99 protein-coding genes and 2 riboswitches (2 of these 101 running past the window's edge) are annotated in these 115,343 nt (G+C 43.4%); of the genes, 72 read left to right on the forward strand and 27 right to left on the reverse strand.

The features are described 5' to 3' along the window. The 6 genes from H8B06_RS03315 to H8B06_RS03340 all read left to right on the forward strand — a co-directional run. Positions 1–2,067, forward strand: partial view of a hypothetical protein gene (locus tag H8B06_RS03315; RefSeq protein WP_190992876.1) — the 3' portion only. The gene continues 504 nt to the left of window position 1, outside the view; 2,067 of the gene's 2,571 nt are visible here — the last part of the coding sequence; its start codon lies beyond the left edge, outside the window; it ends in the stop codon at positions 2,065–2,067. Positions 2,068–2,262: 195 nt separating this feature from the next. Next, complete coding sequence (locus H8B06_RS03320; RefSeq protein ID WP_223857450.1) at positions 2,263–5,247, forward strand: SusC/RagA family TonB-linked outer membrane protein; 2,985 nt, start codon at positions 2,263–2,265, stop codon at positions 5,245–5,247. Next, positions 5,247–6,818, forward strand: coding sequence for a RagB/SusD family nutrient uptake outer membrane protein (locus tag H8B06_RS03325; protein WP_223857451.1), 1,572 nt, complete (start codon positions 5,247–5,249; stop codon positions 6,816–6,818). Before H8B06_RS03320 ends, H8B06_RS03325 begins: the two co-directional genes overlap by 1 nt. Before the next feature lie 22 nt (positions 6,819–6,840). After that, entirely contained in the window at positions 6,841–7,911 is a 1,071-nt protein-coding gene (locus H8B06_RS03330) for a DUF5111 domain-containing protein (RefSeq protein ID WP_190992878.1), read from the forward strand. Positions 7,912–7,923: 12 nt separating this feature from the next. Continuing rightward, positions 7,924–8,958, forward strand: a complete 1,035-nt coding sequence (locus tag H8B06_RS03335) for a glycoside hydrolase family 53 protein (protein ID WP_190992879.1) — start codon at positions 7,924–7,926, stop codon at positions 8,956–8,958. Between the two features lie 74 nt (positions 8,959–9,032). Continuing rightward, positions 9,033–11,465, forward strand: a complete 2,433-nt coding sequence (locus tag H8B06_RS03340) for a glycoside hydrolase family 2 TIM barrel-domain containing protein (protein ID WP_190992881.1) — start codon at positions 9,033–9,035, stop codon at positions 11,463–11,465. A 50-nt stretch (positions 11,466–11,515) separates the two neighbouring features. On the opposite strand, the gene metK is transcribed toward H8B06_RS03340, so the two are convergent. Together metK and H8B06_RS03350 are read right to left on the reverse strand one after the other, a co-directional pair. Next, a complete protein-coding gene (metK, locus tag H8B06_RS03345; protein ID WP_190992883.1) occupies positions 11,516–12,769 on the reverse strand; it encodes a methionine adenosyltransferase in 1,254 nt (417 codons plus the stop codon). A 221-nt stretch (positions 12,770–12,990) separates the two neighbouring features. Then, positions 12,991–13,725 carry a GntR family transcriptional regulator gene (locus H8B06_RS03350; protein ID WP_190992885.1) on the reverse strand — a complete coding sequence of 245 codons (735 nt, stop codon included), beginning with the start codon at positions 13,723–13,725 and terminating at the stop codon, positions 12,991–12,993. A 127-nt stretch (positions 13,726–13,852) separates the two neighbouring features. Here H8B06_RS03350 and H8B06_RS03355 point away from each other — a divergent pair, with 127 nt between their 5' ends. The 35 genes from H8B06_RS03355 (at position 13,853) to H8B06_RS03525 (ending at position 54,721) form a co-directional block, all read left to right on the forward strand. Continuing rightward, complete coding sequence (locus tag H8B06_RS03355; protein WP_190992886.1) at positions 13,853–15,577, forward strand: class I mannose-6-phosphate isomerase; 1,725 nt, start codon at positions 13,853–13,855, stop codon at positions 15,575–15,577. A 26-nt stretch (positions 15,578–15,603) separates the two neighbouring features. Next, complete coding sequence (locus H8B06_RS03360; protein ID WP_190992887.1) at positions 15,604–16,761, forward strand: MFS transporter; 1,158 nt, start codon at positions 15,604–15,606, stop codon at positions 16,759–16,761. Between the two features lie 4 nt (positions 16,762–16,765). Next, positions 16,766–17,863 (forward strand): ROK family protein, encoded by a 1,098-nt coding sequence (locus tag H8B06_RS03365; protein WP_190992888.1) that lies wholly within the window; start codon positions 16,766–16,768, stop codon positions 17,861–17,863. A gap of 33 nt (positions 17,864–17,896) precedes the next feature. After that, on the forward strand, positions 17,897–20,899 hold the full coding sequence (locus H8B06_RS03370; protein ID WP_223857452.1) for a SusC/RagA family TonB-linked outer membrane protein: 3,003 nt from the start codon (positions 17,897–17,899) through the stop codon (positions 20,897–20,899). Positions 20,900–20,910: 11 nt separating this feature from the next. Next, complete coding sequence (locus tag H8B06_RS03375; RefSeq protein ID WP_190992890.1) at positions 20,911–22,515, forward strand: RagB/SusD family nutrient uptake outer membrane protein; 1,605 nt, start codon at positions 20,911–20,913, stop codon at positions 22,513–22,515. A gap of 17 nt (positions 22,516–22,532) precedes the next feature. After that, positions 22,533–23,675 carry a SusE domain-containing protein gene (locus H8B06_RS03380; protein WP_190992891.1) on the forward strand — a complete coding sequence of 381 codons (1,143 nt, stop codon included), beginning with the start codon at positions 22,533–22,535 and terminating at the stop codon, positions 23,673–23,675. A 4-nt stretch (positions 23,676–23,679) separates the two neighbouring features. After that, positions 23,680–24,882, forward strand: coding sequence for a glycoside hydrolase family 76 protein (locus H8B06_RS03385; RefSeq protein ID WP_190992893.1), 1,203 nt, complete (start codon positions 23,680–23,682; stop codon positions 24,880–24,882). Next, positions 24,882–26,096: a glycoside hydrolase family 76 protein gene (locus tag H8B06_RS03390; protein WP_190992895.1), complete on the forward strand. Its 1,215-nt coding sequence runs from the start codon at positions 24,882–24,884 to the stop codon at positions 26,094–26,096. Before H8B06_RS03385 ends, H8B06_RS03390 begins: the two co-directional genes overlap by 1 nt. Continuing rightward, the gene (locus H8B06_RS03395) at positions 26,093–28,459 is read left to right on the forward strand and encodes a GH92 family glycosyl hydrolase (RefSeq protein WP_190992897.1); all 2,367 of its coding nucleotides are present in this window, start codon (positions 26,093–26,095) and stop codon (positions 28,457–28,459) included. Before H8B06_RS03390 ends, H8B06_RS03395 begins: the two co-directional genes overlap by 4 nt. Positions 28,460–28,855: 396 nt before the next feature. After that, the gene (locus H8B06_RS03400; protein ID WP_190992899.1) at positions 28,856–29,734 is read left to right on the forward strand and encodes a diacylglycerol/lipid kinase family protein; all 879 of its coding nucleotides are present in this window, start codon (positions 28,856–28,858) and stop codon (positions 29,732–29,734) included. A gap of 34 nt (positions 29,735–29,768) precedes the next feature. After that, positions 29,769–30,119 carry a translation initiation factor gene (locus tag H8B06_RS03405; protein ID WP_190992901.1) on the forward strand — a complete coding sequence of 117 codons (351 nt, stop codon included), beginning with the start codon at positions 29,769–29,771 and terminating at the stop codon, positions 30,117–30,119. A gap of 435 nt (positions 30,120–30,554) precedes the next feature. After that, on the forward strand, positions 30,555–31,388 hold the full coding sequence (locus H8B06_RS03410) for a MotA/TolQ/ExbB proton channel family protein (protein WP_190992903.1): 834 nt from the start codon (positions 30,555–30,557) through the stop codon (positions 31,386–31,388). 100 nt (positions 31,389–31,488) lie between these two features. After that, positions 31,489–32,139 carry an ExbD/TolR family protein gene (locus H8B06_RS03415; RefSeq protein ID WP_190992904.1) on the forward strand — a complete coding sequence of 217 codons (651 nt, stop codon included), beginning with the start codon at positions 31,489–31,491 and terminating at the stop codon, positions 32,137–32,139. A 20-nt stretch (positions 32,140–32,159) separates the two neighbouring features. Continuing rightward, a complete protein-coding gene (locus H8B06_RS03420; protein WP_190992905.1) occupies positions 32,160–32,708 on the forward strand; it encodes an ExbD/TolR family protein in 549 nt (182 codons plus the stop codon). 19 nt (positions 32,709–32,727) lie between these two features. Next, positions 32,728–33,603, forward strand: coding sequence for an energy transducer TonB (locus H8B06_RS03425; protein WP_190992906.1), 876 nt, complete (start codon positions 32,728–32,730; stop codon positions 33,601–33,603). A 297-nt stretch (positions 33,604–33,900) separates the two neighbouring features. Then, a complete protein-coding gene (locus H8B06_RS03430) occupies positions 33,901–34,860 on the forward strand; it encodes a PstS family phosphate ABC transporter substrate-binding protein (protein ID WP_190992907.1) in 960 nt (319 codons plus the stop codon). 178 nt (positions 34,861–35,038) lie between these two features. Next, positions 35,039–36,778, forward strand: coding sequence for a tetratricopeptide repeat protein (locus H8B06_RS03435; protein WP_190992908.1), 1,740 nt, complete (start codon positions 35,039–35,041; stop codon positions 36,776–36,778). Between the two features lie 104 nt (positions 36,779–36,882). Continuing rightward, positions 36,883–37,263, forward strand: coding sequence for an NADH-quinone oxidoreductase subunit A (locus tag H8B06_RS03440; protein WP_130142601.1), 381 nt, complete (start codon positions 36,883–36,885; stop codon positions 37,261–37,263). A gap of 21 nt (positions 37,264–37,284) precedes the next feature. Further along, positions 37,285–37,839 carry an NADH-quinone oxidoreductase subunit B gene (locus H8B06_RS03445; protein ID WP_190992909.1) on the forward strand — a complete coding sequence of 185 codons (555 nt, stop codon included), beginning with the start codon at positions 37,285–37,287 and terminating at the stop codon, positions 37,837–37,839. Beyond that, entirely contained in the window at positions 37,832–38,335 is a 504-nt protein-coding gene (locus H8B06_RS03450) for an NADH-quinone oxidoreductase subunit C (protein WP_190992910.1), read from the forward strand. The genes H8B06_RS03445 and H8B06_RS03450 overlap by 8 nt, the downstream gene beginning before the upstream one ends. A gap of 19 nt (positions 38,336–38,354) precedes the next feature. Next, complete coding sequence (locus tag H8B06_RS03455) at positions 38,355–39,590, forward strand: NADH-quinone oxidoreductase subunit D (protein WP_190992911.1); 1,236 nt, start codon at positions 38,355–38,357, stop codon at positions 39,588–39,590. After that, complete coding sequence (locus tag H8B06_RS03460; protein ID WP_190992912.1) at positions 39,583–40,107, forward strand: NADH-quinone oxidoreductase subunit NuoE family protein; 525 nt, start codon at positions 39,583–39,585, stop codon at positions 40,105–40,107. The genes H8B06_RS03455 and H8B06_RS03460 overlap by 8 nt, the downstream gene beginning before the upstream one ends. A gap of 2 nt (positions 40,108–40,109) precedes the next feature. After that, positions 40,110–41,450 carry an NADH-quinone oxidoreductase subunit NuoF gene (gene nuoF, locus H8B06_RS03465; RefSeq protein WP_190992913.1) on the forward strand — a complete coding sequence of 447 codons (1,341 nt, stop codon included), beginning with the start codon at positions 40,110–40,112 and terminating at the stop codon, positions 41,448–41,450. A gap of 12 nt (positions 41,451–41,462) precedes the next feature. After that, positions 41,463–42,473 carry a 2Fe-2S iron-sulfur cluster-binding protein gene (locus H8B06_RS03470; RefSeq protein ID WP_130142595.1) on the forward strand — a complete coding sequence of 337 codons (1,011 nt, stop codon included), beginning with the start codon at positions 41,463–41,465 and terminating at the stop codon, positions 42,471–42,473. Positions 42,474–42,486: 13 nt separating this feature from the next. Next, entirely contained in the window at positions 42,487–43,524 is a 1,038-nt protein-coding gene (nuoH, locus tag H8B06_RS03475) for an NADH-quinone oxidoreductase subunit NuoH (RefSeq protein ID WP_190992914.1), read from the forward strand. A 4-nt stretch (positions 43,525–43,528) separates the two neighbouring features. After that, the gene (locus H8B06_RS03480; protein ID WP_190992915.1) at positions 43,529–44,053 is read left to right on the forward strand and encodes a NuoI/complex I 23 kDa subunit family protein; all 525 of its coding nucleotides are present in this window, start codon (positions 43,529–43,531) and stop codon (positions 44,051–44,053) included. A 1-nt stretch (position 44,054) separates the two neighbouring features. Beyond that, positions 44,055–44,561 carry an NADH-quinone oxidoreductase subunit J family protein gene (locus H8B06_RS03485; RefSeq protein WP_190992916.1) on the forward strand — a complete coding sequence of 169 codons (507 nt, stop codon included), beginning with the start codon at positions 44,055–44,057 and terminating at the stop codon, positions 44,559–44,561. Then, on the forward strand, positions 44,561–44,890 hold the full coding sequence (nuoK, locus tag H8B06_RS03490) for an NADH-quinone oxidoreductase subunit NuoK (RefSeq protein WP_130142591.1): 330 nt from the start codon (positions 44,561–44,563) through the stop codon (positions 44,888–44,890). Before H8B06_RS03485 ends, nuoK begins: the two co-directional genes overlap by 1 nt. Positions 44,891–44,921: 31 nt before the next feature. After that, positions 44,922–46,841: an NADH-quinone oxidoreductase subunit L gene (gene nuoL, locus H8B06_RS03495; RefSeq protein WP_190992917.1), complete on the forward strand. Its 1,920-nt coding sequence runs from the start codon at positions 44,922–44,924 to the stop codon at positions 46,839–46,841. A gap of 15 nt (positions 46,842–46,856) precedes the next feature. After that, positions 46,857–48,302: a complex I subunit 4 family protein gene (locus tag H8B06_RS03500; RefSeq protein ID WP_190992918.1), complete on the forward strand. Its 1,446-nt coding sequence runs from the start codon at positions 46,857–46,859 to the stop codon at positions 48,300–48,302. A gap of 19 nt (positions 48,303–48,321) precedes the next feature. After that, positions 48,322–49,704, forward strand: a complete 1,383-nt coding sequence (locus H8B06_RS03505) for an NADH-quinone oxidoreductase subunit N (protein ID WP_190992919.1) — start codon at positions 48,322–48,324, stop codon at positions 49,702–49,704. Positions 49,705–49,793: 89 nt separating this feature from the next. Continuing rightward, positions 49,794–49,889: riboswitch (SAM-I-IV-variant riboswitch) on the forward strand. A gap of 52 nt (positions 49,890–49,941) precedes the next feature. Further along, positions 49,942–50,208 (forward strand): 5-oxoprolinase, encoded by a 267-nt coding sequence (locus H8B06_RS03510; RefSeq protein WP_190992920.1) that lies wholly within the window; start codon positions 49,942–49,944, stop codon positions 50,206–50,208. Between the two features lie 111 nt (positions 50,209–50,319). Next, entirely contained in the window at positions 50,320–52,854 is a 2,535-nt protein-coding gene (locus tag H8B06_RS03515; protein ID WP_190992921.1) for a DUF5686 and carboxypeptidase-like regulatory domain-containing protein, read from the forward strand. Positions 52,855–52,858: 4 nt separating this feature from the next. Continuing rightward, the gene (locus tag H8B06_RS03520) at positions 52,859–53,638 is read left to right on the forward strand and encodes an enoyl-CoA hydratase/isomerase family protein (protein WP_190993067.1); all 780 of its coding nucleotides are present in this window, start codon (positions 52,859–52,861) and stop codon (positions 53,636–53,638) included. A 36-nt stretch (positions 53,639–53,674) separates the two neighbouring features. After that, the gene (locus tag H8B06_RS03525; protein WP_190992922.1) at positions 53,675–54,721 is read left to right on the forward strand and encodes an AI-2E family transporter; all 1,047 of its coding nucleotides are present in this window, start codon (positions 53,675–53,677) and stop codon (positions 54,719–54,721) included. A gap of 45 nt (positions 54,722–54,766) precedes the next feature. On the opposite strand, the gene H8B06_RS03530 is transcribed toward H8B06_RS03525, so the two are convergent. Then, entirely contained in the window at positions 54,767–55,936 is a 1,170-nt protein-coding gene (locus H8B06_RS03530) for an alpha-hydroxy acid oxidase (RefSeq protein WP_190992923.1), read from the reverse strand. 548 nt (positions 55,937–56,484) lie between these two features. After that, positions 56,485–56,586, forward strand: a riboswitch (SAM riboswitch). 74 nt (positions 56,587–56,660) lie between these two features. On the opposite strand from H8B06_RS03530, the gene metE reads away from it, so the two are divergent. The 4 genes from metE to H8B06_RS03550 all read left to right on the forward strand — a co-directional run bounded on the left by metE (position 56,661) and on the right by H8B06_RS03550 (position 65,455). After that, entirely contained in the window at positions 56,661–58,973 is a 2,313-nt protein-coding gene (metE, locus tag H8B06_RS03535; RefSeq protein ID WP_190992924.1) for a 5-methyltetrahydropteroyltriglutamate--homocysteine S-methyltransferase, read from the forward strand. 143 nt (positions 58,974–59,116) lie between these two features. Then, positions 59,117–59,488 carry a hypothetical protein gene (locus tag H8B06_RS03540; protein WP_190992925.1) on the forward strand — a complete coding sequence of 124 codons (372 nt, stop codon included), beginning with the start codon at positions 59,117–59,119 and terminating at the stop codon, positions 59,486–59,488. Between the two features lie 244 nt (positions 59,489–59,732). Continuing rightward, complete coding sequence (locus H8B06_RS03545; RefSeq protein ID WP_190992926.1) at positions 59,733–60,836, forward strand: efflux RND transporter periplasmic adaptor subunit; 1,104 nt, start codon at positions 59,733–59,735, stop codon at positions 60,834–60,836. Between the two features lie 38 nt (positions 60,837–60,874). Continuing rightward, positions 60,875–65,455: an efflux RND transporter permease subunit gene (locus H8B06_RS03550; protein ID WP_190992927.1), complete on the forward strand. Its 4,581-nt coding sequence runs from the start codon at positions 60,875–60,877 to the stop codon at positions 65,453–65,455. 6 nt (positions 65,456–65,461) lie between these two features. On the opposite strand, the gene cdaA is transcribed toward H8B06_RS03550, so the two are convergent. Further along, a complete protein-coding gene (gene cdaA / locus H8B06_RS03555) occupies positions 65,462–66,256 on the reverse strand; it encodes a diadenylate cyclase CdaA (RefSeq protein ID WP_130142579.1) in 795 nt (264 codons plus the stop codon). Between the two features lie 54 nt (positions 66,257–66,310). Here cdaA and H8B06_RS03560 point away from each other — a divergent pair, with 54 nt between their 5' ends. Continuing rightward, entirely contained in the window at positions 66,311–67,030 is a 720-nt protein-coding gene (locus H8B06_RS03560; RefSeq protein ID WP_190992928.1) for a pyridoxine 5'-phosphate synthase, read from the forward strand. Between the two features lie 62 nt (positions 67,031–67,092). Here H8B06_RS03560 and lepB read toward each other — a convergent pair whose 3' ends face one another. From lepB to H8B06_RS03585, 5 genes are read right to left on the reverse strand one after another with little or no spacing between them, the layout of a single operon-like run. Then, the gene (gene lepB / locus H8B06_RS03565; RefSeq protein ID WP_190992929.1) at positions 67,093–68,583 is read right to left on the reverse strand and encodes a signal peptidase I; all 1,491 of its coding nucleotides are present in this window, start codon (positions 68,581–68,583) and stop codon (positions 67,093–67,095) included. Between the two features lie 13 nt (positions 68,584–68,596). Beyond that, a complete protein-coding gene (gene dapB / locus H8B06_RS03570) occupies positions 68,597–69,337 on the reverse strand; it encodes a 4-hydroxy-tetrahydrodipicolinate reductase (protein ID WP_130142576.1) in 741 nt (246 codons plus the stop codon). Positions 69,338–69,355: 18 nt separating this feature from the next. Beyond that, positions 69,356–70,138, reverse strand: coding sequence for a DUF5683 domain-containing protein (locus H8B06_RS03575; protein ID WP_190992930.1), 783 nt, complete (start codon positions 70,136–70,138; stop codon positions 69,356–69,358). Next, entirely contained in the window at positions 70,138–71,055 is a 918-nt protein-coding gene (locus tag H8B06_RS03580; protein WP_190992931.1) for a ParB/RepB/Spo0J family partition protein, read from the reverse strand. The genes H8B06_RS03575 and H8B06_RS03580 overlap by 1 nt, the downstream gene beginning before the upstream one ends. A gap of 1 nt (position 71,056) precedes the next feature. Next, complete coding sequence (locus H8B06_RS03585) at positions 71,057–71,854, reverse strand: ParA family protein (protein WP_190992932.1); 798 nt, start codon at positions 71,852–71,854, stop codon at positions 71,057–71,059. A 217-nt stretch (positions 71,855–72,071) separates the two neighbouring features. Here H8B06_RS03585 and H8B06_RS03590 point away from each other — a divergent pair, with 217 nt between their 5' ends. Beyond that, positions 72,072–72,593, forward strand: coding sequence for an NADPH-dependent FMN reductase (locus H8B06_RS03590; RefSeq protein ID WP_190992933.1), 522 nt, complete (start codon positions 72,072–72,074; stop codon positions 72,591–72,593). On the opposite strand, the gene H8B06_RS03595 is transcribed toward H8B06_RS03590, so the two are convergent. From H8B06_RS03595 to H8B06_RS03605, 3 genes are all read right to left on the reverse strand, one after another. After that, positions 72,590–73,420 (reverse strand): UDP-2,3-diacylglucosamine diphosphatase, encoded by an 831-nt coding sequence (locus H8B06_RS03595; RefSeq protein WP_190992934.1) that lies wholly within the window; start codon positions 73,418–73,420, stop codon positions 72,590–72,592. The two genes, H8B06_RS03590 and H8B06_RS03595, sit on opposite strands and share 4 nt — an antisense overlap. 101 nt (positions 73,421–73,521) lie before the next feature. Continuing rightward, positions 73,522–74,163, reverse strand: coding sequence for a 4'-phosphopantetheinyl transferase family protein (locus H8B06_RS03600; protein ID WP_190992935.1), 642 nt, complete (start codon positions 74,161–74,163; stop codon positions 73,522–73,524). 42 nt (positions 74,164–74,205) lie between these two features. Then, entirely contained in the window at positions 74,206–74,601 is a 396-nt protein-coding gene (locus H8B06_RS03605) for a hypothetical protein (protein ID WP_190992936.1), read from the reverse strand. Between the two features lie 121 nt (positions 74,602–74,722). Here H8B06_RS03605 and H8B06_RS03610 point away from each other — a divergent pair, with 121 nt between their 5' ends. Together H8B06_RS03610 and H8B06_RS03615 are read left to right on the forward strand one after the other, a co-directional pair. Continuing rightward, entirely contained in the window at positions 74,723–76,582 is a 1,860-nt protein-coding gene (locus H8B06_RS03610) for a sensor histidine kinase (RefSeq protein ID WP_190992937.1), read from the forward strand. Positions 76,583–76,597: 15 nt separating this feature from the next. Continuing rightward, positions 76,598–77,284, forward strand: a complete 687-nt coding sequence (locus H8B06_RS03615) for a response regulator transcription factor (RefSeq protein WP_190992938.1) — start codon at positions 76,598–76,600, stop codon at positions 77,282–77,284. A gap of 35 nt (positions 77,285–77,319) precedes the next feature. Here H8B06_RS03615 and pfkA read toward each other — a convergent pair whose 3' ends face one another. The 4 genes from pfkA to H8B06_RS03635 all read right to left on the reverse strand — a co-directional run bounded on the left by pfkA (position 77,320) and on the right by H8B06_RS03635 (position 81,665). Beyond that, positions 77,320–78,294, reverse strand: coding sequence for a 6-phosphofructokinase (pfkA, locus tag H8B06_RS03620; RefSeq protein WP_190992939.1), 975 nt, complete (start codon positions 78,292–78,294; stop codon positions 77,320–77,322). Between the two features lie 84 nt (positions 78,295–78,378). After that, positions 78,379–80,091, reverse strand: a complete 1,713-nt coding sequence (locus H8B06_RS03625) for a protein-disulfide reductase DsbD family protein (RefSeq protein WP_190992940.1) — start codon at positions 80,089–80,091, stop codon at positions 78,379–78,381. A 77-nt stretch (positions 80,092–80,168) separates the two neighbouring features. Beyond that, the gene (locus H8B06_RS03630) at positions 80,169–80,618 is read right to left on the reverse strand and encodes a protein-disulfide reductase DsbD domain-containing protein (RefSeq protein WP_190992941.1); all 450 of its coding nucleotides are present in this window, start codon (positions 80,616–80,618) and stop codon (positions 80,169–80,171) included. A gap of 324 nt (positions 80,619–80,942) precedes the next feature. After that, positions 80,943–81,665: a biotin--[acetyl-CoA-carboxylase] ligase gene (locus H8B06_RS03635; protein ID WP_190992942.1), complete on the reverse strand. Its 723-nt coding sequence runs from the start codon at positions 81,663–81,665 to the stop codon at positions 80,943–80,945. A 100-nt stretch (positions 81,666–81,765) separates the two neighbouring features. Between H8B06_RS03635 and rsfS the strand changes: the two genes are divergently transcribed. From rsfS to H8B06_RS03655, 4 genes are all read left to right on the forward strand, one after another. After that, positions 81,766–82,140, forward strand: a complete 375-nt coding sequence (gene rsfS / locus H8B06_RS03640) for a ribosome silencing factor (protein WP_130142562.1) — start codon at positions 81,766–81,768, stop codon at positions 82,138–82,140. Between the two features lie 45 nt (positions 82,141–82,185). Further along, positions 82,186–84,240: an ATP-dependent zinc metalloprotease FtsH gene (gene ftsH, locus H8B06_RS03645; RefSeq protein WP_190992943.1), complete on the forward strand. Its 2,055-nt coding sequence runs from the start codon at positions 82,186–82,188 to the stop codon at positions 84,238–84,240. A gap of 65 nt (positions 84,241–84,305) precedes the next feature. Next, positions 84,306–84,953, forward strand: a complete 648-nt coding sequence (locus H8B06_RS03650) for a LutC/YkgG family protein (protein WP_190992944.1) — start codon at positions 84,306–84,308, stop codon at positions 84,951–84,953. 12 nt (positions 84,954–84,965) lie between these two features. Beyond that, positions 84,966–85,595 carry a rhomboid family intramembrane serine protease gene (locus H8B06_RS03655; RefSeq protein WP_130142559.1) on the forward strand — a complete coding sequence of 210 codons (630 nt, stop codon included), beginning with the start codon at positions 84,966–84,968 and terminating at the stop codon, positions 85,593–85,595. A gap of 6 nt (positions 85,596–85,601) precedes the next feature. Here H8B06_RS03655 and H8B06_RS03660 read toward each other — a convergent pair whose 3' ends face one another. After that, the gene (locus tag H8B06_RS03660; protein ID WP_190992945.1) at positions 85,602–87,140 is read right to left on the reverse strand and encodes a YifB family Mg chelatase-like AAA ATPase; all 1,539 of its coding nucleotides are present in this window, start codon (positions 87,138–87,140) and stop codon (positions 85,602–85,604) included. A gap of 227 nt (positions 87,141–87,367) precedes the next feature. Between H8B06_RS03660 and H8B06_RS03665 the strand changes: the two genes are divergently transcribed. From H8B06_RS03665 to H8B06_RS03675, 3 genes are read left to right on the forward strand one after another with little or no spacing between them, the layout of a single operon-like run. Beyond that, positions 87,368–87,637 carry a YtxH domain-containing protein gene (locus tag H8B06_RS03665; RefSeq protein ID WP_190992946.1) on the forward strand — a complete coding sequence of 90 codons (270 nt, stop codon included), beginning with the start codon at positions 87,368–87,370 and terminating at the stop codon, positions 87,635–87,637. 30 nt (positions 87,638–87,667) lie between these two features. After that, positions 87,668–88,087: a hypothetical protein gene (locus tag H8B06_RS03670; protein ID WP_223857454.1), complete on the forward strand. Its 420-nt coding sequence runs from the start codon at positions 87,668–87,670 to the stop codon at positions 88,085–88,087. Further along, complete coding sequence (locus H8B06_RS03675; RefSeq protein WP_190992948.1) at positions 88,062–88,583, forward strand: hypothetical protein; 522 nt, start codon at positions 88,062–88,064, stop codon at positions 88,581–88,583. Before H8B06_RS03670 ends, H8B06_RS03675 begins: the two co-directional genes overlap by 26 nt. A gap of 3 nt (positions 88,584–88,586) precedes the next feature. Here the strand turns inward: H8B06_RS03675 and fcl are convergent, their stop codons facing one another. Further along, on the reverse strand, positions 88,587–89,516 hold the full coding sequence (fcl, locus tag H8B06_RS03680; RefSeq protein ID WP_190992949.1) for a GDP-L-fucose synthase: 930 nt from the start codon (positions 89,514–89,516) through the stop codon (positions 88,587–88,589). A gap of 301 nt (positions 89,517–89,817) precedes the next feature. Between fcl and trmB the strand changes: the two genes are divergently transcribed. Further along, positions 89,818–90,465, forward strand: coding sequence for a tRNA (guanosine(46)-N7)-methyltransferase TrmB (trmB, locus tag H8B06_RS03685; protein ID WP_190992950.1), 648 nt, complete (start codon positions 89,818–89,820; stop codon positions 90,463–90,465). Between the two features lie 3 nt (positions 90,466–90,468). On the opposite strand, the gene H8B06_RS03690 is transcribed toward trmB, so the two are convergent. Continuing rightward, positions 90,469–91,197, reverse strand: coding sequence for an RDD family protein (locus tag H8B06_RS03690; protein WP_190992951.1), 729 nt, complete (start codon positions 91,195–91,197; stop codon positions 90,469–90,471). Between the two features lie 105 nt (positions 91,198–91,302). Between H8B06_RS03690 and H8B06_RS03695 the strand changes: the two genes are divergently transcribed. Genes H8B06_RS03695 through H8B06_RS03720 form a run of 6 tightly spaced genes read left to right on the forward strand, consistent with a single transcriptional unit; the run spans position 91,303 to position 97,515 of the window. Further along, positions 91,303–92,265 (forward strand): stage II sporulation protein M, encoded by a 963-nt coding sequence (locus H8B06_RS03695; RefSeq protein WP_190992952.1) that lies wholly within the window; start codon positions 91,303–91,305, stop codon positions 92,263–92,265. Continuing rightward, positions 92,256–93,173, forward strand: coding sequence for an ABC transporter permease (locus H8B06_RS03700; RefSeq protein WP_190992953.1), 918 nt, complete (start codon positions 92,256–92,258; stop codon positions 93,171–93,173). Before H8B06_RS03695 ends, H8B06_RS03700 begins: the two co-directional genes overlap by 10 nt. After that, positions 93,163–93,990, forward strand: a complete 828-nt coding sequence (locus H8B06_RS03705; protein ID WP_190992954.1) for a hypothetical protein — start codon at positions 93,163–93,165, stop codon at positions 93,988–93,990. Before H8B06_RS03700 ends, H8B06_RS03705 begins: the two co-directional genes overlap by 11 nt. After that, positions 93,987–95,195, forward strand: coding sequence for a DUF4350 domain-containing protein (locus tag H8B06_RS03710; protein ID WP_223857455.1), 1,209 nt, complete (start codon positions 93,987–93,989; stop codon positions 95,193–95,195). The genes H8B06_RS03705 and H8B06_RS03710 overlap by 4 nt, the downstream gene beginning before the upstream one ends. After that, complete coding sequence (locus H8B06_RS03715) at positions 95,192–96,187, forward strand: AAA family ATPase (protein WP_190992956.1); 996 nt, start codon at positions 95,192–95,194, stop codon at positions 96,185–96,187. Before H8B06_RS03710 ends, H8B06_RS03715 begins: the two co-directional genes overlap by 4 nt. Continuing rightward, entirely contained in the window at positions 96,187–97,515 is a 1,329-nt protein-coding gene (locus H8B06_RS03720; RefSeq protein ID WP_190992957.1) for a DUF58 domain-containing protein, read from the forward strand. The genes H8B06_RS03715 and H8B06_RS03720 overlap by 1 nt, the downstream gene beginning before the upstream one ends. Here H8B06_RS03720 and H8B06_RS03725 read toward each other — a convergent pair. From H8B06_RS03725 to H8B06_RS03755, 7 genes are all read right to left on the reverse strand, one after another. Further along, positions 97,510–97,929, reverse strand: a complete 420-nt coding sequence (locus H8B06_RS03725; RefSeq protein ID WP_190992958.1) for a 6-pyruvoyl trahydropterin synthase family protein — start codon at positions 97,927–97,929, stop codon at positions 97,510–97,512. The genes H8B06_RS03720 and H8B06_RS03725 overlap by 6 nt on opposite strands. A 26-nt stretch (positions 97,930–97,955) precedes the next feature. Next, positions 97,956–98,651, reverse strand: coding sequence for a lipoyl(octanoyl) transferase LipB (lipB, locus tag H8B06_RS03730; protein WP_190992959.1), 696 nt, complete (start codon positions 98,649–98,651; stop codon positions 97,956–97,958). 25 nt (positions 98,652–98,676) lie between these two features. Next, a complete protein-coding gene (gene hflX, locus H8B06_RS03735; RefSeq protein WP_190992960.1) occupies positions 98,677–99,867 on the reverse strand; it encodes a GTPase HflX in 1,191 nt (396 codons plus the stop codon). Positions 99,868–100,040: 173 nt separating this feature from the next. Further along, the gene (locus H8B06_RS03740; RefSeq protein ID WP_317170841.1) at positions 100,041–101,042 is read right to left on the reverse strand and encodes a helix-turn-helix transcriptional regulator; all 1,002 of its coding nucleotides are present in this window, start codon (positions 101,040–101,042) and stop codon (positions 100,041–100,043) included. 36 nt (positions 101,043–101,078) lie between these two features. After that, positions 101,079–101,921, reverse strand: coding sequence for a heme ABC transporter ATP-binding protein (locus H8B06_RS03745; protein ID WP_190992961.1), 843 nt, complete (start codon positions 101,919–101,921; stop codon positions 101,079–101,081). 3 nt (positions 101,922–101,924) lie between these two features. After that, positions 101,925–102,965 carry a FecCD family ABC transporter permease gene (locus tag H8B06_RS03750; RefSeq protein WP_223857456.1) on the reverse strand — a complete coding sequence of 347 codons (1,041 nt, stop codon included), beginning with the start codon at positions 102,963–102,965 and terminating at the stop codon, positions 101,925–101,927. Continuing rightward, positions 102,962–103,801 (reverse strand): heme/hemin ABC transporter substrate-binding protein, encoded by an 840-nt coding sequence (locus H8B06_RS03755; RefSeq protein ID WP_190992962.1) that lies wholly within the window; start codon positions 103,799–103,801, stop codon positions 102,962–102,964. The genes H8B06_RS03750 and H8B06_RS03755 overlap by 4 nt, the downstream gene beginning before the upstream one ends. Positions 103,802–103,940: 139 nt before the next feature. Here H8B06_RS03755 and H8B06_RS03760 point away from each other — a divergent pair, with 139 nt between their 5' ends. The 9 genes from H8B06_RS03760 to H8B06_RS03800 all read left to right on the forward strand — a co-directional run bounded on the left by H8B06_RS03760 (position 103,941) and on the right by H8B06_RS03800 (position 115,033). Beyond that, positions 103,941–104,504: a biliverdin-producing heme oxygenase gene (locus tag H8B06_RS03760; protein ID WP_190992963.1), complete on the forward strand. Its 564-nt coding sequence runs from the start codon at positions 103,941–103,943 to the stop codon at positions 104,502–104,504. 12 nt (positions 104,505–104,516) lie between these two features. Further along, on the forward strand, positions 104,517–104,804 hold the full coding sequence (locus H8B06_RS03765; protein ID WP_190992964.1) for a transcriptional repressor: 288 nt from the start codon (positions 104,517–104,519) through the stop codon (positions 104,802–104,804). Positions 104,805–104,857: 53 nt separating this feature from the next. After that, positions 104,858–105,562 carry an HmuY family protein gene (locus tag H8B06_RS03770; protein WP_190992965.1) on the forward strand — a complete coding sequence of 235 codons (705 nt, stop codon included), beginning with the start codon at positions 104,858–104,860 and terminating at the stop codon, positions 105,560–105,562. Positions 105,563–105,618: 56 nt separating this feature from the next. Then, positions 105,619–106,542, forward strand: a complete 924-nt coding sequence (locus tag H8B06_RS03775) for a hypothetical protein (protein ID WP_190992966.1) — start codon at positions 105,619–105,621, stop codon at positions 106,540–106,542. 43 nt (positions 106,543–106,585) lie between these two features. Beyond that, complete coding sequence (locus H8B06_RS03780; RefSeq protein WP_190992967.1) at positions 106,586–107,863, forward strand: hypothetical protein; 1,278 nt, start codon at positions 106,586–106,588, stop codon at positions 107,861–107,863. 68 nt (positions 107,864–107,931) lie between these two features. After that, positions 107,932–108,999, forward strand: coding sequence for a hypothetical protein (locus H8B06_RS03785; protein ID WP_190992968.1), 1,068 nt, complete (start codon positions 107,932–107,934; stop codon positions 108,997–108,999). Between the two features lie 21 nt (positions 109,000–109,020). Then, positions 109,021–110,220, forward strand: coding sequence for a hypothetical protein (locus H8B06_RS03790; protein WP_190992969.1), 1,200 nt, complete (start codon positions 109,021–109,023; stop codon positions 110,218–110,220). Between the two features lie 59 nt (positions 110,221–110,279). Beyond that, positions 110,280–112,646: a TonB-dependent receptor gene (locus H8B06_RS03795; protein WP_190992970.1), complete on the forward strand. Its 2,367-nt coding sequence runs from the start codon at positions 110,280–110,282 to the stop codon at positions 112,644–112,646. A gap of 2 nt (positions 112,647–112,648) precedes the next feature. Continuing rightward, positions 112,649–115,033 (forward strand): TonB-dependent receptor, encoded by a 2,385-nt coding sequence (locus H8B06_RS03800; protein ID WP_190993070.1) that lies wholly within the window; start codon positions 112,649–112,651, stop codon positions 115,031–115,033. A gap of 114 nt (positions 115,034–115,147) precedes the next feature. Here the strand turns inward: H8B06_RS03800 and recG are convergent, their stop codons facing one another. Further along, positions 115,148–115,343: the 3' end of an ATP-dependent DNA helicase RecG gene (recG, locus tag H8B06_RS03805; protein WP_190992971.1), read on the reverse strand. The gene runs 1,910 nt beyond the window's last position; 196 of the gene's 2,106 nt are visible here — the last part of the coding sequence; its start codon lies off the right edge, out of view — the gene reads right to left on this strand; its stop codon occupies positions 115,148–115,150.

Below are 115,343 nucleotides of genomic sequence, written 5' to 3' on the forward strand. Positions count from 1 at the left end.
CAAAAGCGGTATATCACCGGACTCCTGCGCCATGTAAACCCCTATACGGGGTTTGCCTATCAGGATAATCCCTATGTGGTGGGCTTTGAAATTAATAACGAACCTTGCCATACCGGCGAGGTGGGTACTACGGAGCACTATATCCGTGAAATGCTGGCTGCGATGAAGAAAGCGGGGAATAAGAAACCGGTTTTTTACAATGTGAGCCATAACATGGAACATGTATCGGCCTACTTTAAATCGGATGTGCAGGGAACAACGTACCAATGGTATCCTATCGGATTGGTCGCGGGGAAGGAGCGAAAAGGTAATTTTCTTCCCTATGTGGCTCGTTATGATATTCCGTTTGCAAATGAAAAAGGCTTTACCAATAAAGTCAAAGCGGTGTATGAGTATGATCCCGCGGATATCGTATATAGTTATATACATCCTGCAATGAGCCGCACATTCCGCGCGAACGGTTTCCAGTGGATAACGCAATTTGCGTACGATCCGCTGGATATGGCAGCATACAATACCGAATACCAAACCCACTATCTGAACCTAGCCTATACGCCAGCGAAAGCGATCAGTATGATGATCGCGGCTGAAACAGCCTATAGAATCCCGCGAAATCAGTCTTTCCCAGCTTATCCGCAAGATACGCTGTATGGGGATTTTATGGTGAGCTATCAACAGGATCTCGCGGTAATGAATGTGGATACCGCTTTTTATTATACCAATAATACGGATGTACGGCCGAAAAGCGCGCAAGCATTACGAAAAATAGCCGGACATGGAAGCTCGCCGGTAGTGGCTTATAGTGGCTCGGGCACCTATTTTTTGGATAAATTGCAGGATGGGGTGTGGCGTCTGGAGGTGATGCCTGATGCGGAGATGGTGAACGATCCCTTTGCAAAGCCGTCTTTATCCAGGGAGGTGGTACAGATTCTTTGGTCGGAAAATAACTTGGAAATTCGCTTGCCCGATCTAGGAGAGGATTTTTCCTGGAAGCAATTAGCACCCGAAACTTCGTTACGCGGACAGGCGGACCGAACAGTGATGACGGTGAAACCTGGGGTCTATATACTTGGTCGGAAAGACCAACCGGCGTGGGAAGAATGGAACAGCTCGACGGTATGGAACCGTTATCCATTAGGGCATTTTGTGGCGCCGGCGGCGTCCGTACAACAGTCGCCCACGGTCGTACATACCCCTGCTGGTTATCACGAACGTGGTCAGGATCTCGTTATTTCCCTCCAGGTCGTATCGGCTGTGGCACCTGACTCGGTGATTGTTCAAACGGATGAAATATCATTTTGGCGAGATGACAATACGTATATAAAGCTGGAAAATAAAGAAGGATATCGGTATGTCGGCCGTTTTCCCCAATCTATGCTTCGCGGGGATAGGGTCCGTTATACGGCGACGGTATATGTGGAGGGCAAAAAATACACCTTTCCGCAGGGAACATCGGGGGCACCATTGGATTGGGACACGGCTATAGACACGTATTGGACGACAGCGATTGTTGACCGCATGACGCCTATTGTGCTTGCAGAATCGTTGTCGGCGCAGCCCGGATGGGAAACCTATGCTATTCCCGAAACAGCCTATAGCCAGGTACGGAAAACACAAAGAGATCCGATGACGGTACCGATGTGGTCCTATACGTTTACCAGGCACGATAGCGAGACGAAATTTTTCTGGTTGAAAGATATCAAACAGGTAGTTGCGGAGCGGAAGTACAAGATCGATGAGGTGAAAAATCTGATGATAGCGGTGGGGAATCAATCGTTTGGCGGAAAGATACAAATAGGATTCGTATCCAACATGGGGTATACGTATTCGGCAACGGTAGCGCTGGAGAAGGATGCGCAACAGACACTTCGTGTTCCTTTGGAGGAATTAACACTGGTGCCGACGGCCTTGTTACCAGCGCCCTATCCCACCTTTTTAGAACGTTATTTTGTGCCGGTGACACCGATATCGTTCGCTATCCAGGATAGCGAGAAATTGATCATTTCGACGGACGGCGCCGTAGATCAACACGCTGTCATCACCATCGGAGCGGTATGGATGGAATAGTATAAATCTAAATATATAATACACAGTAACAGGAGATATCCACGATTGCATAACCACAAACTGGAATGAAATAACCGAGCTTGTGAGTTCATCGAAGATAATCTGGATATTCCATATGGACATTAAAAGACAAACCGAGTGTAACGAGCTCATTTATATAAATGAATACTTACACTTATAAATAATTATAAACATATGAAATCTTTTACGATAAAAATTGGTGTTGCCTGTTTGTCGTTGGTTTGCGGTACCGGAGGTATGATGCTTTCCGGATCGGTATATGCCGGCACACAGGAGAAGACGGTGTTCCGATTCCAACAACTTGTTCAGGGCGTGGTCCGGAATCAGGACGGGATACCCTTGCAGGGAGTCTCCGTGCGGGTAGTCGGTACAAATGTGGGCACATTGACCGCAGAAGATGGGACGTACCGCATATCGCTGCCTGCAGGATCTAAACAACTCGCGTTTACTTTCCTTGGACATGAGGAGCAAACGCTGACGGCGGCGGGTAACGTACTAGACGTTTTCCTGAAGGAAGGAGGAAATGTACTCGAAGAACTCGTGGTGGTGGGATATGGTAGTATGACCAAGAAAGATTTAACGGGTTCGGTGAGTACCGTGAACAGCAAAGATTTTAATGGGGGACTGGTGGGATCGCCCGAACAGCTGATCAACGGAAAATCGGCTGGTGTGCAGGTGATGTCGAACAGCGGTTCGCCAAGTGCCGGAAGTACGATCCGTATACGTGGAGGAGCTTCTTTGAGTGCAAGTAATGATCCGCTTATTGTACTGGATGGTGTACCCTTAGAGGCCGGAGGTATCAGTGGTAACAGTGGTAATTTTCTGAGCCTCATTAACCCCAACGATATCGAAAGTATGACGATTTTGAAAGATGCTTCGGCAACGGCTATCTATGGATCACGGGCATCGAACGGCGTGTTGTTGATTACGACAAAAAAAGGGAAAGGTGATCAACTGCGCTTTTCGGTATCCTCCGTGTTCTCTGCTCAACAACCTTGGGGTGTAGCGGATATGCTGGGTACGGACGAGTTTCGGGCATTGATCGATTCGAAAGGTAACGATAAACAAAAAGGACTTGTTGGTGAGGCTGATACGGATTGGCTTCAAGAGGTCTTTCAGACGGCGTGGGGAACAGATGATAACCTAAGTGCCACGGGTAAGATTGCCGGACGTGTACCCTTTAGAGCATCGGCAGGTTACTATAATCAACAGGGAACCTTGCTGACGGATAGAGCGGAACGGGTCACCGGATCGCTTGTATTGAACCCTTCGTTTTTGGAGGATCATCTTCAAGTGACCGCAAATCTGAAAGGATCCCGCAATAATAACCGATTTGCGAATACGGACGCGATCTGGACAGCGATGGCTTTTAATCCTACACAGCCCATTTATTCAGGGGACGATGCCTATGGGGGATATTATGAAAGTCTAGACAATGCAGGCCTTCCGGCGACCGGGGCAAACCTCAACCCACTCGGCCTGTTGCATCAGGAGAAACACCGGAGCCACGTGAACCGTTTAATTGGTAATCTCGATATGGATTATAAATTTCATTTTTTACCGGAATTGAAAGCGCATGTGACCCTTGGCTACGATTATGCGAAAGGGGAAGGATATAATCATATACCGGCAACAGCCGCGAATAGTTTTTTAATTGGTGGAGCCTATGATACATACGAGGAGACATTAAAAAACCGGCTGTTTACCGGCTATCTCCATTACCAAAAGGAACTTCCGGATTTAAAGAGCAATCTGGAACTGACGGTAGGGCATGACTATCAGTATTGGAGTGCTACCCGTCCGCCAATTACCTATTACAATGATCGGGAGGAGGTACGTTCGACGGCTATAGCGCGAGATCAACGGCATACGTTGATGTCGATTTATGGGAGGCTGAATTACAGTTATGATAGCCGTTATTTATTGACCGCGACCGTAAGGCGTGATGGAACCTCTCGCTTCAGTCCGGAAAACCGCTGGGGAACATTTCCTTCATTGGCGCTGGCTTGGCGGCTTTCGGAAGAACAATTCCTAAAGGAAACGTCGTTTCTGGACGATTTAAAACTGCGGGCAAGCTACGGGGTGACGGGCCAACAGGAAGGTATCGGGAATTATGGCTATCTGCCTATTTATAATCAAGGAACGCCTTACGCCCAATATCGTTTTGGGAACCAATACCACTTGGTCTACCGGCCTTCGGTGTATGTGCGGGATTTACGTTGGGAAACGACGAAGGCATTTAATTATGGTCTGGATTTCGCCCTGTTCCAGAACCGTATATCGGGAGCTGTCGATTATTACACGCGTAAAACGCATGATTTATTGGCCAATGTGGCGGTGCCGGCTGGAACTAACTTCGATCAGATGGCAACAACGAATGTGGGCAATATTGAAAGCCGTGGGTTTGAATTCCAATTGAATACGGTGCCGATCGATCGGGAAGATCTGCGTTGGGAGGTGAACTTGAATGCTACCAGTCAACACATGAAGGTGACAAACATCACGATGGTGCCCGACGCTTCATCGGTGGGAACGTATGCCGGACCCGAGGTGAACGAGCGTGGTATACAAATCTTGACACCTGGATATGAACCGTATATGTTCTATGTATACAAGCAAATGTATGATGAGACGGGAAAACCGCTGGAAGGGGTATACGCAGATCTGAATGGAGACGGCGGCATAAACGAAAGTGATCTCTATCGCTATCAGTCGCCAGCAGCAGATTGGCTATTTGGATTCAATACACAGGTGTCATACAAAAAATGGTCGGCCTCCACGACGTTAAGAGCACACGTAGGCAATTATGTGTATAATAATACCAAAATGAACCTGAGTGCGTGGGAAACGCTACAGTATGTGGATCCGGCACTCAACAACTTACATCGGGACTATCTCCGGACTGGTTTTCAGGCCAGACAGTATTTTTCGGATTACTACGTAGAGAATGGTTCGTTTCTGCGTATGGAAAATATTTCGTTGGGTTATCATGTGGGACGTATAGGTCGTATTTCGAATCTACGGCTTGGCGCGATCGTACAAAATGTGTTTGTTATCAGCAAATACACAGGAATAGATCCTGAGGTACCCAACGGTTTTGATAGCTCGTTCTATCCGCGCTCCAGGACGTATTCTTTAAGTATAAACTTAGACTTTTAATGATGAAAACAAACCTAATATTATTGTTGACCGGAATGATGTGTTTCATCGTTCTGCTCACATCCTGTACGAAAGATCTGGATCAGTTTCCTTCCGTGGAGACAACATCTGAACAGGTGTATACGTCGGTAGAAGGCTACCAATCGGTTTTGGCAAAGTTGTACGCTTCTTTCGCTGTGGCGGGAAACGGCCGTGGTGATGATGACCCGGATATGGCGGGTACGACGGCTTCTTGGGGCTATTTGCGGGTATACTTTAACCTACAGGAAATCCCCACAGACGAAATTATATATACCTGGACGGGAGGCGATAATCTCGTGGATATACAGTTTATGAGCTGGGGCGCTTCGGATACATGGGTGAATGCCATGTATTACCGTATTTATTATACCATTGCGATATGTAACGAGTTCTTACGTAATGTGACGGACGAAAAGCTGGCCGCTTTTGCAGAGGCGGATCAAGTGGCTATTCGGGAGTTTGCTGCAGAGGCACGTTTTTTACGTGCGTTGGCTTATAGCCACGCGATGGATTTATACGGGAATGTGCCTTTTGTAACTGAACAGGATGTGGTCGGCGCCTTTTTCCCGCCACGTATAACACGTGCGGAATTATTCCGATACCTAGAAGGTGAACTAAGCGAAATAGCGGAACTCTTGCCGGAAGGGCCTAAACACGCGTATGGACGGGTGAGCCGTGAGGCGGCTTGGGCATTACTCGCAAAGAATTATTTAAATGCGCAGGTGTATACAGGTGAAGCACGTTATAGGGATTGCATCGACTATTGCCAAAAAATAATAGATGCAGGGTATGCGCTGCAGGAAGATTATAAGAAGCTGTTCAATGCCGATAATGATCAGCGGACAGAGGAGATTATATTTGCTATTCAGGCCGATGTTGCCCATACAAGTACTTGGGGAGCAACGACGTACTTGGTGAATGGCCCTATTGTGGGGAACATGAAAGCGGAAGATTATGGTGTGCTGTCAGGGTGGAATAGCTTTCGGACATTACGGGAGTTTGTGGGTATTTTTAATGCTGCCGATACGCGTGGCGACTTCTGGACGGACGGTCAAACCTTGAATATTGATGACCCTTCATCGTCTAGCCAAGGATACAGTATCGTGAAATTTACGAATCTGAAAGACGACGGGACGTTTGTAACAGACGAAGGAATGGTTAGTACGGATTTTCCAATGATCCGTTTGGCGGATGTGTATTTGATGTATGCCGAATCCGTTGTCCGCGGTGGTGGTGGAAACCTGTCGCAGGCATTGGATTTGGTGAATCAGATCCGACACCGGGCATTTGGGAGTGAAGAGGGTAAAATTTCTACGGCACAGTTGACCTTGGATTTTATTTTGGACGAAAGAGGACGGGAATTATTCTGGGAGGCAACCCGCCGAACAGACTTAATCCGATTTGGTCGGTTTACAGGAGGGAGTTACCTGTGGCAGTGGAAAGGAGGCGTAGTCGATGGCCGGGCAACGGATACCAAGTTTAACGTGTATCCTATTCCGGTTACGGATATGGCCGCAAACCCAAATTTGATTCAAAATACGGGATATTAGCATAATGATCAATTAGAAAACCATGAAACGATTATATTACTATGTGGTGGTTGGCTTCGTACTGCTGTTGCTGGCCGCCTGTGAAAAAGAAGGAGGCACGCCTACCATAACGGATGTGGAGCCGGCGACATTGACAGCTTCCAAAACGGAAGTGCTGTTGGAGGCGACGACACCGAAAGCGGTGGCGTTACAACTGATGTGGAACATAAACGAGCTGCAAAGCACCGAAAAAATAGCACTATCGCAAATGAAGACAACCGTGCAATTTTCAACCAACGCATCGTTTGCATCCGTCGGCCGATCGGTCGATGTAGTAAGTGCTTCGCTGAGCTATACCCACCAGCAGCTTAATAGTATGGTACTGGCCTTGGGTTTTGTGCCGTTGGAGCAACAGGCGATATATGCGCGTATAGTCTGCCGGTTGGCACCAAATGTGGAACCGTTGTATAGCAATGTGCTGGAGTTGATGGTGACTGCATTTGAACCGGTGGAGGATGGTGACTACCTCTTTATGGCCAATAGTGATTTCTCTGCATTTCCGTGGAAACTTTCCGCGCGGTTGGAAGATGGCATATATGATGGTTTTGTGCAGGTAGACCAATGGTATAATTTTTACTTAACGGACGAAGCAAGTGCAGATGCGCAAACGATTTACGGGTCTTATCCGGTGGATGGCAATCAATATGTATTGTATGCCGGCGATGATCGTTGGAATTGTTGGACGAATAATGGCGGATATCTTTATCTCAAGACGGATGTCAATGCGATGGTGTGGAGTGAAACGGTTGTTCGAAGTTTATCGGTTACGGGTGACTTCAACGCCTGGAGTCCTTCTGCGAATCCCATGGTGTACGATCAGGAGCAACAAGTTTGGACAGCAACCGTTACGACGACTGCACCGGAACAATGGGGAATGAAAATACTGATCAACGAGAGTTGGAGTTGGTTTTTTGGAGGATCGGAAACAGAAGGGGTATGTAACCTCTATACGACGGATGCAGATGGCTTTACTTATGAACAGGTGGGTACCTATCGGTTAATCCTTGATTTGCGTGACCCAAAGGCGTTCCGCTATAGTGTTGAACCTTTATAATCTATATAAGATATGAAAGTATATATAAAGAAATTATCCTGGTTATGGATGTGTATAGGTATTTTTGGAGTGGGGAGTTGCAAGGACGATAATGCGGCACCGGCGGCACCAGATCAAGATAGCTTTGCGAAAGGCGCGGATATAAGTTGGATAACTGAAATGGAGGCGGCCGGCGTATCGTTCTATAATCAGGCTGGTATGGCAACAGATGGTCTAAAATTGCTGCGGGCGTTAGGTATGAACGCGGTGCGGCTGCGGGTATGGGTAGATCCAACGAATGGCTGGTGCAACAAGGAGGATGTATTGGTAAAAGCATATCGGGCACATCATCTAGGCATGCGTATTATGGTCGACTTCCATTATAGCGATCATTGGGCAGATCCTGGACAACAAAATAAGCCAGCTGCCTGGGAATCTTTATCTTTGAATGAGTTGAAGGCAGCCGTGGCGGAACATACGAAGGAAGTCTTGCAGTTGTTAAAGGATAACGGCGTGACAGCAGAGTGGGTACAGGTCGGTAACGAGACGGGAAACGGCATGTTGTGGGAGGATGGAAAGGCATCCGAAAGTATGGCGAATTATGCGGCATTGAATAATGCGGGGTACGACGCGGTGAAGACTGTTTTTCCAGAAGCGAAAGTCATTGTACACGTGCATAATGGTTATGATAACAGCTTATTTCGTTGGTTGTTCGACGGTTTGAAGTCTAACGGTGGTAAATGGGATGTGATCGGCATGTCACTCTACCCGGATAAGGATAATTGGCAGGAGCGTACACAACAGTGTGTACAGAATATGCAGGATGTGATTGCGCGCTATGAGACGGAGGTGATGATCTGTGAAGTCGGGATGAGCTGGGACGAAGAGAATGCTGCTGCGGCATTTCTGACCGAGTTGATCAATAGGAGTCGGCAGTTTCCGGCTGGTCAGGTACTGGGGGTTTTCTATTGGGAACCGTTGTCGTACGGTGGTTGGAACGGCTATACATTGGGCGCGATGGATGATAGTGGTCGGCCAACGAAAGCGCTGGAAGCGTTTAAATGGTAGCGGTTTTCTTGTAGCGGTTCGATTGCTATTTAGGATGATTTGATAATGACAAATTTTATGATGATACGTTTTTTTTGTGTTGTATACTCTTTGGTCCTTTTCTGCTAGCTGCGCAGGAACTGCGACAGACATTTTCGCTTGAGAAAGACTGGCGGTTTAACAAGGGGGATGTTGATCAAGCGGCGTCGACCGACTTCGATGATCGTGGATGGGATAAGGTGACGGTGCCGCATGACTGGGCTATTTACGGTCCGTTTGACCGGAAACATGATTTGCAGGAGGTGGCCGTGACGCAAAATGGAGAAAAGGTGGCTACCGTGAAAACGGGACGCACGGGAGGATTACCTTATGTCGGTGTGGGTTGGTATAGAAATACGTTTGATGTGGAATCTTTTGAGCCATCGAATAAACGCGTGGTGCTGAAGTTTGATGGCGCGATGAGTGAAGCACGTGTGTATGTAAATGGACACGAAGTATGTTTTTGGCCGTATGGCTATAACGCGTTTCATTGTGATGTAACGGAATTCATAAATCCCTCTGGCAAAGATAACCTGGTGGCTGTGCGGTTGGAAAATAGGCCACAATCGTCGCGCTGGTACCCAGGAGCGGGCCTTTACCGGAATGTGCATGTGATCGTAACGGATAAGGTGCATGTTCCGGTGTGGGGAACCTTTGTTACCACACCCTTTGTTTCGGATACGTTGGCCTCCGTGCGGCTGGAAACGAATATAGAGAATGCGGATGGTAAGGTGGTGCGGGTCACTACGGATATTATTGATGGATCGGGAAAAGTGGTATCGTCTAAAGATAATGCGCAAAAGATAAACTATGGGCAACCTTTTGTGCAGCACTTGGAAGTGTTGGATCCCAAACTGTGGAGCCCAGAGAGCCCGGCACTGTACAAGGCGATATCGCGTATCTTTGTCGATGAGCAACTGTTGGATAGCTACGAGACCCGGTTTGGTATTCGGGATATCAAGTTTGTCGCCGAAAGAGGCTTTTTTCTGAATGGGAAACATCGCCAATTTCAAGGGGTATGTAACCACCATGATCTGGGGCCGTTGGGTGCGGCAATCAATGTTTCTGCGCTGCGATATCAGTTGGAACTATTGATGGATATGGGCTGTGATGCCATCCGCACGGCACATAATATGCCTGCCCCGGAATTGGTCGAGTTGTGTGATGAATTGGGCTTGATGATGATGATCGAACCTTTTGACGAGTGGGAGATAGCGAAGTGTATGAACGGCTATCACCGGTTCTTCGAGGAGTGGGCCGAACGGGATATGGTGAATATGATTCGCCATTTCCGTAATAATCCGTCGGTCGTAATGTGGAGTATTGGCAACGAGGTACCCACGCAATGTAGCCCGGAGGGATATAAGGTCGCTCGTTTTTTGCAGGATATCTGCCATCGGGAAGATCCCACCCGTCCGGTGACTTGCGGAATGGATCAGGTAAGCTGTGTGCTGGAAAATGGTTTTGCGAGCATGCTCGATATTCCCGGATTTAACTATCGGGTACACCGCTATCAGGAGGCTTATGCAAAGCTACCTCAAAATCTGCTGTTGGGGGCAGAAACCACGTCGACAGTAAGCTCGCGCGGGATTTATAAATTCCCGGTGGAGAAAAAAGCGGAGGCGGTGTATGCTGATCATCAATCCTCCTCGTACGATCTGGAACACTGTTCTTGGTCGAATTTACCGGATGAAGATCTAGCTATGGCGGACGACTACGCTTGGTCGCTCGGACAATTTGTGTGGACTGGTTTTGATTACTTGGGGGAACCCTCTCCTTATGATACGGATGCTTGGCCAAACCATAGTTCTATGTTTGGTATTATCGATTTGGCAAGTATTCCTAAGGATCGCTATTATCTTTATAGAAGTGTGTGGAATAAACGAGCGAACACCGTACATGTACTGCCCCACTGGACATGGCCGGAACGTGTGGGGGAAGTGACACCCGTATTTGTGTACACGAACTATCCAAGTGCGGAGCTATTTATCAACGGAAAAAGCCAAGGTGTGTGCCGGAAAACAGAGGAGTCGGTGCAACATCGCTACCGATTGATGTGGACAGATGTGATATATGAACCGGGTGAGCTGAAAGTGGTAGCATATGATCGCCAAGGACAGCCGGCGGAGGAAAAGATCGTACGGACAGCGGGTAAGCCTCATCAAATTGTGTTGGAGACACCGCATAAGATCATTGCAGCAGATGGAAAATCATTGGCCTATGTACGCGTAAAGGTGTTGGATAAGGAGGGTAACGTGTGCCCGAACGAGAATGCGTTGGTACATTTCTCTGTAACTGGTGCGGGCCAATACCGAGCCGCTGCGAACGGTGATCCAACCTGTCTGGATATGTTTCATCAACCGAAGATGCCCCTTTTCAATGGGCAACTGACAGCGATTGTGCAGGCCGGAGAACAACCGGGAGATGTCCGGCTGGAAGCGAAAAGTAAGGGGTTGAAAAGCGGGAAGATACTTTTGAAGGTGGAATAGCAAGAATGCCACCCTTCGGGTGGCATTCTTGCTATTTATTAAGCTTTGTCTTATAATCCAAATGCCTCTTTAACGACGTCGACATAATCCAATTTCTCCCAGGTGAACAATTCAACTTCTACGGTTTTCTGTTCGCCGTTAGAGCTTTCGAATGTTTTGGTTACGGTCTGAGGCGTTCTACCCATATGGCCGTAAGCGGCAGTTTCCGAATAGATAGGTTTGCGAAGTCCTAAGCGGGTTTCGATGCCGTAAGGCGTCATGTCGAAGATTTCCCCTATTTTCTCGGCAATTTTGCTATCGTTGTAAGGAACGTTGCTTTTACCATAGGTGTTTACATAGATTCCCATCGGATCTTTCACGCCGATAGCATATGATATTTGTACCAATATTTCGTCTGCCACACCGGCTGCTACCAGATTTTTAGCAATATGGCGGGTAGCGTATGCTGCCGAGCGGTCTACTTTAGAGGGATCTTTTCCGGAAAATGCTCCACCACCATGTGCTCCTTTTCCACCATAGGTGTCCACAATAATCTTACGGCCGGTCAAACCGGTATCGCCATGTGGTCCGCCGATCACAAATTTTCCCGTAGGATTAATGTGAAACTTGATGCTGTCGGTAAATAGGGCCTGCAACGCTGGTGTCAGTTGCGCTTTTACACGTGGGATCAGGATGTTTTTAACATCGTCTGTAATTTTCTCCCGCATCGCTGCCTCGGTAGCGAACTCGTCATGTTGTGTTGAAATAACAATGGTATCGATGCGTTGCGGTTTATGGTCGTCGCTATATTCCAATGTTACTTGCGACTTTGCATCTGGACGTAGATAAGTAATCTCTTTATTCTCCCGGCGCAATGCAGCTAGTTCGTATAATAACCGATGAGCGAGGTCTAAAGCCAACGGCATATAGTTTTCGGTTTCGTTGCTCGCGTACCCAAACATGATACCTTGGTCGCCGGCGCCCTGTTCCTGTTTTGTTTGGCGATCGACTCCTTGGTTAATCTCTGCTGATTGTTCATGGATAGCCGACAGTACACCACAAGAGTTTGCCTCAAACATATATTCGGACTTGGTGTATCCTATTTTTTGGATAACCGAGCGGGTAATTTTCTGTACATCTAAATAGATGTTGGATTTTACTTCGCCAGCCAAAACAACCTGTCCGGTCGTTACTAAGGTCTCAATAGCGACTCGGGCATCTGCATCCCACGCCAAAAAATTATCAATCAATGCATCGGAAATCTGATCCGCTACTTTGTCAGGGTGTCCCTCCGACACCGATTCGGATGTAAATAAATAAGCCATTACTACATATTCTTTTGTGATTGAACGTACGAAAGGAGTTGTCTAAGTAGAAGTGGAAAAACGACCCAAATTTTGGTTTTAGCACTTTTTTTTACTGTGGTTGCAATCTCCTTCTGGCATATTAGTCAATATGCAGCACGCAAATCAGTCCACATTTTTCGTGGACAAAAGTACGATTCTTTATTTGAATAATACGAATGGAAGCGAATTTTTATGGAATGTCAAATATTTCGTTTACTTTCTATCGTATAGGTAAAGGAATCTGCCCGATAACACCCGACATTGAATTCGATAGGATTATTATGAATGTCGTAGACGTATCTTTTTCGGATAAGGATAGGTTCACCTTGCTTGATTTCCAGTTTGGAAGCAATAAATACATCCGCTGCTGCCGCACTTATCTCTTCTTTTGACGTCAATGCTACGACACCGTAATCTGTTTCCAATATTTCGTACAGTGGACGGTTAAAGTTTTCTGATGCCGAAATGGGTATCTGTGGACTAAAGTCCGAAGTGAAGTACACGAACGGTGCATCTTTTTTCCCCCGGAGGCGTTCCAGTCGCATCACTTTTGTGGCCACATCGATATCGAAAAAAGCAGCGACTTCAGCAGATACCTCGTGTCTATAGATTTGTAATTCAAAATTATGAATTTCTATTCCCAGGACGCGCATCTCTTCTGAAAAACTTAACCAGTTACTGACGCCGCTAAATATTTTCTTTTTCTGAACACGTGTTCCAACACCTTTTTTACGAACGAGCAAGCCTTCGGTTACTAGGGTGCTAATCGCCTGGCGTAAGGTGTTCCGGGATATCTTTAATTGTTCAGACAAATAAACTTCCTTAGGGAGATATTGTCCGTCCCTATATTCCGGCGTGTCTATAAGATTTCTTATGAGCTCTTCAGCCTGTTTATGAAGAGGTTTTGTGCTGCTATGATCGATTTTTAAATTCATAATATGTTTACAAAAGTAAAAAAAATAATAAGATAATGTTGCATTATAAAATTAAAGTATTCATATTTGCTGTATCATATGTATATACATACTATCCATATGACTGAACAATTATATAATTATAGACATGTTAAGTACTTACAAAAAGAAGCCTGCTATCAACTTAAATGGTTTTGCTGTGGAGGGATGGAATGCTATCATTTCTGTTTTGACAGAGCAGCAGAACAGCAATCGTGTTATGGTAATAGATTGTTACACTGGTATAGATCAGGAAGAGTTGGAAGCGCAGCTGATGCAGCTTAAATCGGATCTCTTTATCCGCACGAAGGATTTGTTTATTTCGGAATCGGAGGTGGCAGCGTTAACGAAAAGGTTTATGACAGACGATACGCTGTTCGGTTATGTTTCCAATATCTCCTTGGATGAGTATTTCGACGTGGAGAAGTTAGAAGCTGTGCAAAAGGCAATAGCGGAATCTAAAGGACGTATTTTAGTGTTTGGGCAGGGCGCTCAACTGGTGGTCAAAGCTGATGTCTTAGTGTATGCAGATATGCCGCGTTGGGAAATACAGCAGCGCATGCGTCGACAGGAAGTCAGCGCATTGGGTATTGACAACCGCAAAGAGCCCTTTTCTCAGCAATATAAGCGAGGATTATTCAATGACTGGCGCTTGCTGGATAAACATAAACGAACGATTTACACCAATGTGGATTATTGGCTTGATACCGTTGTGGCAAACGCGCCTAAGATGATTGACAGATCTACATTTTACGCGGGGATGGACAAAGCGGCGGCTTCGCCTTTCCGCGTTGTTCCATTCTTTGACCCTGCACCATGGGGAGGCCAGTGGATGAAAGAAGAATTTGCACTTGATACGGCTAAGGTGAACTACGGCTGGGGCTTTGATTGTGTGCCAGAGGAGAATAGTTTGCTTCTCAATGTGGATAATGTTGTATTTGAGATGCCGGCTGTGAACCTCATCAATACGAGGGGTGTCGAGGTGTTAGGCAAACCGGTGGAAGCTCGTTTTGGAAACGATTTTCCGATTCGTTTTGATTTTTTGGATACCGTTGAGGGCGGGAATCTCAGTCTTCAGGTACATCCAACCACCCAATATGCCCGCGATAATTTTGGTTTGCATTATACGCAAGATGAGAGTTATTATATCATGGAGGCAAAGGAAGGTGCGCATGTGTATCTCGGATTGAAAACAGGTGTGGATAGTGATGTGATGATGGACGAGCTTGAGAAGGCAGAACGAGGGGAACTTATTTTCGATGCGGAAAAGTATGTAAACAAAATTCCGACAAAGAAACATGATCATTTTCTTATTCCGGCAGGAACCATACACTGCTCGGGTATAAATGCTGTAGTGCTCGAAATCAGTTCGACTCCTAATCTATTTACCTTCAAGCTGTGGGACTGGGGACAAGTGGGCTTAGACGGGAAACCGCGACCTATTAATGTACAGCGGGGAAAACAGGTGCTCGATTGGGATCGTGATACCGACTATACCCAGGCAGAATTAGTGAATAACGTGCAGGTGATTGCCCAGGGCGATGGATGGATAGAAGAAAAAACAGGTCTGCACAAAACTGAATTTATCGAGACGCGCCGGCATACTTTTTCTGTTCCGGTTGAACATTATACGCAAGAAAGTGTCAATGTGCTGAATCTGGTAGAGGGGGAGGAAATTATTGTGGAAAGTCCTACGAATGCATTTGAACCAATGATTATCCACTATGCGGAAACGTTTATTATTCCCGCAGCCGTTACGTCATATCGTATTCGACCACATGGCGCCTCCACCGGCAAAACCTGCGTTACTATTAAAGCATCCGTAAGATTTTGATTACACAATAGGAGGAGCAATACGCTATGCAAAATAACCAAGAAAATAAACCAAACCTTGTATTGATACCTATATTTCTCAATTTCTTCATCATGGGATTTGTGGATATAGTAGGGATTGCGACCAATTATGTAAAGAAAGATTTTGCGCTGTCGGACAGCACGGCCAGCTTGATCCCCATGATGGTATTTGTCTGGTTTGCTATATGTGCTGTGCCGACAGGCTTGTTGATGGATAAAATAGGACGTAAGCACACGGTATCCGTTTCCTTGATGATTACGGCCGTGGCAATGGGTATTCCTTTTGTGAGTTACACTTATGGGGGCATATTATGCGCTTTCGCTTTGCTTGGGATCGGAAACACGGTTTTGCAAGTTTCATTGAATCCGTTGGTCGCCTTTATGGTACGAAAAGAAAAACTGACTAGTACGCTTACCATGGGACAGTTTATCAAAGCAATTTCTTCGTTTTTAGGCCCTATAATCGTAGGTCTGACTGCAGTCCAATTAGGTGATTGGCGTCTGACATTTCTATTTTATGGCCTGGCAACGGTGCTAGCTATTATCGTACTTTACGCGTTGCATCCCAACGAATCGGTAGATACGAAAGTAGAGTCTTCTTCATTGCACATGATATTTGCTTTGTTGCGTGACAAATACCTTGTCCGCTGCGTCGTCGTTATTTTACTGATTGTAGGAATTGATGTAGGGTTGAACACCAGTATACCGCAGTTATTAATGGATCGACTAGCGGTACAATTGGAGGAAGCTGCGCTGGGGACAAGCCTTTACTTTGCGACGCGTACCGTCGGGACTTTTGTCGGCGCCCTCCTGTTGACAAAATTGTCTGCTGTAAAATTCCTGCGCGGAACGATGCTGTTGGCTGTATTAGCTTTTTTAGGCATGCTATTTAGCACCTCGCTTTTGGGACTATTACTTTCTATCGCACTCGTGGGACTTGCCTGTGCAAATGTATTTTCGATTGTTTTTTCGCTGGCAATGCAACATGATATGAGGCATGCGAATGAAATCTCCGCATTGATGATTATGGGAGTATCGGGCGGGGCTTTGGTTTTGCCATTGCAAGGTTTGATCACCGATATGACAAGTTTCACAGCTGGATTACTGGTTGTGTTGGTGAGCATGCTGATCATCGGTTTCATTTCTTATAAATTTAAATGTTAATCCTATGTATGAACATGATAACCGTATTGTGTTGACGCTGGACGCCGGTGGTACAAATATGGTGTTCTCCGCTATCCAGAGTAATAAGGAGATTGTCGAAGCCTATTGCTTGCCGGCTTATCCGGATGATCTACAGAAATGTCTGGATACCTTGATTGATGGATTTACACACGTATGGAATCAGCTTCCGAAAGCACCGGTTGCTATTAGTTTCGCTTTCCCTGGTCCGGCAGATTACAAGAACGGTATCATTCACGATTTACCGAATTTTCCGTCCTTTCGCGGTGGCATTCCACTTGGTCCGTTTCTGGAGGAGCATTTTCATATTCCTGTCTTTATTAATAACGACGGTAATCTTTTTGCTTACGGCGAGGCGTTGGCTGGTGCTTTGCCAGCGCTAAATGAACGGTTAAAAAAGCAGGGTTATCATAAAGAATATCGTAACCTTATTGGTGTCACATTCGGGACTGGATTTGGATCGGGCATTGTTATAAATAACGACTTACTGACAGGTGACAACGATTGTGGTGGTGATGTATGGGTATTTCGCAATAAGCTTTTTCCCCATATGATCGCCGAAGAGAGCGTTAGCAGGCGTGCAATCACCCGGGTGTATAACGAACAGACCGGTATTAAAGATGAAACACTAACGCCTATGGATATATTTCGTATTGCAGAAGGGGAGATACAAGGTGATCGGCAAGCAGCCGTGAGTAGTTTTGCCCGATTGGGCGAGGTGGCAGGTGACGTGATAGCACATCTGTTGACGTTTGCAGATGGGACCGTCGTAATCGGTGGTGGAATCATCGGTGCGGCAAAATATATCATGCCTACACTAATAAGTGAATTGCGGTCGTCTTTATCAACTTTTTCAGAAGATAACCTGTCACGCTTGCAAATGGAAGTCATCGATGCCGATAATGAAGATAATTTCAATCAGGCTATGAAGGAAGCGCAGCGAGAAATCTGGATACCGAATACCAACAAAAAAATAAATTATAACCCCCATAAAAAAACATTTATCATGACAACATCTCTGGGAACGAGCACGGCCATTTCGCTAGGTGCCTATGCCTATGCTTTACATCAATTGGCTAATTAGATTATAAAACACTAAACATTAAATTATGATAATATGAAAAGAACATTATCTATTAAAATCATTCCTCCATACTTGTTACTTATGTTGCTGGGCATCCAGGCACTTACAGTAACGGCCCAAGAGGAACAACATGCGGTAAAAGGTGTCATCGTTAATACATCCGATGCCGTTATTTCTGGAGCTTCTGTAAAGGAAGTGGGTGGAACGAATGCTACTCGGACTGACGCTGAAGGAAGGTTTACATTGAACCTCTCTACAGCTGACGCGACTTTGCAGGTATCAAACATTGGTTATGTTACCCAAGAGGTTTTGGTAAATGGCCAATCGACTTTGCAGGTCATACTCCTAGAAACGAATGAACAACTTGATGAAGTCGTTGTCGTCGGTTACGGTACCCAACGAAAGAGTAATGTGACTGGTGCAATATCTTCTGTTGATATGAAACAACTGGAAAGTAGACCTGTCGTCAATGTGGTAGAGGCTCTCCAGGGGACTACGCCAGGATTAACCATTCAACAGAGCAATTCGCAACCGGGGAGTCGCCCCGCAATCAATATCCGTGGTATAAATACCTTGAATAACAATGATCCCATGGTTATAATTGATGGTATACTGGGCGATATCCAAAATGTGAATATGGCCGATATAGAAAATATCTCCGTATTGAAAGATGCTGCATCGGCCGCGATATATGGTTCCCGCGCTTCCAATGGTGTTATTCTCATTACCACCAAGAAAGGACGCAAAGGTACCTCGAACGTGTCATACGATTACATTTTTGCGGAACAGACACCTACATTTATGCCGCAAATTGTCGATTCATGGGTGTATGCTGAGCTGCGAAATGAAGCGCTCATCAATTCTGGGCGTCCAACGCAGTTTACCTCGGAACAGATAGCGGATTACCGGACAAATGGACCTAATGCCAATTGGATGAAAGAAATATATCGAACAAATGCACCCCAACAGTCGCATAACTTATCGCTATCAGGGGGAGGGGAGAAAACGACTTATTTGATTTCTGGGGCATATCTGGATCAGGAGAGTATGTTTGAGGGGCCAGATTATGGGCTTGAACGATTTAATTTTCGTACCAACGTCGAAACGGAAGTTTCCGAGCGCTTTAAGGTGGGGGTAAAGGCTGCATATGCACGTAATACATTGAAAGATCATGCTTATTGGACAGAATGGCTTATTGAGCAAGCAACGCGTATGCCATCCATCTATCCGATTCGAAATGCGGAAGGAGGATATAACTATCCTAGTGGAAGTAATTCCAATTCCTTGGCTCGTTTAGAGCAGGGTGGGTTGCGAAAAAGTGCGAATGACGATTTATCTGGAATATTGAATGCTGAATACAAAATATGGAATGGATTAACGTTGCGTGGGATGGTCGGTACACAATTGTATTACAACCGGCTGAAAGAAAACCGTAAGGCTATACCAGGTTCGGGTGATTTAGAGAACCGAATGACCAATGGTTCGCAGCGTATACAAAATATAACCAGCAACCTCATCCTTTCTTATGATAAGATTTGGGGAGACCATACCTTGAACGCCATGGCAGGCTATTCCTACGAAGGAGGAACGGATAATCGTTTTGAAACGTTTAGACTCGTCGACGAATCTAATTATGATATCATGGGCGGTGCACAAACGGCAAATACAGGTAACCAAGAGTGGCAGCACGAATGGTCTATTTATTCGGCATTTCTACGTATGAATTACAATTATGCCAACAGGTACCTTATAGAATTCAATCTACGGGATGATATTTCTTCCAAGTTTAGAGCAGGTAACCGCTCGGCATGGTTTCCGTCGGTTTCTGCAGGTTGGAATATTGCCGAGGAGAACTTCTATGGTGCAGATCTGAAGCGTATCATGCCTTCCGCTAAAATTAGGTCTTCATGGGGGCTGGTTGGTAACAACCGGATTGCAGATTACCAGTACCAGGCGACAGTGAATGTATCGCAAGGATATAATTTTGGTGATACGATGTTTCCAGTCGCTTCGTTTGACGCTGTTAACCCGGATTTAAGGTGGGAAACTACCCAGATGTTTAATATCGGAGCGGACCTGGGATTTCTCAATAACGCGTTGACGCTGTCAGGAGAATATTATGTGAATGATACGTATGATATTCTTATCGCTATCCCCGTTCCAGGATTATTTGGCGGTGGCACACCGATTCAGAACGCCGGTAAGGTACGGAATAAAGGCTGGGAACTTGCTGCTCGCTACCAATTCAGAACCGGTGGAGTGGACCATACCATATCAGGAAATCTATCAGATAGCAAAAATAAAGTGATCGATATTAAGGGGACGGAATGGATCAATGGATTTGATGTAAATACCATCGTGCGGGAAGGATATCCTATAGATTCGTATTATGCATATCGGTGGGATGGATATTTCCAGACAGCGGACGAGGTAGCGCAGGGACCTCATCTGGATGGGATTACACCGAAACCGGGTGATCTTCGTTACTTGGATAAAAATGGTGATGGCATAGTCAAAGAGGATGATGACCGTTTTATACTGGGGAATAGATTCCCTCGCTTTTTATACGGGTTTAACTATGCTGTAGGTTGGAAGGGTCTTGATTTCTCTATGTTTTGGCAAGGAGTCGGACAACGGAAGGTGTGGTTAAGAGGTGAGTCGGTAGAAGCGTTCCACAATAATAACGAAGGGCCTGTGTTTGATTTTCATATTGACCGTTGGACACCGACTAATCTGGACGCTATGTATCCGCGACTGACAGTGGGAGCAGAATCTGCAAACAATGCCGTAAAATCTAGTTTTTGGATAGAAAATGCAGCTTACCTACGACTTAAAAACGTGCAATTAGGTTACACATTACCGGAACACTGGACGAAGAGAATGTCGTTAAATCGTCTCCGTATCTATACCAGTATACAGAATGCCTTGACGTTCTCCGATATGAAAGGCGGATGGGATCCAGAGACCGCCGATGGCGGTGGACGTATCTATCCGGTAAACCGTACTTTTTCTGTCGGGTTGAATCTTAACTTTTAAACGTAAAAATTATGAACAAGTACATACAACGATCTAGCATAGCAGTTGCAATCGCATGCCTATTTTTTGTGTCATGTCACGACCTTGACCTTACGCCCCACGATAGAGAAACGGATGCCGATTATTGGAATAAGCCCGAATCGGCGATGTATATGATTAATAAATGCTACCAAGGCATGAACAATGCCGATGAAGTACTGTATGCCGACGCTATGACGGATAACGCTTATACGAAGGTGAGCAACAGTCACAACCAAGCGATCGGCAATGGGACGTATTCTACAGCGGATAATTACGTGCAGTCGGTGTGGAGTTATCGGTATGCAGGCATTCACCAATGTAATCAGTTACTCAATAATTTAGACCGTATTCCGGAATTAAGCGATGCGTTGCGCAACCGTTATCGAGGAGAAGCTATTTTTATCCGGGCGTACCATTACTTCGAACTTTATTCAAAGTTTGGTGATGTGCCGTTTTTTACTACTGTTATTTCCATCGATGAATCGAGAACCATCGGACGTACAGCTAAAGCTGAAATTGTCAATAGTCTATTAACGCAGCTATCGGAAGTAATTGACAACAATTATCTCCCCCCTTCGTACGATGCGCAAAACATCGGACGGATAACGCGTTGGGCCGCCATGGGGCTTAAAGCGCGGATCCTACTGTTTGAAGGGGCAGGCCGATACAATGAGGTGACATTGCTCACGGACCGAATCATGACGGAGGGTGGATTTTCGCTTTATAGTAATTACGAAGATCTGTTTACAATTGCGCATGAAAATAATGCAGAGATATTACTGGATGTGCAGTACAAGCCTGTCGATCGTGAACATCAGGTGCAGTACAATTTTCTTCCACCGTCATTGGGTGGTTATTCTCAACTTTCTCCGTTACAGGAACTGGTCGATAATTATATTACATTGGATGGATACTCGGTTGCAGATGCACCATCGTCCAGCTACGACCCCGAAGTACCTTTTTCTAATCGGGATCCGAGATTAGCGGCTACCATTATGTATACGGGTAATTCGTATGGATTAGCCGATGGTTCCCAACATGTCGTTGATAGCCGAAAAGGCGTTGCACCTGATGGATTTGATTTTTCCTCCGACGCATCGGCTACGGGCTATTATATCAAAAAGTATTGGGATAACACGTACCGTTCTAATCTGATGTCGGGTTTGAATATTATTTTAATGCGTTATGCGGATATCCTATTGATGCACGCCGAAGCTTTGGCCGAACAAGGGCAACTGACGGCGACAGAGTGGGATAGAACGATAAGGCCGCTTCGTGTTCGTGCTGGATTTACGGAGCCGAGAGCTTTGGAATTTCCCGTCGGAGGAGATTTGAAAGAGATTGTGCGCCGTGAGCGTCGGAGTGAATTGGCACTCGAAGGATTACGTCATAAGGATATTATCCGTTGGCGGATTGCCGAACAGGTGCTCAACGGTTGGAGCCATGGATTGTATACCGGCGATGCGGTGGGGACAGATAACGGATATGTGCGTGTAGAAAATCGGAGATTTGATGCCGGCAGACACTATTTATGGCCGATTCCTCAAAATGAAAGGGATCTGAATAGCAGCTTGACACAAAATCCCCAATGGTAACCTTTAAAATGAATATCATGAAAAACCTAACTTTTTTAATTATAGCAGGCACCCTGTTTTTATTGGGTGCTTGCAAAAAAGAATATCTGCTTTCCACCGATTTTACGGTGCCTGCAGAACTCGTCTCGCCCGCAAAAATAGCACTCGATGTGACGTCAACCGATAATATTGTTCTTTCTTGGAATGGCGGTGGTGCGAATGATGGCGCATATGTGCTATACGAAGTTGTGTTCGTGAAAAAAGGAGGAGATCTGTCCGATCCCGTAGAACGGATAAAGAGCGATTTTGGTGCCCATCCTAGATTGACACTGACGCATGCTGTACTAAATACTATTGCTCGTAAAGCAGGTATAGCACCTGGAGAAACAGGAGAAATATCTTGGTCGGTGCTGACTTCGAAGGGTGGCGATGTGAGATCGACCGAACAGAAGAATGACATCGAAGTAACACGCGGAGAAGGGATAGATAATATGCCGGACAACCTTTATTTATATGGAGAAGGTAATGAGAGTAATGGTGCTCAGGGCTCCTTATTCCGCAAAGCAGCAGATGGTATCTATATTATCTATTCCAAAGTTGCGGGAAATGGGGAGTTAGCAATAAAAGGGACAGTGGGGGAAGAGGAATTTGGCTATTACTTAGATGGGACAAAGCTTAAGGAAGGGGAAGGTGTCTTGACCCTCACGCCAAATGCTAACCCGTACCGTATCACAGTAAATTTCAATACCTTATCTATAAAAACAGAAGTCGTCTCGAATGTGCGCTGTATCTGGGGAGCATCGTTTGATGTTATTGGCCAGTTATCTTATGTCGGCGACGGTAAATTTGTCGCTGCGAATAGTGTGATACGTTTTCTTGATCCGAGTAAACCGGAAACGAATCCACCTGCATGGCTTGGTTGGATTGAGGAAAGATATTATTTTATTGCGGTAGTAGATGGCGTGGAGAAATGTTGGGGAAGAATGGATGGTGTAAGTAGCGAGCGTCCCACCGGAGGTGAGCCACTGTCGTTCTACGAAATCGGCGAATTTACGTGGAGTCAATGGGAGCATCTCTGGAAAATGAAGGGAGATTTGGATTCCAAAAGAGCAACTATTACGATCAATACCAATAAGGAAAACCTGATGGTACATGAATTTTCTAATATTACAAATTTATAGACGAATGAAGAAGATATTATGTTATATATGGTTAATGGGGCTTGCCATCACGAGTTGTGACGACGGTTCGGAACCTTATGTAAAACCAGACAATAAAGATCCATTGCCTGACGAAACGGTTAATTCCCCCGCGAGGGCGAAAGAAGTATTCGATCTTATCAATCAATACTATAAAGCGGGCGACTTGTTTAAGGAGAATTACCCCGTACAATCGGGCGATGCGACATACTCGTATCTTTGGCCGTATGATGCGGTCGTTAGCGGTGCTTCCCAGCTTCATCAGTTAGGCTATGATGTGCGTTACACCGAAATTGTGGATGGATTCGAAAAATATTATAGACAAACGGCCCATGGCAACAATATCGGAGGATATGGTTCATCTACAAATGGGAGTACGGGTGGGGGAACACGATTTTACGATGATAACTCTATTATCGGAGTGAATTTAATAGAGGCGTACCACATTACACAGGACATAACCTATGTGGAGCGTGCATCCCGGATTGTACCTTTCCTCGAAAGCGGTGTGGATGATCAGTTGGGCGGGGCATTGTGGTGGAATGAAGATTTCCGGTACAATCCATCATCTGCAGACGCGAATAAGCCCACCTGTTCTAACGGGTACGCGACACTTTTTCTGCTGATGTATTATGAAGTGTGTCCAGAAGCGGAAAAGGCTCATGTACTACAGTTGGCCACAGCGCTGTATAGTTGGCTAAGGGATAATCTTTATGATCCGGCAACAAAATGTTACTGGAACGATAAGAATGCGAATGGCACGATTAATACACGATTGTGGACATACAATGCAGGGGTGATGGTACAAAATGGTATCCGGCTAGCACAAATTACGGGTAATAACCAATATATGGAGGAGGCTAAAACGACAGCACAGGGGGCATACGACTATTTCGTTAAAACCCGTAACGGTGTTTTGTCCTACACGGATACTGACCCTTGGTTTAATACAAAATTGTTGCGTGCTTATATAGATTTAGCTGCACATGACGATCGAGCCAAAACATACGTCAATACGTATTACAATTTTATAAATAATGGCTATAAGAATGCCCGTACGGAGGTTGGATTCTTCTATGAAGACTGGACGGGAGCAAATCCAGGTAGATATTATTCTTTGCTTATGCAGGGTGCTGTAGTGGAGTCGTATGGTGCTTTAGCGCTCTATCGCGGAGAAACTAAAGATTGATGAGTATGAAAAAAGGACTTTTATTACTTTTAATAGTTTTTATGTTGAAACCTATTGTGCAGGCGCAGCCAAAGGATACTTATCTTCAACAGGCCAACGAAGTATTCCAATTGGTATGGGAAAAATACCGGGTACCTGAGCATGGATTATTTGCTGAATATTATCCTAACAGTCATAAGCCGGACATCACGTATTTTCAGGAGGAGGGGCACAAAGCGCAGGAGGTCTCCTATCTCTGGCCCATGAGTGGTATTTTTTCTTCTGTCAATGTACTTATGGAGTTAGATCCGAAAACCTATAAACCTTATTTGGATGCGATGGTTTTCGCGGTAGAGCAATATCTGGATAAAACCCGTGAGCCCCATGGATATCAGGCTTATCCGTCAAAGTTCGAGACGGTAGACCGATATTACGACGACAATGGGTTGGTGGGAATTGATTATATTGATGCCTATATGATTACGGCAGATACATCTTATTTAAGGAAAGCGAAAGAGGTGATGACCTTTATCGAGAGTGGGTGGACCGAGGATTTTGGTGGTGGTGTTTCTTGGCTAGAAGGAATTCGCGATCAGAAACCAGCCTGTAGCAATGGTAAGGCGACGGTACTGGCTCTAAAGATTTATCAAGCAACTGGGGAGAAGGAATATCTACAGTACGCGGTAAAATCCTATGATTGGATGCTGGAAACACTGCGTGATGAAACATTGAATATTATTTGGAATTCGTTGCTCATCCCCGATGGTACCACAACAGGACGTAAAGAAGCGGAAGTACAGCAGCATGCATATACCTACAATACGGGCACTATGATTCAATCAGCCGTCCGACTTTATAAGGTTACGGGCGATAGGCATTATCTTGAAGATGCACGGGCTTTAGCAGAGGGCTCTTATAAATACTATTTTGACTATACGGAAGATCGTATTCCATATGTCAAAGATATGCCTTGGTTTACGTTGGTATTGTTCAGGGGTTACCAAGAACTGTACGAAATTGATCAAAACCCGAAATATATAGATGCTGTAATCGAACGGGCTGATTGGGCATGGGTACATGCTCGAGACGAAGAAGGATTGCCTTATGCTGATTGGACGGGTCAAAAAGAAGAGAATAAGAAGCCTAAATGGTTACTTGATACATCCTGTATGGCTGAATTGTATGCACGTATCGCCCTAATAAAATTTACATCCAATAACAATTTACGCAAATGAAAAATAAGAATATATACCTGTTGCTAGTAACGCTCTGTGTTTTGGTGTTATCCTGCGCGGGTAAGCGAAATACAGTAGAAAAATTAACCGATTATGTGAATCCTAACATCGGTTCTGTACACAGCCGATGGTTCTTCTATACACCGGCTGCTGTGCCTTTTGGAATGGCTAAACTTGGGCCTTCCACAAATGGTTCCTATGGGAATGCTAATGGTTGGGAAGCTGTTGGTTATGAGGATAATCATGGTTCTATCGAAGGGTTTGCCTGTTTCCATGAATTTCAGATCGGTGGTGTCATGTTAATGCCCATTGTCGGGGAGCTACAAACTGCGCCAGGTACGCTTGAAAACTCCAGCGAAGGCTATCGTTCTTCTTTCCAGAAAGAGAACGAATATGCTACTTCTGGATTCTACCGTGTATTATTAGATAAATATAATACCACCGTGGAACTTACAGCGACCGAGAGGGTCGGCTATCAGCGTTATACTTTTCCGCAGTCGGAAGAGTCTTATATTTTATTTGATATCGGAAATAAACTGGGCGAAAGTGGGAAGGTAGATGATGCATATATTAAAGTCGTTGATGAAACGACCATCGAGGGATATGTCGTCACCAAGCCTGAATATGTCAAAAAATACCAACCAGAGGCGACCGTAAATATGTATTTCTATGCGAAATTAAGCCGACCTTTCCGTAGCGTCAAGACTTTCCTACGTGCAGATTCTGTTCGTGCAGCAAGTGAAATAAAGGGAGTAGGAGCTTGCTTGGCGGTTCAATATGAGACAGCCGCTGACGAACAAATTACAGTAAAGATCGGACAGTCTTATACATCCATCGAAAATGCAAAGCGAAATTATGAAACGGAAGGCTCCGATCATAACTTCGACACGATAAAAGAAAAAGCTGCTGTACGATGGAATGATATGCTTGGACGTATCCAGGTAACGGGTGGCCGTCAGGAGGATAAAGTCAAATTTTATACCGGTCTATATCACGCTCTTTTAGGGCGAGGGCTTGCCAATGATGTTAATGGAGCTTATCCTAAAAATGATGGCACCGTCGGTTATCTTGCATTGGATAAAGATAAACGACCGACATTCAGTTATTACAATACAGATGCGATTTGGGGCGGTTATTGGAACCTTACTCAGCTGTGGGCATTAGCCTACCCAGAGTACTATTCAGATTGGGTACAGAGCCAGTTATTGGTTTATCAAGAAACCGGTTGGCTGGGCGATGGTATTGCAAACAGCAAATATGTTTCTGGCGTAGGGACGAATTTTACCAGTCTTGCTATTGCAGCAGCTTACAATTGCGGTATTCGTGATTTTGATTATCATCTGGGTTATGAAGCCGCATTAAAGAATGAGATAGATGGCCAAAATCGACCCGCTGGCGCAGGTAAGTTAGATGTTGGAGCATTTGTGCAACGAGGTTATTGTCCTTATATTCCAAGTGATGATTATTTTATTACCAAGCAAGATGAGGGATCGGTATTTGGGGCTTCTCATACCATGGAGTATTCGTTTAGTAGCTACGCCGTTGCACAATTTGCAAAAAATTTGAATAAGGAGACGGATTATCAACGTCTTTCTAAAATGGCTTCGAACTGGGAAAATCTTTTTGATCCGGAGACGGAGCTTATTCGCCCGCGCACACTGGATGGAAATTTCTTATCACCGTTCGATCCCATGGCAGCTTGGGCTGGTTTTCAGGAAGGGAATGCCATTCAATACACGTTCTATGTGCCGCATGAACCCGAAAAATTGATTGACAAGGTGGGGCAGGATGTGTTTAATAATCGTCTAGATAGTATCTTTGTGCATTCGCAAAAGAATACATTTGGCGGTGGTAAGACTGTAGATGCTTTCGCGGGTGTCCATGCGCTTTATAATCACGGTAATCAGCCAAACCTGCACGTATCTTGGTTGTTTAATTTCTCGGGGAAGCCGTATTTGACGCAGAAGTGGGTGCGGACGATATGTAATGAATTTTATGGTTTGGATGGACTTCATGGTTATGGATATGGTCAAGACGAAGACCAAGGACAATTGGGCGCGTGGTATGTGATGGCTGGTATGGGTTTGTTTGACGTAAAAGGCTTAACGCAGATCGATCCCGAATTTCAGATTGGCAGCCCGATATTTGATCGTATCGAGGTCAGGTTGAACAAAAAATATTATCAGGGTGACAAGTTTGTGATAGAGGCGGAAAACAATTCGTCGGAAAATATATATGTACAATCTCTAAATAAAAACGGCAAAGCACAGCAATCAATAACCATCCCGTTTGCGGATGTCGTAAACGGTGGGACGCTGAAATTACAGATGGGAAGCGAGCCAAATATGGATTTACAGCAATAGATCTCAGTCCCCACTGTTGGCCGTTAACGGCGTATCTCGATATTACGTGTAGAGACACCAATATGGTGTCTCTACTTTTTTATATAGAAAGTATACACGGTATTGCACAGACCCCGATTAACCTTGAAAGCCGCAGCTGGATATTTATATGATGACGTTTCAGGCAGGCAATTGCACCATCCACCGTTAACTACGGATGTCGCATCAAAAATTTTGAAATATGTAGAAACATTATACTTGCACTATCCACCCCATCAAAACTATTCTCGATGCGGGAAATGTGCGGGGTGATGGGACGCATCAAATTTTTCAGCGACGAATTTTTTTGCTTCTTTTTTTGAGGAAAAAAAAGAAGAGAAATAACGTTATCTTTACTAAACTATTTCGGATGAAGATATGCGTCAACGTAAGCGAATATTGTTTGTTATCAACCCAATCTCGGGAGGGAAAAAGAAGACCGCGTTTAATAAGCAGGTGTTAGAGGTGCTGGATCTGGAGAAATTTGACCCGACATTTAAGATCACCGATCACGCCAATCATGCTTTTGAGCTAGGAAAATCGGCGATTGAGGAAGGGTATGATGCAGTCGTAGCTGTGGGGGGGGATGGCACCATTAACGAGTTGGGGTCAGCGATTTTAGGTACGGACATGCCTTTGGGAATTATCCCGGAAGGTTCCGGTAATGGTTTGGCGCTTTACTTGGGAATTCCACTCAACGAATCCGCTGCTATCCGCCGGATAAACCGTTTCGAGACGACGGCGGTCGACACGGGTGTGGTTAACGGACGGCATTTCTTTAATATTGCTGGACTAGGTTTTGATGCGTCGGTGAGTGACCGCTTTGCAGCAGATAATATAAGAGGTCCGATTGGCTATCTACGTTCGGCGATTAATGTGCTCAGTGATTTCCAGCCTAGCACCTATACGTTGACGATAGATGGAAAAGAATATCGAAAAGAAGCGTTTATGGTTAGTGTGGCTAACTCACCCCAGTATGGCAACAATGCATATATAGCACCGCAAGCATCGATCAACGACGGCCTACTGGATGTATGTATCGTAAAGAAGTTTCCGCTTTATCTCTTTCCAAAAATGGTGTTCCATTTGTTTACAAAGAGTGCGGACCAATCGGAATATGTAGAAATTATTCCCGGAAAGGAAATTATCATTTTACGAGATGAAAATGGTCCAGTGCACGTGGATGGGGAGCCTGTGGAAATGGGAGGAAAACTTGAAATTACCATTAAACCCAAGTCACTGAAGATAATTTGTTAAAAAGAGTTAAATTATTTAACACTAAAAAATACATATGGCTAAACAGAAAAAACAACGATTTGAAGGGATTGTCTATTCCACAGCGAATGATTTTGAATATGTGGACGCCGAGGAAACGGAAGCAGAAGAGACGTTACCTATTGCGCAGCAAAAACTAAAGGTCTTATTGGACCGTAAGGCTCGGAAAGGAAAAGTTGTTACAATTGTACAAGGTTTCGTCGGAACAGACGATGATTTGAACGAACTGGCGAAAAAGTTAAAACAAAAATGTGGCGTGGGAGGAGCGGCAAAAGACGGAGAGATTTTGATCCAGGGCGATTTTAAACAAAAGATTTTTGATTTGCTAACAGCTGAAGGATATAATACGAAATTGGTTGGAGGTTAGTGTTTTATAACGAATATTAAGCGCCGATCGGCAGGAAAACGCGATTATTAGCTTTGAAATTATGACAATTGCTTGATCGTGTCTTTGTTTGAAAATGAACTGTCTTTTCGTGAGTAAATACTTACTTATTTTTTTCTGTTAATGATTTTTTAATTTGCATAAACCAAAAAAAATGGTTTTCATTGTAAAATATTAGCGCGGTATTAACGTTAATCCGTATAGCTAATAAGCATATTAGGAAGGACACGGAACCGCTGATGGTTTACTAAGTATGCGACGCATTGAAAGATGTATAAATTAATGTCAAGAAAATTTTATTTTTAACACAAAATAGTATATTTGTTTTGCTTTATAGCAGAATAAGTGCTTTTGAATTGCACAAATTGAATTAAACATTAAATATTAAACAACAGTAAAAATTTAAAAATTAGTAAAATGGCAAACGCACCAAAAACTACTGCTCCTGCTAAAAAACAAGAAAGCGGAAATTCAGGTAATTTATTTGCGAGTTTAGCAATCATCATTTGTTTTGTGATTGGTTTCGTCGTTTATAGATTTGTAATGGGAGATCCTTCAAACTTTATCGACGGTAATCCGGAAAATCAACCCCTTCCTGGTAACTATTTAGGAATGGTTTACCACGCCGGTGCCGTAGTACCTGTGCTTTTGGGTCTATTCTTAATGGTATGGGTATTCGCTGTGGAGCGTTTTATTGTTATCGGTAGAGCTTCTGGTACAGGTAATGTAGGCAACTTTGTAAGAAAAATCCAACAGTTGATCAACGGTGGTAACATCGATTCAGCAATTACGGAGTGTGACAAACAAAAGGGTTCTGTGGCAAACGTTGTAAAAGCGGGCTTGTTGAAATACAAAGACGTTTCGGCTAATGTTGGTTTGGATTCCGAAAAATCTGTCGTGGCTATCCAGAAAGAAATCGAAGAAACAACTGCATTGGAAATGCCAATGTTGGAGAAAAACATGAACGTTTTAGCGACGTTAGTATCTATCGGTACACTGACAGGTCTATTGGGAACAGTAACAGGTATGATTAGAGCGTTCTCGGCTTTGGCAACGGGTGGAGCTCCGGATTCAGCGAAATTAGCAAACGGTATATCTGAGGCCTTGATTAATACGGCAACAGGTATTGCAACTTCCACTATCGCTATTGTATTCTACAATATCTTAACAGCGAAAATAGACAAATTAACGTATTCTATCGATGAGGCTGGTTTTTCTATTGTACAAACGTACGCAGCAAACCATAAATAAGAAAAAGATGTTTTTTTCAAATTCTTTTATGGAATTTGAGAAGAACATGCATCATAGCTATAAAAGGAATAAGAATTGTTAATTAAAGGAAGTAAAGATAATGGGTAAAGCAAAAGTAAAAAGAGCCAGTACCTCCATCGATATGACGGCGATGTGTGATGTATCGTTCTTGCTTCTTACATTCTTCGTATTAACAGCAACGGCACGTCAGCCCGAGGTTTTAGTGGTTGATACACCCGCTTCGACGAGTCCGGAAAAATTACCAGATGATGGTTTGGGGATTATTTCGGTGGCTGACGGCAAGATTTTCTTTGGTGTGAAAAACCCGAATGTACGGGAGATAACATTGAAGAATATGTCGCAGAAATATAATGTCAATTTTTCTGCTGAGGAATATGAGAAATTTAAGCAGTTGGACGAATTTGGGGTCCCGATTAAAAATCTACGTCAGTTGCTTTCGCTGCCAAACGACCAACGTACAGAGAGTATTCAGCCAGGTATCCCTGTAGATAGTACAGAGACAAACTCCAATGAATTGTATTCTTGGGTACAGGAAGCGCGTCGGGCAACGATTGAATTCAACCGTTCGCGGGAAGGAGAGAAGAACTTTGTGGATCCGGGACCTATGAAAGTAGCAATCAAAGCCGATGCCGAAGAAAAATATCCGGTAATCAATTTGATTATTGAAACGCTGCGGAATCAGAAGCAGAATAAATTTAGTTTCGTAACGGGTTTGAGAAACGAAGGCTAAATTCATAAACAAGAAGAAAAATGGCAGAATTAAATCAAGATAGTAAATCAGACAAAGGCGGTAAAGTAAGAGCCAAGAAAGCCGGCGGTAAGGTCGATCTGACCGCCATGGTAGACTTAGCCTTCTTATTGATTACCTTCTTTATGCTGACCACGTCACTAAATACTCCGCAAGCCATGGATGTGGCCATGCCTGATAAGAATAAGATGGATGCTAACGATAATCTGGAAATTGCAGACAATCGTTCCATCACACTTCTGTTGGGGTCGGACAATAAAATCTCTTGGTATTATGGCCAATTGGCGAAACCGATCTACCCACCTACAACGATAGATTATGGGAAAGAAGGCGTTCGTCAGGTATTGCTCAGAATGCAAAAAGAGGTTCCTCAGCGTGCCGGAGGTAAAGATTTGATTGTGGTAATCAGGCCTAGCGAAAAATCTGTACAACGTAATCTGGTGGATATTTTAGACGAGATGCGTATTGTGGATGTGAAGCGCTACATGATTTCAAAAATCAACAGTGACGAAATAGAAGTGTTGAAAAGCGAAGGTCTTTTTAACGATTAATCGCATAATTAAGTAAAATATGTTTGGTTCTAAATTAGATATATTCAAAAAAGAATGGCTTGACGTCGTTTTTGCGAATAGAAATAAAGAGTACGGTGCCTATGACTTACGTAAGTTTGCTCCGAAGGCAACCAATGTTGCGCTATTCTCGATTGTCTCGGTTGTTCTTGTTTTGAGTGCTCCAAAAATGTTTAACATTAAGATATTTCCGGATAAGCCAGTGGAAGAAGCCCCTGTGATAACAGAGGTGACGCTGGAGGATTTGGATATACCGGAGCCTGAAGAAGAGGAAGAAGAACCACTTCCACAGGAGGAAGAACCACCTCAACGTATTGCACAGGAACCACCAGCAGAAGACTTGGTGCGCTTCCCGGAGCCGAAGGTGGTGCCTGAAAGTCAGGTAAAAGAGGAAGTGGTATCGCAAGAGGAAATTAAGAAAGAAAATAAAACACCGGCACGTATTACCTTAAAGGGTACAAAAGGAGCATCAGGTGTGCCTACCGGAGAATTTGGTCCGAAAAAAGTCGAAGGGCAGATTACAGGTAGTGCTACTGGCGATCCGGATGGTGGTGCTGACAAAATCTTTACCGCGGTAGAGGTGAACCCAGAGCCGCACGGTGGCTTGAACGCTTTCCGGGAATGGGTTGGACGTAACTATAGCTATCCGCAAGGAGCTATTGATGCGGGTGTGAAAGGACAGGTTGTTGTTTCTTTCGTAGTAGAGCGTGACGGTAGCTTGACGGACATCAAAGTGGTAAAAGACTTATCATACGGTACCGGTACAGCAGCTGTGAATGTGTTGAAAAAAGCAAAACCTTGGAAACCGGGTATTCAGAACGGTCGTCCAGTACGTGTAGCTTACACATTGCCTATTACATTGAACCTTCAACAATAACTATGAGTGGTTTGCGTAACAACACAAGAAAATTTAGTCAGAAATCGCCAACAAAGCGATTTCTGTCTATTTTGGGCCTGGCGATGTTTGCCTTTTATTTTATTTTAGGTGTCCTGGTTATCTTTTGGGATAAATTTCCCTTGGATATAGACCCTACATATAAGAATATGTTCGGCATTCTGCTCATTGTTTATTCGTTCTTGCGCTTTGCCCGGTTATGGCAGAATAATTTTTGATAGAAGCTAAAGAAAATTAAAAAAGTCTAACTCCTTAACTCTCTAACTTAAAACTACACAAATGAAATTATTCAACATAGGCGTTTTAATCGTACTGCTGTTTAGCATGGCAGGCTGTTCAGGTTGTTCCCGGACAGAGAGGAGGGGGGCTTCTACTCGGGATAGCTCGGTAAAAAACACAGGATCAAAAGAGGATATCTTGGTAGGCGTGCTTAACGTCGTAGTAGATGAGACGATCCTGCCACTTGTGAAAGAGCAGGAAGAGGTCTTTTTATCGGCGTACCCGGATGCTAAACTGAACATTATTGTTCAACCGGAGTTATTGGCTGTGCGCGAGTTATTGTCAAAAGAGGCTGGTGTGGCGGTATTAGCGCGCGAATTGAATGAAACAGAGAATGATTATTTCAAGAAGCGAGCGATTAAACCTCGGATATTTCCCGTATGGAACGATGCAATTGTCGTCATCAATAATACTAAACTTGTCGATACGACCGTTACTATTGAATATTTGGTGAATGCGATGAAAGGAGAAAGTGTTGACCGGAAAAAGATTGTTTTCGACAACCTTAATTCCAGTACGTTTAGATACTTGAGAGAATTGGGTAAACTAGAAAAGGTAGCATCCAATTTTGTGGAGGCACAAGGAGATAGCGAGAAGGTACTGGAAGCGGTAGCAAATGATCCGGATAAAATTGGAATTTTGGGATATAATGTCTATTTAGATTTGATTACTTCATTTTCAAATAAAAATAATATTCGTATCTTGAGCGTCCAGAATACGATAGGCGAGGCGGCCGATAATAAATATTATAAGCCCAGCCAGTCTACGATTGCTGCAGAGGAGTATCCACTACGCCGTACATTTTACGTGCAGAACTATCAACCTAATTTGGGGCTGGGGATAGGTTTTTCTGCGTTTTTGACAGGTGATCGGGGGCAACGTATCGTGCTGAAATCGGGCTTAGTGCCTGCTACGATGCCAGGGCGTGACATTATTATACGGGATGATATTTCGTTGTAGGCGTGCGTGGTAAGTCAAGTATGGGTATGAAATTAAACATTTATACGGAGAGATAGTCAAAGTATAAGAAACGAACGCAGGATATAAAATCATATAATTCGTTTAGATTTATGATAATTCCTGTTTAAATTGGTGTGTAATTAGTTAGTAAAAAAGAAAAATAGAACACAAATAGATTATGACAAGAAGCAAATTATTTTTAAGTCTATTATTGGCGGGAACGATAGGTTCTGTAAGTGCACAGAGCTTAAAGGATGCGAAGGCTGCAATAGCCGAAGAGAAATATGATGAAGCAAAAGGGATGCTTCAGAACTTGGTAGAAAAGAAGGCAAAAGACGGAGAGAACTGGTTTTATCTTGGTCAAATTCATTTGATCAACGATAAAATTGATTCGGCTTCTTATGCGTTTAACCAAGGCGTGACGAATGCGCCCAAAGAGAAATTAAATAACGTAGGATTGGGTATTGTCGACTTAATGAAAGGCGACAAGGCGGCAGCTGAAACGAAGTTTGCGACAGCTGTTTCTGGTTTAGGCAGAAAGGACTATTTACCGTTGTTGTATGTTGGACAGGCCTATATCAAAGCGCCAGAACCTGATTATACAAAAGCCATTGAATATCTGACACAGGCGAAAGAAAAAAACCAGAAAGATGCCGATATATTAATCGCTTTAGGTGATGCGTATGCAGGTATGGGTGAAAGTAGCCAGGCGTTTGTAAACTACCGCGATGCGGAGTATCTTGATCCAAACTTGTTGGCGCCAAAAATTGGGCAAGCGTTGATTTCTAGAAGAGCACAAGCATATGACGTGGTTATTGAGTCATTGACGAAATTGTCAGGTGAGAATCCCAATTATGCGCCACTTTACCGCGAGCTTGCGGAGACCTATTATTTGTCTTCGCTGAAAGCGCCGGAAGATGACTATCGGGAAATCAACCAGAAGGCATTGGAGTTTTACCAAAAATACTTAAGCTTGACAGGTGATGCTACAGTAGAGGCAAAAACACGTTATGCGGACTTCTTGGTGTATTCGGGTAACTATGCAGAGTTGAAAACGGTTGCGGAGCAGTTGGCAAATATGCCGGGTGTAGACGCTAAAGTTTACCGTTATTTGGGGTATATCGCCTATAACCAAGATAAAGATTATGCAAAAGCGGCGGAGAACATGAATATCTTGTTCGAAAAAGTGCAGCCGGAACGTTTGATTCCCCGTGACTACTTATATGCTGGTTTGGCGAACTTAAGTGCTGGCGATTCCACAAAAGGTGAGCAGTTATTGAAGCAAGCTGTCGAGAAACAAACGGCGGAGGATAATTTGGAAACAGAAATTGCAGAAACTGCTTTCGCTAAATACCAGGATGGTGAAGTAGAAGAAGCGGTTAAGATTTTCCGTATCCCGGCTGCGCAGGATTCATCTGATTACTATTATGATGCCAATTACTTTGTTGGACTTGGGCAGTATACCAAAGGTTCTAGATTGGTGTCTCCGGCAGAAGGTGAAGAGGTAACACCGGAACTCGGTGCGCAGAAGATCGCAGCAGCAAAGCCTACGCTTGATGAAGCTATTAAATCGTTCGGTGTCGTTATTGCAACGGATAAAGAAGACGTAAAGAAGAAATATTTGGTGAATTCTTTATATTATAAAGGTTTGTCTGAATTAGCGCTGGATGGTGTGATGTATGATCCCGAAAATGCGAAGGGACTTTTTGTAGACTCTTTCACCAGATTGTTACAAGAGGTACAGAACACAGAATTGCCTGAAACTACAGTGAATTCTTACATTGTAGATGCGAATAATTACTTAGGTTATTTCTTTTATTTGAAAGGAGAAACCGAAAAAGCGAAAGCACATTTCCAGGAAACCATCAAGGTTAGCCCGGAAGATGAATTTGCGGGACAATTCGTTGATCAACTGTAATTTAGAATCATAACAAATAAGAAAGGGGCTGCATGCAGCCCCTTTTTTTGTGCTGAAAAAGTGATATATTTGTTAGAGAGGGAATAAAATAGTCAATTGTTATTATGGAAAGTGTAAACTTAGAAAGCGCCCCAATAGATTATATACCGATTCTAATACAATTAGGCGTAGCGGTAGCGTTTGGTGTTCTAACGATCATCGGTACGCATTTAATTGGGCCGAAAGTCCGTACAGAGAATAAACTGGGGGCTTTCGAGTCAGGAGTTGAGGTGATTGGTAACGCGAGACAACCTTTTTCCGTTAAGTATTTTATGGCTGCCATCTTGTTCGTCGTTTTCGACGTGGAAGTGATATTTATGTACCCTTGGGCGGTTAATTTTAGAGAGATGGGGATGGACGGTTTATGGAAAATGGGTATTTTCTTAGGTATTGTCGTTCTGGGTCTGGTTTATGAGGTGAAACGCGGAGCCCTGGATTGGGATTAATGCAACAATAACAAAAAAATCATGAGTAAAGTGACATTGGCGGAAGCGCCTCCGGGTGTAGAAGGAGCAGGATTTTTTGCGACGTCTTTAGATAAAGTGATCGGTTTGGCTAGGGCGAACTCGTTATGGCCGCTGCCGTTTGCCACGTCGTGCTGTGGGATTGAGTTTATGGCCACTATGGGCTCGACGTACGATTTAGCCCGTTTTGGCGCGGAGCGTCCAAGTTTCTCGCCACGACAGGCGGATATGCTATTGGTCATGGGAACAATAGCTAAAAAAATGGCGCCGGTCTTAAAGCAGGTTTATATACAAATGGCGGAACCCCGTTGGGTAATAGCTGTCGGTGCATGTGCTTCCAGTGGGGGGATTTTTGACACCTATTCGGTATTGCAAGGTATAGACGAGATTATTCCCGTGGATGTGTATGTTCCGGGATGCCCTCCACGCCCCGAAGCGATATTGGACGGCGTGTTGAAATTGCAGGAAATCGTGAAGAATGAATCGTTGAACCGCCGGAATACGCCGGAGTATAAGGCATTGTTGGAAAAATACGGAATAGTGACAGATAATGGATAAGCTGAATAATCAAATCGTTATAGATCGTCTGCAGGAGCAGTTTGGGGAACAAGTGCGTGTCGTAGCCGAACCGCATGGTTTACTGACCGTCGCAACGGAAGCAGCGTCTATACTGGATGTGCTCGCTTTTGTAAAGGACGATGCGGCTTTACGTTTTAATTACTTGACAGATATTACGGCAGTACACTATCCGAATGAAGAGCGCGATTTCTGTGTCGTATACCATGTACATAATCTATTGCAGAATTTACGTCTGCGGATAAAAGTATTTATCAGTGGGCCTACACCGGCAATTCCTTCAGCTACCCCCTTATGGAATGGAGCCAACTGGATGGAGCGGGAAACGTATGATTTTTTTGGTGTAGTGTTCGAAGGACATCCTGATTTGCGACGTATCCTGAATATGGATGAATTGGAGGTATTCCCGATGCGCAAGGAATATCCGCTCGAGGATCCAAATCGAGTGGATAAAAAAGATTTTTATTTTGGACGTTAAATCCTAGAGGAGAGTAAAAATGAGTAAACCGATAACCAAGATAACACCGAATGCCGCTGTCTTTTTTGACAATGACCCACAAGATGAGTTGATTACGCTCAATATCGGGCCCACGCACCCGGCCACGCATGGTGTTTTCCAGAACGTGGTACAGATTGACGGGGAACGTATTGTGAGTGGTGTCTCTACCATAGGTTATATACACCGTGCTTTTGAAAAAATTGCGGAACACCGTCCTTTCTACCAAATAACACCATTGACGGACAGGCTGAACTATTGTTCATCTCCGATAAATAATATGGGTTGGCACATGACGGTGGAAAAATTGCTGGACATTGAGCTGCCGAAACGCGTGCAGTATATGCGGGTTATTGTGATGGAACTGGCACGTATTGCTGACCATATCATTTGTAACGGCATCTTAGGTGTGGATACGGGAGCTTTCTCGGGCTTCCTCTACGTGATGCAGGAACGGGAATTTATATACGAAATTTATGAAGAAATTTGTGGGGCGCGCCTCACGACCAATATTGGGCGTATCGGTGGTTTCGAGCGTGATTTTAATGAGATTGCTTTTCGTAAAATCGAAGAATTTCTCAAACGTTTCCCACCGGTATTGAAAGAATTTGAAAACTTATTTGTCCGTAACCGGATATTTATCGAGCGTACATCGGGTGTAGCGGCTGTTACACCGGAAACGGCTTTAAGCTATAGCTGGTCGGGACCTATTCTGCGTGCCACAGGTGTGGATTACGACGTGCGGGCGACGGCGCCCTATTCGTCGTATGAAGAATTTGAGTTTGATGTTCCGGTAGGAACCAACGGCGATGTATACGATCGTTTTATGGTGCGCAACGATGAGATGTGGCAGTCGCTGCGTATCATTGAACAAGCGTTGGAAAAGATTAAAAAAGAACCTGCAGGGGTATTCCATGCCGATGTGCCGGATTTTTATTTGCCGCCTAAGGAGCAGGTATATACCAATATGGAAGCGTTGATTTACCATTTTAAGATTGTGATGGGCGAGTGGGAGACGCCGAAATCGGAGGTTTATCATGCTGTAGAGGGCGCAAATGGTGAGTTGGGTTTTTATCTTATCCACGATGGGGGGCGAACGCCTTACCGCTTGCATTTTAGAAGACCTTCTTTCGTCAATTACCAGATGTTTGCACCTATGAGTAGTGGGATGCTTATCTCTGACGCGATTATCAATATGAGTAGTTTAAACGTTATTGCAGGAGAATTAGATGCTTAGTGTTAAAGAAAATAAGATCGTGGAATTTAGCACGCCTTTGTTGGAAAAGTTTGCAGAAGTGGTCGCGCGCTATCCGGAAGGTAGACAGAAATCAGCACTTCTGCCTATCTTACACTTGGTGCAGGCTGAATATGGTTGGTTGAGTGTAGACGCAATGGACAAGGTTGCGGCTTATCTGGATATACGGTCGATAGAGGTGTATGAGGTTGCTACGTTTTATACGATGTTCTTTCTGCAGCCCAAAGGTAAATATGTGTTGGAGGTTTGCCGTACAGGTCCTTGTTGTTTAGTTGGTGCTGAACGTATTATGCAGCATATGGAAGATAAACTGGGTGTTAAAGAGGGAGAGGTAACTGCGGATGGTTTATTCTCATGGAGGGGTGTGGAGTGTCTTGCTGCCTGTGGTTATGCCCCCGTATTACAGATCGGTCCGGAGTATACGTTTTATGAAAACCTGACGGAAGAAAAGGTAGATCAGTTGATTGATGAATTGAAGCAAAAAGCACAAACGAAATAAGTATGGCACGTAAGTTATTGTTGGCACATATCGATGTTCCTGGGATCAATACTTTTGAGGTTTATCGTCAAAAGGGAGGCTATCGTGCGGTAGAAAAGGCACTCAAGACCATGTCGCCGGACGATGTGGTAGAGGAAGTAAAGAAGTCTGGGCTACGCGGACGTGGTGGTGCGGGATTCCCGACAGGGATGAAGTGGGGTTTTTTGGCGAAACCGGAGGGTGTTCCACGTTATTTGGTCTGCAATGGGGATGAATCGGAACCCGGTACATTTAAGGATAGATATCTGATGACCCATATTCCACATGCTTTAGTAGAAGGCATGATTGTTTCCAGTTATGCATTGGGCGCGCATACCTCGTATATCTATATTAGGGGTGAAATGATGCCCCAGATTCGTATCGTAGAAAAAGCGATTGCGGAGGCGAAAGCAGCGGGTTTTCTGGGCAAAAATATACTAGGAACAGGCTACGATTTAGAAATACATGTTCAACCGGGTGGAGGCGCTTATATTTGTGGAGAAGAGACGGCGTTGCTGGAATCGCTTGAAGGTGAACGAGGCAATCCGCGCATTAAACCTCCTTTTCCGGCAGTAGCTGGTTTATATGGTTGTCCTACCGTGGTTAACAACGTAGAATCGATTGCTGCTACCGTACCCATTGTGAATGACGGTGGAGAAGAATATGCAAAGATCGGGATTGAGCGCAGTACAGGTACGAAATTAATATCGGCTTCGGGTAACCTGGTGCGTCCGGGAGTATATGAAATTGAAATGGGCTTGCCCATGGAAGAGTTTATCTATTCCGAGGAATATTGTGGTGGTATAGCGAATGGTAAACGCCTGAAAGCGGTGGTTGCCGGTGGTTCATCGGTGCCGATTCTGCCGACCCACCTGGCCCTGAAAACAGCAAAAGGAGAACCTCGGTTAATGACATATGAATCGTTGGCAGACGGCGGTTTTGTAACGGGCACTGCGATGGGCTCGGGTGGTTTCATTGCGTTTGACGAGGATCAATGTATCGTGCGCAATACGTTGAACTATACACGGTTTTACCATCACGAAAGCTGTGGGCAATGTTCGCCTTGTAGAGAAGGAACCGGCTGGATGGAAAAAGTTTTGCACAAAATCGAGTACGGACATGGCGATATGTCGGATATTGACCTGTTGTGGGATATCCAGCAGAAAATCGATGGGAATACCATCTGCCCGTTAGGAGATGCTTCGGCCTGGCCGGTAGCAAGTGCCATACGGCATTTCCGGGATGAATTTGAATGGCATATTTTACACCCGGAAGAAGCACAGACAAGGAATTATGGGTTGGTGAGTGAAGCAGTGGAGAGTTAAAGAAATAGACAAATGGCAGACGAAAAATTTAAGGTAACGATAGATGGGATTCCGGTGGAAGTGGCACCGGGAACGACGATATTGAACGCGGCGCGTCAGATCGGCGGGGACATTGTGCCTCCTGCTATGTGCTATTACTCGAAATTGGAGGATAGCGGTGGAAAATGCCGTACATGCTTGGTTAAGGTATCCAAAGGATCAGAGAAAGACCCGCGTCCGATGCCGAAATTGGTAGCATCCTGTAGGACGACCGTTATGGACGGGATGGAAGTGCAGAATATCACGTCGCCGGATGTACTAGAGGCGCGTAAAGGCGTGGTGGAGATGTTATTGATTAACCACCCATTGGATTGTCCGGTTTGTGACCAAGCAGGGGAATGTAAATTGCAGGATCTCAGTTATGAGCACGGTGTGGCACAGACACGGTATGAATTTAAACGACGCACGTTTGAGCCTATCGATATTGGCGATAAGATAAAACTACACATGAACCGCTGTATTTTATGCTATCGTTGTGTATTCGTGGCGGATCAGCTGACGGGGAAACGTGAACATGGGGTCATCAATCGTGGTGACCACGCAGAAATATCTACTTTTATCGAGAATGCACTGGACAATGATTTTATCGGAAACGTCATAGACGTATGCCCGGTAGGTGCATTGACCGATAAAACATTCCGCTTTAAAAACCGTGTTTGGTTTACTAAGCCGGTAGATGCACATCGTGATTGCCCTACCTGCTCTGGTAAGGTTACGCTGTGGTATAAAGGAGAGGAAGTTTTGCGTGTAACGGCGCGCAAAGACGAATATAACGAGGTGGAAGAGTTTATCTGTGACACCTGTCGTTTTGAGAAAAAGAAAACGGCTGACTGGGTATTGGAAGAACCTGCGCCAATTAGCAAGCAATCGGTCATCGATGCTAATCACTATGATGTATTCAATCCACCACCGGTGATCAAAAAGAACCTGCAGTTGCAGGAAGCAAATGAGGAGCAGCTGGCAAGGACAGAACGTTTAAAATAAGCAAAGGAAACACATGGAAGGAGTTTTTATTTTAGAAAAATTGATTTTGGTGGTGATTGTTTTCACGATCTCCTTGGTTATAGCAATGTACTCAACCTTGGCGGAGCGTAAAATTGCTGGCTTTATGCAGGATCGTCACGGGCCCAACCGGGCGGGATTTGGCGGGATTTTGCAACCGCTTTGTGATGGTGGTAAGTTCTTTTTTAAAGAAGAGATTATCCCGGCAGGAGCACATAAACCGTTGTTTATACTGGGCCCCACCTTGGCCATTATCACGGCCTGTATCAGTTCGGCTGTCATTCCTTGGGGGCAGACACTAACCATCGGCGGACGTGACGTGGTCTTGCAGGTGGCCGACATCAATGTGGGCGTACTTTATATCTTTGGTGTTGTTGCCTTGGGGGTTTATGGTATTATGTTGGGTGGATGGGCGTCAAACAATAAATTTTCGTTAATGGGCGCTATCCGTGCGGCGTCGCAGAGTATTAGCTATGAAATTCCGATGGGGCTTTCCATTATCGCCTTGTTGATGGTAAGCGGGACGTTATCTATGGGAGAAATCGTCGCGCAGCAGTCGGGTTTTGTAAATTGGAATATTTGGGTACAGCCGTTGGGCTTCTTAATTTTCATGGTGTGTGCATTTGCAGAATGTAATCGTGTACCGTTTGACTTGCCAGAGTGTGAAACGGAGCTGATCGGAGGGTACCATACCGAATATTCATCGATGAAACTCGGTCTTTATATGTTTTCCGAGTACATCAATATGTTTGTTTCTTCGGCATTAATGGCCGCCTTGTATTTTGGGGGATATAACTTCCCGTTCATGTACGAATTAGGGCTAGCACAGAATTGGATCACCATTATTGGTGTATTGGTATTCTTCCTTAAAATATTTGGATTTATCTTTTTCTTCATGTGGGTACGTTGGACACTGCCCCGCTTCCGCTATGATCAGCTGATGGGGCTGGGGTGGAAGATATTGATTCCGCTGGCGATAGCAAATATTGTCTTGACAGCAGTGGTGATCGTGGTGAAGGATACTTATTTTTAAGACTATGCAATCTTTATCAAATAGAAAGAAAGTTATCGAGCAGAAACCCATGAATTTTTGGGAGCGGATGTATCTGCCCGCTATCGTGAAGGGGTTAGGCATTACGATACGACATTTTTTCAAGAAGATTCCGACGGTGAAATATCCAGAGGAGCAACGACCTTATTCGAAGAATTTCCGGGGACTGCATTCGCTGAAGCGCGACGAGGAAGGACGTGAGCGTTGCACGGCCTGTGGGCTTTGTGCGCTTTCTTGTCCGGCGGAGGCTATTACGATGATTGCCGCAGAACGGACAAAAGAGGAGGAGAATCTGTATCGCGAGGAGAAATACGCGGCGGTATATGAAATCAATATGCTGCGTTGTATTTTTTGTGGCCTGTGTGAAGAGGCTTGTCCGAAAGAAGCGATCTATCTGGATGGTCCACATGTGACGGCGGATTATGTAAGAAAGGACTTTATTTACGGGAAAGACAAATTAGTCGAGCCTGTATTTGATATTACGAAACTAAACCCGGAAAAAACGAACTAGCATGTCCCTATTTTATTTTGTTGCCTTTGTTGCTATTTTTTTCGCGCTGATGACGATCTTCACCAAAAATCCGGTGCACAGCGTGCTGTATTTGGTGGTGACGTTTTTTACGCTGACGGTTCATTATATTCTATTGAACGCGCAATTTCTGGCGGTCGTCAATTTTATCGTATATATGGGCGCAATTATGGTGCTCTTTTTATTTGTGCTCATGTTGCTGAATCTTAATGGGGATACGGAACCCATGAAGTCTAATTTGGTCAAGATTATGGGGGTTATAGCAGGAATGTGTTTGTTTGCGACACTCTTAGGGGCGCTGCGTGTTATCGAACCATCCCATGAGATCGTAACGGGCAATACGGATATAGGGCTCGTGAAACATTTGGGTAATGTGTTGTTTAACGAGTTTTTGCTACCTTTTGAGATTTCGGCAATTTTATTGTTGATAGCGATGATCGGAGCGGTATTGTTGGCAAAAAAGGAAGTTAAAGAGATTAAAAAAGCATAATGGAGAATATTGTAACGCAGATTCAGGGTGTTCCACTCAACCACTACATCATTTTTTGTAGTATCATTTTCGCTATCGGTGTTACGGGCGTACTTATCCGTCGGAACGTGATCATTATCATGATGTCCATCGAATTGATGCTGAATGCAGTCAATTTATTGTTGGCGGCTTTTTCGGCCTATCGGGGCGATCCAACAGGTCAGGTGTTCGTGTTTTTCATCATGGCATTGGCGGCAGCAGAGGTGGCTGTGGGGCTTGCGATTATCATCATGGTGTACCGTAACACGAAATCGGTGGATATTGAATCGTTGAGTAAATTGCGTTGGTAATTGAATAAAAGAATTTTTACTAAGAAACTATATGTCTGAATTAATTTGGCTGATCCCATTGATACCTTTTATAGGTTTTGTAATAAACGGCTTAATGGGTAATCGTGTGCCGAAAGCGGTTACGGCTATTGTGGGCTGTGGCGTGGTGCTCGCTTCTTTTGTGTTAAGCTTGTTGGTTTACTTTGAAGTCGCGGCGGCGCGTGAAACCGGTGCTTCCGGAGAAATATATGTGCATCTCTTCGACTGGTTTACAGTAGGCAAACTGCAGGTCGCGCTTTCTTTTCTGGCGGATCCGCTGAGTGCTATTATGCTCTTGATTATTACAGGTGTAGGGTTTTTGATTCACCTGTATTCCTGCAGCTATATGGCCGGCGATGCTGGATTTGGAAAATTCTTTGCCTATCTCAATCTGTTCATCTTCTTCATGACCATCCTCGTGCTGGGTTCTAATTACCTGGTTATGTTCATCGGATGGGAAGGTGTGGGACTTTGTTCTTACTTGTTGATCGGTTTCTGGTTCAAAAATGCCTCTTACGCTTCGGCTGCGAAGAAAGCTTTCGTCATGAACCGTATCGGAGATTTGGGCTTTCTTATCGCGATGTTCTTTATTCTGGAAACCTTTGGTAGTTTAGAATACGGAACGGTATTCGCCGCTGCGGCAAGCATGCCCGTCGGAAGTTCCATACTACTCGTCATTACGCTCTTGTTATTTGTAGCGGCAACGGGTAAATCTGCACAGATTCCGTTGTTTACCTGGTTACCGGATGCGATGGCGGGGCCTACACCGGTGTCGGCATTGATCCACGCGGCAACCATGGTGACGGCAGGTATCTATATGGTCGTTCGTTCGAACATCTTGTTTACGCTTTCTCCGGTGACGATGGAGATCATGGCCGTTGTCGGTTTGGCAACAGCATTGTTGGCCGCGTTTATAGCGATTACGCAAACCGATATTAAAAAGGTATTGGCATATTCTACGGTATCTCAACTGGGATACATGTTTCTGGGCCTCGGGGTAGGTGCGTTCACCGGGGCTTTTTTTCATGTTCTGACGCACGCGTTTTTTAAAGCATTGCTGTTTCTTGGAGCAGGATCGGTCATCCACGCCATGCACGATGAGCAGGATATGCGCCAGATGGGTGGTTTAAGAAAAGCGCTGCCTGTCACGTTTATCACGATGTTTATCGGAACAATTGCGATTAGTGGAATTCCACCGTTTGCCGGATTCTTCTCTAAAGATGAGATATTGGCACATGCGTTTCAGCATCAGCCTGTTTTGTGGGCCATCGGCTTCCTCACCGCTCTATGCACGGCGTTCTATATCTTCCGTTTGTTATATTTGACATTCTTCGGAAAGTTTCGGGGAACGGAAGAACAGAAACAACATCTACATGAATCACCTTGGCAAATGACATTGCCGCTGATTGTTTTGGCGGTGTTATCTGTAATTGGTGGTTTTATCAATATTCCGGAGGCATTGGGTGGGCATCATAGTTTAGCGGCATTTCTGGCGCCGATTTTTGAAGCGGGAAGTGTACATGCGGAAGCGTTGACTTTAAGCCATAGTACGGAGTATCTGTTGATGGGAATATCCGCCGGTGGTGCGTTGATTATGGCGTTTGTGGCTTACAATCGGTATGTGAAAAAAGACACTCTTCCGGCTGCTGATACGCAAGCATCAAAAGGATTGCATAAGCTTTCCTATCGCAAGTTATATGTGGATGAATTTTATGATGCGCTTATCGTACAACCTTTACATAAATTATCGGTTGGCTTTTATAAATATGTAGATCGGTTGGGGATTGATGGATTTGTGAATGGGGTGGGCGACTTTTTTATCGGAGCCGGAAAAGGCGTAAGGCAATGGCAAAGTGGTCATGTCGGGTTTTATATTATGATGATGGTGATCAGTGTGATAGCGATTATGCTTTACGCGGTATTTAATATTTAGACAGACAATTAAACAATGAGTAACCTATTTATATTACTATTAGTACCTGTTATTTCGGCAATAGTATTATGTTTTGTGAGGGATGCGGTACGGGCAAAGTGGATGGCACTATTGGCTGCGCTGCTTGAATTGGGGCTTTCCATCCCTTTTCTGTGTGGGTTTATACCGGACGCGAGTATACAATTCGAACAACGTTGGATGTGGGTGGAGTCGTTGGGAATTCAGTTTCATATAGGTTTAGATGGTATCAGTCTACCTATGCTATTGTTGACCAATGGGTTGATTCCGCTTATTGTGCTGTCTTCGTTTAGAAAAGCACATAAAGGGAATTTTTTCGCATTGATTTCGTTTATGCAGGCGGGGCTATTGCTTGTATTCCTGGCATTGGATGCTTTCACGTTCTATGTCGGATGGGAAGTAGCCTTAATCCCTATTTATTTTATCTGTGCCCTGTGGGGGGATGGTGATCGTATTCGCATTAACCTTAAATTCTTTATCTATACGTTTTTTGGAAGCTTGTTGATGTTGGTGGCGCTGATTTATCTATACAACCAAAGTGCAACACCGAGCTTTGAATGGACATCGTTTGTGGCCTTGGACTTGTCTGAATCGACACAACGCTGGATATTCTGGGCATTCTTCCTGGCGTTTGCTATCAAGATCCCGATTTTTCCCTTCCATACCTGGCAACCCGATACGTATACACATGCGCCTGCAGCTGGAACGATGCTATTGGCGGGTATCATGCTTAAAATGGGAGTATACGGATTGATTCGTTGGTTATTGCCTGTCGCTCCGCTCGGCGCATTGGCTTACAGCCAGGTGGTCATGGTACTCTGTGTTATTGGCATCGTATACGCTTCTATCATCGCTTTTAAACAGCAGGATGCTAAACGTTTGATTGCGTATTCTTCGATTGCGCACGTCGGACTTATCTCTGCGGGTGTCTTCTCTTGGAATACGGAAGGATTACAGGGGGCTATTATCCAGATGGTGAACCATGGATTGAGCGTGGTGGGATTATTTTTTATTATGGATATCTTACAGGAACGGACAGGAACGCGTACACTTGCAGAGTGGGGAGGGATAGCCAGTAAGGCACCTCGTTTGGCAACGGTATTTCTTATTATTCTGATGGGTGCAGTAGGCTTGCCGTTAACGAACGGCTTTATCGGGGAATTTCTGCTGTTGAAAGGCGTATTTAATTATGGTGTATGGTATGCCGTATTTGGGGGACTGACCTTGATTTTGGGCGCGGTATATATGTTGCGCTTGTATCAGAAATCAATGTTGGGTGCTTTGCCAGACCGTTATACAAGTGTGTTGGACATCAAAGGATATGAAGTATTGGTGTTGGTGGTTATCGTATTTTTCACCCTATTTTTAGGGGTATGGCCGAAAGCGATTTTACAGCTTTCAGAGGCGTCGGTAATGAACTTATTGGATCAAATTAAATTTTAATTAGCGATTGTAGAATATTATGGGGGCAATTATTACATTGTGTGTTTTAGGGATAGTGGTGCTGTATCTTGGCTTATTTAAAGCGAAGAATGCGTTGCTACCTGTAACCTTGCTGGGATTAGTCGTGACACTGGGGTTTCTGGTATCAGGATGGAACAACGAAGCGTTGCCACAATTTCACGGAATGGTGATTTTTGATCGCTTAGCGTTGTCTTTTTCGATCCTGTGTGTGGTAATTACGGGGTTGGTTATGCTGCTTTCTAAAGAATATTTTAAGAATATCAGTACCTATCTTTCGGAATATTTTTGTTTGATTATCTTTTCGTTGCTGGGGGCATTGTTGGTCAACTCCTACCATAATTTTGCCATGTTGTTCATCGGTATCGAGGTGATGTCTGTGGCCTTGTATATCCTTGTGGGAATCCGGAAAACGGACCTTGCTTCGAATGAAGCTGCCCTTAAATATTTCTTGATGGGTGCATTTTCGACTGGTTTTCTCCTTTTCGGGATCACGCTCCTGTACGGTGCTTCCGGCACATTTGATTTAACGGCGTTACAAGCCTATGTACAAACATCGTCCGAGATTTCTCCTTTATTTTACGGTGGCGTATTGCTATTGCTTTGTGGCTTGTGCTTTAAAGTTGGTGCGGCTCCTTTCCACTTCTGGACGCCGGACGTATATGATGGAGCACCGATATTGATCACCAGCTTTATGAGTACGGTCGTAAAGGTTGCTTCTTTTGTCGGATTCTTACGGTTGTTCAGCACGGTGTTGATTCCGTTGCATGATTTTTGGACACCGGTATTGCTTACGATTATCATTGTTACGCTATTCGTGGGAAATATCACGGCATTGCTCCAGTCTAGCTTTAAGCGGATGATGGCCTATTCGAGTATTTCACATGCAGGTTATATGCTGTTCGCTATCGTATCCATTGGTGCGATGTCGGCATCGGGTATGCTCGTGTACGCCGCGGCATATTCGTTGGCTTCGGTAATTGCTTTCGGTGTGCTTATTTTGGTGAAACGTAGCACCGGCTCGGAGAACTTTGAATCATTTAACGGCTTGGCAAAAAGAGAGCCCATGTTGGCCCTCGTGTTGACTATTGCGATGCTTTCTCTTGCCGGTATCCCTTTGACGGCAGGTTTTATGGGAAAATTTATGCTATTCAATAATGTAATGGGATCCTATAACATTACACTGCTTATCCTTGCTGTTATTAATGCGGCTGTCGGGGTATATTATTACTTGCATGTAGTGGTGAATATGTATTTCCGCAAAGCAGAAGAGGACGTAATGGAGCAACATGTACCCGCCAGCTATAAGATTGTATTGGTTGGTGCGGCTGTATTGACACTGATCATTGGTATCTATCCCGATAGTATTTTGGGATTTCTATAGTCACGAATAGTTACTTATAATTTCTGTATATGATGGATGGGGACAATTTTTTTATTTTTTGTGTAAAATAAAAAAAGTCTACTATATTTGTAGAGTATTCAGAATTGCAAGTCATGCAATGCCAACCGAGTGTAGTCACCACGGTGGAAAGATAATACGGGCATCGTCCAAAATAAAACGTCGTCTTCCCGATTTTCTGAATACAATTTATGGTTAAACACTTTAATTCTAAATTGTATGGACACAAGAAACGAACTTTACCATCATCTCATTAAACAATTTCAGGACTATAGTGCTGAAGAATTGGTTCAACTTAATAATGAGCTTGTATCCGGCCGGTGGGGAACAAGCCGAAGTACTTTTCGTACAGCAGTCTTAAATACGCTATCCAAAAAGGGAGTAGATTTATCGGCTATTATTCATCGTAACGATGGCTTTACGACGATACAGATTGTGCCTGTGGCACTAACCGAGAACAATGTATTAATTCCGCTACCGGAATAAGACAAACTATGTAGTATAAAAAACGCCAACGAAGTCTCCTCATTATAAAAAAATCAATTTCATTTTAATCTTATTGTACAAATTGTATCTTTATGCGGAGCCATTTTGAATATGAGGAGAATAAGCTTGTTGAAATTGTTGATATTGATATTTACTCTTGGCGTGGCTGTACAGCATGTCGTGGCTCAACAAAAAATAAGTGGAACAGTTGTCGATGATGTAACAGGGAAAGGCGTTCCGCAGGCGAGTATACAAGTGCGGGAGACGGCGGATGGAACATCCTGTGATGCTTCAGGGCAATTTTTCTTAACAACAACGAGTCCGTTTCCGCTACAACTTGTAGTGTCTGCTGTTGGCTATAAAGAGCTGATCATACGTGTTGATTCCCTTCAGCAGCATTTACATATTGCGATGGAAGGTGATAAGCAGCTTATTGACGCGGTGGAGATCTCCCGTCGGCAAAAATATCGAAATCGAAATCCTGCCGTCGATCTTATTCACCAAGTCATTAAACACAAACGCTCTAATCGCTTGGAAAATCAACCCAAGTTATCTTTTCAGCAATATGACAAACTGCAATTTGGACTTGTAAATCCGTCGGAACAGTATAACAGGCGGATGGGAAGCTTAAGCTTTTTTTTCGACAATGTGGATACACTGACATCGCCAGGGAATAAACTGCTTACGATTTTTATGCAGGAGCAGCTTAGTGATGTCTATTCCAAAAATGACCCTAAGGCGTTTAAAAAGCGGGTAAAATCAATCAAACAAACGGATTTTGACGATCGATATGTGAACAACCACAATATCCAATCGTATTTATCCTATCTCTTTCAGGATGTAGAGATTTATGATGAAAATATATTCCTGATCAATAAATTATTTCTCAGTCCGATAGCGAACAATGCGCCAGTTTTTTATAAATATTATATTGCGGACACGATTGATACCGATGATGGCCGTTTGATTGAATTAAACTTTGAACCGAGAAATAAAACGGACCTGTTACTTAGTGGTAAATTACGGATAACAACAGATGGACGGTTTGCGGTGCAGGGGGCTACCTTACGGGCAAACAAGGAAGCGAATCTGAATTGGGTAAATGATATAACGATTGACTTGCAATTTCGTCCGAATGCAGAAGGGTATATGTTCTTGGTTCGCAGTGATGTGGATATTATGTTCGGTACAAACCGAAGCGATGCAGTATATGGTCGGAAGACGACGCATAATTTTGCCTATGACTTTGCTCCCTCTTTCTCGGACGATGTTTTTAAAGGAGCTCCTACAGAGGTGTTGAAAACAGCAAAAGACGATGAAGTTCTGGTTCAACAGCAGCGGCCGGTGCCGTTATCGACGGTGGAAAATAAGGTATATGCAAATGTAGATTCTTTGAACGATAACCGTACGTTTCGGACGATGCTTGCTGCCGGCTATCTGCTGGCACAAGGGTTCTATCCGGCGGGACCAGTAGAATTTGGACCATTAGAATATCTGTATTCGCGGAATAATATCGAGGGTAACCGGATACGGCTGAGTGGGCGAACGACATTAGGATTTTCGGATAAGGTCTTTATCGAGGGGTATTTAGCCTATGGGACACAAGATGGCGAGGTGAAATATTTCGTACGACCGACATTTTCCCTCAATGGCAAATCAGTCGCTACGTTTCCGGCGCACTACTTACAAGTGGCGGTGCAGCATGATATTTTCGATCCCGGTAGGATGCTCGGTTTTAAAAAAGGAGACAGTTTTTTTCAGTCTATACGAAGCAACCGCCCCACGAAATGGATGGACACGTATGCGTATCAACTTAAACACTTGATAGAATTTGGCAACCATGTGAGCCTGCAAAGCTCGTTTATCCATCATCGTAGGCGTGCAATAGGGGATTTACAATTTATTTCGTCGGGCGACGAACCCTACAATATACCCAATATAAACACCAATGAGTTGGAATTTATACTGCGATGGGCACCAAAAGAGAAATTCTACTATCGTAACTTGACACGCAATACAATTATCGAAAAGTATCCCGTTTTTACGTTACAATATAATCGCGGGTTAAAGGGATTTTGGAGTGGGGATTATACTTTTAATGCGGTGCGTGGTTCGGTGTCAAAACGTTTTTTCTTAAATCAACTCGGTTTTGCAGATATGACATGGAGTGGTGGGAAAATCTGGGGTACCCTTCCCTATCCGTTGCTGGAAATGCCAAATGTGTTCCGTGACGAGGATACCCGCCATGAAATTGATTTTTCGATGATGCGTAGTATGGAGTTTGTCGCCGACGCGTATATCCGCTTGGCATTTGAACATCAATTGGAAGGGTTTATTTTGAATAAAATTCCCCTGATCAAGAAACTTAAGCTCCGGGAGATTTGGGGTGGGAAGATGTTTTATGGAAGGTTGAGCGATGCGAATAATCCGTATATTAGTAAGGACGTAGTCCATTTTGATACCGATGCGGATGGCCATATCATGACGCACGTATTTGATAACAAGGTGCCCTATTGGGAGGGAAAAGTGGGCATTGATAATATTTTTCGTCTGCTGCGCGTTGAGTATATACGTCGGTTAAACTATACAGGATTACCAAACGTCGATAAAGACAGGTATCGGGTAAGCCTTCATTTAAATTTCTAATGTGATGCAAGAAACACCTACTTATTTTCTGTTGGAGATCAAACATAAAACGGCTTATATCACGGTGAATAGACCGGATAAGTTGAACGCATTGAATACACTTGTGTTAGCAGAACTTGCGAAAATATTGGCAACATTAAAAGAGGATGAGGATGTGCATGGGATAATTCTAACTGGGGCAGGTGATAAAGCTTTTGTGGCGGGTGCTGATATTAAAGAGTTTCAAGAATTTTCGGCTGATGAAGCGTGGCAGTTGTCGAAATCCGGACAGGAAGAGGTGATGGATGAACTGTATACTTTTCCAAAACCGGTGATTGCGGCCATCAATGGATTTGCATTGGGCGGAGGCTTGGAGTTGGCTATGGCCTGCCATATCCGTGTGGCGAGTGAGCTGGCAAAGATGGGGCTCCCGGAGGTTTCCTTAGGGATTATTCCAGGATACGGTGGCACCCAACGGTTGCCGCAATTGGTCGGCCGTGGAAAAGCATTGGAAATGATTATGACGGGTGAGATGATTGATGCAGCGGATGCAAGACAATGGGGGCTGGTTAATTACGTGGTATCGCCAGGGGAATTGATTTCTACTTGCGAAAAGCTTTTGGAAAAAATGTACCAACGTTCGCAAACCGCGATTGCGGAGGCTATCCGGGTGGTGAATATAGGGCTTATGGAGCCGGAGAAAGGCTATGAAGAAGAGATGGATGCATTTGCTGCTGCTTTTGATACCCCGGATTTTAAAGAAGGGGTGACGGCTTTCTTGGAAAAACGAAAACCAAACTTTTAATATCTTTGTTCATACGTTATAGATGTTATTAACTGTATGAACAATCCTGTTTTTTCCCAAAAAGAGAGAAACATTATTATTCTCTTAATCGTCCTGACTTTGGGCGGTATTCTCTTGTACGCTACGCGCGGAATTTTTGGTGCTTTTCTCGGTACGTTGGTTATGTATACACTCTTTCGTACACTAAACATTTTCTTTATCGAGAAATGGCGATGGCCGAAACCTTTGTCTGCCGTGGTTATTATTATCCTTTCTATTTTTATTATTGTATTACCTTTCGTGGGCATTGGTAGCATGCTTGTGCGGAAAGCGATAGAGCTACAGGAAAACCCCGTCTGGATAAAGCAGGTTATCGATGCGATCAACAAATTTGCGGGCGATACCTTGGGAAAGCCGGATTTGCTGAAAGAACAGCTCCAGTCGAGTGCTGCTTATTTCGGAACGTTGCTGACGGCGGTGCTGGGTGGAGCAGCTAATGTATTTATCGAGGTAACCGTGATGTATTTCATCTTGTATTTTCTGTTTGTCAACTACCAAGGGTTTGAAAACGGTATATTATACTATCTGCCGTTTGATGAGGAGCAGGCGGTGGTTTTTGGGACGGAATTGAAAAACATCACCTATTCCAACATTGTGGGGCAAACGATTATTGCGATTGTTCAAGGCGGATGTCTGGCGATCGGTTTTTGGATATTTGGCGTTAATGACGCACTGTTCTGGGGTGTTATCTGTGCCATTCTGTCGTTTATTCCCCTTTTGGGACCGCCGTTAATTTTTGTGCCGGCTACGTTGATACTGCTTTCTCAAGGACAAACTTGGCAAGGAATAGGATTGCTTATCTGGGGTTTCGGCTTGGTGATTAATATTGATAATGTGCTCCGTTTTATCATTAATAAAAAGATCGGGAATATCCATCCGCTGATTACCGTAATCGGGGTGATTATCGGACTTCCACTTTTCGGTCTTATAGGTCTAGTGTATGGCCCGTTATTGCTGGCTTATTTTTTAATCGCGGTGAAGATATATAAAGCGAATAAGCGTCTGTCGCTAAAACGAGAGGAGCTAGAAAAGAGAAAAGAATAAAAAACAGGCTGTATCAAAAGTAAGGATACAGCCTGTTTTTTTATGCTATCTTTTCAATAACCTTTCTGGGAATTGACTCACATTTTCTAATGTAAGTTGCTGCATCACCTGATAAAGCTGTGCTTTGAACAAATTGATGGTGTGCTCGCCACCCTCATCGCCTAAAGCACCGACACCGTACATGAACGGACGGCCCATAAAGTTAAAATCGGAACCCACGGCATGAGCCCGGGCGAGATCGACTCCGGAGCGTATACCGCCATCTAACATGATTTTTATTTTTTCTTTGTAAGTTGGATTGCTGGCGAGGTGTATTAACGAATTGATAGACGATTCTCCAGCATCTATTTGGCGTCCTCCGTGATTGGATACAATCACGCCGTCCGCACCGATGCTGATAACCGCTTCCATATCTTCATCGCTTGTAATACCTTTTACCACGAGTGCACCTTTCCAGATATCGCGGATGGCTTTTACTTTTTCTATATTGACCTTACCCGTAAAGGTACGATCCATAAACTTCCCAAGCTGTGCTAAATCGAGTCCTTTCTCCATATACGGTTTTAAAGTCGCGAAAGAAGGTATGCCATGTTGCAAGGTTTTGATACCCCACAACGGGCGTGACGCAGCTTGGACTATATTCGATATGTTCATCTTAGGCGGCATGGATAGACCCGCTTTTATCTCGCGGTAGCGGAGCCCGAAAGAGGGCACATCCACCAAAACCACTAATACGGGGCATTCAATGGCCTCTAAACGGCGCAAGATATCATTGCGAAGCCGGTTCTCCGTTGGGTGGTACAGTTGAAACCACGCCTTACCTTCCGAGACCTCGGCAATACGCTCGATACTGCTGGTGGATACCGTGCTCAAGGTATATGGAATATCATGTTTGGCCGCGGCTTTCGCTAAGATTTCGGGTGCATTGGGCCACATCAATCCTTGGAGACCAATGGGGGAGATGCCGAAAGGCGCGTTGTAGCGCCTTCCGAAAAGCTCAACGGACATGTCAATATCGCCCGATACACGGAGGTATTGTGGTTTCAGTACAATATCGTCGAAGTCGCTTTCATTTTTTGCCAAATTCCATTCTTCGTTGCAGCCTCCCTCAAGGTAATCAAATGCGAATTTTGGAATCCTGGATTTTGCTTTTTTCCTTAAATCTGCGATAGAAGGATATTTTGAATTATATCGATATACGATTTTCCCACTCATTTCTGAAAAAGTAATTTAAAAAAGTCTAGCGAATATACACACAATTTCCATATGTACTGTCCTGTTGTGTGTCGTTCTATTCAGGTTTTTATGGCATAAGGTGGATTTTGTAGGAGGATACGTTTGTATTCGTGTAATACGGTTCTTTTTGTAGGGAAGTACGTTTGTATTCATGTAATACGGATCGTTTTGTGGGGAAGTACGTTTGTATTCGTGTAATACGGATCATTTTGTGGGGAAGTACGTTTGTATTTGTGTAATACGGATCATTTTGTAGGGGAATACGTTTGTATTTGTGGAATAAGATCCGTTTTGTGGGCAAAAAAGTCTTTTTGCCAAACTTTATAAAAGGTGTTTTTACGTTAAAAACGGCATTTTTGGCGGTTTAAACGTAGAAAACGGCCCGTTTGCTTAGAAAACGAGGGGGTATAATATCGCCAAAATTTTTATCCCTATACTCATGAACTCACTTCGTTCGGTTTTGCTTTTTTTACGGGAAAAAGAAGATAAAGATTTTGTAAAATACCATTTTATTCTTATCTTAGCCCCGCTTATAGAGAAAGGCCGAGGGAGTAGACCCGGTGAAGCCTTAGCAACCTGTCTCTTGACAAGGTGCTACATTCTACTCCTGATTGGGAGAAAGATAAGCTGAGCACACTCGTTCTGGTGTCCTTTTCTCCAAAGCAAATAGTAAAAAGAATTTAAACACAACACGTACATATTTATGTTATTAACAAACAATTTAGGGTACCCGAGAGTGGGTGCGTTCCGCGAATTGAAAAAGGCCAACGAAGCGTATTGGGCTAAGAAAATCAGCGCGGAAGAGTTATTGCAAGCTGGACTTAAAATCCGTGAAGGCAACTGGAAGACACAACAGGAAGCGGGTATCGACTTGATTCCATCCAATGACTTTTCGTTTTATGATCAAGTATTGGATTTATCGTTGACAGTAGGAGCTATTCCAGCTCGTTACAACTCTTTGTTAAACAAAATTGACCGCCAATATAACTTAGATTTATATTTTGCGATGGCGCGCGGTTTCCAAGAGGAAGGTGTAGATGTCACGGCGATGGAAATGACGAAGTGGTTTGACACAAACTATCACTATCTTGTTCCGGAATTTACGAAAGATCAAGCGTTTAAATTGACGTCTGAGAAATTCCTGAACGAATACAACGAGGCGAAATCATTGGGTGTGGAGACAAAACCCGTATTGATTGGCCCCATTACTTATCTATTAGTAGGTAAAGAAAAAGAAGAAGGCTTTAATCGGATTGATTTGATCGACAGATTATTGCCTGTTTATGAAGAAATTTTGGGCAAACTGGCTGATGCAGGTGCACAATATGTGCAGATTGATGAGCCTTTCTTGGCCTTGGATATTGATGATGCTACGCGCACTTTATATAGTAAAGTGTTTGAAAAATTAGCGACAGCTGCTAAAGGCATCAAATTAATTGTGGCGACTTATTTCGAAGCACTCCGCGACAATGAGGAAACAGCGGTAAACTTACCCGTTCACGCGCTTCACCTTGACCTTGTTCGTGGAGAAAATCAACTAGATACTGTTTTATCAAAAGTTCCTGCATCCTTAACGCTCTCTTTGGGTGTTGTGGAAGGTAGAAACATTTGGAAAAACGACTATGAAAAATCGTTGGCAAAAATTAAACAAGCTGTAGACGCGCTGGGTGCTGACCGCGTATGGGTAGCTCCTTCCTCGTCTTTGTTGCATGTTCCTTTTGATTTGGACAACGAAGATAATGAAGAGTCTTTGCCTGCAGAGGTGAAGAATTGGTTAGCTTTTGCAAAGCAAAAATTAGCGGAAGTGAAAGATTTAGCCGTATTGGCTGATGGTGAGGTGGATGCAAAAACGACGGAGCGTTTTGAAGCGAACAAAGCAGCTGCGGAAAGCCGTCGTACATCGCCTTTAATTCACAGACCGGAAGTAAAAGAACGTACGGCAAATATTACAGATGATGATGCAACACGTACTTCTCCATTCTCTGCCCGTAAAGCGGCGCAACAGACGAAATTTAATTTGCCGGCTTTTGCGACAACAACCATCGGATCTTTCCCGCAGACGAAAGATGTCCGTAAGTGGAGAGCAGACTTGAAAAAAGGTACGATTACACAGGAGCAATACGATAAAGAGATCGCGGAAGAAACCGAAAGAACTATACGTTTGCAAGAAGATCTTGATATCGATGTGTTGGTGCACGGCGAGTTTGAGCGTAACGACATGGTGGAATACTTCGGCGAGCAATTGGCAGGTTATGCGTTCACTAAAAACGGATGGGTACAGTCTTATGGATCCCGTTGTGTAAAACCTCCGATTATTTATGGTGATGTTTATCGCCCAGAGGATATGACCGTTCGTTGGTCTGCTTACGCACAATCTTTAACTAACCGTCCGGTAAAAGGGATGTTGACGGGTCCGGTTACGATTCTACAGTGGTCATTTGTTCGTAATGATCAACCACGCTCAACCACGACTTACCAGATTGCTTTAGCTATCTTGGACGAAGTACAGGCATTGGAAAAAGCGGGTATCAAAATTATTCAGATTGACGAGCCGGCTATTCGAGAAGGACTTCCTTTGCGTAAGGCTGATCAGCAAGATTATTTGAACTGGGCTGTTCGCGCGTTCCGTGTTTCTTCCTCGAATGTAGAAGATGATACGCAGATCCATACGCACATGTGTTACTCCGAATTTAATGATATCATTGAAGACATCGCGGCAATGGATGCGGATGTCATTACGATAGAAACTTCGCGCTCACAAATGGAATTGCTTGATGCATTTGCGGGAGATTTCAAATATCCGAATGATATTGGCCCTGGTGTGTACGATATTCATTCACCACGTGTGCCTAGCACCGAGGAGATGGTGCACTTGCTACGCAAAGCGAAGGCAGTTGTTCCTGCGGAACAATTGTGGGTAAACCCTGACTGTGGTTTGAAAACCCGTGCATGGCCAGAAACCAAAGCAGCACTCGAATCTATGGTAGAAGCCGCAAAAATATTGCGTGCGGAATAATGTAAGCGATAATTAGTATTATAAAAGTAGACGCAGCTCGAAGATTTTTCTTCGGGCTGTTGTTTTTTCATAAACGTAGAATTAACATTTTTTTTACAATAGCGGGTAGATTACTTCAAATAAGCTTAGTAATTTTGCGGGGCATGTTATTTAAGATCATTCATTCCATCGTGTTGCTGTGCTACCTGAATATTCTGGTTTATCAACCGGAGACAGGTTTTGCTATGCGCTATGACGATTCGCTGTTGAATGGTGAATCGCTCTTGGAGATTGTTCTGGATGATGTGTTGGCGCTGCCGATCGATAAAGACGCGGCAGATGTGGAGATACTATACGACGAATATAGGTCGTATGAATACCAAATCTTTTCCTTACCATTTTTCGTATTGGTGTTGGCTGTCCTGTTTTCCTTTAAACAGTTGGCGTCCTATGTAAAACATCCGGTATACGACGGAAAGAAACGACGTATTATACCGGGCTATTACACACACTTGTATAGGCTACAACCTTTTTAGCTTTTTCATTCCCAATAGTTTCCCAAATCTTCGAATATTTTCGTAGATGTTAGCGTTTGGTTTTCACCCAAACGTAGTAATAGGCAGAAATGCGTATACTTTTTTATTGATTTTAGAATATTTTTTTCTTGTCAATATGAATAAAAAAGGACGCTAAAAATAATGTTTAAACACATTGCCTATTTCAAAAGCTTTCAAGTTTTATATAGGTTGATCATTTTTTTAATAATAAATAATATAGTACATGAAGACACGTTCATTGGTATTCCCGGCAGTAGGATTGGCATTATTTGCGGGTAGTTGCACCGTTAAGAGTACGGAAAATAGTGCAGAGATGGTGAAGCAGGTACCTGTGGTAAGTCTTACCGTAATGGATACCACCGTTTATAAAGAATACATTGCAGATATTCAGGCCACAAAAAATGTGGAGTTACGCTCGCGTTTAACCGGATTTTTGGAAAAGATATATGTAGATGAGGGTGCGCTGGTTAAGGCAGGCCAAGTTCTTTTCCAACTGAACAATGAAGAATATAAAGCAGATTATGCAAAGGCAGAGGCAGCGCTTAATATTGCCATTTCGGAAGCTAAAAAGGTAGAGTTAGAGAAGGAACGGACCAAGAAGTTAGTGGAGAAAAATATTGTATCTACAACAGAGGCCGATCTTATAGCTGTGCAATATAAGGCTGCGCTTTCCAAAATAGAAGAAGCTAAAGCGGTGAAGAACCAGATGCAAACCAAACTCTCCCAAACGCTTATACGGGCGCCTTTCAATGGGCGTATTGACAGAATTCAACTTAAGGAGGGTTCTCTGCTGGAGGAGGGATCTTTAATAACGACCATATCCGACTTAGGGAAAGTTAACGTTTATTTTGATATTTCTGAATCAGAATATCTCGATCTGGCTAGTGATTCCAATTTCCGTAGCAATACATTTAAGCGGGCCGTAAAGCTTGTTTTGGCAAATGGCGAGGAGTATCCGCATGGTGGAGAAGCAAAAATTGTAGAAAGTGAGTTCAATCCTGGAACGGGCTCGATCTCGTTGCGTGCAAAATTTCCGAACGCAGACGGTTTATTAAAACATGGCGCATCCGGTAAGATTGCTGTGCCTGTATCGACAGGTGACACGAAGTTTGTACACCAAAAATCGGTCGTGGAGATTCAAGACAAAGCCTATGTGTATGTTGTGGATGACAACTCTACCGTGAAAATGCAACCTTTTCAGGCGGGAGCGCGTGTAGGACATTATTACATCGTCGAAGGTGGTCTCGATGACAACCAAAAGATTGTATTTGAAGGCGTTCGAGGGCTCCGCGATGGTATGAAAATAAAGTCGGTGACACAGCAATAATACGATTGGATATACACTAATTTTTAGCAAATAATTTCATGTTTGAAACTTATATAAAACGACCGGTTCTTTCGTTGGTGATCTCTATTTTTATCACCCTGTTGGGACTTTTGGCATTATTTACATTACCGATTACACAGTTTCCCGATATTGTACCGCCATCTGTTGTGGTAACCGCAAATTATACCGGTGCGAATGCAGAAGTGAGTACCGATGCGGTAGCCATTCCGTTGGAAAGGGCAATTAATGGGGTCGCTGGTATGACTTCCATGAACACTGTTAGTACGAACAACGGGAGTACACTGATACAGATCACTTTTAATGTGGGGGTGGATCCGGATATTGCCTCGGTGAACGTCCAGAATAGAGTGGCGACGGTGCTCGATGAGCTTCCGGAGGAGGTTATCCGTGCAGGGGTTATTACCGAGAAAGAGGTAAACAGTATGCTGATGTACCTCAATATTTATACAACTGATGAAACAGCCGACGAACGGTTTATTTATAACTTTACGGATATTAATATTCTGAAAGAGTTAAAACGGATCGAGGGGGTGGGCTTCGCGGAAATCATGGGTTTCAAAGACTATGCTATGCGGGTGTGGCTAAAGCCTGATCGGCTGGCGGCATACCAAATTTCTACCGAGGAGGTCATTGAAGCACTACGCAGGCAGAATATTGAGGCAGCTCCGGGACAAACAGGAATTGGCTCGGATAAAACCGTGAACATGCAACAATACGTGTTACGTTATCCGGGACGGTTTACAGAGCCTGAAGAGTATGAAAATGTGCCTATCCGGGCGAATTCGGATGGTTCGATTCTGCGGATTCGGGATATAGCCGAGGTGGAGTTTGGTTCGCTGGAGTATGAAATGGCATCAAAAGCCGACGGTCGACCATCGGCCTCCATTATGATGAAGCAGCTCCCGGGATCGAATGCACAGGATGTAATCCAGCGTGTTAAAGATCGTATGGAAGAGTTGAAAGTGATGACTTTCCCTCCGGGAATGGAATATAGTATGGGATATGATGTCTCCCGGTTTTTGGATGCATCCATGTCTAGTGTGATAAAAACGTTGATCGAAGCGTTTATCCTGGTCTTCTTGGTCGTGTTTATCTTCTTGCAGGATTTTAGAGCAACGATCATTCCCATCCTTGCGGTTCCGGTTAGTTTAGTAGGAGCTCTGTTTTTTATGTTGATGATGGGTTTCTCTATTAACTTGTTAACGTTATTTGCGCTTGTCCTGGCCATTGGTATCGTCGTGGATAACGGTATTGTCGTGGTAGAAGCCGTCTTTGCCAAAATGGAGGAAGAGCATTTACCACCTATGGAGGCAACGCTTGCCGCTATGAAGGAGGTAGGCTCGGCAGTTATCGCCATCACGTTGGTGATGTCCGCGGTGTTTATCCCGGTAGCGTTCCTTTCCGGGCCAGTGGGTGTGTTTTATCGTCAGTTTTCGCTGACGCTGGCGGCAGCTATAGTGATTTCGGGAATTAACGCGTTAACCCTGACACCGGCTCTGTGTGCACTTATTCTTCGCTCGCCGCACGACAAAAAAGAATCCAATAGCTGGTTAAGCAGATTCTTTAAAAAATTTAATGCGTCGTATGATAAAACCGCGGGCGGTTACAAAAAGCTGTTGACCCGTATTGCTGGACGCAGAATGGTAACGGTGGGCATGCTTATTTTCTTCTTTGTTGCCACCTGGGGTGCCAGTAGTATATTGCCATCGGGCTTTATTCCTACCGAAGACCAGGGAATGGTGTATGTCAACGTCACAACGCCACCCGGTGCAACGGTGGACCGTACGGAACGGGCATTAAATGAAGTGGGCGAGATCGCCCGAAGCTTGGAATCGGTCGAGACCATATCTACACTTGCTGGATACAGCCTTTTAACGGAGGTGTCAGGTGCTTCTTATGGGATGGGAATGATCAACCTTAAACCTTGGGATGAACGTGATGTGACGGTGGACGACGTGATGCGGGAATTACAGGAGAAGACGGCGCATATAGCGGACGCCGAGATTGAGTTTTTTCCACCACCGACCGTTCCAGGATTCGGTAATGCTTCAGGTTTTGAGTTACGGTTACTGGACCGTAGCGGAAATGAAGATTTAAATCAAACGGCGGAAGTTGTCGAAGATTTTATAACGGCTCTTAACAACTCGGAGGCTATTGAAGGGGTTTCTTCCAGTTTTGATGTGAGTTTCCCGCAATATATGCTAGAGGTGGATTATGATATGGCTGCTAAGCGGGGAATTTCAGTAGAAAATGCCATGACAACCTTGCAGACATTAATGGGGAGTTTTTATGCGACCAACTTTATTCGCTTCGGCCAGATGTATAAGGTTATGGTGCAGGCCGATCCACATTACCGGCAGCGGCCGGAGGACGTCTTAAATTTATTTGTAAAGACGGCAGATGGCGAAATGGTGCCGTATTCTTCGTTCATCCAGATGAAGCGTATTTACGGACCGGAGCAGATAACGCGGTATAATATGTTTACATCAGCGATGTTAAATGGCCAACCAGCACCCGGATTCAGTACGGGGCAGGCTATTGAAACGATCCAACAGCTGGCAGAGCAATTGCCGCAAGGGTATGTAATCGAATGGGCGGGCATGACACGCGAGCAGGTTATTTCAGGAAACCAAGCCGTTTATATTTTTGCGCTGTGTCTGATTTTTGTGTATTTATTGCTTTCGGCACAATACGAAAGTTTCTTGTTACCACTCCCCGTTATCCTTGGGTTGCCGGCAGGTATTTTTGGCTCTTTCTTGTTTCTAAAATTGCTGGGATTGGAGAATGATATTTATGCACAGGTGGCCTTGGTGATGTTGATCGGTCTACTCGGAAAGAATGCGATTTTAATTGTGGAATATGCAGTGCTAAAACAAAAACAAGGTATGAGTATATTACAGGCAGCGATCGAAGGTGCTTATGTCAGGCTACGCCCGATATTGATGACATCGTTCGCGATTATCGCTGGATTGATACCTTTAATGCTGGCTTCCGGTGCAGGTGCTATTGGAAACCGAACGATCGGTACGGCATCTGTTGGTGGGATGTTAATTGGGACGTTATTTGGCGTAATTATTATTCCCGGATTATATGTGCTATGTTCGCGTAAGAAAAAGGAAAAGAAAGTAAACAAGGAGAGGGTGATAACCAACGTCGTCACATTATTGGCCATTACGGGGTTAATTGTATCGTGTAGTGTGCCCAAGCAGCTGGAAAAAGGAACACATGCTGAATTGCCGACGCAGTTTAATGGGGATAGTCTGACGCTAGTAGACGCAGATACGACAAATATCGCCTACCAACCTTGGAAGGATGTCTTTACGGATCCGTACTTAAAAGAATTGATCGATTCGGCATTAGTCTATAATTATGATTTGCAGCAAGCTGTACAGCGGATCGAAATTGCACAGGCGAGCTTTAAGCAACGAAAAGCGGCTTTATTGCCTAGCTTAGATCTGGCGGCCGAAGCGGGATTACGGAAGTATGGGTTCTATACCGAAGAGGGTATAGGGAATTATGATTCGAATTTTTCGGAAAATTTGAAGGACGATGAAAAAATACCCGAACCGGCTATTCCTGATTATTTTGTAGGTGTTCGGGCTTCTTGGGAGTTGGACTTATGGGGCAAGCTACGTGCACATAAAAATGCGGCGTTTAACAGTTTATTGGCAGAGAACGAAGCGAGAAGGCTGGTGGAAACGGAGCTGGTGACCAATATTGCGTCTGCGTATTATGAGTTGCTGAGCTTGGATGCGAAGATTAATGTTTTTAATAACAATATCGTATTGAATGAGCAGGCTTTGGAGATCACCGAATTACAGAAAGATGCGGGGCGTGCTACGCAGCTTGGCGTACAACAGTTTAAAGCTTTTTTGGCAAATTCGCGAGGCGAGCGCGAACGGATTAGACAAGAGATTGTACTACTGGAACACCATATCAACTATTTGACAGGAAGCTTTAATACAGCGGTGCAACGCACAGAAAGTGGTTTTGGCGCGCTGCCTTTATTCGATAAGCTGGATGTAGGCGCACCTTTTCAAATGCTTGCCCTGCGACCGGATATTAGGGAAGCCTCGTTTCAGCTTATCGGAGCGGAGCAGGATGTGAAGTTTGCCAAGGCTGCGTTTCTGCCTAGTGTGGTGCTGTCGCCGTTTGTTGGTTTACAATCGTTTACGTTTAACAAGCTGGTCGATCTGGATAAGTCATTAACCTATGGTTTAGCGGGCGGACTGACAGCGCCGATTTTCAATCAGCGCCAGCTTAAAAGTCAGTATGAAACCTACAAAGCGATGTATGGACTAAGCTTTTTGGAATATGAAAAGCGGGTGCTTAATGCCTATAACGAAGTTTCGAATGCCATAAAAACCCAAGACCATATCGAGCAACGGCAGCAGTATATCCAAGAGGAAGTGGAGGCACTCAAAGGTGCCGTGGCTGCGGCGAATGAATTATTTATTGCCGGACGTGTATCTTACCTGGAAATTATTACGGCACAAAAAGATGCGGTAGCCGCTGAATTAGATGAGGTGGAAGTACAGAAAGAAGAATTGTTGAATGAGATTGTCATTTACAAGGCACTTGGAGGAGGCTGGCAATAGGAATTGCTAAAGCTCCTCCTTCAGGATTTTTTCCAGTTCCTCTGGACTAAGGTTCATATTGACGTTTCCATCTTTGGTAAACGATATTTCACCTGTTTCTTCCGATACGATAACGGCAATGGCTTCTGACACCTCGGTAACCCCAATAGCTGCCCGGTGACGCAATCCAAATTGTGGTGGTAAATCTTCACTATCAGACAAGGGCAATACACAGCTCGCCGTCATGATGCGAAAGTCGACAATAACGACAGCACCATCATGTAGCGGGCTGTTTTTGAAAAAAATACTTTCCAATAAACGTTTGGACACCGGGGCATCGATATATTCACCGCTGGATTGATAGTATTCTTCATCAAAATAACGGGAGAATACAAGTAAAGCTCCAGTACGGGAGCGGGACATGCTACGACAGGCATCGATAATAGGTTTTATTTGTTCACCATTATCTATCTGTGCTGTTTTTTTAGTATTCAGAAAAGACCAGAAGAACTTCTTCCGCCGTAGGGAAATATTTTTTCCGATGTGGATTAAAAAACGCCGTATCTCCTGCTGAAAGACAACGATCAATGCAATGGAACCAACGGATATGAACCCTCCAAAAATTTCGGTGAGTAGACGCATTTCCATTTGTTTCACGACCAAATAGATACCATAGAAAAGACCAACGCCTATCAAGATATTAACGGCAATAGTACCCTTTATCAAGCTATATATATAATAGATGATAATAGCCACCAGCAAAATGTCAATGATGTCTAGTAACCGGAAACCGCTGAGAATATTTGGATCAAAATTGTTCATTATCTGTTTGCAATTTAAGGTTTTTTTTGGATTTTCGTAGGGACATAATATGCTATGACAAAACTATCTGTAAATATTAATAAGATTGCCACCTTGCGAAATTCCCGAGGAGGGAATGTACCGAATGTATTGGCCGCCGCTTTAGCCTGTGAGCGCTTTGGTGCACAGGGCATAACCGTGCATCCGCGTCCGGATGAGCGACATATACGTTATCAAGATGTTTATGATCTCAAAGCCGAGATTACCACGGAATTCAATATAGAGGGAAATTGCCAGGAGCCTAAATTTGTAGATCTGGTATTGGCCAACAAACCAACGCAGGTAACCTTGGTTCCCGATGTACTTGATCAGATTACCTCCAATCATGGCTGGGATACGATCAAGAACAGAGACTATTTGAAAGATATGGTGAAACGTTTTCAAGATAGTGGAATTCGCGTATCTATTTTTGTTGACCCCGATGAGGAGATGGTGGAAGGCGCAGCAGAAACGGGGACCGATAGAATTGAACTTTATACGGAAGCCTATGCAGCGGAATTTGGTTATGATGATCAAAAAGCGATAACACCTTATATAAGAGCCGCTAGAAAAGCAGGAGAAGTGGGACTCGGACTAAACGCCGGCCATGACCTAGACCTTCATAATCTTAAATATTTTAATGAACACATTCCAGGACTTCTTGAAGTAAGTATCGGCCATGCATTGATTGCAGATGCATTATATCTGGGGTTGGAAGAAACTATAAAACGCTATTTGGCGGCGTTAAAAGCTTAGGAGAGTAAAGCGTAATGAGTGACGGCTACTTTTGCTTGTCACTCATTACGCTTTACTCTTCACTAATTAATCCCTTTAAATATTCTATTCCATCGTATTTTAGAAAGGAATGTTCCTTTTTCATCCCAGCTCATCCAAGTAAATAATGCTTTGCCGACGATATGATCTTCGGGTACAAAACCCCATGAACGGGAGTCTAATGAGTTATGTCTGTTATCGCCCATCATCCAATAATAGTTTTGTTTAAAGGTATAGCTTGTTACCTTTTCACCGTTAATATAATAGTCCCCGGCTTTTTTCTCTAGCGTATTGCCTTCGTAATCACGTATGGCGCGACCGTATAGTGGAACGGTAAGGGAATCTAGGTTTACCGTCCATCCTTTAGCAGGAATGGTGAGTGGCCCGAAATTATCAATGGTCCAATTATAGTGTTTGTCATGCGGATAGGCAATTGAGCTCTCGTCAATGATCATTTCTACATCCTGTACATTTCCCCAATTCTTAATCATTTCGGCTTGCGGTACCGTCATGTGCATCATGAAGACGCTGGGATCAGACATTTGTTGAAAATCTATACGTAAATCGTGCATCCTCTCACGGTTGAGCCCTGATCCATCTGTATAAACAAAATAGGCATGTTGCATCTCTGGAGGGGTAAAGGCTGGTTCACCATTTATCAGCAGTTTTGCCCGTTCTAGCGATACGACGTCACCGGGCATTCCAACGCAACGTTTGATATAGTTTTCACGCTTATCGATTGGACGGGTGACAATGGTAAATTGATTGTGCACTGTTTCTTTTCCCATATTGCGTACGAGATCCGCATAGGTAGTTTCTTGATATTCCAAAGCTACGGTGTCTCCAGCCGGAAAATTGAAAACGACTACATCATTCCGCTTTATTTCTTGAAAACCAGGTAGACGCTTGTAAGGCAACTGTATCACTTCGGAATAGGCTTTACCTCCTGTCATGGGCATGGTGTGGTGCGCGAATGGAAAAGCAATAGGGGTGATGGGAACACGTGGTCCATAATTCAGCTTGCTCACAAACAAGAAGTCACCAATCAATAAGCTGCGTTCCATGGATCCGGTAGGAATCATATAGGCCTCGATCAGAAAGCCTCGAATCAAAGAAGCCGCTATCGTAGCAAAAATAATCGCATCTGCCCATTCCCGTGCTACGGATTTCTTGTAAGGGTATTTTTTATGAAATCCTTCCGTATTAGACTGCCCTAGATATTTTATGTTGGGATCTCTTCCCCAAAGCGGCAAAAATATAAATGGTAATAATACGGCAACAACGGTTTCCCAAAAGCGACGCTTGCCGAAACTTTTTAGAAAATCGAGATATAGCGCATAAAAAATAAATATATTGACGATGGGCACCAAAAGGAGGATGACCCACCATGTGGGGCGAGCTGTCAATTGGGCCATGATATATTCCCGGTAAAAGGGAATAACAGCTTCCCAACCTTGCTTTCCAGCCTTTCTGAATAGCAACCACAGTCCGTATAGCGTGGCAATAATTAATATGAAGAAAATAATATAGTACATAAATTACACAACATTAAATAAAATCAAACATCTCTGTTACTTGATAAAACCCTTTTTTATCTTGCACCCATTCGGCGGCAACCACCGCTCCCAAAGCGAAGCCTGCGCGGCTATGTGCAGTGTGTTTAAATTCGATCTGATCAACTTCAGAGCTGTACAAAACGGTGTGTGTACCTGGAACTTCTTCTATACGATGGCTCTCAATTAGCAATTCATCGGGTTTTGCAATTACTTCTTCGCCCGTGTCAATGACATTGTTAACCCAATTTGTTTTACCGGGAGTGTTCTCTAAAATGCCTTCTGCAATGGTGATAGCCGTTCCGCTTGGCGCGTCGAGTTTGTGGATATGGTGTATTTCTTCTACCTGCACATCATACTGCTGATAGGGACTCATCGCTTTTGCCAGCAATTTATTGACATGAAAAAAGACGTTTACGCCAATGCTAAAATTGGAACCATAAAGCATCGTCTGATTTTCGTCTTCGCATATTGATTTTACTTCATCCAAATGGGTGTACCAGCCGGTGGTGCCCACAACGATGGGTAGATTTGCTTCAAAGCACAAATGGATATTGTCCAGCGCAGCTGCCGGCTCACTGAAATCTATGGCGACATCTGCTTCAGCAATGTCACTGGCTGAAATAAATTCACGGTTGTCTTTATCCACGATGAGAAAGATTTCGTGGCCACGCTTCATCGCGAATTTTTCGATAAGCTGACCCATTTTGCCGTAACCTAAAATAACTACCTTCATATCTGATAACTGGTTAATTTAATTTAAATTCATTGTAAGTTTGATGCCTGGCGCTACTCCGAAACCTCCTAAAGCGTGAGACCCTGCTAATGCCGTATTCACATTGGGCATAAGTGTGGGGCGAACCCGCATGGTCATGTCGGAGCCAATATTCCATCTATATTTTAACATAGAGTCTACATAAGCTTCTACAACGTTCAAGCCCCAAAAACCAGCTGTCACGAGTATCGTTAAATCGCGATTTCTGCGTCCATAATCTTTTTGCTGAACAAGACCCTGAGTTTCCCAGTTTATAAGATCGGGATCCATCTTATCGCCATTAGTTGAAATTCGATAATCCAATTCATCCAGGAACTTTTTATAATACCACTGCCAGTAATCAAACACGACGTATCCCGTGACCAAACCTCCGTATATAATAGGTACCTTGACCCACCATAATCCCTTATTGGTATATTGTCCCCATCCAGGTAAAATCAAAGAACGTTTCCAAGCTGTGCGGGAAATCTGCTCGATTTCCAAGCGAGCGGAATCCTTTTTAATGTCCTTATAATAATATTTTTCGCGTTCTTTCTCTGCTTTCTCCCTTGCTCTACGCTCTTTCCGTGTTTCTTTTCTCACGCTGTCCTGTACAGCTCCGAGGGTGTCTTGGGGCATATCTATCGAATCCTGCAGTACAATTTTCGTTTTAACGGTATCGGACACTGTCGTACCTGCAGTTTTAGTGATCGAATCCCGCTCCTGTGCATGTGTGCTTAAAGTCGCGGAAATAATTAAGAACAGTATAATTATATAACGCATTACCAATCCAATAATTCCAGGATGCGGCTTAGGTCGTCTTCACTCTCAAAAGGAATCTCGATAGCCCCTTTGCCTCTACTGTTTTTCATGTTTAGTTTTACACGTGTGGAAAACCTGGAAGCCAAATCGTCTTCGATTTTTTGGTATTGGAAATCTAGTTGCTTACCTACCGGATTTTTCTTCGGTTTATTCTGTTGCTGTATGTTACGTACCAAAATCTCAGCCATCCGTACAGAAAGCCCCTTGTCGATAATTTCCTGATAAACATACAGCTGTTTTTCGACTTCACCTACATTGATTAGGGCGCGTGCATGCCCCATAGAAATCTGCCCGTCACGGATACCTGCCTGAATAACGGGGGGTAATTTCAGTAAACGAAGGTAGTTGGTTACGGTTGATCGATTTTTACTTACCCGTTCACCAAGCTCTTCTTGTTTAAGATTACATTCTTCAATCATGCGCTGGAAACTCAAGGCAACTTCAATTGCGTTGAGGTTTTCGCGTTGGATATTCTCGATAAGCGCCATTTCCAACATCTGTTGGTCATTTGCTGTACGGACGTACGCCGGAATATCATTAATGCCAGCTAACTTTGCAGCTCGTAGACGACGCTCTCCACTAATTAACTGGTATTCATTTTTACCCACCTGGCGTACCGTAATGGGTTGGATCAATCCTTGCACTTTAATCGATTCGGAAAGTTCCTGCAAGGCTTGCTCATCAAAATCGGTACGCGGCTGAAAGGGGTTTACGGCAACCTGGTCAACTTTGATGAAATTAATACTGCCAGCGGCCGTATTGGTGTTTTCTTTCGCTACAGCATCTGCTTTCCCTGTGTTCTTTGTTATTTGAACGTCATCACCTTGCAATAGTGCACCTAAGCCCTTTCCTAATCCTGTTTTTCTTTGTAATGCCATACTATACTGTTGCTGTTTGCGAATTCTCTGTAACTAAACCGTTTTTCTGTAATATTTCACGCGCGAGATTTAAATAGTTGATAGCACCTTTACATGACGCATCGTGCATAATGACAGAAATACCAAAGCTAGGCGCTTCGCTTAAACGTGTGTTTCGTTGAATAATGGTGTCGAAGACGAGGTCGCTAAAATGTGTCCGGACCTCTTCTACCACTTGGTTGGACAGACGTAATCGTACATCATACATGGTTAATAGAATACCTTCGACCTCCAAGCTTGTGTTCAACCGTGTTTGAACAATTTTAATGGTGTTCAACAATTTCCCTAAGCCCTCCAACGCAAAATATTCACACTGTACCGGAATGATAACCGAGTCCGACGCCGTCAATGCATTAATGGTAATTAATCCTAAAGAAGGCGAACAGTCTATGATAATGAAATCGTAGTCGTCTTTCACTTCATCCAGCATTTTCTTCATTTTGAACTCTCGTTCGTGCATATTGATCATTTCAATCTCTGCACCAACGAGGTCAATATGTGCTGGTAGCAAATCGAGATTCGGTGTGTCTGTCTGCTGAATAGCCTCGTGGGGAGGCAAGTCGTTCACTAGACATTCATATACACTTGCTTTAATTACCCGCGGGTCAAAACCAATTCCTGAAGTAGAATTTGCTTGAGGATCGGCATCTACCAACAACGTCTTATGCTCTAAAACAGCCAAACTTGCCGCCAAATTGATGGAAGTTGTTGTTTTTCCTACACCGCCTTTCTGATTGGCTATTGCTATTATTTTTCCCATGAGATTGAACCCTTTTTTGTCTAAATGCCGTTCGAATAAAACTTTCCCAAAGTTACTGCCAAATTTACATTCCTTAGATAAAGCAAATGCTTAAATGATGTTAAAAATCGTATTTTTGGCAAAAGTTCTCGCCTAACGGCTAAGGTTGCTAAGATACGAAAAAATAGCATTACCCTTTTATATAGAATGAGGGCTTTTTGTAAAGAAAGATAATTAGATGAACTTAATTATATCGGGAACAAATCGCGAACGGAGTAATTCGTTAAAAATTGCCAAATATTATCAACGGGAGCTACAGCGGAACGGGGAATCATGGGAATTGCTATCGCTGTCTGATTTACCCCATGATATTACGGTTACGGATTTGTACGGGAAACGTAGTGAAGCTTTTAAGCCTATACAGTCGTTGGTATCTGCAGCGCAGAAATTTGTTTTTATCATCCCCGAATACAATGGTAGTTTCCCCGGTATACTAAAAGTATTTATAGACGCATGCTCTTTTCCCGCCTCGTTTTTCCACAAAAAAGCAGCTTTGGTAGGGGTGTCTACTGGGAAATATGGAAACATACGGGGAGTTGACCATTTCACTGGCGTATGTAACTACATGCGTATGCACGTATTGCCCTTGAAGATCCATTTATCAAAAGTACACGATGAGTTAGACAATGATGATCAACTTATCGATGAGTTGACGACGAAATTTGTGCAGGAACAGATTGACGAAATTGCACGTTTTTAGATAGGTCCATTGACGATGCTTTTTAATAACTCTTCGACGTTGTGTTGTAAATTAGTGTCTTCTTCAGGGCGTTGTTCCAATTGGATTTTATGACTTTCATAACTGAATAAGCTCCAGCTCCCCTGATGGTATTCCAAGGCGGTCAGATTTTCAATCCAATCACCAGAATTCATGTAAGTGCAAGTGCCTTTCTTTGTTTCTATTTGTCGGATTTGTGGTTGGTGAATATGACCACAAATTACATAATCATAGCCGTTTTCAATAGCAAGGTGCGATGCGGTCTCTTCAAAATCTGAAATGAATTTTATCGCTTTTTTTACCGAGTTTTTGATACGCTTCGACAAGGAATATTTTTCATAACCTAATTTAACCAGTCCCCAATTGATGATATTATTCAGTTGGATTAGCCGGTCGTATCCCCAGCCGCCAAGTTTGGCGAGCCACTTGGTGTGTTGGATAGAAGCGTCAAATACATCGCCATGAAAACACCAAACTTTCTTGTTGTCGATATCCATCAGTTTTCGGTTGGTCAATTCGATACGTCCAAACTGCATCTTTCCGAATTTTCGCAACATCTCATCATGATTGCCGGTGATGTATACCACTTCACAGTCGGTATAGGCCAAATCTAATATATACTTTAATACCTGCAAATGGGACTCGGGGAAATAACTTTTTCGGAATTGCCAAATGTCGATAATATCGCCATTGAGAATAAGCTTTTTAGGTGCTATAGAAGAGAGGTATCGAAGAAGTTCCTTTGCACGGCAACCGTACGTTCCAAGGTGAACATCGGAAATAACGACCAATTCAACATTTCGTTTCATCCGTTTACTTTTTGTTTTCCAAAGTAAACTTTTTTTTGTTAACCTAAAATGTGCAGGGAGTTAACAAATTATCAAATTTATTGCCCGAAATAAGGTTGCCGTTAATGTTCATCTACGACGTAACCGAGCATGTAGTCTTGAAATTTTTCGTAGTAGACGGGAAACGATTTGACGGTACTTCCTTTGCGTAACATAACGGTCATAACGCCCTGTGGTTTATATTGAAAAGGTAAGATAGTCATGTTTTCTAAGAAAGAAATACCTTTATTGCCTTGTAGTTTATAGACAGCTTCTTTGGCGCACCAACAGGCATACAATTGTTCGATATTATCGTTTTGTATAAAAGCCAGTTCATTCGGTTTCATAAACTTTTCTTTGATGCGCACGACTTTATCTTTGACAATTTCGAGATCAATGCCGCAAGGGCCTTTCTGGCTCATCATCAGTCCGGCATAATCATAGGAGTGTGTAAAGGATATTTGATAAGGGTAATCAGGTAAATACGGTTTTCCATTCGCATCGGATGGACAGGCGATAAATGCATCTGTTTTGAGGAGGTAACGAAGCAATACACGTGACGCCAACCAGTGTAGAGTACGCTTTCCTTTACTGAAACGTTCTAAGAGGGATTTCTCCCGTTCATCAAGTTGTAGCCGGTCTAACAATTCTGTAGCCGTTTCCTCTATTTTCCATATTGCGAATTTCGTTTCGGCGTCTAATTCTCTGAGATATACCAATGCCATAGTCAAATTTAAATAAAAAAACGATCCTTTGAGATCAGTCTTTTATTTATTTTTTGATGATGTCTTAATCAGGATTTTAGGGTAAGGAGTGGATTCTGCCATGGCATTCCGTTTGTCCAGGCTGTCCAGTTTTTCTGTTCCGGGCATTGGAGCAAGTTCGTGGCCGTATAAGGTTTTTACCGGTGTCGGGTGGGTTTTCGATGTATCCATTTTCAGGGTCGGAATATCGACTGTAGATGCTTCGGGAGCTCTTTTAATGATTGTTTTTTGTTTGATAATTTTTGCTGTATCGTCAGGATCTATCGGTGTCGTGATAACTGTATCGACCTCGGTCATGATGGTAGCTCTAGAACCAGATGTGTTCTTGTCATTGTCGGTTTGTTGAGCTGATACTGCCGTCAGCAATATACAACTCCATATAGTTAGCAACAACTTCATGTTTGTACAAATTATTAAATCATGAAGTTACGTAAAAAACTTGATTTCTACGGTGTTTGCTGTTAAATAGTGTTAAAGGCTGATTTTTAACGCGAAGCCATACCTATTTTTGTAGTTCAAGATGAAAAAGCGTAGTATCACACTGATTATTTGGTTAATGTCTATAGCCCTTATGGGGGTGATGGCTATGCAATACTATTTCATAAGAGAATCTTTTAAGCAGAAATCCCAACTTTTTGATGAGGCTGTTACGGCGGCACTTGCCTCGGTTGCCAGCAAGATTGAAAAGCAAGAGATTTTTGAATTTGCTCGAGAACAGGACCGTATTAATCAAGAGAAGTTTAAAGCTGACCAAGCCATGCGTGAGCGAAATGAACAGCTTTTAGCAAGCCAAATACAAATTCAAGAGCAGATAAAAAAGTTACAACGCCAGCAATTTGATTATCAGCAGCGTTATCGGGCAGAGGAAGAGAATTTAAAAGCTGTTTTTCCGAATGCGATCTATGTTAACAATGCGTTTTTCGAAACATATATAAGAAGGAAGCGCTACCAAAGTTTTATAAATTTTAACGTAGACAACAAATACTTAGGCGAGGGGTATTTTGATACCGATATAAAATTAACGGCGACACGCGAAGTGCCTTTAGTTCCCGCGAAAGATGATAGCACGCGGTTTATTATTCCTTATTTTAGGAATAACCAAGTGGAGGCCATGCAGACGGCCACCTTGATACCCCGTGTAAATGGGGAAATAGCCGATCAATTGCAGGCATTGGAGAACCAATTGGTCGTATTAAATGCTAAAAAATTGCAACAGGCCACTACGCTTTTTGATACCTTAGCTATTATTGGTGGTAAAAGTGAAGATATCTTGAAAGATGTGCAATCAAGTATGCTGCTCGCCAAAAAGCCGTTTCGTGAGCGTTTGAATGTCAAATATTTAAAAAAGGAATTGGACGCCGAACTTAACAAACGTGATATCTATGTGCTGTTTAATATCGAAGTGAGAGACGACCAAAGTTATATTATCTACGAGACGTTACAGAGCAACAATCCAAAATCAAGAAAGCAACTTGCGAAATACAGCACCAAGTTGTTTGAGAATGATATAAACAGCTCGCCGGGCCTCTTGTCTATTTACTTTCCCAATAAATCCTCTGTTATCAGGGATACTATGGGTTATATGATGTTGCCCATGATAGCGCTTTTGGCTTTACTGATTGGTGCTTTTGCATACACCTTAAGCATCATCTTTAGGCAAAAGAAAATTTCGGAGATGAAGACAGATTTCATGAATAATATGACCCACGAGTTTAAAACACCTGTGGCAACTATTATGATCGCCAGTGAATCCCTCCGCGATCCCGAGATAGCTGCCGATGGTAAACGTGTAAACAGATTGGCGAATATTATTTATGACGAAAACGTCCGACTTGGGAACCATATTGAGCGGGTATTGAATATTGCTCGGTTAGAAAAAGAGAATTTAAAAATAGAGAAAGTGGATGTCCATATCAACGCGGTTGTTTTTGGCGTTTTGGACAGTATGAATCTGCAACTTCAACGAGCAAATGGCGTACTTCATACGGATATATCCGCACCGAAAGATTTAGTGATTGGGGATGAGCTCCATTTGTCTAATGTATTTTTTAATTTAGTAGACAACGCGATTAAATATAGTAAAGATGCTCCTGAGATTACGGTAAAAACATATAATGCTAAGGATCATATCGTTATTACTATAGCTGATAAGGGGATGGGGATGACTAAAGACCAAAAAGAAAAGATTTTTGACCAGTTCTACCGGATTCCGACAGGAAATGTACATAATGTCAAAGGATTTGGATTAGGGCTAAGTTATGTTAATGATATTGTAAAACGGCTTAACGGTAGAATTCAAGTGAAAAGTGAAAAAGACAAAGGCACAGTCTTTGAGTTAACTTTTCCATTAAAAGGGACTGCACTTGATCGTGAAGCATAAAAACTGAATACGCGTATGCAAAAAATATTACTAGCTGAAGATGATCCTAACTTAGGCGAACTTCTAAAAGATTACTTGGAATTAAAAGGGAAATTTGATGTCACATTGACCCAAGATGGCGATGAAGCGCTGACCGCTTTTCGCAAAGACAAATATGATCTGTGTATTTTTGATGTGATGATGCCGAAAAAAGATGGGTTTTCGTTGGGTAAGGATATCCGTAAAATGGACAAAACCATACCGATTATCTATGCTACGGCAAAAGGTATGATGGAAGACAAAACGCAGGCATTCGAATTGGGAGGGGATGATTATATTACGAAGCCATTCCGTGTGGAAGAGTTATTACTACGTATCCATGCCCTGTTAAAACGTGTGTCTAAAGAGAAAGAGGAAGAATTAGCCGATAAATTTGAAATTGGTGATTATTTCTTTGACTATACCAGTCAGATTATTTCCTTCAAAGGCCAACAACAAAAGCTATCTACCAAAGAAGCAGAATTGTTACGGCTACTATGCTTAAACAAAAATGATGTTCTTACGCGCGAGGAAGCGTTGGTGAAGATATGGCATGATGACAATTATTTTACCGGTCGTAGTATGGATGTATTTTTAAGTAAATTGCGTAAATATCTCAAGGAGGACCCCAATGTGGAGATTGTCAATGTACATGGCAAGGGGTATAAGCTATTGGTAAGTTGATATAAGGGCGCATTTTATGCGCCCTTTTTAATTTTTTATAGTGATAAAATCTCTACGATTCTGGTCAGGTTCTCGTTTATCTTATCAATATGTTTAATCGCTTTGTTAAAGGGAGTGAATTGTACTTGTCCACAGATAAGTCCAGCCATTTCTCCTCTTCTTCCCTCTAGTAATCCTTCTACCGATGCCACCCCCAGTCTACTTGCTAAAACTCTATCCATACAGCTTGGTCTGCCGCCGCGCTGGATATGTCCTAATATAGAAAGACGTACATCGTAATGCGGAAAGTTCTCCTTGATTTTATCTGCAACGACTTCACCACCCTCTTTATCACCTTCTGCTACAATAATAATACGCGAAGACTTGTTTTTACGAGATTTGTCCAGGCGTTTCATAATCGCATCGTAATCTACGTTCAACTCTGGGATCAATACGGCTTCTGCTCCCGTGCTGATGCCGGAACGTAATGCTATCAAACCAGAGTCCCGCCCCATAACTTCGATCACGAACACACGATCATGAGATTCTGCGGTATCTCTTATCTTGTCCACCGCATCGACCACTGTATTGATAGCGGTGTCGTATCCAATGGTGAAATCTGTTCCGGCGAGATCGTTGTCGATTGTGCCTGGCATCCCTAAAATGGGAACGTCAAATTCTTCGATAAACTTAGAAGCACCCGTAAACGTGCCGTCGCCACCGATAACAATTAAAGCATCGATTCCTAATTTTTTGATGTTTTCGTATGCTTGTTTCCGTCCCTCGTAGGTTTTGAATTCCTCACTTCTAGCTGTTTTGAGGATGGTTCCGCCACGTTGAATGATGTTGGCTACCGATTTAGCATCCATAGGTACAATCTCGCCCTTTACTAAGCCATCGTAACCGCGACGCACGCCAAATACGTTTAAGTTGTTGTATATTCCTGTACGTACAACTGCACGGATGCCCGCATTCATTCCTGGTGCATCACCTCCAGATGTCAAAACGGCAATATTTTTTATGGTTTTCATCTAATTATGTTTTTTAGTTGTTGATAAGAGATTCCCATACGTTGGGGCGGTCTCCTGTTAGATTGATTATTATGCTGTTATATTTTACTCTTTGTTATTAAAAACGTCGATGCCTTGCTGTAAATAAGCCGCATAGCTGTTTATATTGTAGTTCGCACCACTGGGTGGTATTAATACGTTGCCTACTGTGTCTACGATGACATATAACGGTTGAGAGTTACTATTGAATGCCGAAGCTTGGAAGTCGCTGTTCTTTGCGCCGATTGTCCGAATACGCTTACCCGAGTATTCCGAAACATACTGTTCCTCCGTAGATAGTTCCGTCCTGTCGTCTACGAACAACTCCACCATCACGAACTCCTCCCGAAGTAGTGCGGCTACCTTAGGGTCGGTCCACACATTAGCCTCCATTTTGCGACAATTTACACAGTTCCAGCCTGTAAAGTCGATCAGCACCGGTTTGTTCAATTCTTTCGCTGTAGCAAGTCCCTCTTGATAATCGTAATAAGGGTCGAAGCCCTTGGGCGTGCCGCGATCATGGAAGATCTCATAGTATTTCTTCTGTTTACCAGCGCTGGTTGTCCCAGTGGGTGCAACACCGAGGTTTACGGTAGAAAGATCGAAGTCCTGCGTAGCCGAGGGAGGTAAAAATGCGGAGATTGACTTTAAAGGTGCTCCCCACATGCCCGGTACCATATATATCACAAAAGCGAATACGATAATGGCCAATATGGTTCGAGGAACGGAGAGGTGCCCTGGTGGGCTGTCGTGCGCAAAGCGAAGCTTGCCAATAAGATATAGTCCTAATAACCCGAAGATGGCTATCCAAAGCGCTAAAAACACCTCTCTATCCAGCCAATTCCAGTGATAAGCGAGATCCACATTCGATAAGAATTTCAGCGCTAATGCCAGTTCTAAAAAGCCCAATACCACTTTGACGCTGTTAAGCCATCCACCCGATTTAGGTAAGGATTTCAACATGGAGGGGAAAAAGGCGAACAGCACGAAGGGTATCGCCAATGCAATGGAGAAGCCTAACATCCCCACGGCAGGGCCGAGACGTTCACCCTTGGATGCCGCTTCTACCAGCAGTGTGCCGATGATCGGTCCTGTACAAGAGAACGATACCAATGCCAGGCTGAAAGCCATAAAGAACAAGCCTAGCAATCCGTCCCTATCTGACTGTGCATCTATCTTGTTGACAAAAGAACTAGGTAAGGTAAGTTCGAAGGCACCGAAAAAGGAAGCTGCGAAGACGACCAAGATCAGAAAGAACAGAAAATTAAATATGCCGTTGGTAGACAGGGCGTTGAGCGCATCGGAACCAAAGAAAATCGTAATGAGCATACCCAAAGCTACATATATTACGATGATGAATAATCCGTATAGGAGAGCTTGTGATACAGCTTTTGCACGGGAGCCACCTTTCTTGGTGAAGAAGCTGACGGTAAGTGGAACCATGGGAAATATACAGGGCATGATGAAAGCCGCAAAACCGCCGAGCAGGCCTGCAATGAAAATACCCCAAAGAGACTGCTGTTCTGCACCACTGGCGTCTACTTGTTGTATAGGCGTATCATCTGCTGTTCCTCCATCCGCCTCTTTGCTGGCTATTCCATCGCCAAAGACTAGGTCATCCGGCACTTCTAACAAGGTGTCGTCCCCCGATTCAATAGAACCATCTGTAAATTCTATGCCATCAAAGGAGAGTAGGCTATCTTGCTGAGCAAATGATGGAGTATATAAGGAAAGTGTTAAAATTTGTAGTACGATGAGGTACTTAAATAATGAACGCATAGCTTATTTAGATATTTTGCTAAAATAAAAAAAAGGCAGTAAACTTACTGCCTTATCGTTTTTTATATTCACAATTACTACTTAATTGTGACGTTGAAAGCGTATTCATCCGGCGGTAAACATCGTTCCGCATCGCACGCCATAAATTCAACTGTTCCTTTTACCGTTGTTTGGCCTTTATTTAGCTTTATTTTCTGCTGGAAAACAACCTCTTTCGTATAATATGGAACATTCATATCGAAAACTTTTTCAAATTTCGATTTTGGTGCAGGCGCGGCCACCTTTCCGTTTAAGCTATAATCTTTAGAAGATCCGAAAGCAAAGGATGTGGCAATTGGTCCGCCGTTAGGGACATTCAAGCCGTATATATGCCAACCGTTATCGATAGTCGCTTTGATAAATACAACAGCTTCTTTGTCGGTTAATTTTTGTGATGCAACGCTCCATTTTACCGGGTTGTGTATTTGCGCTACCGCACCAGCTATAGTAAATAAGACAATGACAATTAATAGACTTAATTTTTTCATTCGTATAATTTATTTTTAATCATTAGATTCTCTTAATGTAAGACTATTGCCGCCCAATAAGGTTTAAAATCTAATCTATGGTGAAAAATATCTTCAAACCTAAATAAAATGCTTTGCATTCACGAACCGAATGTTAAATGAGTTCATGCATGCCCTTAAAATATACAAAAATGCATAATTCCTTAATATAAAAATTATTTTGAGTAATTCATTTTTATATGCAATTTATTTCGCTCTCCTCTGCCATCAAGGACTATTTTATAGCGGAAATTTAGGAATAGTAAAAGCGATATGCAAACAGATTACCATTTAGCGGTATGATCTCTATAGCTTAAAGCCAATTTCCTTGAGGTCAAATAGCCGTTCTTGGTTATCGATTACGATGTTTAATTTCCCATTACTTTCCACGCCTTGGATAATGCCCGTGACGGTTTTTCCTTCTACTTCATATATTGCCGGGATTCCTTTTCTAAACAGCGAATCATTGTAAGCATCCCGTAACTGCTGAGTATCTTTTAAATCTATGGTTTCATAGCATGCTGTTATGGTAGAAAGAAGGGATAGACCATAGTGTTCGATGGGTTTGATTGGTGTCGTCGGTTTTTCGAGATAAAGTGAAGTCGCTTTGTTTTGTATGACGAGGGGAAAGGTCTGTTGTTTTATGTTGATGCCGATACCGATTACACTTGAACGGATATGGTGTCCAGATAATTGATTTTCGATTAATATCCCGCCTAATTTCCTACCATGGATATAGATGTCGTTAGGCCATTTAATCTGCACATCAGGAAGTAGGGTGGACGCCCAACGTTGGACGGCCAAACAAACGAGCATATTTAGATTAAACGATTGGTGAGCGGAGAAGTCTTTTGGATATAAGGCGAAACTTATAGCTAATGTTTCGGAAGGTTTATCGAGCCAGGAATTTCCCCGTTGACCTTTTCCTTTTACTTGGTGGGTTGCCATAATGGCAGTTGCTTCGGGAAGTGGCTTAATATTTGACAAAAGTTGTTTTAAATAATCGTTAGTAGATGTTACCTCTTCCAATACAATTAAATTTTGTCTAAGGTAAAGTCGGGAAAATGTGTTATTTTGCAAGGGAAAAATATTTAAAGACATAAATATCGTTCAAAACTAATGTTTTTTAATGAATAAAGATACAAAAAAGGATTTATCGGATAGACTTGCAGAAGTTGTAGTACACGGGATGCAAGAGAAAAAAGGTAATGATATTGTGCGAATGGATATGCGGAACGTGAATGCCACCTTATCTGATTATTTCGTTATCTGTCATGCGGATTCTGCAACACAAATCAATGCCATAGCGAATAGTGTAGAAGAAGAGGTTTACAAAGCCTTTGGGCAAGAACCGTGGCGGAAAGAGGGACATAACAATGGAGAATGGATTCTGCTGGATTTTGTAGATGTCGTTGTTCATATCTTTAAAACGGAAAAAAGAAGCCATTATGGCATAGAGGATTTGTGGGGTGACGCGCAGGTAGAAACATACCAAAGCGCATAGAGGTTTAGCAAGTAAGAGTAGAAGAAATAGATATAATAGATTGTAATGAAGAAAATTCCAAGTAAAAAAGTAACTCCTGTTCCACCCAAATTTAATATGATGTGGTTATGGATATTGATTATCCTCGGGTTCTTTGGACTGCAGTACTTTTTTAGTAGCGATAATACCGAAGAAATTACGTATTCAAAATTTGAGAAAGAGATACTGTTGCCTGGCGATGTAGAAAAGTTGGTCGCCTTTAAGAGCAATGATTTGGTTGAGGTAGAGGTATACATAAAAAAAGATAGACTTAAAGAAGACAAATATAAAAATGTTGCTCCTAGTCCGAATTCTCTATTGTTATCTCCTGATATGGGGCCGCAATATACATTTACGGAGCCTTCCGATGTGATTTTAAACGCAAAACTGGAAAAATCACAGGTTGGACTGCCCGAAGATCAACCTCGTATTGAGCCTCATTACGAAAACAGGTCTAACCCTTGGGCCGGTTGGTTTATTTCGTTTATGCTCCCGTTATTAATTATCGTGGCCATATGGATGTTGCTGATGCGTCGTATGGGAGGGGGAGCTGGTACCGGTGGTGGTGCGATTTTCAATATTGGAAAATCTAAAGCGCAGCTTTTTGACAAAGAGTCCCAAATAAACATCACGTTCAATGATGTCGCCGGGCTGGAAGAGGCTAAAACAGAGGTTATGGAAATCGTGGACTTTCTGAAAAACCCAAAGAAATACACGGATCTAGGTGGTAAAATTCCAAAAGGAGCCTTACTTGTAGGGCCTCCGGGAACGGGTAAAACATTATTGGCAAAAGCTGTAGCCGGAGAAGCTCAGGTGCCATTTTTCTCCCTATCGGGATCGGATTTCGTAGAAATGTTTGTGGGTGTTGGTGCATCTCGTGTACGGGATTTATTTAAACAAGCTAAAGAAAAAGCGCCTTGTATCATATTTATCGATGAAATTGATGCGATCGGTCGGGCCCGTGGTAAAAATTCTGTTATGGGAGGGAATGACGAGCGCGAAAATACATTAAACCAATTACTAGTGGAAATGGATGGTTTCGGTACTAATTTAGGTGTTATCCTTTTAGCTGCAACCAACCGTTTAGATGTATTGGATCAAGCGTTGTTGCGCCCCGGAAGATTTGATAGGCAGATTTCTATCGATAAGCCGGATTTGATCGGACGTGAGCATATATTTAACGTACATTTAAAGCCGTTGAAATTAGCAGAAGAAGTGGACGCGAAGAAGCTGTCGGCACAAACACCGGGTTTTGCGGGGGCAGAGATCGCTAACGTATGTAACGAAGCGGCATTGATCGCAGCTCGGAAAAATAAAGCTTCTATTAATATGCAAGATTTTCAGGATGCCATTGACAGGGTTATCGGAGGGCTTGAAAAGAAAAATAAAATTATCTCTCCAGAAGAGAAGAAAATAGTGGCTTATCACGAAGCGGGCCATGCTATTGCTGGTTGGTTCCTGGAGTTTGCGGATCCCTTGGTTAAGGTTTCTATTGTTCCGCGTGGTGTTGCCGCACTCGGATATGCACAATATTTGCCGAAAGAGCAGTTTTTATATACGACGGAGCAATTGCTAGATAGTATGTGTATGACCATGGGGGGACGAGTCGCAGAAGATATTACGTTTAGCCGTATCAGTACGGGCGCGCAAAATGATCTGGAAAGAATCACCAAATTGGCGTATGCCATGACTGCTGTATATGGTATGAATGATAAAGTAGGAAATGTATCTTTCCGTGATAGCGCTGGAGAAACACAGTTCCAAAAACCCTATTCTGATCAAACGGCAGAGTTAATCGACCAAGAGGTACGAAACTTAATCGCAGCGGTGTATGATAGAACGAAACAGCTTTTATTAGACAAGCAAGACGGCCTTATCAAAATCGCGGAAAAGCTATTGGAGAAAGAAATTCTGTTTCAAAGTGACCTGGAAGAGATTTTAGGCAAACGTCCCTTCGAAAACCGGACGGCGTATGACGAATTTGTAAATGGCGGTGTTGACGGAGGTGGTGTTCCACAAACGGATTTGCCGTTGGATCTCCCGCAGGATAGTAATAACAACGATACAAAATCAGAGGAATAAGGAGCACATTGCATGGCGCTTGGTGAGGACGAAGTCTTTACGTTTCATTCGTAAGGGGTACATACATGAATATTCGAAATACAACAGCTAAAGAGCGGATGCTTAAAAAGATTCGTCAAGCGCTGTTACAGAAGCGTGATAATCCGCATAGTGATTTTGAGGATTCTCCCCTCTATAAAGATGAGGAAGAGCCTTTGGATGTTACGTTTGCACGGGAGTTTACGCAAATTGCAGGCAATTTTGTATATTGCGATGGGGAAATCTCGTTGATTGAAAATTTAATACTTTTAGCCGAAAAGTTGCAGATAAAAAAGATTTTGGCGTGGGAGCCTAGTATACAAAAATTATTGGGACAATACGGTTTCCCGATTTATACAACCGATCAGCAACTTGATGCTGCAGATGCCGGAATTACAACTTGTGAAGCACTTATTGCACGCAATGGAAGTATTATGTTGTCTAACGGGAATGAGGCGGGGCGTCGATTGAGTATCTATCCACCTATTCATATTGTAGTGGCTAAAGCTTCCCAATTAGTCATGGATATTAAACATGGATTACAACGTATAAAAGAAAAATATGGAGATAAGTTTCCATCTATGATTTCAACGATAACTGGGCCCAGTCGAACGGCAGACGTGGAGAAAATGTTGGAGTTAGGTGCGCATGGCCCCAAAGAACTATATGTCTTTTTAATAGAAGACAGATTTTAACCAGCAAACTTTATGTTATATTACCTTTATGCGACTCCTGTTGCTTCCGTGATTTTTGTCTTGACAATAGGATTGAGCTTATATGTTTTTTCCAATCCGCAATGGTATACGAAATTAATGCTCCATCCTTATACATTGTATAGAGATAAGTCAAAATGGTACATGGTTTTTACGAGTGGCTTAATCCATAAAGATTGGATGCATCTTATTTTCAATATGATGACGTTCTATTACTTCGGATTCGGTCTCGAGAATATGTTTGTCCAATTTAGTGGGGCATTGGGGCATGTGCTTTTTGCGGGGCTTTATATCGTTAGCTTGGTTCTGAGCGATATACCTACACTAATTCGGCAGAAAAACAATTCTGGCTATTATAGTTTAGGTGCATCGGGTGCGATTTGTGCCGTACTTTTTAGCTTTATTATGTTTCAGCCGAAAGCCATGTTGGGACTCTTTATGGTTATTCCGATACCGGCGTATTTGTTTGCATTCCTGTTTCTAGGGTATTGTATCTGGGCTTCCAAAAAGGCGTATGATAATATCAATCACGATGCGCATTTGTTTGGTGCTTTGGCAGGTATAGGATTGACTATATTGCTTTATCCTTGGTCCATTGGTCACCTTATTAGCCAATTTTTTTAGATTTTTTCACCCGGCCCAATTTTCTCGATCTAAACTTCTAAAGTGAATGGCTTCGGCCAGATGTTGGTTTTCAATTTGCTCCGAACCATCCATATCGGCTATGGTACGCGATACTTTTAATATGCGGTCATACGCACGGGCCGAAAGTCCGAGACGTTCCATGGCGGCCCGCAAAAGTTTCTTGCCTGAGTCGCTGACTTGACATACTTGGTGTACGGTGGGTGTGTTCATCTGTGCATTGCTATGGATATCCGCAAAACTTGTAAAGCGCTCTGCTTGAATTTTGCGTGCTCGTATAACCCTTTCCCTAATAATCTCGCTGGTCTCCATATTTCTGTTAGTGGAAAGCTCATTAAATTCAACAGGTGTGACCTCCACATGTAAATCTATACGATCCAATAAAGGACCAGAAATTTTGCTTAGATAGCGGTGTACAGTGGCAGTGCCGCAGATGCATTCTTTTTCTGGATGGTTATAATAGCCACATGGACAGGGATTCATAGCGGCAATCAGCATGAAACTAGCTGGGTAATCAATGGAGAACTTGGCGCGTGAGATCGTAATATTTCGAGATTCTAACGGTTGCCGCATGACTTCTAAAACAGATCTTTTAAATTCCGGAAGTTCATCCAAAAATAATACACCATGATGAGCAAGTGAAATCTCTCCTGGTTGTGGAGAAGCTCCGCCACCAACGAGCGCAACGTCCGATGTCGTATGATGGGGAGCCCGGAAGGGGCGAGCCGTCATGAGCGAGGAAAGTGCACGGAGTTGACCCGCAACGGAATGGATTTTGGTCGTTTCAAGTGATTCGCCTAAAAGCAGCGGTGGGAGGATAGTCGGAAGACGCTTGGCAAGCATGGTTTTACCGGCGCCGGGTGGACCAATTAAAATGACATTGTGCCCTCCTGCGGCTGCTATTTCCAACGCCCTCTTTATATTTTCCTGTCCTTTCACGTCGGCAAAATCGACATCATAGTTATTTATATGATGCAGGAATTCATTTTCAATATCGATCTCTATGCTCGTTAACTGCTGTAGGCCATTAAAGAAAAGGATAACTTCTTGTAAATTATCTGCAACTAGGACTTCTAGATCCTGGACGGCTGCAGCTTCACGTCCGTTGGCGGTGGGTAAAATAATGCCCTTAAACCCATCCTTTTTGGCTTGCAGGGCTACGGGTAAAGCACCCCTGACGGGTTGGATATTGCCGTCCAGCGATAATTCGCCTAAAACAACATAATCTGTTAATAAGGTCTCCCGGATCTGTTCGGATGCAGCTAAAATACCGATTGCCATAGACAAATCGTAGCCAGATCCTTCTTTACGAATAGCGGCCGGAGCGAGATTGATAACAATTTTTTGACGAGGCATGCGGTATCCTGCATTCGTAATAGCGCTTTCGATACGGTGTAGACTTTCCTTGATCGCACTATCTGGCAATCCGACGATATAATAGTGTAGGCCAGGACAAATAAGTGTTTCTACCGTAACAGTGGTTGCATTTATGCCATATACGGCACTACTAAAGGTTTTGACGAGCATAGCTGTGATGTTAAAATGGTTATTTAAAAGTAGACGAAAAAAAGGAGAAAACAAAAAAAGCATAGAAAAGTGTTACTTTTTGCAAGATTTCTGTTTTCTTTTTTGGCAGGGATACGGAAGCCAAAATACTTTTGTATTTTTAAAACGATTACGAAGATTATTTGTTATGTGTATAACTTATCTAATCTTCATGGGTAAAATGGAGAATTATTTAAATGACAAAAAATATGAATGATAACAGTAAAGTAGTAACAGCGCTATTAGCAGGGTTTGCGGCAGGAGCAATTGTAGGATTATTGTTTGCTCCCGATAAAGGATCTGAGACAAGAGATAAGATAAACGAGTCATTGTCAGATTTAGGTGATGCCATCAAAGAACGGGCGGAAGAGCAATTTGACCAACTTAGCGAACTTAAAGATAAACTAGTGGGTTTGGTGAAATCAAAGGTTTCTGAAGTGGAAACTATGGTGGATGACGAAATCGAAGAGCACGCCTAGCATCTCGATGAATAGTAAAAAAAATAGTTGATGGAAGAAGAAAAATTTTCGCTTAGTGGTACCTTTCAAAAAGGTAAAGAATATGTAGATACCCAGCTAAAGCTATTGCAGTTGAAAGGTTTAGCCAAAGGTTCTCGGATAATGGGTTCGTTGGTGCTGGATGTCGTTAGGATTGTGTTTACTTTATTCATTGTTTTTTTCTGCTCACTAGCATTAGGCTTTTACCTTGGAGAAGTGTTGGAAAGTAATGCGTTAGGGTTTTTACTAACGGGTGTTATATTCTTCGTGCTCGTGTTACTCATCCGTGCATTTGAGCCCAGTCTGGAAAGGATTTTTATGAATCTTACTATCCGTAAGGTGACAAGCAAATGGCAAGGAGAGGAAGACGATGAGGTAGTGGAAGAGAAAATCAAATCAAGCGTAGATGAAGAATTCAGAGAAAATAAATAACATACATGATTTAAAAGCTGAGATTGCTCGGCTTAGTTTGCGGCGGAAAGAACAGGAAGCTTACCTGGCAGATCAATATAACCTGTTAAGAGTAAAGATAAGTGCACCTATTCGATTTTTTCAGCGGATTACTTCTCATGTCCCCGGTGCAGGTATGCTGAAAGGTTTCACATCTGGTGTTGCGAAAGCTGTGCAGAGTAAAGATGCTGACTGGCTGACACGGGTTTTACAACTGGGGGCACCCATTGTGCTAAATTCAACTCTACTTCGAAAAGCTGGTTGGTTTAAAAAAGCTATGGTTTTGTTAGCTTCAGAAACGGCTATAGGGCAGGTTAACCAGGATAAAATAAGCGGATTCGTGAATAAAATTACCTCTTTTATAAAGCCTAAAAAGAAAAAGAAGAAGAAAAAAATAGATGCTGAAATAGAAAAAATAGCGATTATGGAACAGCAAGCTGCGATTTTAGAAGATGAACGTTTTACCGATAAAACTTAATAATTAAATTTTCCTTTTTTTAAAATCTTCATAAGCTAATGCGATACCCTCGCGTAGAGATTTTTTATGCTGCCAGCCTAAGGCATGTAGTTTGTTAACATCCATTAATTTTCGTGGAGTACCATCGGGTTTACTTGTGTCAAATCGGAGACCCCCGCTGTATCCTACAATTTCACTTACGAGGTAAGCGAGATCCCGGATGCTGATATCTTCACCTACACCTACATTAATAAACTGTTCTTCATTATAGTTTTGCATCAAAAAAACACAGGCTTCCCCTAAATCGTCTGCATAGAGAAACTCCCGTAGTGGAGACCCAGTTCCCCAGATGTTCACTTCACTTATTCCCGCTATCTTCGCCTCGTGGAAACGGCGGATTAGAGCGGGTAATACATGAGAGTTTTGCGGATGATAGTTGTCATTGATACCGTATAGGTTTGTGGGCATCGCGGAGATGAAATTGCATCCGTATTGTGAACGGTAGGATTCACACATTTTAATCCCCGCAATTTTTGCTATGGCGTAAGGCTCGTTGGTAGGTTCTAATGTACCAGTCAATAGGTAATCCTCTTTAAGAGGCTGTGGAGCAAGTTTGGGGTAGATACAACTGGAACCTAAGAATAATAACTTTCTGACGTTTTGAACGTACGCTTGGTGGATTACATTTGTTTGGATCATGAGGTTCTCATAGAGAAAATCAGCACGATAGGTATTGTTGGCTACGATACCGCCGACTTTTGCAGCAGCCAAGAATACATATTCCGGTTGTTCTTCAGCGAAAAAATCGGCTACCTTCGTTTGATCGCGCAAATCGAGTTCCTTTGATGTGCGTTTGATAAGGTGGTGGTACCCCTCTTTTTCCAATGCTCTTACAATCGCCGACCCCACCATGCCACGATGTCCAGCAACAAATATTTTAGCTTCTTTTTCCACGTTAAACTATTGATTCCTGCAAACTTAGCAGATTTTATCTTATCAGCAAAATTCTTTCGCCGCTAACGGCAATCTTTCGGCTCTTGCACAATCTCTCCTTAACTTTTTAGGTCGCATCCAGATATTTGGGGTATGTAGAAATCTATCCTTAGTACCATCCATTATTTCAAATATCTGAAGCGACGATTTTTTATGAACAAGTGTTTATTTTTGTGTTCATGAGCTCCCTTCGGTCGGTTTTGTTACTTTTTTTGAGGGAAAAAAAGTAATTAAGACTATTTTTGCCAACAAATTATTAGAAATGGGTAAGGATAAGTTACGGAAATTTGCCGAAGTCGCTACATTTAAGAATGTTGTTCAATTGGATGCGGGAAAAGATTATAAAGGTGGATGGGCATCTAAGTTCTTTGGAAATAATAATCCTGTTGTGTTGGAACTTGCATGTGGCAAGGGAGAATATACCGTCAACTTGGCGAAAATGTTTCCCCATATCAATTTTATAGGTATCGACTACAAAGGAAACCGTATCTGGAGAGGAGCAAAAACAGCATTGGAAGAGGGAATTAATAACGTGGGATTCCTACGTATTCAGATCGAAACCATATTGGAGCATTTTGCAGAAAATGAAATAGCGGAAATATGGATTACTTTTCCGGATCCACAGCCGCAAGATAGCCGGGAGAAAAAACGGTTGACCAATCCTACGTTTTTAGAAAAATATAAAGCAATTCTGAAAGATGACGGCATTATGCATCTGAAGACGGATAACGATGGCTTTTATGCATATACTTTAGAGCAGATTGCGCTCCTGAAGTTACCGAAAATAAAAGAAACCACCGATTTATATCACTCCGATATAGTCGATGAGGTGCTTTCCATCAAAACGTATTACGAACGGAAATACCTTGCAGACAATAAAAATATTAACTATGTGCAATGGCGGTTTTAAGTATTATCTATCTCGAAACGTATAATAATAATCCTTAATCACGACATCAATAAACTCTTCGGGGCGCATGTGCGGTTTTACGTCCAGTAGTTCGACAAGCTTATTGCTCAATGCCAAAATGATATTGTAATCTTTGCGTTCGTAGCCTTTTTTGTATATATCTTTAATGATATTGGCATCTTTGTCTGAAAGCCGCATCACTTGAGGAAAGGTAACCGTATATTCTTGTGTAATCTCTGCAAAAAGCGTTTGTTGCAACGCCATATTTTGTTTGGTGCTGATGACGGTTGTGTCGGCGGCGATATCCCCAATCCGTTGTGCATGTTTTGTGGCAATGATACTGCTAATTCCTAATGCTCCAGCACATAAAAAGATGTCAACGATAGAACATACCCAACGTATAAAATATTGATAAATCGATGCGCGTGTGCCGTCAATCTTTACAACTTTAATACGCATAATCATTTTTCCTATGGTTTGTCCGTTAAAGAATGTTTCCATAAGAAAAGGATAAAAGAACGCAGGAAGCAAAATAAGCATATAAATACCTGCTGTCAGCCAAGGGTCGCTTGTACTAAAAAGACCGAGCCGAGACACCATGTAATAGACCATGATGGCATAACACATTATGATGAAATAGTCAATAGCAAACGCGATGATGCGCGAACCGAGCGAAGCCAAGTTATATTCAAACTTTACGTTTTGGGGTGTATTAATAGAGAGTTTGTGCATTTTGAAACGTTAATATTTCCTATATTAGCCTCGAGTAGACGCTACTTGCTGAGCTTCTTCTCATTACTTTGTTATTATTTAATAATAGAAAATTAGAAAAACAAAATGAGAGAAGCGTCCTTTATTGAACGAAATAAAGAAAAATGGATCTTAATTGAAAATAATTTAAGAAATAAAATCAATGTAGATCCTGATGTACTAGCTTCCAATTATATTGAATTGACGAATGATCTGGCATATGCACAGACCTTTTATCCCCGATCAAAGACCAAAGATTATCTGAATGAGCTGGCGATATTGGCTCATCAACAATTGTATCGCGATCAAAAATCATCGGAAAGTCAATTCAAGCGTTTCGTACAACAGGAGATTCCCGAAGCGGTATGGCAATTGCGACGCCCGTTGTTTTATTCCTTATTAATTTTCGGACTGGCGATAGCCATTGGATTCATTTCCGCCCAATACGATCTGGATTTTGTACGCTTAATCTTGGGCGATTATTACGTAGACATGAGCATAGCCAATATCGAAGATGGAAATCCCGCAGGTGTTTATCAAGGAGGAAGCGAAGTAGGCTCCGCTTTAGCGATTACGATCAATAATGTTAGGGTCGCTTTTTTAGCTTTTGTATTGGGGGTATTTTACAGCATAGGTACGGGTTATATCCTATTTAGTAACGGTATCATGGTCGGTGCTTTTCATCATCTATTTTTTCGATATGGTGTCATGCAGGAAGCGATGTCGGCCATCTGGATTCACGGGGCTATTGAGTTGTCTGTGATCGTGATCGCCGGAGGCTGCGGTTTCGCAGTCGGAAACAGTATATTGTTTCCGAAATCATATACAAGGCTCGAATCGTTCAAACGGAGTATGAAAACCGCTTCCAAAGTGTTAATAAGCACGATCCCGTTCTTTATTGTAGCCGGCTTTTTGGAAGGCTTTGTAACGAGGCATTATCAGGTCTCCATTTGGTTATGCATCAGTATAATTATTGCTTCGTTTGCAACTATTATTTATTTCTATATCATCAGACCTTATCAACTGGCAAAAATTAACGAATGGAAATAGACTTCGAATTTCGGAAAGAACGAAAGCTGAGTGAAATTGTTCAAGATTTCATCAATCTCTTACGGCTGGTGTTACGGCATTTTTTTCAGACTATCCTTAGACTCGCTATTGTTCCATTGTGCCTCATGCTCATCCTTATCTATTACGGAACGACTAAGATTAATTTAACAACAACACAAAGTTGGACAGAATCAATGGATCTTATATTCATAGCCGTTGCTGCGTTATTTGCACTACTGGTGGTGAGTATGGTATTCTTCGGTTTCGCCATTGAATATTTCATCCTACTGAAAAATAAGCGAGGAACTGATTTTGATTCTCATGATGTTTGGCAGGCATTTGTCACAAATCTGGGCAAGTATTTCAAATTTCTACTGGTCAGTATAATTGCTTCTGTCATTTTATTTATTCCCTTTATGTTCGCTTTGATTATCCTGATGTTTATTCCCTTTATCGGGAGTTTCGCAGCAGGTATATTAGGAGCCTTCGTGGGCGTTTGGTTTTTCTGTGCGTTCCTCTTTTATCGGGAAGGATATATGCCTGCCAGCAACGCCATACAACAGAGCTTTTCCATCTTAAAGAAAAAAATTATCGATTATAGTGTGTCTTCATATGTGGTCAGTTTGGTTTTCCAGACACTTCTGGTGATGCTTACCCTAATACCGTCTCTTATTATCGGAATTATCGCTTACAACACGATTGGGTTTGAAAATACTTTTTTTGACAGCGTGGCGGGGCGTATGTTTACTTCCATTGGGGCTACTTTATTGGTTTTGCTCTATATTGTGTATTATATGTTTACGGTGTTGGTGTCGGGGATTATTTATGAGACAGCAAAAGAAGTAACATACGGTGAGGATGTGTATGAAAAAATACAAAATCTGGGAAAGGAGGAAGATGGGCAGTAGATTATTTTTTGTCATGCTTGTGATGGGCGTGATATCTGTTTCCCGCGCGCAGGACACCGATACGATAGAAACCTTATCTCCTCCTTTACCGGGAGATAGTATATCCATGAAAGCACCGGAATATGCGCCACAGTATTGGATCGATTATATGGAGGATGGTTATTATGACACTATTCCCCGTATGGATCAGATTCCACAAGTAGACACAGCGGCATATACCGGATTGATAAAGCGTTATCAAGGGGAGGAGTTCGATTATGATAAAAATAGCCCCAATCGTATTGGTCTATTCAAGAAAATATTAGAAAGGTTAGGGCGGATGTTGGACAATCTTTTTCCGGCGAGGGAGTATTTTCAGTTTGCTGATGTGGTATATAAGGTGTTGGCCGTTGCTGCATTGATTATTTTCCTTTGGATTATTTATCGCGTGCTATTTTCGGGTAGACGCCTACTGGCGAAAGATAAAAATGATGAAGATGTGTCTGACGAAGTAAAGTTCGTCGAGAAAAACCTGTTGGATATTGATTTAGCAAGCTATATCGAGAACGCCAAAAAAGAGGGAGATTTTGCGCTGGCTATTCGTTATCTCAACCTTCTGAGTATACAATTACTGGCGAAACGCGAACTGATTCATTGGAAATATACCAAAACGCATGTCGAACTGATTGAAGAGATCGAGAATGAAGAACTAAAACGAGATTTTACCCGAAATGTAAATATATACAACCGCGTGTGGTACGGAAATATGGCTATAGACAAAGCTAAATATGAGGAGTATGCCCCTTATTTCTTAACTTTTCAATCAAAATGGCGATGAAGAACTCTGGGAAATTTGGGCTTATACTACTCGGTATTACGGTCTTGATTATTGCCTTTATTGACTTGGCAAGTGATAAGCAGATCGATTGGTCAAAAACGTACGACCAACGGGATAAAATTCCATACGGTTTATATGTGACCCGGGAGGAATTGCCGGAAATATTGGGGAGTCAGATAAAGATAGAAGACTTCACGTCTACGAACTATGATTTTCTGAAAACGTTCTTGACAGAGAAAGAACGAGGTAGTTTGGTTTATATCGTCAACGGATTTTACGAGGGAAAAGAAGTAACGGGAGAACTGTTGAGCTTTGTAGAAAGGGGAGGAGAAGTTTTTATTTCTGCCAATAATTTTCCACTTTACCTAATGGATACACTGGGGATTAAGCAACAATTTCACTATCCGTATAATTTTAATGAGGTCATCAATGTGGAAGACCGGCCGTTCTTGTTAGTGGATGGTAAAACAGCGTATTATAAGGACTTAGACTATCCGGGGCTGTTCTGCAACTTGGATACGGTTAACACCCATATAATCGGTTATTATGAAGTGGAAGATAAGGAGATACCCAATTTTATCGAGATAAAAAGAGGACAAGGTCGTTTCCTTTTGCATTTAGAACCACTGATGTTTACCAATTACTATATGCTGAGAGAAGAGAACTTTATATACGGAGCGGCTGCATTAAAGTTGCTTTCCAATAAGGAGGTATATTGGTTTGATAGTACCTTTAAGGGAACGGTGGAAGCAAAGACACCGCTACGTGTATTGTTGCAAAATGACGGACTACGCCAAGCATGGTATATTTTACTTTTTGGACTTATCCTTTTTTTATTGTTTAAAAGTAAACGGGAACAACGGGCCGTCCATGTCGTGGAACCTGAGCCGAATTTATCCAAGGAATTTGCACGTACAATCGCTACGTTATATTATGAGAGTGGAAATCCGGGTAATCTTATACAAAAGAAAGTAGAATATTTTCTGTATGATATAAGGACGCATTTCCAACTGGATATTCTGCAGTTGGAGGGTGAAGTTTTTGCGAAGCAATTGGCGCTCAAAACAGGTGTATCATTGGAAGAGTGTGAAAACCTGATCAAGCTCCTGCTAAGATATAGAAAAGTACGTATGTCTACGGATGCCGAATTGGTAGCGTTAAATAAAAGAATAGAAGATTTTAAACATAAAGCGAATATGCTATGAGTGAACCAGGAAATAAATATGAGCCGAGTTTCGAAAACAGAATAGACCTCACCGAGCTGAAAGATAAGATGGGAGGGGTGAAGCAGGAAGTTAAAAAAGTCATTATAGGTCAAGATGAAGTCATCCATAAACTGTTGATTGCTATTCTGGCAACAGGTCATTCGTTGATAGAGGGCATGCCGGGTGTCGCCAAAACATTAACGGCAAAGTTGCTAGCAAAAGCAGTGAAAGGTGAATTTAAACGCATACAGTTTACGCCTGATTTGATGCCGTCGGATGTAACAGGATCTTCCGTGCTGGACTTAAAGACGAATGAATTTGAATTTAAGAAAGGTCCGATTTTTGGCAATATCGTCTTGATTGACGAAATAAACCGCGCCCCGGCAAAAACGCAATCATCTTTGTTCGAGTGTATGTCCGAAAGGCAGGTTACGGTGGATGGTATCACGTACTCTGTGCCAACACCGTTTGTGGTATTTGCTACACAGAATCCTATAGAACATGAAGGAACCTATCGTTTGCCCGAAGCGCAGTTGGATCGTTTCCTGTTCAAAATTAATATTGATTATCCGGCGATAGAACAGGAGTTAGATATATTGCGGGAGCATCATGCGCAAAGAGCAAACAATAAGGAAGATCTGGTACAGCCAGTATTGGGTATCGATGAATTAATCAGTTTTCAGCAGTTGATAAAGTCTATTTATGTCCATGAAGATGTGTTGACCTATATCACGCAAGTGGTTTATCATACACGTTCGAACCCAAACCTTACACTAGGCGCTTCGCCACGCGCTTCGATCGCTTTGTTGGAGGCTTCAAAAGCAAGCGCAGCGCTTCAAGGAAGAGACTTTATTACACCAGACGATGTGAAGTATGTCGCTCCGGCTATATTGGGACACCGTGTGCTGCTGACTCCAGAAAAGGAAATGGAAGGATTCACGAGTGATTATATCATTAAACAGATTGTAGACAGTATCGAAATCCCGAGATAATGCGTTTTATCCGTAGTTTATATGTAACGAATAAATTCTTCTATGCGCTACTTCTATTAGCGACATGCTTTGTCCTGTCCTTTTTTATTAAAGCGTTATTCCTGTTTGTGATCGCACTTCTTTGGTTATTTGTCGCAGCCTGTGCATGGGATATGCTGTTTCTATACTATCAGAAAAGTAAGATAGTTATACAGCGAAACTATCCCGAGAAGCTGTCGAATGGGGATGAGAATGATATGGAGATTCAGTTGACCAGTCGTTATCCTACCAAAGTACACATCCGTCTATTAGAAGAGTTCCCGATACAGTTGCAACTACGGAACGTAGAATTAGAATCCACGATTCTACCTCGGGAAATCAAAGCAATCCGCTATCAAATCCGTCCGACCTCGCGGGGGGTGTATGCTTTTGGAAGATGCCATGCCCTGGTGCAGCGACTTGGACTGTTTGCAAGAAAGTTCACGTTGAATGAACCCCTCGAACTGGCTTGTTATCCTTCGTTTATCCAGATGCGGAAATATCAATTATTGGCCACAACGGATAGATTAGTGGAATTGGGAATTAAGCGCATCCGAAAAATTGGGGCTACATTGGAATTTGACCATATACGGGAATACGTTCGAGGAGATGAATATCGGCACCTCAACTGGAAAGCGACAGCCAAGCATAAAAAGCTGTTGGTGAACCAATATCAAGAGGAGAAATCGCAACCTATTTATGCGCTTATAGATACCGGACGGGTTATGCGCATGCCTTTCGACGGGTTGACGTTATTGGATTATGCGATTAACTCGACCCTGGTGCTGGCGAATGCAGCTATCCTAAAACAGGACCGTGCAGGTATGCTTACATTTTCTAAGGCGGTATCAGACCATATCGCAGCGGAAAAACGTAATAACCAGATGCAGCTAATCTCCGAAAGACTCTACAGCATAACGACTGCGTTTGACGAATCGGAGTTTGGCAACCTCTATACTTTCTGCAATAAGCATATCAATAAACGCTCGTTGTTGATGTTGTACACAAATTTTGAAACGATGGATGCGCTTTCGCGGCAGATGCCCTATTTGCGTGTGCTGGCCAAGACACATATTGTGGTGGTGGTGGTATTCAAGAATACCGAGTTAATCGATATGGCGAAAAAAGAAGGAAAGAAAACCATTGACGTGTATAATCAGATTATTGCGCAGAAATTTGTCTACGAAAAGCATCTTGTTATCCAAGAATTGCATAGACAAGGAATTCAGACCATCTATACATCGCCGGAAAACCTCACCATCAATGCCATCAACAAATATTTGGAAATTAAAGCCAGAGGGTTGTTATAAGCTATACGTTGCAGAACACTTAGCGGTTTCTTCCACTCTACAAGAAACTAACCGGACAGGGTAATCTTTTAATTGTTGCGGTCCGATATGTTCTACCAAATACTGCGCAATGTTTTCGGCTGTAGGGTTGAAAGGTACGACGACTAAACTGTCACCAACTACTTCCTGCAATTGAGACAACAATTCATCATTCGTCCAGATTAAAAATTTGTGATCGAAATGTTCCTCCAGCCACTCACAAAGGGTGGTTTTGATCACGGAGAAATCAACCACTCGACCTATTTCGTCCAACTGATCAGCCGCCACCGTAAAATGTATACGATAATTGTGGCCGTGTAAAAACCGGCATTTACCCTCATGCCCCACCACCCGGTGTCCACAGGATATATCATGGTATCTTTCTGCAAGTATCATCTGTTTTTTAATTATAAAACACATCACTATATCAACTCCATCTGAAACAAATCAGCGATATGGCCTTTGAGTTTGCTTTTAACCTCTTCCATATCCAGTTTGTGCCCAAGTTCACGCTCCAGTGAAGTCACATCCTTATCGTCTATGCCGCAGGGGACTATATTTCCGAAATAACCAAGATCTGCATTCACATTGAAAGCGAATCCATGCATCGTTACCCAACGGGAAGCGCGGACGCCCATCGCACATATTTTACGTGCTTTGTCATTATCGGCATCCAGCCAGACGCCGGTGTATCCCTCATATCGCCCAGCTTCTATACCATATTCCGTACATGTTCGGATAACGGCTTCTTCCAGTGTGCGTAGATATAAGTGGATATCAGTAAAAAAATTATCCAAATCCAAGATGGGATAGCCTACAATTTGTCCCGGTCCGTGATAGGTGATATCCCCCCCACGGTTAATTTTATAAAAGGTGACGTTTTTCTCCTTTAGACCTACTTCATCCAACAATAAGTATTCTTCATGGCCACTTTTACCCATGGTATATACATGTGGGTGCTCCGTGAAGATCAGATGATTAGGGGTAGGATGAGCAGTACCGTTTAGCCGGTTTTTGTTCTTGACTGCGACTGTTTGGGTAAATATTTCTTCCTGACGATCCCATGCCTCCTGATAATCGACCAGCCCCCAGTCTGTATATTGTACTTGTTTGTTCATTAAATAGCTATCTATAAGTCGTAAGCTAGTAAAGCAAATTATTATACGGATAGCGTGCCGTATGCATTTTGGAGATGATCTCGTATAGCTTTTGCTTGAATTCCTCGACATTAATTTTCTCCGTAGCCGACAGGAAAATTGCCGGATCGGCGTTTTTTGCCATCCAGGAGTTTCTGAAATCTTCCAACGTCACCTTAATTTCTTCACCATTCTCATCAACCTCTACAGGAGCTTTATAAGCATCAATCTTGTTGAAAATCGTAATAACGGGTTTGTCCAGTGCATGGATATCTTTCAGTGTTTCGTTTACGGCAGCAATATGATCCTCAAAATTAGGGTGGGAGATATCGACCACGTGTATAAGTACATCCGCTTCGCGGACCTCGTCCAACGTGGATTTAAAAGATTCCACCAAATGGTGTGGCAGCTTGCGGATAAACCCGACCGTATCCGAAAGCAGGAAAGGGAGGTTGTCGATAACCACCTTCCGCACCGTTGTATCCAGCGTTGCAAACAGCTTATTTTCCATGAGCACGTCCGATTTGGAGATCATGTTCAATATCGTGGACTTCCCGACATTGGTATAGCCGACGAGGGCGACGCGTATAAGCTCGCCTCGGTTTTTACGTTGGGTTTCATTCTGTTTGTCGATGACCCGTAAGCGTTCTTTCAGCAACGATATTTTATTGAGGATAATCCGTCTATCTGTTTCAATTTGCGATTCCCCCGGTCCGCGCATACCGATACCTCCTCGTTGGCGCTCCAAGTGGGTCCACATACGTGTTAACCGGGGTAACAGATACTGCAATTGTGCCAGCTCGACCTGTGTCTTGGCCTGCGCCGTTTGCGCATGCTTGGCGAAGATGTCCAGAATCAGGTTGGAACGATCCAAGATTTTACGTTTGAGTTCCCGTTCAACGTTGCGGAGCTGTGAAGGTGACAATTCATCGTCGAACACAATCATGTCAATCTCCTCGGCATCCGCATATTGCCGGATTTCTTCCAGCTTACCCGATCCCACAAAAGTGGCGTGTTCGGGCTTGGCTAATTTTTGCGTGAAAACACCTTGTACCTCACCTCCGGCTGTCTGCACGAGGAACTCTAGCTCCTGCAGATAATCTTTTGCCGTCTGCTCTGAAATATCAGGTGTTATCACTGAAACGAGTAAGGCTGTTTCCGGTTTAAGTGCTGTATCGTGTATTTTTGTTTTTCCCATGTATTATTATTTACCGCTGATAGCTTGTATAAATAGAACAATCTTACAAAGATAATGGTTTTTGTGCTAACGTAGAGACGATTCTAGCCAAAGGGTTCCGTTACCTTAATACACGATACAAAGAAATGATGAGGGAAGGATTTTAGATACGAACACGGGATAAAATTGCGACCCTAGAGCTTCAATTCACTTGGAGGCACTCCGAAATATTTTTTGAATGCTATGCTAAAATTGTTTTGATGGGAGAACCCAACTAAATAGGTAACCTCACTAATAGAACGCTGTTCGTCTAACAGCAATTTCTTTGCTTTTTCCATACGAAGCCGGGTAATAAAATCGTAGACGGTTATACCAAAATATTCTTTAAAACCCCGTCGTAGCTTAAATTCATTAAGTCCAACCTCGCGCGAAAGCTCTTTTTGCGTTGGCGGAGCAGCGTATCGCTCGTTCAATATTTCCCTTGCCTGTTCCAGCTTAAAGATATCGTCTCCTTTAATGACTTCCTGTTCCTGTCCATTGCCGCCCAGCTGTTCCAACTGATACATCAAAAGCTCCAAGATACGAGCCTCGGTATGGACGCGTTTTAGTTCTCCTTCCTGTTGGCACTGCATGATGTCGTCGATGACACGGCGCATTTCCAATGTAACAAAGAAATCCTCGTCGGTAAATGAGGTATAATTGCCCCGTTCGATCTCGCGGACAAAATCTTCATGTAGAATCGAGTGCCGGTCGATAAGGTTAAAATAGTAATCCTTACTCAAAACGATAAGGAAATACATGTAGTCAATACCCGATTTGACTTCGTGTTCACTACTCGTCGTCGGGATGTAACGGATATTGTGTCTGCTTCTTCCGTAGAGCGCATTTTTTACCTTTGCGTTGTCGTCTGCTTTCTTGTAGAAAATAAATTGACTACTGACCGTTTCGCCGTTTACTTCGGTATAAATCGTCGTTGGCTTGTCGAATCGCATGGAAGAGTACATCATAAACAACCCGCCGGATGTTACCCGTGTGTTTTCCAAAAAAATAGGCTCTTCCCGGACCGCGATACTCTTTTCGACCAAACTGTAGTTCGGAACATAAGCATCCGGGACGTTTTCTTCAAACAGCCAACCAGATAGTCCTTCGATACGTGATTTGATCAACATGTTAATGCGCTCTACTTCGTTAAACACAAAGGTACATTTTTTGTGTCATTATTTAAAAAGATTCTAAATAACAGCTTGGCTATTATCCACTATTTTCTCCTTCTTCAGGAGAAAATCTAAAGGCAAAGGCCGTACCACTTTGGGCACGATATACGTATGCAATGTCGTTGGATTGAGGACGACATCAGCATCTATTCCAAAAATGGTATAGATATTTCTGGAATTTAATACTTCGGACGGAGTACCATCCATCAACTTTCGTCCATTTTTCATTAGAAACAGGCGGTCAGCATATTGTGCTGCCAAATTGATATCGTGCAAGACAGCTACGACGATCCACCCGTGGTCGGCCAGTGCTCGGGCCAGCGACAAGGTCTGGTGCTGAAATTTGATGTCCATTGCGGAAATCGGTTCATCCAGGAGCAACAGCGCATTTGGCTGTTTCCAGAGTTGAGCGAGCACCCGCGCCAGGTGTACGCGTTGGGATTCACCGCCAGACAGGCTTAAAATAGAGCGATCCTCCAGATGACTCACCCCGCACAGCTCCATGGTCTGCTCCACAGCTTCCAGATCCGCTGTTTGCGGCTGGTGGTTATAATGCGGATATCTTCCCATCATCACAATTTCTTTCACCGTAAAATCCGCTGATACCCGATGTTGCTGCGCCATGGTGGCCCGCATTTTGGCTAAAGAAACAACAGAATAAGTGTCAAGGTTGTTCCCACATAAGTTAACGAGGCCTGCTGTCGGCGTATACTCTCCATTCAACAACTTGATTAAACTCGATTTTCCCGCTCCGTTGGCACCGAGCAAACCCACCATTTCGCCGGGACGAATAGCAAAATTCACCCCTTTCAATATAATATGCTTCTTTATGGTGTATGTCAGGTTTTCTGCTATTAGCATTGTTTAAACTATTATCTTCTTCTTATCGCGTATTAGAATATATAAAAATAACGGCGTGCCGAGTAAAGCGGTTACCACGCCGATGGGTATTTCCGAAGGTATAACGATGGTTCGGGCAATCAGATCGGCTACTGTCAAAATAATACTACCCAGCAAAGCCGATGCTGGTAAAACATATCGATTATCCGAACCACCCAACATGCGCACGGCGTGTGGGACCAATAACCCTACAAAACCGATAATGCCAGATACCGAAACCGCCGCACCCACGGCCATGGTGGATAAGATAATCACCAGGATTTTGATGCGTTGGGGATTTTGCCCCAATTGACTAGCTTCGTGCTCGCCGAGCGCAAAGGCGTTCAACGCCTTTGCCAAAAAAGGTAAACCTGCCACCGCTAATAATACAAAAGGTATCATCGTCCAGACAGCCTCCCAGCTGGCACCTCCTAAGCTTCCCAGCATCCAGAAGGTGATCGTCCGTAGCTGCTGTTCGTCCGAAAGAAAGGAGATTAATCCTGTCAAAGAACCCGCCAATGCATTGATGGCCACACCCGCCAATATCATGGTGCCGATATGTGGCTTTCCGTCGTGCAGGGAGATTCGGTACACCATCCAGGTGGCAATACCGGCACCAGCAAAAGCGCCGACAGCCAATAGATAATGGCCGAACAGTTGACCTAACGAAGCAAAAAGCATCGTTTCGAACGCGATAATGGAGGCAGCGACCAAAGAAGCACCTGCTGATACACCGATTAAACCCGGCTCCGCAAGTGGATTCCGGAAGATTGCCTGGATAGCTGCACCGCTAATACCTAAAGCGGCGCCCACCAGCACACCCAACAGTGTCCGCGGCCAACGGACCAGGTCGATCACACCGCCGTACAGCTCATCTATGGGCGTGGCACGGAATAAACCCACTTTTTGCAGCATATTCAGCCATATTTCTTTCAGCGGTATATAAAAAGCACCAAAACTAAGCGATAAAGCCATTGCCAGCAAGAGGACAATGATCAGGATAAGGTATATGATTTTCTTTTTCAATTCCGATACAACTGTTGATTCAATTCCTTGATTGCCTGTGGTAAACGGATTGAAAAATTGACCAATAGATTTCCGTCCATCGAGATGACCCGTTTGTTTTTGCCGGCATTCGTAAGCGATACACCCGGCATATTTAATACGGCATTCTTTCCGCCTAAACTACTTGTTCCAAAATCAAACAGGAGCAGTACATCGGGATTTGCTTTTATCAATGCTTCTGTGCTATAAGGCTTGAAATCATTAAACTCCTGTACCGCATTGCGACCGCCGGCCAGACCGATGATGGCATCGAGCGAGCTTCCTTTGCCCGCTACACTCATCGTGCCAACACCACGCGCATAGATAAACAGAACCTTGGGTTTGTCTTTACCTGTTGGTAGACTGGCCAGTAGCGATTGTAGATCTGTTTGGAGCTTTTTTACTAAAGCTCTACCTGCTGCTGATGCGTCGATCGCATCGGCAACATCCCGCACAAAGTGTTCTGCTCCTTTTACGGAATATTCCTGTTGTATGGTAACCACTTTTACACCTAATCGCTTCAGCTTGCTCTCCACGGCATAGCTGAGTTCGTCTGGCGGGGTAAGGATCAGATCCGGCCGGAAGCCCAATAGCCCTTCCAACGAAAACGTACGGTCGCGGCTCGCACGTGGTTTCTGTTTGATGGCAGCTGGATATTCGCTCGTGACATCCACCGCAACGATGTTTTTTTCTTTCCCCAGGGCATGCACTGTTTCGCTCAACGCGCCACTTAATGTGATGATACGTTGTTGAGCAGCAGCATTTTGCAGTAGCATGACAGCGAGGAAGAATCCCAATAGACCTACAGATCGTTTCATATTTCTATGCAAAGGAATGATTAATACGAGCCAAAAACAAATGCTTATGTAGACTTATTAAAAATAATACGGATTGCATATAAAGAAATACGGATTCCATATAAGCACTTCCACGGTTGTTGTCCAACTTTGTGGCACTATGGTAAGTACAAAAATCAAAGAGGCTACAAAGCAAGCCCATCAAGAACTAGAGAAGACGGTTGTCTTACAGCTTAAACAAGTTAGGAGCGAAGCAGATTATGCCCGCGTATTGAAAAATTTTTATGCGTATTTCTCCGTTGTGGAGAAAGCCATAGCTCCTTACATCGATAGCAATACATTACCCGATATAGCCGAGCGACGCAATTCGACCTATATCAAAAGAGATATCGAAGAACTGGGCTCGGATGCGACCGATTTGCCTGCGGCATCAGCACCCGTAATCCATAATACCGCACAGGCATTTGGTGCTTTATATGTGTTGGAAGGCTCCATTATGGGCGGACCTTATATCGTGCAGATGCTACAGAAATATGGCATGGAAAAGGGCTTTCATTTCTTCTCTGGATATGGCGCCGACAGTGGAAAGATGTGGCAAACTTTCACCGCTATATTGAACAGTGTTCCGCAAACTGTGGAAGATGAAGAGGCGATGCTGCAAACGGCTAACGAAACTTTCCAACGGTTTGGAGAGGTATTCGCCGGTGCACAGTCTATAGCATAACTTTCTTCTACCATGGAAGAGATCCATAACGTGATAGTGAATAGGTTGACTGCTAAAGGGTATATTATCAGTCAACACCGTCGTATTATTATCGACCATATTTGTAAAATACAGTGTATAGAAAATGTGGATGATTTTTGGGTAAGCATCCGGCAGCAGCATACGATTAGCTGGACAACCGTGTACAACACCCTTCGATTGTTGAAAGAGCTTGGTTACGTACATTGTGCAAAAGTAGATAACCGGCAACAGTTTAATCTTTGCAGTCCAATAGCGCCTCAAAATACAGATTGCATATAAAATAATACGGATTGCATATACAATGTTTAGAAAAGATTGATCACATTTGCGGCATGTTATTTAGAATTGGTTTAAATAAGTTTAAATATGTAGCAGTCGTACTTCTGTTTGCTGCTTGTAGTAAAGATGATGATGCCACACCTTCCATGGAGGATGGCAAAAGTACCGTCATATATGATCTAGCGGGGGATACCAAGGCTTCCATGATGGACGGTGTGGACGGAAAGGAACAACGTGACTTCTATACTTTTTTGTTTGACCTGGAAAGTAAGAGACAGATCTGGCTGCGGCCGGAATCAGATTCCACGATCATGCAAACCGACACATGGGATTTAGCCTTCAATGGGCCGTACAACAGCATCGTGTCTGTCAACAATGCTACACAAGAGAGCAATCCGGGATACGATGGTCCGGCCGATAGAACCGCGATTGTATTATTGCAGCAGTCGTACGAGTCTGTGACTACCGCGCCCAGTGATGCGGAATTTGACAGTAGTAACTTGGTCAGTATAGGCCAAGCAGACAATGAGCAGTCGCCGGGTTGGTATGCTTACAATTCCAGTACGCATGTGATGCGCCCCTATACCAACCGCACGTATGCGTTGCGGTTGCCGGATGGAAAATTCGCAAAACTACAATTGTATAGTGTGTATAAAGGGAATCCGCCGGCGGTTACGGATATGTATTGGCCGGCACCTTATCTCACCTTTAGGTACTACGTGCAACCCGATGGTAGCCGGAATTTGAAAACAAATTAATGAATTTCTGAACATTATCCGCTGATTATTGACAAATGAAAACAACATGTATACCTATGAAAATGAAACTAAGCATCATTCTCTCTGGAGCGATATTGGTCTTATTTGCTTCTTGTGGAGAAGTGTACGACCTCAACGCTTTTGAATGGGAGCCGGAGACGCCGTTGAACGACTCGGTTTTTAATCGGGAGATTACGGTATTAAATTTCCAGCCATTTGAGGGTGTGGAAAATATTCAACAGCCCTCAGATCGTTCCCCTTTGGATGCTGAACAACCAAGTACGTTATTTAGTTTAGAGCGTTTTTCACGAATCCATGACGCCTATACCGTATCAGAACGATGGGATTTGTCGATTGGTGGATTTGGAGATATTACCGCCAATAGTGGAAGTGCTAGGGGAATTGGTTATGGCAGTAATGCTGTCGGTGGATTAGTCGTTCTCGATACATTCTACAGTAAAATCATGGATGTACCGGCAGGAATAATCTTAGAAGTACCCGGCTACGGTGGCTTGGACGCTCAAGGGACAATGTCAACAAGAATAGGGACGACCGTCTATACTTATGGCGGAAATTTTATACGCCCTGATAAGGTCATCAACCGCGATAGCCCGGATCCGGTACTGGCGGAGGAAGCACGGATGTACTCACACATGCTGTATGCACTTTCCGAAGAATTACTACGCACCTTTCCAAACGCAAAAAATATTCATGGAGGTCCTCTTCGTCCGAGAGCGATGATTGTCCGGACGGCAAGAGGGAATTACGCAAAGGTGGAAATGCTTTCTTATTATCATGATATTTTAGACCCGGAGCTTATGCGTCGGGGTTTGGAAAACTTTTTGGTAGGATCGGTGAGTTTCCGCTACATGGTGATCAAGGCAGAAGAACTACGCTTTGGTTTTGTGGAAAGAAGAACCCCTCTAACAATTGATATGACACGTGGCACTAAGATAATTGGTGATTCCTTAAGTAACTAATACGTTTTTAATCATAAATAAATAACAACCATATTCATATAAAATGAAAAATCCTCTCGTTAAAATGTCTCTTCAAAAAAGAATAGCCGCTCTATTGTTTTTTAGTATGTTGATCATATGTTTTAATTCCTGTACAAAAACCGAAATTGTAGAATACGAACCGGAAGCTAAAAACAGGATACTTGCCTACAAGGTCCGCAATACACCACACGAGATTTTGGCGGCAATCAACCAAGAGCAAAATACGATCGACGTACGCTTGCCTTATTATCTCGGTTTGGATTATATATTAGCTGATGTCACCTTAGATCCCGGTGCTACACTTTTGGACGTTGATAGTGTAGAAATCAATTTATTAGAGGACGAATTACAAGCTGTCGCCATTGGAGATACGATTAAGTATATCGTAAGAAGCGAAGATAATCAATATAGGACCTATACCATTACGCAAGAATATACGCCACATCGAGATCCGTTAGTGCTAGCGTTTAGAAATAATAGTTCAACCTCTAATGGGAAGTATTACGATGGAGGAGATCTGTTTCAAAGAGTTAGAGGGTCGTCCCTCGAAGGTCCAGTTTTTATCGAGGGTAATTTCAATTCTCTGAGTATGGAAAGCTTGAAGGTTTACTTCACAAACCAAATAACAGGAGAGAAAATTGAATATAAAAACCCTTCTAAAATGAACTTAGATATTGGTGCAGAAAACTATGTATTATCTTTAGGCTGGCTGGAAGATGCTCCCATAGGATTCTTTGATGTGCATGTTGAGCATCAAGGGCGCCAAATAGATTTGCCGGTTGGATTAGCGATCGCTGAATATTCAATGCCTACTAGAAATAATCTATCAGGAACGATTGCTTTTCAAGATGGCACGAATGCGGCACCATCAAGTTTTGATAAAGTGTTTAAGAAAAGCGAAGCAACGATTACCAGAACTTTGGATAAACGCTACGAAGGCTCTACCGCTTTCATAGGCGTCAAACGTGTGTATTTAAAAGTGGATGCGGATGCAAAGTTTACACAAGCACCAGCAGGTTTTGTAGAGGACTTTGTAGGGAAAGAAATTGATATGGAAATCTTAAAATCAGAAAAGTACGAACTGTCATTTCGTTTCCCAAATCTTCCGATAGGGGTGTACGAAATGAAATCGGGTTCCGACGGTGTACTACAGACACCATTTAACGTGTATGTCGAGTACGAAAATAATCCAGAATTGGGAATCGCTTGGGGTAAAGATAATATAACCTGGTTTTTTGGAGGTTTTCAATTTGACAGAACGACCAACATACGCACATTAAGATTCAGTGTACAGAACTAATATTGATATAATTTTAATTAATCATAGAACAATAATTTATGTCTACTCCAAACAAAAATATTTACATATTGTATAAGATATTAAGCCTTATATGTTTAAGCACAGTTTTGTTTTTTACGCAATCGTGCTCAAAAACAGAATACGAACAACTAAAAAGACCATATGCAGACATTCAGGCGTTTACAATAGCTGGCTATGGTCTGGTTGACTCCATTGATGCGGTAATTGCCGGCGATAGCATTACCATCTATTGGGATGATGCCGTGCCGTTACCGGCGGAAATATCGCCATCAATTAGCCTGTCAGCTGGTGCTACAATTGAGCCGAAAGCAAATGTAAGTGTCCCCTTTTCCCGTAATACCATTTATATCGTTACAGCCGAAAATGGTGACAAGCGCGAGTATAGATTAGTGCCAAAAAAAAATAGAGAAATTCCAAGGCTTCAAGGCTTACTAGTTGATGCTTTTGCTTGGTTGAGTAGACCAGAAATTACGTTACGTGGAGAATACTTTATGGCAGCTCCGCTCGATCAGTACAAAGTGTATATGCAACGGTTGAGAGATGGTGTTGAGTTTGACTTGGAAATAGATCCAAGTACGATTACACCACATCAGATTAATGCAAAACTTCCAGCGTTTACCATGGAACAAGATACGGGTCTGCATCGCATTTGGGTAGATTTGGGCGGCGTACGTACCGAAAGTCTGGAGCTGGATTTGTACCAGCCAACATTGAAAAATGAACAATATACGATTGCATATCCGTCGGGTACACAAACTGTAGGTCCGGGTCAAACGATTACGATTCAGCATGAAATTAAAGATGAATCGGATGGTGCAGCAGCTCGTTATTATCTAGGAGAAAATATTTTGCATATCCGATTGGGTATTCGTCCATCAGATTCTAACGGAGCCCTACAATACCACGAAGTTGACATAGAATCTATTACAGAATCTTCGGTCACATTTAAGATTCCTAGTGATTTCTCGCAGTATATAGACTACGATATAATAAGCTCGCAAGTGATATATAAAGCTTACACGATGGGCGTTATGTGGGGAAGTTATACTACGGCCATATCTATTTCATCGGGGCTTCCGCAACGTGCATATATAAAAATCGCAGCAGCAGAATAGACGCAAAACAATTACAGACCAATGAGATATTTTATCATTCTATTATTGTTAGGGTTAACCGTGTCGTCTTGCTATAAGTTGGAGGATTTAGCCCCTAATTACGAGGATGGACATAGTACGATAGTTTATGATTTGCCGGGTGACACATTGGCTACGGATGGTTGGGAACATCAATTAGAAGATGGGGATCTTTTTATAAGACAGCGTTATTACAACTCACCTTGGACAGATTCGATTCGTTTTTTTCCGTTGGATAATGAGTTGATCAATGGCGCGATAAATGTGAATAGCAGTTCTGAAAATGATATCCGTTGGTTGAACCCATCTTCTTCTCATCCGGCATTAGTTGTAGAAAACGATGCTTATTTAAATACTACGGATAACTTTCATTACATCAGACGTTCAGATAGCTGGTATCAGATGGAAATTAATATGGATTTTGCTGATACATTGCAGGTCGATGAGGATTATGAAGTCAATTGGCGTGGTTTTCTGGCACAAGCACCACGAAATCCTGCTATTAATTGGGCTTATCGAAATAATCGAAACAATCGGGTATATGTCTATAACGGGATAGCTTGGGAGGTGTTGATGCGATCTGCTAATTATCGCAATAATCTGGATTTTATTGAAGTACAATTCAGTCGTAGTGGCAAAGAAGCCGGTCGATATAGTCCATTCCTGTTCCGTTTCAGTGACCATTGGCAGCATTTCCTTCGTGACAATGCAGACTCCTTAAGGTATCTGCGTACCGATGAGTGGGATTTGGCTTTTACGGGCGAATACAATGGTGTCGTCTTCCTCAATAATGGCCAAGCGAAGCTTAGTCCGGCGTCGGGCAGCCCCCTCCGCCACGCCGTCATCATGTATGAGTATGGGTACGATTTTATGGACGAAGCCCCGGAGGATGAGTTTTTCGACAACCGGCCGGCAGATCAAATGCAAATGACCTACGACTCGCAGTATGGACCAGGCATCAATTCCTGGTTTGAACTAGGTGCCACGGGTATAGCTAAACCCTTTCCCTACCGGGCATATTACTTACGGTTACAACAACCGGAAGGGAGTCCACACAAATATCTGTACGGCAAACTGCAGTTGATCTCCATGTACAAAGGAGCTCCCGAGACACTGACCGACCGTAACTGGCCTTCACCCTATCTAACATTCAGGTACTTTATCCAGAAAGACGGAAGCAGGAATTTAAGGACGAAGGATTAATCTCGTGATTGGTGACTCGTGATCTCTTACTAGTCCCGAACAACGAACAATAAAGACACATGAACAAATACATCATAACGGCATTTTTGCTGTTCTCTATACTGATGCAGGCCTACGCCCAACAGCAAACCGTCGTACAAGGTAAGGTGACGGATAGCAAAGCAAAACCCTTGCCGGGGGCAACCGTATCGGTGGGAATGAAATCCATGCGGACGGATAATAATGGGCTGTACCGCCTTACCGAAATCCCCGCCGGCGAAACAGCTCTGCGCGTGCAGCTTATCGGCTTCCGGATGTTTACGGATACCATCCGATTATCTGCTGGAACCAATATCTACGATGTGACGCTGAGGGCCGATAATAGTGAGCTGGAGAGTGTTTCCGTATCGGCAGAGCGCCGCAGCCACAGCAACACGGAATCTTTGGTGAAAATCGAAAATACAATCATGCCCGTTACCATTATTGACCGTCGTACCATCGAGCTGATGGGAAGCAGGCGTCTCGATGAGGTCGTTAAGGAGCAGACCGGCATCGCGATTGTCAACGATATTGGTGCAGGTGCCCGCTCCGTAGGGGTACAGATGCAAGGGTTTGGCAGCGAATATGTGATGGTGCTGATCGACGGGCAGCCCATCGTGGGGCGTAACAACGGGAATTTTGATTTGTCACGGATTAGTGTCAATAATATTGAACGCGTGGAGATTACCAAAGGTGCAGCATCCAACATCTATGGAGGTGACGCACTTGGCGGCACAATTAATATCATCACACGTCAAGTTGTGACCGATCCACAGGCCATCGTTTCTGCGGCCTACGGAAGTAACGAGACGGTCGACGTCTCGCTGGACGGCGAAGCTCCCGTTTTGAATGAGAAGGGCATCCTGTCCTTGGGTGGAAATTTCTACCGTACCGGCGGATTCAATACGACAAAAGGACTGATTTCGGGTAGCACCATGCCTCCATACGATAACTATGCAGGGCATGCCCGATTCCGGTACAAGTTTAACGAACGCAATGCCATGTCGGTCAGCGGCCGCTATGGGCTGCGCCGTAGCTTTATGGATAAGGCCTTTTCCGGAACCGATTATCAGACCAACGATGCCCTCGAAGACCGCGATCTCAACCTGATGGCCAACTTTGACCATCGTTTCAGCGATCGTTGGCGCAGCATGACCCGCTACTACTTTACACGTTTTGATAATGACAATTTTGTAGCACTTACACAGGGAGACAGCCTGAGCCAGTCCAGTTTCGGACAAACCCTCCACCGTCTCGAGCAACAGATAGCGTATAGCATACCGGATAAATTGGATGTCATTACCGGGGCCGGTGGTACCATCGAAAACATCGATGAGACTATCTTGACCGGTATTGATGAGATCAAAACATACTTTGCCTATTCGCAAGCAAATTGGCATATCATTCCCAAGCTGGAGGTGACTTTCGGACTGCGTTACGACAAGATTGTGGACTACGGATGGCGACTGGATCCGAGCGCCGCACTGAAATATGAGATACTTCCCAACCTAACCGCCAAGATGGCCTACGGTACGGCATTCAAAGCACCCGATATGAAAAAACTCTATCAAGTTTCCTATGATCCAGGTATTAACAGCATGCTTTTAGGTACCTATACTATGCTCGATGTCATGAATTCACTTCGACAGAGCGGTCGCGTGAGCCAGTATGAACTGGAGTCCATTTACGATGAAATCAAAGGGCTGGCACTGAACGCCGAGCAAAGTAAGTCTTACAACTTTAGCCTGATCTGGGAATCGACTGACCGGAAGATCCGGGCAGAGGCCAGTGCGTTCCATCACGACATCAAAAACCAGATTAACCGGGTGCGGATAGGGCAGGACATCGATGGTGGGCATATTTATTCGTATATGAACAACCCCGAAGCGTATTATCAAGGAGCTGACTTTTCATTTACCTACAGTCCGTTCCGTGATCTGTTTATCAGCGGCGGCTACCAATACTTGATTGCTAAAGACCGTACGGTCGCCAATGAGATACGGGAGGGCGGACAGTTTTTTGATCCGTTGTTTGATCCAGTAGGAGGATCGGTTAATTATAACCCATCTGCGAGCGACTATTGGGGAATTGAAAACCGGTCAAACCATATGTTCAATGCACGTGTCTTCTATACTTATCAGCCATTGGATATGACCTTCAATTTTCGACTTAACTATAGAGGGAAATATCCTTTTAGTGATCGAAATAACAATGGTTATCTTGATCGGTTCGATACCTTTGTCCGTGGACATTATCTGCTCAACGCCGGGATTGAGAAAAAATTTCCGGCACAGCGCCTTGCCATTCGTGCCACGACGGAAAATATGTTGAATTTTATTGACTCAAAGATGCCTTTCCAGCCCGGAAGAGTATATTTCGTAGGACTGACATATAATCTGCATAAATAGTGATGATTTATAACTGCGGTACGTCGGTGATATTATTACGTTATATTTTTGTCTTGCTGCTAGCGATAACAGCCTCCTTTTCCTACGCGCAGACGGGTCGTTTTTGGGGTAAGATCTCCGATGAAAAAGGAGAGGCATTGCAAGGCGTAACGATTACGCTGGAACCGGATAAACACATCATGCAGACCGACCAGCGTGGTCTATTTGCTATCGACGACCTATACCCTGGTACCTACCGGCTCTCGGCTTCCCATAAGGACTATGTTACGTACAGCGATACGGTTGTTATTGCCTTGGGGAAATCTGTCGAAAGACAAATCGTGCTACAGCATATACGCACGATAGCGGAGGTTGTGGTCAGTGCGGCAGTGACAGAGCAAGAATCACCCGATCAGTTGTTAAAATTGAGCCGCTCAGCGATGCCGGTACAAGTCATCAGCCGGCAGATGATCGAGCAGATGGGTAGCCGGCGTTTAGATGAGGTGCTCAAAGAGCAGACCGGTATGGCGATCGTCAATAATATTACGGGCGGCAATCGCTCGGTGGGCGTACAGTTGCAGGGCTTTGGCAGTGAGTACGTCATGGTACTTATTGATGGCCAACCGATAGTAGGACGGAACAATGGAAATTTTGATTTATCCAGAATATCGGTCAGCAACATTGAACGCATAGAAATTGTTAAAGGTGCTTCTTCCTGTTTATTCGGTAGCGATGCTCTCGGCGGTGCTATTAATATTATTACCCGATATGGTGCAGTGGAGCCGCAGGCGCAGTTGGCGTTGCGGTATGGATCGTTGAATATGGTTGACGCTACTGTTGATGCTGAGGCCCCATTTGCGTATCAGCGGGGTTCGGTGCAGCTTAGCGCCAATTATTACCGCACGGATGGATTCAATACCAACCCGTATTTATCTTCCGGTCAATCCAGCCCACCATATCAAAATTTTGATACACAGGCTCGCATACGCTATCAGCTGGGCCGACAAACCTATTTAGGCACGAGTATACGCTATGGCGTACGTCGATCGGACATGACCAAAAACTGGGGCGATGAATGGCAAGCCAGCGATCAGCAAGACGAAAAAGATGTTAATTTTTCCTTGAATCTCGACCATACGTTTCGGTCTGGCCTTCGTAGCATGAGCCGTTACTATCTAACGGATTATCATGTGGATCAGGCGAACCGTTGGCAGGGGAACGACCATAACAGTGGTGAACTTTCGTTCAGACAGACGGTACACCGTTTTGAACAGCAATTCGCTAAAAGCTATCGGAACGGAATGAGTCTGACAGGTGGTTTAGGCGGCAGCATGGAGCATATGGACGACAAGGCGCTTGGTGATATTCCCGTTCTCACGACGGCCTTTGCCTACCTCCAGGGGGACAAACGGTTCTGGGAAAAACTGGATGTGCGCGGTGGACTGCGCTACGACCAGACCAGTTCATACGGTGGTCGTATCAATCCCAGTTTTGGGCTTCAATATTACATCAATGAGAAAATATCGCTTAAAACGGGTATAGGTTCAGGTTTTAAAGCGCCCGACTACCGCATGCGCTATCTTGTTTTCTTTAATCCTTCAGCCAGCTATCTGGTTATTGGTAACGATGTGTTAAGGGAGACGTTGCAGCAAATGCAAAGCAATGGAGAAATCAGTGAGATTTTTCATATCGCCGATCAGCTCGATCAAAACTTGAAACCTGAGCAAAGCACTTCCTTTAATTTCGGACCACAATATAAGCCAACAGCCCAAATAACGCTTGAAGGCGGTGTTTTCTATCATTACTTAAAAAACCAGATCGATGCGATACCGGTTGCTACTGGGACAGGCATCAGTCAATTGTATACTTACCGAAATTTGCCCAAAGCGACTAACAAGGGGATAGACGTTAACATACAGTGGCAATTGAATGATAAAGTCAATATTCAAGCGGGTTATCAATATCTTATCGCCAAAGACCTCAGTGTTGCCGACAGCATACGGGGCGGTAATTGGCCATATAATCAAAATCTGCACAATCCTAAAACGGGCGAATCACCTCCGCCAAAGGTGTCAGATTACTGGGGAATCGTAAATCGCTCCAGGCACATGTTGAACGCCCGCGTTTTTTACCACTTCAGACCTTGGGATGTCCGTATTTCACTTCGTGCCAATTATAGAGGAAAATATCCTTTTGCTGATTATAACAATAATCAGTTTATTGACCGGTTTGATACTTTTGTTCCGGAACACGTGTTGTTGAATACTTTTGTCGAAAAGCGGTTGTTACAAGACAGGCTTCTCCTCTCCTTCACCGTGGATAATATACTCGATTTCAAAGACCAGCTCATGCCCAGTCAACCCGGAAGGATGTTTATCGGTGGTATTTCTTATCGCCTGCAACGATAAGATCACAACCATTATCTGCTACGGAAAATTGATTTTGAGTTCCATACGGCCTTTTACACCCAACGTGTCATAGATCATTTTCAAATGATATTTTACAGAGAGAAATGAAGACCGTTAAGAAATCTTATCCCAGGAAATACCCGGTGACCGCTGATTAAGATAATGTGCCAACAGCGTGTTTTTCTCGGCGGAAAGTGAGGGGTCTTCCTTGAATATTTCTATAACGCTATGACGCGCTTCCGTAAGAAGGGCTTGATCGGACGCTAGATTAGCGATTTTCATTTCGAGCACACCAGACTGTTGTGTGCCG

This window comes from Sphingobacterium micropteri (assembly GCF_014692515.1).
In the GTDB taxonomy this organism is placed as follows: Bacteria; Bacteroidota; Bacteroidia; order Sphingobacteriales; family Sphingobacteriaceae; genus Sphingobacterium; species Sphingobacterium micropteri.

Coding starts and splice junctions, on each gene's coding strand:
- H8B06_RS03500 (WP_190992918.1), top strand. CDS start 46,857: ATGAGTAACCTATTTATATTACTATTAGTACCTGTTATTTCGGCAATA.
- H8B06_RS03485 (WP_190992916.1), top strand. CDS start 44,055: ATGTCCCTATTTTATTTTGTTGCCTTTGTTGCTATTTTTTTCGCGCTG.
- trmB (WP_190992950.1), top strand. CDS start 89,818: ATGGGTAAGGATAAGTTACGGAAATTTGCCGAAGTCGCTACATTTAAG.
- nuoH (WP_190992914.1), top strand. CDS start 42,487: ATGGAAGGAGTTTTTATTTTAGAAAAATTGATTTTGGTGGTGATTGTT.
- H8B06_RS03425 (WP_190992906.1), top strand. CDS start 32,728: ATGTTTGGTTCTAAATTAGATATATTCAAAAAAGAATGGCTTGACGTC.
- H8B06_RS03390 (WP_190992895.1), top strand. CDS start 24,882: ATGAGTATGAAAAAAGGACTTTTATTACTTTTAATAGTTTTTATGTTG.
- H8B06_RS03670 (WP_223857454.1), top strand. CDS start 87,668: ATGGAAGAAGAAAAATTTTCGCTTAGTGGTACCTTTCAAAAAGGTAAA.
- H8B06_RS03380 (WP_190992891.1), top strand. CDS start 22,533: ATGAAAAACCTAACTTTTTTAATTATAGCAGGCACCCTGTTTTTATTG.
- H8B06_RS03650 (WP_190992944.1), top strand. CDS start 84,306: ATGAATATTCGAAATACAACAGCTAAAGAGCGGATGCTTAAAAAGATT.
- H8B06_RS03655 (WP_130142559.1), top strand. CDS start 84,966: ATGTTATATTACCTTTATGCGACTCCTGTTGCTTCCGTGATTTTTGTC.
- H8B06_RS03445 (WP_190992909.1), top strand. CDS start 37,285: ATGAGTAAAGTGACATTGGCGGAAGCGCCTCCGGGTGTAGAAGGAGCA.
- H8B06_RS03530 (WP_190992923.1), bottom strand. CDS start 55,936: ATGAGTGGGAAAATCGTATATCGATATAATTCAAAATATCCTTCTATC.
- H8B06_RS03755 (WP_190992962.1), bottom strand. CDS start 103,801: ATGAAACGATCTGTAGGTCTATTGGGATTCTTCCTCGCTGTCATGCTA.
- H8B06_RS03695 (WP_190992952.1), top strand. CDS start 91,303: ATGAGAGAAGCGTCCTTTATTGAACGAAATAAAGAAAAATGGATCTTA.
- H8B06_RS03520 (WP_190993067.1), top strand. CDS start 52,859: ATGCAAGAAACACCTACTTATTTTCTGTTGGAGATCAAACATAAAACG.
- nuoK (WP_130142591.1), top strand. CDS start 44,561: ATGGAGAATATTGTAACGCAGATTCAGGGTGTTCCACTCAACCACTAC.
- H8B06_RS03525 (WP_190992922.1), top strand. CDS start 53,675: ATGAACAATCCTGTTTTTTCCCAAAAAGAGAGAAACATTATTATTCTC.
- H8B06_RS03385 (WP_190992893.1), top strand. CDS start 23,680: ATGAAGAAGATATTATGTTATATATGGTTAATGGGGCTTGCCATCACG.
- nuoF (WP_190992913.1), top strand. CDS start 40,110: ATGGCACGTAAGTTATTGTTGGCACATATCGATGTTCCTGGGATCAAT.
- H8B06_RS03585 (WP_190992932.1), bottom strand. CDS start 71,854: ATGGGAAAAATAATAGCAATAGCCAATCAGAAAGGCGGTGTAGGAAAA.
- H8B06_RS03350 (WP_190992885.1), bottom strand. CDS start 13,725: ATGAATTTAAAAATCGATCATAGCAGCACAAAACCTCTTCATAAACAG.
- H8B06_RS03745 (WP_190992961.1), bottom strand. CDS start 101,921: ATGCTAATAGCAGAAAACCTGACATACACCATAAAGAAGCATATTATA.
- H8B06_RS03590 (WP_190992933.1), top strand. CDS start 72,072: ATGAACTTAATTATATCGGGAACAAATCGCGAACGGAGTAATTCGTTA.
- ftsH (WP_190992943.1), top strand. CDS start 82,186: ATGAAGAAAATTCCAAGTAAAAAAGTAACTCCTGTTCCACCCAAATTT.
- H8B06_RS03430 (WP_190992907.1), top strand. CDS start 33,901: ATGAAATTATTCAACATAGGCGTTTTAATCGTACTGCTGTTTAGCATG.
- H8B06_RS03715 (WP_190992956.1), top strand. CDS start 95,192: ATGAGTGAACCAGGAAATAAATATGAGCCGAGTTTCGAAAACAGAATA.
- H8B06_RS03660 (WP_190992945.1), bottom strand. CDS start 87,140: ATGCTCGTCAAAACCTTTAGTAGTGCCGTATATGGCATAAATGCAACC.
- H8B06_RS03580 (WP_190992931.1), bottom strand. CDS start 71,055: ATGGCATTACAAAGAAAAACAGGATTAGGAAAGGGCTTAGGTGCACTA.
- H8B06_RS03595 (WP_190992934.1), bottom strand. CDS start 73,420: ATGAAACGAAATGTTGAATTGGTCGTTATTTCCGATGTTCACCTTGGA.
- H8B06_RS03540 (WP_190992925.1), top strand. CDS start 59,117: ATGTTATTTAAGATCATTCATTCCATCGTGTTGCTGTGCTACCTGAAT.
- H8B06_RS03375 (WP_190992890.1), top strand. CDS start 20,911: ATGAACAAGTACATACAACGATCTAGCATAGCAGTTGCAATCGCATGC.
- H8B06_RS03690 (WP_190992951.1), bottom strand. CDS start 91,197: ATGCACAAACTCTCTATTAATACACCCCAAAACGTAAAGTTTGAATAT.
- H8B06_RS03370 (WP_223857452.1), top strand. CDS start 17,897: ATGAAAAGAACATTATCTATTAAAATCATTCCTCCATACTTGTTACTT.
- nuoL (WP_190992917.1), top strand. CDS start 44,922: ATGTCTGAATTAATTTGGCTGATCCCATTGATACCTTTTATAGGTTTT.
- H8B06_RS03560 (WP_190992928.1), top strand. CDS start 66,311: ATGACAAAACTATCTGTAAATATTAATAAGATTGCCACCTTGCGAAAT.
- H8B06_RS03395 (WP_190992897.1), top strand. CDS start 26,093: ATGAAAAATAAGAATATATACCTGTTGCTAGTAACGCTCTGTGTTTTG.
- H8B06_RS03325 (WP_223857451.1), top strand. CDS start 5,247: ATGATGAAAACAAACCTAATATTATTGTTGACCGGAATGATGTGTTTC.
- H8B06_RS03515 (WP_190992921.1), top strand. CDS start 50,320: ATGAGGAGAATAAGCTTGTTGAAATTGTTGATATTGATATTTACTCTT.
- H8B06_RS03470 (WP_130142595.1), top strand. CDS start 41,463: ATGGCAGACGAAAAATTTAAGGTAACGATAGATGGGATTCCGGTGGAA.
- metK (WP_190992883.1), bottom strand. CDS start 12,769: ATGGCTTATTTATTTACATCCGAATCGGTGTCGGAGGGACACCCTGAC.
- H8B06_RS03550 (WP_190992927.1), top strand. CDS start 60,875: ATGTTTGAAACTTATATAAAACGACCGGTTCTTTCGTTGGTGATCTCT.
- H8B06_RS03415 (WP_190992904.1), top strand. CDS start 31,489: ATGGGTAAAGCAAAAGTAAAAAGAGCCAGTACCTCCATCGATATGACG.
- H8B06_RS03665 (WP_190992946.1), top strand. CDS start 87,368: ATGAATGATAACAGTAAAGTAGTAACAGCGCTATTAGCAGGGTTTGCG.
- H8B06_RS03320 (WP_223857450.1), top strand. CDS start 2,263: ATGAAATCTTTTACGATAAAAATTGGTGTTGCCTGTTTGTCGTTGGTT.
- H8B06_RS03510 (WP_190992920.1), top strand. CDS start 49,942: ATGGACACAAGAAACGAACTTTACCATCATCTCATTAAACAATTTCAG.
- H8B06_RS03675 (WP_190992948.1), top strand. CDS start 88,062: ATGAAGAATTCAGAGAAAATAAATAACATACATGATTTAAAAGCTGAG.
- H8B06_RS03790 (WP_190992969.1), top strand. CDS start 109,021: ATGAGATATTTTATCATTCTATTATTGTTAGGGTTAACCGTGTCGTCT.
- hflX (WP_190992960.1), bottom strand. CDS start 99,867: ATGGGAAAAACAAAAATACACGATACAGCACTTAAACCGGAAACAGCC.
- pfkA (WP_190992939.1), bottom strand. CDS start 78,294: ATGAAAACCATAAAAAATATTGCCGTTTTGACATCTGGAGGTGATGCA.
- H8B06_RS03330 (WP_190992878.1), top strand. CDS start 6,841: ATGAAACGATTATATTACTATGTGGTGGTTGGCTTCGTACTGCTGTTG.
- dapB (WP_130142576.1), bottom strand. CDS start 69,337: ATGAAGGTAGTTATTTTAGGTTACGGCAAAATGGGTCAGCTTATCGAA.
- H8B06_RS03480 (WP_190992915.1), top strand. CDS start 43,529: ATGCAATCTTTATCAAATAGAAAGAAAGTTATCGAGCAGAAACCCATG.
- H8B06_RS03800 (WP_190993070.1), top strand. CDS start 112,649: ATGATTTATAACTGCGGTACGTCGGTGATATTATTACGTTATATTTTT.
- H8B06_RS03400 (WP_190992899.1), top strand. CDS start 28,856: ATGCGTCAACGTAAGCGAATATTGTTTGTTATCAACCCAATCTCGGGA.
- H8B06_RS03460 (WP_190992912.1), top strand. CDS start 39,583: ATGCTTAGTGTTAAAGAAAATAAGATCGTGGAATTTAGCACGCCTTTG.
- H8B06_RS03770 (WP_190992965.1), top strand. CDS start 104,858: ATGTTATTTAGAATTGGTTTAAATAAGTTTAAATATGTAGCAGTCGTA.
- H8B06_RS03405 (WP_190992901.1), top strand. CDS start 29,769: ATGGCTAAACAGAAAAAACAACGATTTGAAGGGATTGTCTATTCCACA.
- H8B06_RS03725 (WP_190992958.1), bottom strand. CDS start 97,929: ATGATACTTGCAGAAAGATACCATGATATATCCTGTGGACACCGGGTG.
- H8B06_RS03455 (WP_190992911.1), top strand. CDS start 38,355: ATGAGTAAACCGATAACCAAGATAACACCGAATGCCGCTGTCTTTTTT.
- H8B06_RS03435 (WP_190992908.1), top strand. CDS start 35,039: ATGACAAGAAGCAAATTATTTTTAAGTCTATTATTGGCGGGAACGATA.
- H8B06_RS03410 (WP_190992903.1), top strand. CDS start 30,555: ATGGCAAACGCACCAAAAACTACTGCTCCTGCTAAAAAACAAGAAAGC.
- H8B06_RS03610 (WP_190992937.1), top strand. CDS start 74,723: ATGAAAAAGCGTAGTATCACACTGATTATTTGGTTAATGTCTATAGCC.
- cdaA (WP_130142579.1), bottom strand. CDS start 66,256: ATGAACAATTTTGATCCAAATATTCTCAGCGGTTTCCGGTTACTAGAC.
- H8B06_RS03360 (WP_190992887.1), top strand. CDS start 15,604: ATGCAAAATAACCAAGAAAATAAACCAAACCTTGTATTGATACCTATA.
- H8B06_RS03795 (WP_190992970.1), top strand. CDS start 110,280: ATGAACAAATACATCATAACGGCATTTTTGCTGTTCTCTATACTGATG.
- lepB (WP_190992929.1), bottom strand. CDS start 68,583: ATGTACTATATTATTTTCTTCATATTAATTATTGCCACGCTATACGGA.
- H8B06_RS03760 (WP_190992963.1), top strand. CDS start 103,941: ATGGTAAGTACAAAAATCAAAGAGGCTACAAAGCAAGCCCATCAAGAA.
- H8B06_RS03765 (WP_190992964.1), top strand. CDS start 104,517: ATGGAAGAGATCCATAACGTGATAGTGAATAGGTTGACTGCTAAAGGG.
- lipB (WP_190992959.1), bottom strand. CDS start 98,651: ATGAACAAACAAGTACAATATACAGACTGGGGGCTGGTCGATTATCAG.
- H8B06_RS03705 (WP_190992954.1), top strand. CDS start 93,163: ATGGGCAGTAGATTATTTTTTGTCATGCTTGTGATGGGCGTGATATCT.
- H8B06_RS03720 (WP_190992957.1), top strand. CDS start 96,187: ATGCGTTTTATCCGTAGTTTATATGTAACGAATAAATTCTTCTATGCG.
- H8B06_RS03420 (WP_190992905.1), top strand. CDS start 32,160: ATGGCAGAATTAAATCAAGATAGTAAATCAGACAAAGGCGGTAAAGTA.
- H8B06_RS03700 (WP_190992953.1), top strand. CDS start 92,256: ATGGAAATAGACTTCGAATTTCGGAAAGAACGAAAGCTGAGTGAAATT.
- H8B06_RS03545 (WP_190992926.1), top strand. CDS start 59,733: ATGAAGACACGTTCATTGGTATTCCCGGCAGTAGGATTGGCATTATTT.
- rsfS (WP_130142562.1), top strand. CDS start 81,766: ATGAATAAAGATACAAAAAAGGATTTATCGGATAGACTTGCAGAAGTT.
- H8B06_RS03505 (WP_190992919.1), top strand. CDS start 48,322: ATGGGGGCAATTATTACATTGTGTGTTTTAGGGATAGTGGTGCTGTAT.
- H8B06_RS03625 (WP_190992940.1), bottom strand. CDS start 80,091: ATGCGTTCATTATTTAAGTACCTCATCGTACTACAAATTTTAACACTT.
- H8B06_RS03600 (WP_190992935.1), bottom strand. CDS start 74,163: ATGGCATTGGTATATCTCAGAGAATTAGACGCCGAAACGAAATTCGCA.
- H8B06_RS03775 (WP_190992966.1), top strand. CDS start 105,619: ATGAAAATGAAACTAAGCATCATTCTCTCTGGAGCGATATTGGTCTTA.
- H8B06_RS03630 (WP_190992941.1), bottom strand. CDS start 80,618: ATGAAAAAATTAAGTCTATTAATTGTCATTGTCTTATTTACTATAGCT.
- H8B06_RS03450 (WP_190992910.1), top strand. CDS start 37,832: ATGGATAAGCTGAATAATCAAATCGTTATAGATCGTCTGCAGGAGCAG.
- H8B06_RS03780 (WP_190992967.1), top strand. CDS start 106,586: ATGAAAAATCCTCTCGTTAAAATGTCTCTTCAAAAAAGAATAGCCGCT.
- H8B06_RS03355 (WP_190992886.1), top strand. CDS start 13,853: ATGTTAAGTACTTACAAAAAGAAGCCTGCTATCAACTTAAATGGTTTT.
- H8B06_RS03440 (WP_130142601.1), top strand. CDS start 36,883: ATGGAAAGTGTAAACTTAGAAAGCGCCCCAATAGATTATATACCGATT.
- H8B06_RS03575 (WP_190992930.1), bottom strand. CDS start 70,138: ATGCGTTATATAATTATACTGTTCTTAATTATTTCCGCGACTTTAAGC.
- metE (WP_190992924.1), top strand. CDS start 56,661: ATGTTATTAACAAACAATTTAGGGTACCCGAGAGTGGGTGCGTTCCGC.
- H8B06_RS03335 (WP_190992879.1), top strand. CDS start 7,924: ATGAAAGTATATATAAAGAAATTATCCTGGTTATGGATGTGTATAGGT.
- H8B06_RS03605 (WP_190992936.1), bottom strand. CDS start 74,601: ATGAAGTTGTTGCTAACTATATGGAGTTGTATATTGCTGACGGCAGTA.
- H8B06_RS03615 (WP_190992938.1), top strand. CDS start 76,598: ATGCAAAAAATATTACTAGCTGAAGATGATCCTAACTTAGGCGAACTT.
- H8B06_RS03710 (WP_223857455.1), top strand. CDS start 93,987: ATGAAGAACTCTGGGAAATTTGGGCTTATACTACTCGGTATTACGGTC.
- H8B06_RS03365 (WP_190992888.1), top strand. CDS start 16,766: ATGTATGAACATGATAACCGTATTGTGTTGACGCTGGACGCCGGTGGT.